The 115,343-nt window shown below is 50.7% G+C and carries 105 protein-coding genes, 9 tRNA genes, 1 rRNA gene, 1 other RNA gene, 1 riboswitch and 1 other annotated feature (2 of these 118 running past the window's edge); of the genes, 43 read left to right on the top strand and 73 right to left on the bottom strand.

Annotated elements, in window-relative coordinates; all coding sequences use genetic code 11:
- On the bottom strand, positions 1–2,961 hold the 5' portion of the coding sequence (gene metH / locus ACLIN2_RS11975) for a methionine synthase (RefSeq protein WP_411504139.1). 486 nt of this gene lie to the left of the window's left edge; the window shows 2,961 of its 3,447 coding nt (coding positions 1–2,961); it begins with the start codon at positions 2,959–2,961; its stop codon lies beyond the left edge, outside the window.
- A gap of 187 nt (positions 2,962–3,148) precedes the next feature.
- A riboswitch (SAM riboswitch) is annotated at positions 3,149–3,249 on the bottom strand.
- A gap of 212 nt (positions 3,250–3,461) precedes the next feature.
- Between metH and ACLIN2_RS11970 the strand changes: the two genes are divergently transcribed.
- The 3 genes from ACLIN2_RS11970 (at position 3,462) to argS (ending at position 6,276) form a co-directional block, all read left to right on the top strand.
- Positions 3,462–3,563, top strand: coding sequence for a YjcZ family sporulation protein (locus ACLIN2_RS11970; RefSeq protein WP_092268017.1), 102 nt, complete (start codon positions 3,462–3,464; stop codon positions 3,561–3,563).
- A 156-nt stretch (positions 3,564–3,719) separates the two neighbouring features.
- Positions 3,720–4,214, top strand: a complete 495-nt coding sequence (locus ACLIN2_RS11965) for a hypothetical protein (protein ID WP_092268016.1) — start codon at positions 3,720–3,722, stop codon at positions 4,212–4,214.
- A 43-nt stretch (positions 4,215–4,257) separates the two neighbouring features.
- Positions 4,258–4,495 (top strand) — a binding site (T-box leader).
- Between the two features lie 68 nt (positions 4,496–4,563).
- Entirely contained in the window at positions 4,564–6,276 is a 1,713-nt protein-coding gene (gene argS, locus ACLIN2_RS11960; protein WP_411504138.1) for an arginine--tRNA ligase, read from the top strand.
- A 656-nt stretch (positions 6,277–6,932) separates the two neighbouring features.
- Here the strand turns inward: argS and ACLIN2_RS11955 are convergent.
- The 12 genes from ACLIN2_RS11955 to ACLIN2_RS11900 form a co-directional block, all read right to left on the bottom strand.
- Positions 6,933–7,256: a hypothetical protein gene (locus ACLIN2_RS11955; protein WP_411504137.1), complete on the bottom strand. Its 324-nt coding sequence runs from the start codon at positions 7,254–7,256 to the stop codon at positions 6,933–6,935.
- A gap of 199 nt (positions 7,257–7,455) precedes the next feature.
- Complete coding sequence (locus ACLIN2_RS11950; protein ID WP_411504136.1) at positions 7,456–7,749, bottom strand: hypothetical protein; 294 nt, start codon at positions 7,747–7,749, stop codon at positions 7,456–7,458.
- 539 nt (positions 7,750–8,288) lie between these two features.
- Positions 8,289–8,693, bottom strand: a complete 405-nt coding sequence (locus ACLIN2_RS11945; protein ID WP_411504135.1) for a hypothetical protein — start codon at positions 8,691–8,693, stop codon at positions 8,289–8,291.
- A 52-nt stretch (positions 8,694–8,745) separates the two neighbouring features.
- Positions 8,746–9,588: a deoxyribonuclease IV gene (locus tag ACLIN2_RS11940; RefSeq protein WP_411504134.1), complete on the bottom strand. Its 843-nt coding sequence runs from the start codon at positions 9,586–9,588 to the stop codon at positions 8,746–8,748.
- 111 nt (positions 9,589–9,699) lie between these two features.
- Positions 9,700–10,563, bottom strand: a complete 864-nt coding sequence (locus tag ACLIN2_RS11935) for a universal stress protein (protein WP_411504133.1) — start codon at positions 10,561–10,563, stop codon at positions 9,700–9,702.
- 130 nt (positions 10,564–10,693) lie between these two features.
- Positions 10,694–11,755, bottom strand: a complete 1,062-nt coding sequence (locus ACLIN2_RS11930) for an HD-GYP domain-containing protein (RefSeq protein ID WP_411504132.1) — start codon at positions 11,753–11,755, stop codon at positions 10,694–10,696.
- Between the two features lie 176 nt (positions 11,756–11,931).
- On the bottom strand, positions 11,932–12,243 hold the full coding sequence (locus ACLIN2_RS11925) for a hypothetical protein (RefSeq protein WP_411504131.1): 312 nt from the start codon (positions 12,241–12,243) through the stop codon (positions 11,932–11,934).
- 45 nt (positions 12,244–12,288) lie between these two features.
- Complete coding sequence (locus tag ACLIN2_RS11920; protein ID WP_411504130.1) at positions 12,289–13,851, bottom strand: solute symporter family protein; 1,563 nt, start codon at positions 13,849–13,851, stop codon at positions 12,289–12,291.
- Between the two features lie 92 nt (positions 13,852–13,943).
- Complete coding sequence (locus tag ACLIN2_RS11915; RefSeq protein WP_400582149.1) at positions 13,944–15,470, bottom strand: solute symporter family protein; 1,527 nt, start codon at positions 15,468–15,470, stop codon at positions 13,944–13,946.
- Positions 15,467–15,817, bottom strand: a complete 351-nt coding sequence (locus tag ACLIN2_RS11910) for a DUF485 domain-containing protein (protein WP_328210767.1) — start codon at positions 15,815–15,817, stop codon at positions 15,467–15,469. The genes ACLIN2_RS11915 and ACLIN2_RS11910 overlap by 4 nt, the downstream gene beginning before the upstream one ends.
- Before the next feature lie 145 nt (positions 15,818–15,962).
- Entirely contained in the window at positions 15,963–16,694 is a 732-nt protein-coding gene (locus tag ACLIN2_RS11905; RefSeq protein WP_122923266.1) for a LytR/AlgR family response regulator transcription factor, read from the bottom strand.
- Complete coding sequence (locus tag ACLIN2_RS11900; protein WP_411504129.1) at positions 16,694–18,445, bottom strand: LytS/YhcK type 5TM receptor domain-containing protein; 1,752 nt, start codon at positions 18,443–18,445, stop codon at positions 16,694–16,696. Before ACLIN2_RS11900 ends, ACLIN2_RS11905 begins: the two co-directional genes overlap by 1 nt.
- A gap of 132 nt (positions 18,446–18,577) precedes the next feature.
- Here ACLIN2_RS11900 and asnB point away from each other — a divergent pair, with 132 nt between their 5' ends.
- Positions 18,578–20,425: an asparagine synthase (glutamine-hydrolyzing) gene (gene asnB, locus ACLIN2_RS11895; RefSeq protein WP_411504128.1), complete on the top strand. Its 1,848-nt coding sequence runs from the start codon at positions 18,578–18,580 to the stop codon at positions 20,423–20,425.
- 42 nt (positions 20,426–20,467) lie between these two features.
- Here asnB and ACLIN2_RS11890 read toward each other — a convergent pair whose 3' ends face one another.
- From ACLIN2_RS11890 to rnpB, 3 genes are all read right to left on the bottom strand, one after another.
- Positions 20,468–21,052, bottom strand: coding sequence for a hypothetical protein (locus ACLIN2_RS11890; RefSeq protein ID WP_411504127.1), 585 nt, complete (start codon positions 21,050–21,052; stop codon positions 20,468–20,470).
- 131 nt (positions 21,053–21,183) lie between these two features.
- Positions 21,184–23,523 carry an S-layer homology domain-containing protein gene (locus ACLIN2_RS11885; protein WP_411504126.1) on the bottom strand — a complete coding sequence of 780 codons (2,340 nt, stop codon included), beginning with the start codon at positions 23,521–23,523 and terminating at the stop codon, positions 21,184–21,186.
- 268 nt (positions 23,524–23,791) lie between these two features.
- Positions 23,792–24,173: RNase P RNA component class B (gene rnpB / locus ACLIN2_RS11880), an RNA gene on the bottom strand.
- Between the two features lie 138 nt (positions 24,174–24,311).
- On the opposite strand from rnpB, the gene ACLIN2_RS11875 reads away from it, so the two are divergent.
- Both ACLIN2_RS11875 and ACLIN2_RS11870 read left to right on the top strand, forming a co-directional pair.
- Positions 24,312–24,623, top strand: a complete 312-nt coding sequence (locus tag ACLIN2_RS11875) for an iron-sulfur cluster biosynthesis family protein (protein WP_400582156.1) — start codon at positions 24,312–24,314, stop codon at positions 24,621–24,623.
- A gap of 9 nt (positions 24,624–24,632) precedes the next feature.
- Positions 24,633–25,166 (top strand): gamma carbonic anhydrase, encoded by a 534-nt coding sequence (locus tag ACLIN2_RS11870; protein ID WP_411504125.1) that lies wholly within the window; start codon positions 24,633–24,635, stop codon positions 25,164–25,166.
- A gap of 106 nt (positions 25,167–25,272) precedes the next feature.
- Here ACLIN2_RS11870 and ACLIN2_RS11865 read toward each other — a convergent pair whose 3' ends face one another.
- Positions 25,273–26,709 carry a PLP-dependent aminotransferase family protein gene (locus ACLIN2_RS11865; protein ID WP_411504124.1) on the bottom strand — a complete coding sequence of 479 codons (1,437 nt, stop codon included), beginning with the start codon at positions 26,707–26,709 and terminating at the stop codon, positions 25,273–25,275.
- Positions 26,710–26,821: 112 nt separating this feature from the next.
- On the opposite strand from ACLIN2_RS11865, the gene ACLIN2_RS11860 reads away from it, so the two are divergent.
- Both ACLIN2_RS11860 and ACLIN2_RS11855 read left to right on the top strand, forming a co-directional pair.
- A complete protein-coding gene (locus tag ACLIN2_RS11860; RefSeq protein WP_411504123.1) occupies positions 26,822–27,751 on the top strand; it encodes a DMT family transporter in 930 nt (309 codons plus the stop codon).
- A gap of 212 nt (positions 27,752–27,963) precedes the next feature.
- Complete coding sequence (locus ACLIN2_RS11855) at positions 27,964–28,854, top strand: GNAT family N-acetyltransferase (RefSeq protein WP_411504122.1); 891 nt, start codon at positions 27,964–27,966, stop codon at positions 28,852–28,854.
- A 54-nt stretch (positions 28,855–28,908) separates the two neighbouring features.
- Here ACLIN2_RS11855 and ACLIN2_RS11850 read toward each other — a convergent pair whose 3' ends face one another.
- The 3 genes from ACLIN2_RS11850 to ACLIN2_RS11840 all read right to left on the bottom strand — a co-directional run bounded on the left by ACLIN2_RS11850 (position 28,909) and on the right by ACLIN2_RS11840 (position 30,639).
- Entirely contained in the window at positions 28,909–29,424 is a 516-nt protein-coding gene (locus tag ACLIN2_RS11850) for an SRPBCC domain-containing protein (RefSeq protein WP_310234989.1), read from the bottom strand.
- 12 nt (positions 29,425–29,436) lie between these two features.
- Positions 29,437–29,796 carry an ArsR/SmtB family transcription factor gene (locus ACLIN2_RS11845; protein ID WP_092267994.1) on the bottom strand — a complete coding sequence of 120 codons (360 nt, stop codon included), beginning with the start codon at positions 29,794–29,796 and terminating at the stop codon, positions 29,437–29,439.
- 165 nt (positions 29,797–29,961) lie between these two features.
- Entirely contained in the window at positions 29,962–30,639 is a 678-nt protein-coding gene (locus ACLIN2_RS11840) for a DUF1385 domain-containing protein (RefSeq protein ID WP_411504121.1), read from the bottom strand.
- A gap of 76 nt (positions 30,640–30,715) precedes the next feature.
- On the opposite strand from ACLIN2_RS11840, the gene yfkAB reads away from it, so the two are divergent.
- The gene (gene yfkAB / locus ACLIN2_RS11835; RefSeq protein WP_411504120.1) at positions 30,716–31,831 is read left to right on the top strand and encodes a radical SAM/CxCxxxxC motif protein YfkAB; all 1,116 of its coding nucleotides are present in this window, start codon (positions 30,716–30,718) and stop codon (positions 31,829–31,831) included.
- A 31-nt stretch (positions 31,832–31,862) separates the two neighbouring features.
- A complete protein-coding gene (locus tag ACLIN2_RS11830; protein ID WP_411504119.1) occupies positions 31,863–32,123 on the top strand; it encodes a small, acid-soluble spore protein, alpha/beta type in 261 nt (86 codons plus the stop codon).
- A gap of 78 nt (positions 32,124–32,201) precedes the next feature.
- Here ACLIN2_RS11830 and ACLIN2_RS11825 read toward each other — a convergent pair whose 3' ends face one another.
- The 3 genes from ACLIN2_RS11825 to ACLIN2_RS11815 form a co-directional block, all read right to left on the bottom strand.
- A complete protein-coding gene (locus ACLIN2_RS11825; RefSeq protein ID WP_092267990.1) occupies positions 32,202–32,390 on the bottom strand; it encodes a hypothetical protein in 189 nt (62 codons plus the stop codon).
- Between the two features lie 137 nt (positions 32,391–32,527).
- Positions 32,528–32,905 (bottom strand): LysM peptidoglycan-binding domain-containing protein, encoded by a 378-nt coding sequence (locus ACLIN2_RS11820; protein WP_092267989.1) that lies wholly within the window; start codon positions 32,903–32,905, stop codon positions 32,528–32,530.
- Positions 32,906–33,102: 197 nt separating this feature from the next.
- Positions 33,103–34,635, bottom strand: coding sequence for a fumarate hydratase (locus ACLIN2_RS11815; protein ID WP_411504118.1), 1,533 nt, complete (start codon positions 34,633–34,635; stop codon positions 33,103–33,105).
- A 179-nt stretch (positions 34,636–34,814) separates the two neighbouring features.
- On the opposite strand from ACLIN2_RS11815, the gene ACLIN2_RS11810 reads away from it, so the two are divergent.
- The 3 genes from ACLIN2_RS11810 to ACLIN2_RS11800 all read left to right on the top strand — a co-directional run bounded on the left by ACLIN2_RS11810 (position 34,815) and on the right by ACLIN2_RS11800 (position 38,347).
- Positions 34,815–36,743: a beta-propeller domain-containing protein gene (locus tag ACLIN2_RS11810; protein ID WP_411504117.1), complete on the top strand. Its 1,929-nt coding sequence runs from the start codon at positions 34,815–34,817 to the stop codon at positions 36,741–36,743.
- Between the two features lie 80 nt (positions 36,744–36,823).
- Positions 36,824–37,513, top strand: a complete 690-nt coding sequence (locus tag ACLIN2_RS11805) for a tetratricopeptide repeat protein (RefSeq protein ID WP_092267986.1) — start codon at positions 36,824–36,826, stop codon at positions 37,511–37,513.
- A 207-nt stretch (positions 37,514–37,720) separates the two neighbouring features.
- Complete coding sequence (locus ACLIN2_RS11800; protein ID WP_411504116.1) at positions 37,721–38,347, top strand: peptidylprolyl isomerase; 627 nt, start codon at positions 37,721–37,723, stop codon at positions 38,345–38,347.
- 62 nt (positions 38,348–38,409) lie between these two features.
- On the opposite strand, the gene ACLIN2_RS11795 is transcribed toward ACLIN2_RS11800, so the two are convergent.
- The 9 genes from ACLIN2_RS11795 to ACLIN2_RS11755 all read right to left on the bottom strand — a co-directional run bounded on the left by ACLIN2_RS11795 (position 38,410) and on the right by ACLIN2_RS11755 (position 47,703).
- A complete protein-coding gene (locus tag ACLIN2_RS11795; RefSeq protein ID WP_327929972.1) occupies positions 38,410–39,099 on the bottom strand; it encodes an MBL fold metallo-hydrolase in 690 nt (229 codons plus the stop codon).
- An 84-nt stretch (positions 39,100–39,183) separates the two neighbouring features.
- Positions 39,184–39,975: an ABC transporter ATP-binding protein gene (locus ACLIN2_RS11790; RefSeq protein WP_310234969.1), complete on the bottom strand. Its 792-nt coding sequence runs from the start codon at positions 39,973–39,975 to the stop codon at positions 39,184–39,186.
- A gap of 230 nt (positions 39,976–40,205) precedes the next feature.
- Positions 40,206–40,643, bottom strand: coding sequence for a hypothetical protein (locus tag ACLIN2_RS11785; RefSeq protein WP_092267982.1), 438 nt, complete (start codon positions 40,641–40,643; stop codon positions 40,206–40,208).
- The gene (locus tag ACLIN2_RS11780; protein ID WP_327929970.1) at positions 40,640–41,467 is read right to left on the bottom strand and encodes a DUF3100 domain-containing protein; all 828 of its coding nucleotides are present in this window, start codon (positions 41,465–41,467) and stop codon (positions 40,640–40,642) included. Before ACLIN2_RS11780 ends, ACLIN2_RS11785 begins: the two co-directional genes overlap by 4 nt.
- A gap of 28 nt (positions 41,468–41,495) precedes the next feature.
- Positions 41,496–42,671, bottom strand: a complete 1,176-nt coding sequence (locus ACLIN2_RS11775; RefSeq protein WP_183192848.1) for an amidohydrolase — start codon at positions 42,669–42,671, stop codon at positions 41,496–41,498.
- 337 nt (positions 42,672–43,008) lie between these two features.
- Complete coding sequence (locus tag ACLIN2_RS11770) at positions 43,009–43,458, bottom strand: hypothetical protein (RefSeq protein ID WP_411504115.1); 450 nt, start codon at positions 43,456–43,458, stop codon at positions 43,009–43,011.
- Between the two features lie 127 nt (positions 43,459–43,585).
- Complete coding sequence (locus ACLIN2_RS11765; protein WP_400582170.1) at positions 43,586–45,118, bottom strand: amino acid permease; 1,533 nt, start codon at positions 45,116–45,118, stop codon at positions 43,586–43,588.
- A gap of 17 nt (positions 45,119–45,135) precedes the next feature.
- Positions 45,136–45,273: a hypothetical protein gene (locus ACLIN2_RS11760; protein ID WP_170184315.1), complete on the bottom strand. Its 138-nt coding sequence runs from the start codon at positions 45,271–45,273 to the stop codon at positions 45,136–45,138.
- 162 nt (positions 45,274–45,435) lie between these two features.
- On the bottom strand, positions 45,436–47,703 hold the full coding sequence (locus ACLIN2_RS11755; RefSeq protein ID WP_400582171.1) for a bifunctional diguanylate cyclase/phosphodiesterase: 2,268 nt from the start codon (positions 47,701–47,703) through the stop codon (positions 45,436–45,438).
- 354 nt (positions 47,704–48,057) lie between these two features.
- Between ACLIN2_RS11755 and uvsE the strand changes: the two genes are divergently transcribed.
- The 6 genes from uvsE (at position 48,058) to ACLIN2_RS11725 (ending at position 52,419) form a co-directional block, all read left to right on the top strand.
- Positions 48,058–48,990, top strand: a complete 933-nt coding sequence (gene uvsE / locus ACLIN2_RS11750; RefSeq protein WP_411504114.1) for a UV DNA damage repair endonuclease UvsE — start codon at positions 48,058–48,060, stop codon at positions 48,988–48,990.
- Positions 48,991–49,305: 315 nt separating this feature from the next.
- Complete coding sequence (locus ACLIN2_RS11745; protein ID WP_327929964.1) at positions 49,306–49,476, top strand: hypothetical protein; 171 nt, start codon at positions 49,306–49,308, stop codon at positions 49,474–49,476.
- A gap of 7 nt (positions 49,477–49,483) precedes the next feature.
- Positions 49,484–49,750 (top strand): hypothetical protein, encoded by a 267-nt coding sequence (locus ACLIN2_RS11740; RefSeq protein ID WP_411504113.1) that lies wholly within the window; start codon positions 49,484–49,486, stop codon positions 49,748–49,750.
- Positions 49,708–50,133: a hypothetical protein gene (locus ACLIN2_RS11735; RefSeq protein WP_411504112.1), complete on the top strand. Its 426-nt coding sequence runs from the start codon at positions 49,708–49,710 to the stop codon at positions 50,131–50,133. The genes ACLIN2_RS11740 and ACLIN2_RS11735 overlap by 43 nt, the downstream gene beginning before the upstream one ends.
- A gap of 256 nt (positions 50,134–50,389) precedes the next feature.
- Positions 50,390–51,898 (top strand): histidine ammonia-lyase, encoded by a 1,509-nt coding sequence (hutH, locus tag ACLIN2_RS11730; RefSeq protein WP_411504111.1) that lies wholly within the window; start codon positions 50,390–50,392, stop codon positions 51,896–51,898.
- A gap of 98 nt (positions 51,899–51,996) precedes the next feature.
- Complete coding sequence (locus ACLIN2_RS11725; RefSeq protein WP_122960521.1) at positions 51,997–52,419, top strand: thiol-disulfide oxidoreductase DCC family protein; 423 nt, start codon at positions 51,997–51,999, stop codon at positions 52,417–52,419.
- 69 nt (positions 52,420–52,488) lie between these two features.
- Here the strand turns inward: ACLIN2_RS11725 and ACLIN2_RS11720 are convergent, their stop codons facing one another.
- The 9 genes from ACLIN2_RS11720 to ACLIN2_RS11680 all read right to left on the bottom strand — a co-directional run bounded on the left by ACLIN2_RS11720 (position 52,489) and on the right by ACLIN2_RS11680 (position 58,982).
- A complete protein-coding gene (locus ACLIN2_RS11720; RefSeq protein WP_092267971.1) occupies positions 52,489–53,412 on the bottom strand; it encodes an aldo/keto reductase in 924 nt (307 codons plus the stop codon).
- Between the two features lie 33 nt (positions 53,413–53,445).
- Positions 53,446–53,955 (bottom strand): acyl-CoA thioesterase, encoded by a 510-nt coding sequence (locus tag ACLIN2_RS11715; protein WP_092267970.1) that lies wholly within the window; start codon positions 53,953–53,955, stop codon positions 53,446–53,448.
- A 68-nt stretch (positions 53,956–54,023) separates the two neighbouring features.
- The gene (locus tag ACLIN2_RS11710; protein ID WP_411504110.1) at positions 54,024–54,791 is read right to left on the bottom strand and encodes a DUF3109 family protein; all 768 of its coding nucleotides are present in this window, start codon (positions 54,789–54,791) and stop codon (positions 54,024–54,026) included.
- Complete coding sequence (locus tag ACLIN2_RS11705; RefSeq protein WP_301170585.1) at positions 54,788–55,111, bottom strand: hypothetical protein; 324 nt, start codon at positions 55,109–55,111, stop codon at positions 54,788–54,790. Before ACLIN2_RS11705 ends, ACLIN2_RS11710 begins: the two co-directional genes overlap by 4 nt.
- A 104-nt stretch (positions 55,112–55,215) precedes the next feature.
- Positions 55,216–55,968 carry a class I SAM-dependent methyltransferase gene (locus ACLIN2_RS11700; protein WP_411504109.1) on the bottom strand — a complete coding sequence of 251 codons (753 nt, stop codon included), beginning with the start codon at positions 55,966–55,968 and terminating at the stop codon, positions 55,216–55,218.
- Between the two features lie 101 nt (positions 55,969–56,069).
- Positions 56,070–56,756, bottom strand: a complete 687-nt coding sequence (locus ACLIN2_RS11695) for a deoxynucleoside kinase (protein WP_092267966.1) — start codon at positions 56,754–56,756, stop codon at positions 56,070–56,072.
- 45 nt (positions 56,757–56,801) lie between these two features.
- Positions 56,802–57,443, bottom strand: a complete 642-nt coding sequence (locus ACLIN2_RS11690) for a deoxynucleoside kinase (protein WP_092268205.1) — start codon at positions 57,441–57,443, stop codon at positions 56,802–56,804.
- A 167-nt stretch (positions 57,444–57,610) separates the two neighbouring features.
- Positions 57,611–58,684, bottom strand: coding sequence for a spore photoproduct lyase (splB, locus tag ACLIN2_RS11685; protein ID WP_411504108.1), 1,074 nt, complete (start codon positions 58,682–58,684; stop codon positions 57,611–57,613).
- An 82-nt stretch (positions 58,685–58,766) separates the two neighbouring features.
- Positions 58,767–58,982, bottom strand: a complete 216-nt coding sequence (locus tag ACLIN2_RS11680; protein ID WP_327929954.1) for a hypothetical protein — start codon at positions 58,980–58,982, stop codon at positions 58,767–58,769.
- 134 nt (positions 58,983–59,116) lie between these two features.
- On the opposite strand from ACLIN2_RS11680, the gene ACLIN2_RS11675 reads away from it, so the two are divergent.
- Together ACLIN2_RS11675 and ACLIN2_RS11670 are read left to right on the top strand one after the other, a co-directional pair.
- Positions 59,117–59,641: a sigma-70 family RNA polymerase sigma factor gene (locus ACLIN2_RS11675; RefSeq protein ID WP_411504107.1), complete on the top strand. Its 525-nt coding sequence runs from the start codon at positions 59,117–59,119 to the stop codon at positions 59,639–59,641.
- A gap of 3 nt (positions 59,642–59,644) precedes the next feature.
- Positions 59,645–61,045 carry a DUF4179 domain-containing protein gene (locus ACLIN2_RS11670; protein WP_411504106.1) on the top strand — a complete coding sequence of 467 codons (1,401 nt, stop codon included), beginning with the start codon at positions 59,645–59,647 and terminating at the stop codon, positions 61,043–61,045.
- Between the two features lie 31 nt (positions 61,046–61,076).
- Here the strand turns inward: ACLIN2_RS11670 and thiD are convergent, their stop codons facing one another.
- The gene (thiD, locus tag ACLIN2_RS11665; RefSeq protein ID WP_092267961.1) at positions 61,077–61,874 is read right to left on the bottom strand and encodes a bifunctional hydroxymethylpyrimidine kinase/phosphomethylpyrimidine kinase; all 798 of its coding nucleotides are present in this window, start codon (positions 61,872–61,874) and stop codon (positions 61,077–61,079) included.
- A 108-nt stretch (positions 61,875–61,982) separates the two neighbouring features.
- Here thiD and ACLIN2_RS11660 point away from each other — a divergent pair, with 108 nt between their 5' ends.
- The 7 genes from ACLIN2_RS11660 (at position 61,983) to ACLIN2_RS11630 (ending at position 68,559) form a co-directional block, all read left to right on the top strand.
- Positions 61,983–62,789: a sensor histidine kinase gene (locus tag ACLIN2_RS11660; protein WP_092267960.1), complete on the top strand. Its 807-nt coding sequence runs from the start codon at positions 61,983–61,985 to the stop codon at positions 62,787–62,789.
- Positions 62,786–63,436: a response regulator gene (locus ACLIN2_RS11655; protein ID WP_092267959.1), complete on the top strand. Its 651-nt coding sequence runs from the start codon at positions 62,786–62,788 to the stop codon at positions 63,434–63,436. The genes ACLIN2_RS11660 and ACLIN2_RS11655 overlap by 4 nt, the downstream gene beginning before the upstream one ends.
- A 205-nt stretch (positions 63,437–63,641) precedes the next feature.
- On the top strand, positions 63,642–64,586 hold the full coding sequence (locus ACLIN2_RS11650; RefSeq protein WP_411504105.1) for a metal ABC transporter solute-binding protein, Zn/Mn family: 945 nt from the start codon (positions 63,642–63,644) through the stop codon (positions 64,584–64,586).
- A 34-nt stretch (positions 64,587–64,620) separates the two neighbouring features.
- Positions 64,621–65,406, top strand: coding sequence for a metal ABC transporter ATP-binding protein (locus ACLIN2_RS11645; protein WP_092268204.1), 786 nt, complete (start codon positions 64,621–64,623; stop codon positions 65,404–65,406).
- Positions 65,403–66,755, top strand: a complete 1,353-nt coding sequence (locus tag ACLIN2_RS11640; RefSeq protein ID WP_400582177.1) for a metal ABC transporter permease — start codon at positions 65,403–65,405, stop codon at positions 66,753–66,755. Before ACLIN2_RS11645 ends, ACLIN2_RS11640 begins: the two co-directional genes overlap by 4 nt.
- The gene (locus tag ACLIN2_RS11635; protein WP_411504104.1) at positions 66,752–67,633 is read left to right on the top strand and encodes a metal ABC transporter permease; all 882 of its coding nucleotides are present in this window, start codon (positions 66,752–66,754) and stop codon (positions 67,631–67,633) included. Before ACLIN2_RS11640 ends, ACLIN2_RS11635 begins: the two co-directional genes overlap by 4 nt.
- Before the next feature lie 137 nt (positions 67,634–67,770).
- The gene (locus ACLIN2_RS11630; RefSeq protein WP_411504103.1) at positions 67,771–68,559 is read left to right on the top strand and encodes an NUDIX domain-containing protein; all 789 of its coding nucleotides are present in this window, start codon (positions 67,771–67,773) and stop codon (positions 68,557–68,559) included.
- 37 nt (positions 68,560–68,596) lie between these two features.
- On the opposite strand, the gene ACLIN2_RS11625 is transcribed toward ACLIN2_RS11630, so the two are convergent.
- The 3 genes from ACLIN2_RS11625 to ACLIN2_RS11615 form a co-directional block, all read right to left on the bottom strand.
- A complete protein-coding gene (locus ACLIN2_RS11625; protein WP_411504102.1) occupies positions 68,597–69,610 on the bottom strand; it encodes a TIGR03943 family putative permease subunit in 1,014 nt (337 codons plus the stop codon).
- An 11-nt stretch (positions 69,611–69,621) separates the two neighbouring features.
- Positions 69,622–70,626, bottom strand: coding sequence for a permease (locus tag ACLIN2_RS11620; RefSeq protein ID WP_411504101.1), 1,005 nt, complete (start codon positions 70,624–70,626; stop codon positions 69,622–69,624).
- Positions 70,627–70,796: 170 nt separating this feature from the next.
- Positions 70,797–71,546 carry a hypothetical protein gene (locus ACLIN2_RS11615; RefSeq protein ID WP_411504100.1) on the bottom strand — a complete coding sequence of 250 codons (750 nt, stop codon included), beginning with the start codon at positions 71,544–71,546 and terminating at the stop codon, positions 70,797–70,799.
- Positions 71,547–71,867: 321 nt separating this feature from the next.
- Between ACLIN2_RS11615 and ACLIN2_RS11610 the strand changes: the two genes are divergently transcribed.
- From ACLIN2_RS11610 to ACLIN2_RS11600, 3 genes are all read left to right on the top strand, one after another.
- A complete protein-coding gene (locus ACLIN2_RS11610) occupies positions 71,868–73,229 on the top strand; it encodes a hypothetical protein (RefSeq protein ID WP_411504099.1) in 1,362 nt (453 codons plus the stop codon).
- A gap of 143 nt (positions 73,230–73,372) precedes the next feature.
- Positions 73,373–74,488, top strand: a complete 1,116-nt coding sequence (locus ACLIN2_RS11605; protein ID WP_411504098.1) for a flavin-containing monooxygenase — start codon at positions 73,373–73,375, stop codon at positions 74,486–74,488.
- Positions 74,457–75,446, top strand: a complete 990-nt coding sequence (locus ACLIN2_RS11600; protein ID WP_400582183.1) for a cation diffusion facilitator family transporter — start codon at positions 74,457–74,459, stop codon at positions 75,444–75,446. The genes ACLIN2_RS11605 and ACLIN2_RS11600 overlap by 32 nt, the downstream gene beginning before the upstream one ends.
- Positions 75,447–75,499: 53 nt before the next feature.
- Here ACLIN2_RS11600 and acsA read toward each other — a convergent pair whose 3' ends face one another.
- A complete protein-coding gene (gene acsA / locus ACLIN2_RS11595) occupies positions 75,500–77,215 on the bottom strand; it encodes an acetate--CoA ligase (protein ID WP_400582184.1) in 1,716 nt (571 codons plus the stop codon).
- Positions 77,216–77,379: 164 nt separating this feature from the next.
- Here acsA and ACLIN2_RS11590 point away from each other — a divergent pair, with 164 nt between their 5' ends.
- From ACLIN2_RS11590 to ACLIN2_RS11560, 7 genes are all read left to right on the top strand, one after another.
- On the top strand, positions 77,380–78,285 hold the full coding sequence (locus ACLIN2_RS11590) for a metallophosphoesterase (protein WP_092267949.1): 906 nt from the start codon (positions 77,380–77,382) through the stop codon (positions 78,283–78,285).
- Between the two features lie 38 nt (positions 78,286–78,323).
- The gene (locus tag ACLIN2_RS11585; protein ID WP_411504097.1) at positions 78,324–79,343 is read left to right on the top strand and encodes a PucR family transcriptional regulator; all 1,020 of its coding nucleotides are present in this window, start codon (positions 78,324–78,326) and stop codon (positions 79,341–79,343) included.
- Positions 79,344–79,453: 110 nt separating this feature from the next.
- Positions 79,454–80,569: an ABC transporter ATP-binding protein gene (locus tag ACLIN2_RS11580; protein ID WP_411504096.1), complete on the top strand. Its 1,116-nt coding sequence runs from the start codon at positions 79,454–79,456 to the stop codon at positions 80,567–80,569.
- Between the two features lie 129 nt (positions 80,570–80,698).
- Positions 80,699–81,472 (top strand): Cof-type HAD-IIB family hydrolase, encoded by a 774-nt coding sequence (locus ACLIN2_RS11575; protein WP_411504095.1) that lies wholly within the window; start codon positions 80,699–80,701, stop codon positions 81,470–81,472.
- Between the two features lie 22 nt (positions 81,473–81,494).
- A complete protein-coding gene (locus ACLIN2_RS11570; RefSeq protein ID WP_400582187.1) occupies positions 81,495–82,142 on the top strand; it encodes a trimeric intracellular cation channel family protein in 648 nt (215 codons plus the stop codon).
- Positions 82,143–82,211: 69 nt separating this feature from the next.
- A complete protein-coding gene (locus ACLIN2_RS11565; protein ID WP_411504094.1) occupies positions 82,212–83,609 on the top strand; it encodes a S8 family peptidase in 1,398 nt (465 codons plus the stop codon).
- 25 nt (positions 83,610–83,634) lie between these two features.
- The gene (locus tag ACLIN2_RS11560; protein WP_092267945.1) at positions 83,635–84,228 is read left to right on the top strand and encodes an NAD(P)H-dependent oxidoreductase; all 594 of its coding nucleotides are present in this window, start codon (positions 83,635–83,637) and stop codon (positions 84,226–84,228) included.
- Between the two features lie 116 nt (positions 84,229–84,344).
- On the opposite strand, the gene ACLIN2_RS11555 is transcribed toward ACLIN2_RS11560, so the two are convergent.
- The 7 genes from ACLIN2_RS11555 to ACLIN2_RS11525 form a co-directional block, all read right to left on the bottom strand.
- Positions 84,345–84,857: a DUF3907 family protein gene (locus tag ACLIN2_RS11555; protein ID WP_092267944.1), complete on the bottom strand. Its 513-nt coding sequence runs from the start codon at positions 84,855–84,857 to the stop codon at positions 84,345–84,347.
- Between the two features lie 94 nt (positions 84,858–84,951).
- Positions 84,952–86,127, bottom strand: coding sequence for an ABC transporter permease (locus ACLIN2_RS11550; protein ID WP_411504093.1), 1,176 nt, complete (start codon positions 86,125–86,127; stop codon positions 84,952–84,954).
- Positions 86,120–87,310 (bottom strand): HlyD family secretion protein, encoded by a 1,191-nt coding sequence (locus ACLIN2_RS11545; RefSeq protein ID WP_411504092.1) that lies wholly within the window; start codon positions 87,308–87,310, stop codon positions 86,120–86,122. Before ACLIN2_RS11545 ends, ACLIN2_RS11550 begins: the two co-directional genes overlap by 8 nt.
- Before the next feature lie 39 nt (positions 87,311–87,349).
- A complete protein-coding gene (locus tag ACLIN2_RS11540) occupies positions 87,350–87,931 on the bottom strand; it encodes a TetR/AcrR family transcriptional regulator (RefSeq protein ID WP_092267941.1) in 582 nt (193 codons plus the stop codon).
- Positions 87,932–88,156: 225 nt separating this feature from the next.
- Complete coding sequence (locus ACLIN2_RS11535) at positions 88,157–91,357, bottom strand: BTAD domain-containing putative transcriptional regulator (protein ID WP_411504091.1); 3,201 nt, start codon at positions 91,355–91,357, stop codon at positions 88,157–88,159.
- Between the two features lie 122 nt (positions 91,358–91,479).
- Complete coding sequence (locus ACLIN2_RS11530) at positions 91,480–92,103, bottom strand: YhcN/YlaJ family sporulation lipoprotein (protein WP_092268200.1); 624 nt, start codon at positions 92,101–92,103, stop codon at positions 91,480–91,482.
- A gap of 83 nt (positions 92,104–92,186) precedes the next feature.
- Positions 92,187–92,963: a stalk domain-containing protein gene (locus tag ACLIN2_RS11525; RefSeq protein WP_411504090.1), complete on the bottom strand. Its 777-nt coding sequence runs from the start codon at positions 92,961–92,963 to the stop codon at positions 92,187–92,189.
- A gap of 235 nt (positions 92,964–93,198) precedes the next feature.
- On the opposite strand from ACLIN2_RS11525, the gene ACLIN2_RS11520 reads away from it, so the two are divergent.
- Positions 93,199–95,319, top strand: a complete 2,121-nt coding sequence (locus ACLIN2_RS11520; RefSeq protein ID WP_411504089.1) for an exo-beta-N-acetylmuramidase NamZ domain-containing protein — start codon at positions 93,199–93,201, stop codon at positions 95,317–95,319.
- A gap of 68 nt (positions 95,320–95,387) precedes the next feature.
- Here the strand turns inward: ACLIN2_RS11520 and ACLIN2_RS11515 are convergent, their stop codons facing one another.
- The 8 genes from ACLIN2_RS11515 to ACLIN2_RS11480 form a co-directional block, all read right to left on the bottom strand.
- The gene (locus ACLIN2_RS11515) at positions 95,388–96,959 is read right to left on the bottom strand and encodes an acyl-CoA synthetase (RefSeq protein ID WP_411504088.1); all 1,572 of its coding nucleotides are present in this window, start codon (positions 96,957–96,959) and stop codon (positions 95,388–95,390) included.
- A gap of 658 nt (positions 96,960–97,617) precedes the next feature.
- Positions 97,618–97,706: transfer RNA gene (locus ACLIN2_RS11510), tRNA-Ser, on the bottom strand.
- A 203-nt stretch (positions 97,707–97,909) separates the two neighbouring features.
- Positions 97,910–99,328 (bottom strand): aldehyde dehydrogenase family protein, encoded by a 1,419-nt coding sequence (locus ACLIN2_RS11505; RefSeq protein WP_411504087.1) that lies wholly within the window; start codon positions 99,326–99,328, stop codon positions 97,910–97,912.
- 19 nt (positions 99,329–99,347) lie between these two features.
- The gene (gene gabT / locus ACLIN2_RS11500) at positions 99,348–100,706 is read right to left on the bottom strand and encodes a 4-aminobutyrate--2-oxoglutarate transaminase (RefSeq protein ID WP_092267936.1); all 1,359 of its coding nucleotides are present in this window, start codon (positions 100,704–100,706) and stop codon (positions 99,348–99,350) included.
- Positions 100,707–100,722: 16 nt separating this feature from the next.
- Positions 100,723–102,006 (bottom strand): peptidase, encoded by a 1,284-nt coding sequence (locus ACLIN2_RS11495; RefSeq protein WP_411504086.1) that lies wholly within the window; start codon positions 102,004–102,006, stop codon positions 100,723–100,725.
- A 56-nt stretch (positions 102,007–102,062) separates the two neighbouring features.
- Positions 102,063–102,740 carry a 3-oxoacid CoA-transferase subunit B gene (locus ACLIN2_RS11490; protein ID WP_092267934.1) on the bottom strand — a complete coding sequence of 226 codons (678 nt, stop codon included), beginning with the start codon at positions 102,738–102,740 and terminating at the stop codon, positions 102,063–102,065.
- On the bottom strand, positions 102,722–103,414 hold the full coding sequence (locus ACLIN2_RS11485) for a 3-oxoacid CoA-transferase subunit A (RefSeq protein ID WP_092267933.1): 693 nt from the start codon (positions 103,412–103,414) through the stop codon (positions 102,722–102,724). Before ACLIN2_RS11485 ends, ACLIN2_RS11490 begins: the two co-directional genes overlap by 19 nt.
- Positions 103,415–103,430: 16 nt before the next feature.
- Complete coding sequence (locus tag ACLIN2_RS11480) at positions 103,431–104,783, bottom strand: aspartate aminotransferase family protein (RefSeq protein WP_411504085.1); 1,353 nt, start codon at positions 104,781–104,783, stop codon at positions 103,431–103,433.
- A gap of 139 nt (positions 104,784–104,922) precedes the next feature.
- On the opposite strand from ACLIN2_RS11480, the gene ACLIN2_RS11475 reads away from it, so the two are divergent.
- Complete coding sequence (locus ACLIN2_RS11475) at positions 104,923–106,473, top strand: PucR family transcriptional regulator (RefSeq protein WP_327929921.1); 1,551 nt, start codon at positions 104,923–104,925, stop codon at positions 106,471–106,473.
- 5 nt (positions 106,474–106,478) lie between these two features.
- On the opposite strand, the gene ablB is transcribed toward ACLIN2_RS11475, so the two are convergent.
- Positions 106,479–107,324, bottom strand: coding sequence for a putative beta-lysine N-acetyltransferase (gene ablB, locus ACLIN2_RS11470; RefSeq protein ID WP_411504084.1), 846 nt, complete (start codon positions 107,322–107,324; stop codon positions 106,479–106,481).
- A 210-nt stretch (positions 107,325–107,534) separates the two neighbouring features.
- On the opposite strand from ablB, the gene ACLIN2_RS11465 reads away from it, so the two are divergent.
- Together ACLIN2_RS11465 and ACLIN2_RS11460 are read left to right on the top strand one after the other, a co-directional pair.
- Positions 107,535–107,615 (top strand): YjcZ family sporulation protein, encoded by an 81-nt coding sequence (locus tag ACLIN2_RS11465; RefSeq protein ID WP_092267931.1) that lies wholly within the window; start codon positions 107,535–107,537, stop codon positions 107,613–107,615.
- 104 nt (positions 107,616–107,719) lie between these two features.
- Positions 107,720–108,451, top strand: coding sequence for a glycerophosphodiester phosphodiesterase (locus ACLIN2_RS11460; protein WP_092267930.1), 732 nt, complete (start codon positions 107,720–107,722; stop codon positions 108,449–108,451).
- Between the two features lie 58 nt (positions 108,452–108,509).
- Here ACLIN2_RS11460 and ACLIN2_RS11455 read toward each other — a convergent pair whose 3' ends face one another.
- From ACLIN2_RS11455 to ACLIN2_RS11440, 4 genes are all read right to left on the bottom strand, one after another.
- Complete coding sequence (locus ACLIN2_RS11455) at positions 108,510–109,484, bottom strand: TIGR01212 family radical SAM protein (RefSeq protein WP_411504083.1); 975 nt, start codon at positions 109,482–109,484, stop codon at positions 108,510–108,512.
- 172 nt (positions 109,485–109,656) lie between these two features.
- The gene (locus tag ACLIN2_RS11450) at positions 109,657–110,895 is read right to left on the bottom strand and encodes a glycosyltransferase family 2 protein (RefSeq protein ID WP_092267928.1); all 1,239 of its coding nucleotides are present in this window, start codon (positions 110,893–110,895) and stop codon (positions 109,657–109,659) included.
- 265 nt (positions 110,896–111,160) lie between these two features.
- Positions 111,161–111,237: transfer RNA gene (locus tag ACLIN2_RS11445), tRNA-Glu, on the bottom strand.
- 17 nt (positions 111,238–111,254) lie between these two features.
- Positions 111,255–111,339: transfer RNA gene (locus ACLIN2_RS11440), tRNA-Leu, on the bottom strand.
- A gap of 351 nt (positions 111,340–111,690) precedes the next feature.
- On the opposite strand from ACLIN2_RS11440, the gene ACLIN2_RS11435 reads away from it, so the two are divergent.
- Positions 111,691–111,948 (top strand): hypothetical protein, encoded by a 258-nt coding sequence (locus ACLIN2_RS11435; RefSeq protein WP_092267927.1) that lies wholly within the window; start codon positions 111,691–111,693, stop codon positions 111,946–111,948.
- Positions 111,949–112,138: 190 nt separating this feature from the next.
- On the opposite strand, the gene ACLIN2_RS11430 is transcribed toward ACLIN2_RS11435, so the two are convergent.
- The 7 genes from ACLIN2_RS11430 to ACLIN2_RS11400 all read right to left on the bottom strand — a co-directional run.
- Positions 112,139–112,215, bottom strand: a tRNA-Arg gene (locus ACLIN2_RS11430).
- A gap of 5 nt (positions 112,216–112,220) precedes the next feature.
- Positions 112,221–112,294 (bottom strand) — tRNA-Cys (locus tag ACLIN2_RS11425).
- Positions 112,295–112,300: 6 nt separating this feature from the next.
- A tRNA-His gene (locus tag ACLIN2_RS11420) sits at positions 112,301–112,376 on the bottom strand.
- A gap of 22 nt (positions 112,377–112,398) precedes the next feature.
- Positions 112,399–112,472 (bottom strand) — tRNA-Trp (locus ACLIN2_RS11415).
- A gap of 1 nt (position 112,473) precedes the next feature.
- Positions 112,474–112,550 (bottom strand) — tRNA-Met (locus tag ACLIN2_RS11410).
- 11 nt (positions 112,551–112,561) lie between these two features.
- A tRNA-Ser gene (locus tag ACLIN2_RS11405) sits at positions 112,562–112,652 on the bottom strand.
- Between the two features lie 51 nt (positions 112,653–112,703).
- Positions 112,704–115,343 (bottom strand): 23S ribosomal RNA (locus ACLIN2_RS11400) (it continues 287 nt past the right edge of the window).

The following is a 115,343-nucleotide window of genomic DNA, read 5'->3' as shown; positions in this document are numbered from 1 at the left end:
CGGCTGACGCGGGAACTCAAATCGCTCCAGCACCTTGCTGTGATCATTCGGATCGTAGACCAAAATCTCATTTCCCTGGGATTGCGCCGGGAAGAATTGGTACACCCCGTGTGCAGAAATCGAGCCTTGCTGCTTGGCGTCATTCAGCAAATCCTCCACCAGTCCGTACAGCTCCAGCGTTTTCTCATCTCCGGATTCAATCAGCTTATCTACGTTTCCACGTACCCCAAGATGTTTGCCGAGCAGCATCCGCAGGTTCAAGTATGGCTGCAAATGCGTGATTGGATATTGGCGCAAAATGTGGCGCTCGCAATCTGGGGGAACATGGACAGGGACGGTTTTACTCACGGCCGAGCGTGCGGGGAGAGCTGGTTTTTTCTCCTCGACGACAGGTTGCGCGGTGGCGACTGCTTCTAGCAGATTTTGCTGCTCCTCCACCAAGCGTTCACGCTCTTCCGGATTTTGCAGTCGGTTCACGAGGTCCAGACCATCCATCGCATCTTTTGCATAGAGCACGATCCCGCGGTATTCTGGCGCGATCCGGTTGGATGTGAACTTCCGAGTCAGCGCGGCGCCGCCTACCATCATCGGTACGTCAATTCCTGCATCGCGCAAATCCTGCGCCGTAATGACCATCTGCTGTGCGGATTTCACCAAGAGACCGGACAGACCGATCGCATCCGGCTTCTGTTCCCGGCAGGCAGCGATTAACTGCTCAGGTGGAACTTTGATCCCGAGGTTCACCACATCGTAGCCGTTATTCGCCAAAATGATTTCCACCAGGTTTTTGCCGATGTCATGTACATCGCCTTTTACCGTCGCCAGCAGGATCTTGCCCTTCGCTGCCGCATCGGATTTCTCCATATATGGTTCGAGATACGATACCGATGCCTTCATAACCTCGGCACTCTGCAGCACCTCTGCCACGATCAGCTGGTTGCCGTTGAAAAGCCGACCGACCTCTTCCATTCCCGACATCAACGGTCCGTTGATAATTTCCAGCGGTGCATATTTTTCCAAAGCCAGCTTCAAGTCTTCCGTCAGACCATCCTTGGAACCCTCGACAACATAGCGTGCCAAGCGTTCTTCCAGCGTCAGCTTGGATACCTCTACGCTCACTTCTTTCTTCTTTTGACGATAAAACTCAGTAAAGGCGGCCAACGTTTCGTCATTCGTTTCGAACAACAGCGCTTCGGCCAGCTTTCGCTCATTTTCCGGTATCGAAGCATAGCGCTCCAGCTTTTCCGTGTTGACGATCGCGTAGTCCAGACCTGCTACTGTCGTGTGGTACAGGAACACGGCATTCAGCACTTCCCGACCTGCTGCCGGCAAGCCAAAGGATACGTTGCTGACTCCCAGAATGGTTTTGCACTCCGGCATTGCTTGTTTGATCAAACGAATCCCTTCCACCGTTTCCTTGGCAGAACCGATGTACTGCTCATCGCCTGTTCCAACAGGGAATACCAATGGGTCAAAAATGATATCCTGGGGCTTTACTCCGTATTGATTTACCAATATATCGTAGGAACGCTTGGCAACCTCGAGCTTTTTCTCACGAGTTACAGCCATCCCGGCTTCTTCAATCGTCCCGACGACAACTGCTGCACCGTATTTGTGAATGAGCGGTGCGACTTCCTCAAAACGCTCCAGCCCATCCTCGAGGTTAATCGAGTTGAGAATGGCCTTCCCTTGGGAGTAACGAAGACCCAGCTCCATCACTTTTGCATCGGTGGAGTCGATCATCAGCGGCGCCTTCACCTTTTTCACGATGAATTGCAGGAATTTTTCCATATCCTCGTATTCATCCCGGTCCGGGTCAGCCAAGCAGATGTCGATTACGTGGGCTCCACGCTTTACCTGTGCTCTGGCAATGTCGGATGCTTCCTCGTACTGACCTGCCGCGATCAAGTCACGGAATTTTTTCGAGCCGATGACGTTGGTACGCTCTCCTACGAGCAACGGACGATTGTCATCTTCCACGTAAACCACTTCGATACCAGAGACGGCACTCACCGGCTCCTTCACTTGCCCACGCGGCTTGCAATCCTTTAGCGCCTCTGCCATTGCCCGGATATGCTCTGGCGTCGTACCGCAGCAGCCCCCCGCTACGTTCAGCCAACCTTGCTCGGCGAACGCGCGCATTTTGGCTGCTAAGCCTTGGGGAGTTTCGTGATAATGACCGTTTTCATCCGGAAGCCCAGCGTTCGGGTAACAGCTGACGCCGCATTCCGCCAAACCGGACAGCGTACGCAGATGGTCACGCATGAATTCTGGGCCTGTCGCGCAGTTCAAACCGACCGAAACCGGCTTCAAGTGCTCCAGGGAAAAATAGAAAGCTTCAATGTTTTGACCGGCGAGGGTGGTTCCCATCGGCTCGATCGTCCCGGAGAGCATGATCGGCAGCTCGGTTTGCAGTTCTTCAAACGCTTTGCGGATCCCGATGCCCCCCGCTTTCACGTTTAGCGTGTCTTGGGAGGTCTCTAATAGAAGCACATCGGCTCCCCCGAGAATCATCCCTTTAGCTTGGCGATAGTAGGACTCCACCAGCTCTTCAAAGGTGACGCCGCCTGTCAGAGACAGCGTTTTGGTTGTCGGCCCCATGGAACCTGCCACGTAGCGCGGCCATTCCGGAGTCGAATAGGCATCCACCGCTTCCTTCGCCAGCCGGGTTGCCGCTATATTGATTTCGAGGTCTTTATCGGCTACGTCGTACTCAGCCAATACCACAGAAGTTGCACCAAAGGTATTGGTCTCGACGATGTCTGCGCCTGCCTCCAAATACTTTTCATGGATGGAACGAATCACATCCGGTCTTGTCAAATTCAACAGCTCGTTACAGCCATCGTACTCCTCACCGCCAAAATCCTCGGCTGTCAGGTTTGCCTGTTGCAGCATGGTTCCCATTGCGCCATCTAAAATCAGAATTTTTCGGGAAAGCTGCTCGCGAAAAGTTGGTTTCATCAGCTTGCTCCTTTTCGGCCTCTTCTCAGCCGTTTCATACACTGCTCTGTTGTAGTTGCAAGTCTTCCTGTCTCACTTTGTTGTGCGTATACCGGATAAAACCTTATCCATGCTTATCTGCACAAAAAAATCCCCTTCTTAAGTAGAAGAGGATTTGTCCGCGAAATACAGAAGCGCCTGAGTCATCCTCTCATCTTTCAAAGCCGTAGCTTTGCTGGAATTGGCACCGGATTGCTACCGGTTGCCGAGGCTTCATCAGGCCAGTCCCTCTGCCTCTCTGGATAAGAGTCGTACATGGTTATGGAGTTGAAATGTCAAACTTCATGAATGTTTGCAAGTATCTTATCACCCCCCTGTCTCTTCGTCAATTGAGAATTTGTCTAATATTTACTCTTGTCTCAAAAGATTGCGCCCATTTTTGGTTGATCTAGACATCCGCCCACGCCAATCTGTGTGTTCGTGTATAGACTAGAGCATAACGGAAAGGAGGGGAAACAAACATGAGTACATCTTTCTGCGGCGGATTCTTTGGTGACAACTTCGCATTGGTGCTCGTACTGTTTATCCTGCTGGTAATTGTTGGGTGCTCCGAAGACTGCTAGTCATAGCGTATGAAAAGGGCCTAGATCCTCTAGGCTCTTTTTGCGTTTGCCTGGCTCGAAAAAACCTCCGTTCATTGTCACTCTAAAGCGCTTTTGCTATACTGAATACAAAAATGAATTGTATCGCGGCTTGGCAATACAAAGGAGCGAAACGCTGTGGACACACTAGATGCCCGTGAAAAAGACGAATTTTTATCGTCTCTCGAAAAAATCAAGGAACTGGAGCAAAGTGAATTCGAGACTTACTCCATCGTGAAAAACCGGGAGACGGGTGACCATTATCTGCATTACTTCCTTTCCCATCTCAATTTATCCGCGGGCGGACGTCGAGATGATTACGACTATTTTCTGCCCCTCGATTCGGATGAAGTACTCGGACTGATGTTTGGCGAGCAGCCTTACCATTTTCCCGATCATTGGCGCAATCCATACCTGCGCAGCGGAAACGACAATCGGCTGATCCCCTTCGATCCATCCGAGAACTACGATCTGGAAGAAGATGCTGCAGCAGAGCTGGCTATGCTGGCACAGCTCGAGCAATTCAAAGAGCAATGGATGAATGCAGAAAACATGAGTGCAGAGGAAAAGGAAAAGCTGACGAGAGAATACTTCGCACAGCTGGACAAGATTTTAAATAAACCGGAAGAGTGAGTTGCGCGAGTGCAGCCTCACCAGTTATAATGCTAGAGATATCGTTGAATCGTTGAAGAGGAAAGTACCTCATGCAAATGACGCTAGCGAGTCGGGGATGGTGGAAGCCCGATGCAGAGCATGAGAGGAAACGCACCTCGGAGATGCGTCCTGAACATTTGCGATTTGCAGATCGTGTAGGGAAACGCCGGGACTGCCCGATACAGCAGGTCAAGCGGTTTTTGCTTTCAAGCAAAAACAACAGGAGTGGCACCGCGGGAGCACAACCTCTCGTCTCTTTCTTATAGGAGACGTAGAGGTTTTTTTATTTGGAGCACCCACCCTCTTTCCAATCAGAAAGGAGATTCACATGAGCTACAAACACCAAGTGGCGGAAAAAATCGCCGACGCCCTCGCACAGCAAGGGGTAGAAAACTTTCCAAAAGAAACCGTATACGGCATGCTGGAGACACCACCAAACCCTGCCATGGGAGATATCGCGTTCCCTTGCTTTCAATTAGCAAAAGCATTGCGTAAAGCTCCTCCTATGATCGCAGCAGAGCTGGCAGAGAAAATCAGTGGAGATCCTTTGCGTGAATCAACAGCAGTCGGTCCCTACATCAACTTTTTCCTTGATCAAGCTGCTGTTGCCAAGCAAGTGATTGGCACCATCCTCGCTCAAGGAAGTGCCTATGGAGACAGCCATATCGGACAAGGACGCAAGGTCCCGATCGACCTCTCCTCCCCGAACATCGCGAAGCCATTCTCCATGGGCCACCTGCGTTCGACCGTCATCGGAAACGCGATCGCCAACATCATGGAAAAGCAAGGCTACCAGCCCGTTCGCATCAACCATTTGGGCGACTGGGGCACGCAGTTCGGCAAGCTCATCGTAGCGTACCGTCTGTGGGGAGACGAAGCAAAAGTGAAAGCGGAGCCGATCAAGGAGCTGCTGACGCTCTACGTTCGCTTCCACGATGAAGCCAAGGACAACCCTTCCCTGGAAGACCAAGGACGCGAATGGTTCAAAAAGCTCGAGGACGGCGATGAAGAAGCGCTGCACCTGTGGAAATGGTTCCGCGATGAATCCTTGAAGGAATTCATGAAGATCTACGACCTGATGAATGTCTCCTTCGACTCCACCAACGGAGAAGCTTTCTACAATGACAAGATGGATCGTGTCGTCACCTTGCTCGAGGAAAAAGGTCTCTTGACTGAATCCGACGGCGCGCTTGTCGTCAGCCTGGACGAGTACGACATGCCGCCTTCCCTGATCAAAAAATCCGATGGCGCAACCCTGTATGCGACACGCGACTTGGCTGCTGCCCTCTACCGCCACGAGAGCTACGATTTTGCAAAAGCCGTATACGTCGTAGGAAACGAGCAGCGCCTCCACTTCCAGCAGCTGTATAAGGTACTGGAAAAAATGGGCTATGCGTGGGCGCGCGACATGCATCACGTGCCATTCGGGATGATGCTCAAGGACGGTAAAAAAATGTCCACCCGGAAAGGGAAGGTTGTCTTGCTGGAGGAAGTGCTCTCCCAAGCAATCGCGGATGTGCAGAAAGTGATCGAGGAGAAAAACCCTTCTCTGGCAAACAAAGAAGAAGTCGCTCGTCAAGTGGGCGTCGGCGCGGTCATTTTCCACGACCTGAAAAACTACCGCTTGAACGACATCAACTTCTCTCTGGAAGAAATGCTGACCTTTGAAGGCGAGACCGGCCCGTATGTGCAATACACCCATGCGCGCGCCTGCTCCCTACTGCGCAGAGGCAACTTCCAGCCTGCATCTGCTCCATTGGCAGAGGGTGCGCTGGATAGCAAAGAGGCTTGGGCAGTCATTACACTGCTGAACGGATTCCCGGAAGTCATCGAACGCGCCGCTGACAACTTCGATCCTTCCCAAATCGGGAAATACGTGATTGACCTCGCTCAATCGTTCAATAAGTTCTATGCCAATGTCCGCATCTTGGCGGAGGAAGAAGACATCAAGGCTTCCCGCCTCCAGCTCGTTGCAGCAGTAGTAGCCGTACTCAAGGAAGGTTTGCGCCTGCTCGGTCTGGCTGCACCGGAAGAAATGTAAGTGCTAAATACTGGAAAATAGAAAAACCGCTGCTCCTCACTTGCTGAGAGCGGCGGTTTTTCACGTTACAGGAAACCATTTTTTCATACCTAACAACAATTCACAGGTTTCTGCGTCAAACAGATAACAACGAAATCGAGGTGAATCCCTGTGTGGATGAAGCTATCTGCTGTTGCGTTGAATATTCTCTTTGGGATCGCAGGCTTTTACGTTTTTATTTTTGTCCTCATGACGGGTGGTGCGCTTAGTGGTAGTCAGGCTCCTAGTCCCAGTCCTTTGGGTTATTTGGTCATCGTGCTTTACTTCCTCATTTGTTTCGGAACCAATTCTCTTTTCGCCCGTAAAGCCTCGAGTACCTGGAGATACTGTCTAGTGAGCGTTTCCGTATGGATCGTTTCTTTTGTCATAACGATTCTATTATAGGTGCTACATTTTTTCACCCATGGTTCTCGCTTTCCCTAGGTTCGCTCATCCAGCTCGCATGAAAAAGAGGCTACCGAATTTTTTCAGTAGCCTCTGTCTCAGGAAAAGAATCCTCTTTTCTTTCATACCATTCATTTATGTGAAACGCTGTGGCACGATCACGAAACCATTTGCCCGACGTGATTTCAGCAGTTTGATCAACGACTCCTGCATAGCAGCAGGACATGTTACCTCTAGAAGAACCTCCCTACTAAACCAAGCAGCCCCCAAATAATGGGTCCCCAGTACAAGACAAATCCATAGATGGCTCCTAGCACCCCAAAGATCGTTGCCCCCATCATGGCTCCATCCAAAACACTTTTCCCATCCACCCGATGGATAGAGTCGATAATATGGGTTTGAGACTCAAGATTTTCCAGAGGCAAAGCAACGATATTTTGCGAAGGTACTCCCAGCTTCTCCATATCGTGGATAACGATTTCCACAAATGGCGAATGCTCAAATGTGGCGATTACTTGTTCAACGGAATCGTTTTCTGCTTTGTGTAGGTGTGCCAACTTTTCAGCCCTCGCTCTGAGAAATCGGATTTGTTCAATATCGTATAGCGTATTGCTTTCATTTACCGAAGTATACGCCTGATAGATTGCAAAAGCATACATCGAAGGTAAAAAAAGAAACCACTGCCAATCCACCATTTCAGTCACGCTGCTAAAATCTCCGAGAAACGAATGAAGCCAGGCACGTATCGCCTCGGACTTATAGCAAACATAGGGCGGACCAAACCAATCCTACCCATGGATGCTTCTTCTCGAGAATCATCACGTCGAAAAAGCTAACAGCGGATGGGGTAATCGGTGCATCCTCGATTTCAGCCAAAGAATGGCTTTTATTGATTTCAACCGCGCAACGGTAACTGTCCCAGATGCTATACACAAATACTGCCACATAAAGAAGACCCCAGCTCTGGTTGATCTGAGCCTTTGCTTCGTCAAACCTGCCAAGAAACGATAAGGCAATGGCCATGTTGATATGAGCCTGGTTGTTGACCACCAGCTCCCAGATAAAGGCAGCAGACCACCAAGCTGCAATCCAAGGAGTACGGGGATAGATCGAGTTGATTCCAAATACGGATATTTGCCCTTTGGAATAACGAGGTTTACTATCAGCTGACTGAACCTTTGATATGGCATCGTTTTTTCTCCTGCAGCATGAGGTCTCCCTATAATGTAACCAGCAACTTCCATACCTATCCCGACCGCCACCTCGCTGAGCGGCCTGCTGCGAAGCTTCATCTCTTTATTGAATTTCCAGAATATTACAAACGGAATGAAGTATCGGAAAAAAAGGAGGCGTTCCTATGGCGACACTTGTTTATCACGTAGCTGTTTCACTTGACTACTTCATTGCTGTGAGGCGGCGTAGAGCTCGCAGGCGCTTTGCTGGAAAAGAAGCTTGATTCAGGAGTACTGAAAACGACGTACGATATTCACTATCGATAGCCTTCTCCCCCGCAATCTAGTGCCAGACAGATAAAAAAGGAGCGACCATAATGATCGCTCCTTTCCTCGTTAGCGTTTGAATGAAATGCTTTACGCATCCACATCCGCTTTTTGTTTCTTCCCAAACCACGTCTTGCTAACCTGCTCCACGACTTGCTTGGGCAGCGAAACCGGTGCCTTCGCTTCATTCCCAGTCTCATCTAACATGCGATAGAGCAGCGCTTTGTCATCTGCCGGATCGGACTTGGTTTGCAGCGTCAAATCTCCTATTTTTCCTGCATTTGTCCATTCCTCGATCATGAGCTGGTATTCCGTTGGAGCCAGTTCGAGATAGTTATCTTCCGAAAGGTCCACTACCGCATACCCGTCATGCTCGATTTCGGCGTCATATGTATTTCCATTGGCAGCTTCGTAAAGAGACAGCTCCTCAGGATCGTTCAGGTTTTGTTTGATCGGCTCAAAATCCGTGATCGTGACCTTAATCCGTTTCTTCATCAGTACTCCTCCTCTTGGACCGCATTCCAACTCACACTGTACCACATGTCGGTCATCCCTGCCACTGATCGATTAATGCTTGGACATGTTTGATCTCCTCGCGATGACTGTCCTCCCCTTGCTTCGGTGTTTCAAGCACGAGGGGCAAGTCATGCAATTCGGGTGTCCGCAAAAAAGCAGCAAAGGCAGCGTCCCCGATCTCGCCATGTCCGATATTCGCATGACGGTCGCGGAAGGAACCCGTTGGATATAGCGAATCGTTCAAATGTACAGCGCACAGGCTTGCAAAGAAGTCGAGCTCCCGCATTCTTTCTGCCACTTCTCCCCAGTCATTTCCTTTCCACATACCACTTGCAAATGCATGGCAAGTGTCCAGACAAAACCCCACTTTCTCCGGTTCTTCTACCAACAGTCTTACTTGCGTCAGCTCTTCCAGAGTCGTTCCCATCCGATTTCCTTGGCCAGCATTGTTCTCTACCAGGAGTCGCGCTTGCCCCTGCCAGCCAGTCAGGATCCGGTTGATCATCGTAATCATTCGTTTGTAGCCTTCCAATATATCGCTGCCTTTATAGTGGCCGAAGTGAACGACGACACCCATCGCACCGCAGGCCTCAGCGATCTGCAAATCATTTTGCACCGAAGAGATCGTGACCTCAAACAGGTCTGGATCCTCGGCACATAGATTGACCGTGTACGGGGTGTGTGCGATCGAGGATATCCCTTTCTGCCTGCAAAAGCTGCGGCAAGCCTCGGCATCTCGTTCATCGTACGCCTTTACACCTAAGCTTCGCGGGTTTTTCGGAAAGAATTGAAACGCCTTCGCTCCCAGTTTATTCGCTGTGATGGCAGCACCTTCATAACCGTTTCGTATGCTCACATGACTTCCAATCTTCATCCGCTCACCCTCGCTTTCTCTTCTCCATTTTCCCCAGTCCTGTCAAGCGCTAGAAGTGCGGTAACATAAAAAAGCTGCCCTACTGAAGGACAGCACTTTTATCCGATCTGATTAGGATTTTACAATAAGCAAAGGCGTTTGCGCACGGTGAATGGTTTTGAAGGTTACACTGCCCACCAGTGTTCCAGCAATTCCACCCAAGCCATGATGCCCCAGAACAATGAGACCTGCTTGGTCGGCTTTGGCTGTTTCCCGAATCAGGGTAGCTGGATCACCGATCAGCACCTTGCTTTCAAATGGAACCTGCTTCGCCTCAAGCAATTCCTCGTAAGCCCGGTTCGTCTCTTTTCCCCAGCCCTCGAGTGTTGCCGTATCCTCCCATCCGGCGCCATACATGCCTGTATACGCTACAGGAGGAGTAACAACGGTTAGCAGCGTATAAGTGACGTCCATTCCCTCACTCAGCTGCAGGGCTGTCTGTAGGGCTGCCATAGCCGGGTCGGAGCCATCCACGGTAATGAGGACCTTACTCCACGGGAACGCATCCGCATTTGTCTCTTCCGATATAAGAAAGACTGGAATTTTCGAATCATGAATCGTAGGGTAGCTGACACTTTGCTTCAGATAGCCTGTCATTCGGCCATACCCATGCGTGCCCATGACGACTGCACGATAATCCGCCGTCGCGTGCTTGGCGATTTCCTCGTGAGGGATTCCAAAGACGATTTCGAGCTGATAGGAAGTACCTGCTTCCTCCAAAATCGCTATCATTGGCTGCAAATCTTCTTTTGCTTCTTCCAATTGAAACTTTTCGATATTTTGTTTCCCCAGCTTATTTACCACGTTGCGCGAAGGAAACGGCTGTATGACATGCAAAATCGTCAGTTCATGACGATCCGCTGCATAGGCGACAGCAAAGCGGACAGCTTGCAAGGATTGTGCAGAAAAATCTACGGGTACCAGAATACGGGACATAAAAACACGTCCTTTCCTCTAATCATGGTCAAGGGCCAGCCCCTTGCCTGTTTTCATTTTAGATCAGACAATCTCCCCTGTATGTAGGGACTATCCCTGATCTTGGAAGAAAAAAACCCTGACTTTCGCCTTACTCCATAACCCCGGTAATAAACACCGTCACCTCTTCACCCAGGTCAATATCGCGGATCTCGTGTTCCTCAGCCATGTGCCTGCTCGCTTGCTGGTCTCGACGGATCACCCTTACCACTGGTCGCGCTGGCAATCCGCGATTCTGGTCAATGACGACCCCGATTTCCCCTGTGCTCAGCTTTAGCGAGGTCCCTGTCGGATACAAGGCAATCGAGCGTAAAAAGTGAATCACCATCTTGTGATCAAAACGCTTTTCTGCTAGTCCCATGATTTTCTCGCAGGCCTCGTACGGTGCCAATGTCTCCTCTTCCTCGGAAAGAGGGGAGATCAGATTATCGTAGTAGTTGCAGATCGCCACAATCTTGCCAAAATCATGGATTTCATCCCCGACTAGTCCCCGCGGAATGCCACTCCCATCCACCCACTCATGATGTTGAAGAGGAATATGCGCGGAGACGATGCTCATCTCATGCTTTTTCCGCAACAGATGAAAGCCAAGCCAGGTGTGGTGATTCTCCATGCTTTTGGCCTTATAGGCAGGGGCGTCCTTGTCCACGCTGAGCTTGCCAACATCATGCAAAAGAGCCCCAATCGACAACTCTTTTAATTGGGCCGTGTTATAGCCAAGACCTACTCCCATCACAGTCGCCATCATGCAGACGTTCAACGCATGGATGTACATGGCGTTGTCCGTCGTCCGGATCTCTCCTAGGTTTAACAGCACGCGGCGATTGCGAAGAGTCTCGTCGACGATACTGTTCACCGACTTGTGAATGCCGCGCACATCCATATGCTTGCCGGTCTGTACGCATTGGAGCGCTGCGGAAAGATTGCGAATCGCATCTTTCCGTGTCGCCTCTGTGATGACATCCTCTTCCTTTACTTCATCCAGCAACGGATCTTTCACACTCAGCATCGTCACACCAAAACGGCGCAACTTATGAATCATTCCGACAGTTAACTGAACGCCAGCATGCAATAAGGTCAAGCCTTCGCTCGTATAAATACTGCGGGCCAGCACGTCACCCGGTTCCACTTGCTCCACATTTACGTATTTCATGGGGTCTTCCTCCTGGTTGCTTCCTCCCCTTTGATACTTCCCTAGTTTACCACTGTGAAAACCTCTTTCGTAGTTCAATATGCTCAGACCATTCCTGCTCTTTCAATGGGAATACACATTTTTCCGGGGAGCAAAGTCTAGGGTGAAACGAAAAAAACGACCTTGATGGGTCGCTTTCATTCTTCCTTTTTCATCACGCTGTATTCGTCACGCACCATGGAAACATTGTCTCCTTGCTGGGTCATTTCCAGCTTGTGCAAAATATCTTGTAAAACCGAGGCAAAAATCAAGGTCAAATCCCCTGTGTTGACAGCCTTGCGGAAATACTGGCCTACCATCTCATAGCCTTGCCGCGTAAATTTCTCCGTATCCTCTTCGTCCAGCGCTTCCTGCAGCTCATCAATCAGATCTACAAGAGCAAAACGCGCTCGCTCGTATACATCCATTTCCGCTTGCGAGGCTTTGCTCGATTCTTTTTTCGCGCCCATGCCATTCCCCTCCCTCTTCGATAGGGTGGAACAGGCAGGTCTTCTTTATGCGCCTTCTCTCTCCATTTTTCGCCCTTTCCACTGCCGAATTCCGGTGTGCGCCTGGAAAAGCACTCGCTCAAACTGTTCATCCGCCAAAGGGGCCGGCTTGCTGAGCCAGGTTCCAACCAGCGCCCCTAAAAAGCCGAGGGGAATAGAAATCAGACCGGGATTCGTCAAAGGAAAGATCGGCGAACGCTGAATCAAGCCATGATCCAGATCCATGACAGCGGGTCCCATGATGACGAGGACGACAGAGGAAATCAGCCCCGTCAGCACTCCGGCAATTGCTCCTTGGACCGTGAATCTGCGCCAGTACAACGTGCAAAGCAGCAAAGGCAAATTGGAAGAAGCCGCGACAGCGAAGGTCAGCCCTACGAGTATGGCCACATTCATTTTTTCCGCCCCAATCGCAAGCCAGATGGAGATCAACCCTACCGCTACGGACGAAAATTTTGCGACCCTGACCTGCTCCTTCTCCGATGCCATCCCGCGCCGAATCAAATGGCTGTACACATCATGCGCAAAGGCCGATGAAGCCGAAAGCACGAGACCTGTTACGACGGCGAGGATCGTCGCAAAGGCGACAGCTGCAATATACGCCATCAAAAACTCTCCACCCAGCGCATTTGCCAAAAGAGTCACCGTCAGATTTCCACCAAACCCGACGCCAGAAAGCGCCTCATAGCCGACGAACGCGCTGGCGCCAAAGCCGAGGAAAATGGTCATCAAGTAAAAAGCGCCGATGATCCAGGTGGCCGTATAGATCGAATACCGCGTCGTGATCGCGTCTTTTACCGTAAACAAACGTGAAATGATATGGGGCAAGCCAGCCGTGCCCAATATGAGTGCCAAATGCAACGAGATCGTTTCCAGTGGTTCATTCAAGTGATTGCCAGGCTGCAAAAACTTTTCTTGCAATGGCGTGATGGTACTGACGTGCGCAAACATTTCTGAGGGATTCCAGTGAAACCGCGATAGCACGATCAGGCTAAGAACAAGGGTACCGGTCAACAGCAGGATCGCTTTAATAATTTGCACCCAGGATGTAGCCACCATTCCACCGAAGACGACGTAAAAAGTCATCAGGCTGCCCACAACCAAGACAGCCTTGGTGTAATCTACGCCTAGCAGGTAATGCATGAGAGCGCCTGCCCCGACTAGCTGCGCGAGCATATAGAAAATGGTGATCATGAGAGTCGTCACAGCGACCACCCCACGCAGCCACAAGCTGCCAAACCTCACCGCGATCGCATCCGCAAGCGTATAACGCCCCAGATTGTGCAGCGGCTCTGCAATAATAAACAAAATGATCAAGTAAGAAACGAAAAAGCCAATCGCATAGACAAACCCGTCAAACCCGTACATCGCAATCGTACCGGCTATGCCGAGAAAAGAAGCTGCACTCATGTAGTCGCCAGCGATCGCTATGCCATTTTGCAACCCTGTCAGCCGATTTCCCGCTGCGTAAAAGTCTTTGGTCGTCCCTGTCTGCTTCGCCGCGGAATACGTGATGGCCATTGTTCCTATAATGACCGCTAAAAAAAAGATGATGGTAGTCAAAAGCACCACCTCCCAATCTGGCCAGCTCGGCATATAGAAAAGAGGCCGGGGATGACCCCAGCCTCCTGGTTGGCACGAGCTTCCTGTCTTACCTTTTTCTATGCGGACTCGGACATTCCTGTATTCGCTTTCACCAAAATTTCATCGTACTTGGCATCGTTGCGCGTGCTGGAGAGCATCGTACCGATCCAAGCAGCCAAAAAGCCCAGTGGGATGGAGACAATTCCCGGGTTCGGCAGCGGGAACAGGGCTTCCCCTACCAGGATCGCCTTTCCTGCCACCGGATTCCATACGTTCGGGCTCATCGCCACAAGGATCAGGGAGCTGAACAGTCCTACCAGCATCCCCGTAACCGCACCCGTGGTGTTAAACCGTCTCCAGAAGATCGTGAACAAAATCACGGGAAGGTTGGCGCTGGCCGCTACCGCGAAAGCCAGGGACACCAGAAACGCTACGTTCAGCTTTTGAGCGAACAGGGCGAGGATGATCGAGACTATAGATACCCCGACGGATGCCCATTTCGCCATTTTCATCTGATCTTTTTCGGTCGCCTTGCCATGACGGAGTACGTGTCCATAGAAGTCATGGGCAAAAGCGGATGCGGCCGTGAGCACCAAGCCTGCCACTACGGCGAGGATCGTCGCAAAGGCTACTGCAGAAACAAACGCGAACAGGAAGTTGCCGCCGATCGACTGCGCCAAGAGCGGAGCGCCCATATTACCCGCTGCATCCATGTTGCTCGCACCCACGAAAGCTGCTGCCCCAAACCCGAGGAACACCGTCATGACGTAGAAAATACCGATAATCCACGTAGCGTAAACGACTGATTTGCGCGCTGTCGTCGCATCCTTCACGGTAAAGAAGCGAATGAGGATGTGCGGCAAGCCGGCTGTACCTAAAACCAACGCGAGATTCAGTGAAATCGTATCGAGACCAATCTTGAACTTGTTCCCCGGATTCAGGAACTGCTCGCCTAGCGGTGTTGCTGTTTGCATATGAGTGAACATTTTCATGATGCTGAAATCAAATTTCGCAAAGACCATCATGGAGATGACAAAGGTACCCAGCATGAGCAGAACCGCTTTTACGATCTGCACCCACGATGTCGCCGTCATGCCGCCAAACACGACGTAGACTGTCATCAAAGCACCTACGATCAATACGGAGGTCGTATACTCGAGACCCAGCAGCAGCTTGATCAGAGCTCCTGCCCCTACGAGCTGCGCGATCATGTAGAAGATAGAGATCGCGATCGTGTTCAGTGCTGCCACACCGCGAATCTGTTTATTGTCAAACCGCGCGGCAATCATGTCTGCCATCGTATATTTTCCGAGGTTGCGCAGAGGCTCTGCCACCAGATACAGCACGACCAGATAAGCAACCAGAAACCCGATGCTGTAAAAGAAGCCGTCGAATCCGCTCAGTGCGATCATCCCTGCAATCCCCAGGAACGACGCTGCAGACATGTAATCGCCCGCAATCGCAAGCCCGTTTTGCCACCCTGTCAAGCCGCCGCCAGCCGTGTAAAACTCACTCGTCGTATTCGTTTTCTTGGATGCGTAATAGGTGATCACCAGTGTCATCAGGACAATCGCTAAAAAGAGTAAAAATGCGGTTACGTTCATTCTTTTCTACCCCCTGTCTCCTGCTTGATTTTCTCGACCAAATCGTCAAATTCTTTTGCCCGTTTGGTGTACAGGATACAGAGTCCCCACGTCATGATAAATTGTGCAAATGCGAAGACCCACGCCCATGAAATGGCTCCGAACGCTTTTGTATTCAAGACAGTGAAGTAGGAGGTAAGGATCGGGAGTGAAAAGTAAAAGACGAAGAAAAAGATAGATGAAGGCAAAATGAACGCTTTCTTTCTTTTTAGCAATTCTTGAAACGATGCAGATTTGATGACCGCTGCGTAGTGCGTATCAGACTTGCCCGACGACCCGCCCTTTTGCGCGGAAACCGGATTGCCCATTGGAATCTCCCCTCTTCAAAGCAAATTGTAAGCGCTTCCTCTATTGTAGAGATTATGGCGATCCTATGGCGGTTTTCTGCGCCAAATGTCGTGGATGGTGCGCCAACGGTTTGCTTTGCCTCCCCATTTGCAAAAAAATGGAAGACTACTCCTCCAGCTTCCGCAGCAAATCCTTTGCGGAGGTGCGAGACACCGGGATCTTGGTTCGGGCATCTCCTTTGAGCGTCAAATTGTAGGCACCATTAAACCACGGGGTAAGCTCGCTGACAAATTGCAGATTGACGAGGTAGCTTTTATGGGTGCGGAAAAAATCGTACGCCTGCAGTTTTTCAGCGAGCTGCGTCAATGTCATTTTCGTCGTATACGTCTCTGTCTGTGTATGAATTTGAACAAAACGCTCCTCGCGAACGGCGTATACGATCGTGGCTGGATCGATAACGACAAGTCTGTTATTTTCTTCCACAAGGAGCTTCGAGCGCTTGCTTGGTGCTGTCTGTTCCGCTTTTGCTTTGACAAGCCGCTCGCGTACGCGCTGCATCGTCTCCTGGATGCGTTTTGGTTCAAAAGGCTTGAGCAGATAATCGACGGCGTACAGCTTGAAGGCATCGACCGCAAACTCTTCATGTGCGGTACAAAAGACGATCAGTGGCTGCTGCTTGCGCGATGCCAGCATGCGCGCTGCCTGAGTGCCTTCCAGCTCCGGCATTTTGATGTCGAGAAAGACCACATCCGGCTCATTGGCATCCACCAGCTCCAGAAGCTCTCTCCCGTTTGTCGCGGTTGCCAGCAGCTCTACATCCGTCTCCTGTTGGAGCAAGTAAACAAGCTCTTCACGCGCGAGCCTTTCATCTTCCGCGATCATAATGCGAATCTTCATCAGGCACTCTCCTCTTTTTGAATCGGAATGGAAAATGTAACGAGACACCCGCCCTCTGGCTTATTGCAAAAGTTCAGCTGCGCATCCGGTCCACGCAGGCTGACAAGTCTTTGATTGACGTTGTGGACGCCGATCCCATTTCCCTCTTTGCTCTCGGTCGGAACCCTGCCCAGCACCGGGAGTAGATCAGGAGCGACCCCGCAGCCGTTATCCTCCATATGGAAGCACACGAGGTTCCCCTCTTTTTTCACCGTAAGAGCGATCTCTCCTCCCGTTGGCATATGCCTTAGCCCATGCTGGATGCAATTTTCTACAAGAGGCTGCAATGTGCCTGGCGGGATGAGCGCATCCTCTACCCCTTCGCCAATATAGCAGCGTACAGCAAACTGCTCGGAAAAACGGACCTTGATGATCTCCAAATAAGCCAATAGATGATCCAGCTCCTGCTTGACAGAGACGAGCGGCGCTGCCGTCAGCTTCAGTGTCAGCCGCATAAAGGTACCGAGCTGAACGGTCATGTGCCGCGCCAGCTGTGGATCGATGCGAATCAACGTGACGATGGCATTGAGCGTGTTGAACAGAAAATGCGGGTGAATCTGGGCTTGCAGCATGCGCAGCTCCGCGTCCTTCATCAAGCCTTTCATTTTTTCTGTCAGCGTCACGGTAAGCTGGTTGGAAATCAGATTGCTCAAACCCTTTGCCAGCGCTTCCTGAACTTTTCCGATCTGCTGCGGCCTGCGAAAATAGAGCTTGATCAGCCCGACGACACTCCCACCTTCACGGATCGGAACGAGAATCGCCGCTTGCAGCGTACAGTTTTTGACGCTGCATCCGAGCACTTCCCGGCTCAATCCCTTCTCGATGGCACCGCTGAAAAGAGCTCTTTTGTCCAGATCTCCTACGATCTCTGCACCCGGCAGGTGATGCTCCGCCCCTGCGCCGACATGTGCCAAGAGCTGCTCCCGATCGGTTACGGCCACTGCCGCCGCCTTCACTTCACGCTGCAGCAGCAAGGCAGCTGCCTGTGCTGTCTGCGGAGTCAAGCCCATTTTCAGGTGAGGCAAAATTCTCTCTGCAATCGTAAAGGCACGCTCTGCCTCCAACGCTGCAGAGCGCTCCTGCTCCTGCAGGGCAACGCGGATCATCGTCGTAAAAATGGCAATCGAAATGCTATTCGTCAGCACCATCGGAACCCCGATCACATTCACTACCGTTCGAACCAGATCAGGAGGCCCTGCCATAATCAGCATGAGCGACATCTGAATGACAGGTGCAAACATACCGATGAACAAGGCCTTGGACGGAGAGATGACCCGCTCCTGGGAGAAAAACCTCGCGACATACCCCGCCAGCAGCCCCGTCACCGGAATGGATATGCCAATCGGCAACGCGGCAAATCCCCCCATTCCGTATACATGGGCGCCAGCAATGAGTCCCGCTCCCAGCCCCACAAGCGGACCGCCCAATAGCCCGCCAATGACGACTCCTACCAGCGTCGAATTGGCAATGACATCTTCCGGGGAGAGAGCAAAAATCCAAAACGCAGGCGAGAACGAATCCTCTTTTACAACAACACCCGCATAAGTGCCCGCAATGCCGAACAGTCCAAACATCAAGGAATACGATATGGATGTCCCCGCATGAACCTCCCGATCCAGCAGTTGGCGAAACAAGGGGATTCGCGTGAGGATAAATGCAAGCGTTAGCAAAATGCCCATTCTCTCGATGAGCAATAAAGTGAGATTGTCCACTGCGTCCTCCCAGCATGTTGAAATCTTCTATAAATTCCGCCTTTTGCTGCAAATTCCCTGCTGGACAGACAATCAAACTAGGCGACTTGCATACGCTGTGGGTGCAATGCTTCATGGGAAGGATGAATCGATATGTGTGGAATCGTAGGTTGGATTGATTGGGAAAAAGACCTTTCCCAGGAGCGTCCTGTTTTACATGCCATGACCCAGTGTTTGACGAATCGCGGCCCTGATGCAGAAGGCTTTTGGCTCACTCCTCGGGCAGCGTTTGGGCATCGTCGCTTAGTCGTTGTCGATCCGGCTGGAGGCCAACAGCCGATGGCGGCAATCCATAACGACTATGCATGTACCATGATTTACAATGGGGAGCTGTACAATACGGAAGATTTGCGCGCGGAGCTGCTAGCTGCCGGTCATACCTTCCAATCCCATTCCGATACGGAAGTCCTGCTGCACTCGTACCTCGAATGGGGTACGGAATGCGTAGCTCGCCTCAATGGCATTTTCGCCTTCGCCATCTGGGATGAACGCTACCAGCGCCTTTTTGTTGCACGTGACCGCATGGGCGTCAAGCCTTTGTTTTACGTACAGCGCGGGAGCTCTTACCTGTTTGCCTCCGAGCTGAAATCCTTGCTCGCCCATCCCGATGTAAGGCCGGTGCTCTCGCGCGAAGGACTGGCTGAAGTTTTCGCGATTAGTCCTGCCCGTACTCCCGGCCATGGCGTCTTTCGGGATGTCCATGAAGTTCGCCCAGGCTATTCGTTCGTCGTCACTCGCGATGGCTTGAAAAAACAACGCTACTGGCAGCTGGAAAGCCACCCGCACACCGATGATGCAGAGGAAACCGCCCGAAAAGTAAGGGAGCTGGTAACCGATTCGATTCATCGTCAGCTCGTGGCAGATGTTCCTGTTTCGACGCTCCTGTCTGGTGGATTGGATTCGAGTGTCATTACGGCCGTGGCTGCACAATCCTTTCAAAAAGAAGGACGCGGGCAGCTGCACACGTATTCCATCGATTATGTAGACAATGCCCGTCACTTTCAGGCGAGTGCTTTTCAGCCCAATGAGGATGCTCCATTCGTCAAAGTGGTTTCCGACTTTTTAGGCACCCAGCATCACAACATCGTTTTTGACACCGACGAGCTGATCGATGCGCTCAAAACGGCCACCCTCGCCCGCGATTTGCCGGGGATGGCAGATGTAGATGCTTCGCTGTACCTGTTTTGCCGCGAAATCAAAAAAGAAACCACCGTCGTTCTCTCTGGTGAATGTGCAGATGAGGTATTTGGCGGCTATCCCTGGTTCCATCGGGAAGAGATGCTGAATGCCGGCACTTTCCCTTGGGCGAGAGCAACGAAAGAACGCGCCTCCTGGCTTTCTCCAGAGCTTCGGGACTGGGTGAATCCAGAAGAGTACGTAGCTATGCGCTATGAAGAAACACTCGATGAAGTCCCTCAGCTTCCTGGCGAAAGTCCCTTTGAAGCACGCCGCCGGGAGATGTTTTACCTGAATATTACCTGGTTCATGAATACCCTGCTGGACCGCAAAGACCGTATGAGCATGGCGGCAAGCCTTGAGGCTCGTGTGCCTTTTTGCGATCATCGCATCGTCGAATACGTATGGAACATCCCTTGGGCGCTGAAAACGTACGGAAACCGCGAGAAAGGCATCCTGCGAAAAGCCATGGAAGGCATTTTGCCTGATGAAGTGCTCTACCGCAAAAAAAGCCCGTACCCGAAAACACATAATCCTTCCTATACGGAGGGAGTTCGCACCTGGCTATTGGATATATTAGGAGACCCTACCTCGCCCTTGCTCCCCTTGATCGATGTTCCTACCATTCGGCGGATCGCGGAATCGGATGCACAGGCGTCCAGTATCCCGTTTTTCGGTCAGCTCATGAGTACTCCGCAGCTGTTTGCCTATCTGGGGCAGCTTGATTACTGGCTGCGGGAATATCACGTTTCCATCGAAGCATAATGGATGTGCGCCTTTCAAGAGCAAAGCTCCTCGACCCCAGGCTTACGGGGTTTTGAGGAGCTTTTGTCTTCCATTGGATTTGGATTTGGACTTTGGAGCTGCTGTTGGATTTACCAATGGCTTCGCCGGGGGCTTCGCTTTTGCATTTGTGTTTGTCGCAGCAGGTGGCCGATAGCGTCGATCGTACTCCTTGCCTGAACGCTTCATGATCATATACGGGGCAGTGGCTCCTACGCGAACAAAACGATACTCTACGCGTACCTTCCTATTGCCTCCTACTAATACCGCAGATACGACCTTCTGATTCGGCTGGTTTAATTTGAGCTGCAGAGTTTGGACATTCGTGGGAAAGACAGGGATCTCTCCGTACGGGATGCACAGCTTCCCTTTTACCAGACGCAGATTCAGATTTCGGATCAACGTTTCACTCAGCTGTCTTCCCCAATATCGGCGAAAGATACGGGAAATCTTTCGCTTCGAGTTGTACCTCTCGGGCAAAGGTGTAAAATCTACGCCATTGACCGTGTAAACAGGCTTTCCTCTCGGCGAGGTGGCTATCTGGGTCCAGACATGTTCGGCCGCATGGATAAACTGTTTGAACATGCGCAATTCATCCAAGGAATTCACCTCCTCCATAAACCCTATGGAAAAGGGCTTATGCTAGTACGCCCTTTTGTTAACCATTTTTCCAAGGGGAAAAGAAGAGCGGGACAAATGCCGCAAAAAAGGCACCCACATGGTGGGCGCCTTCCTTCTTTTTATCGTTCTGCGACGACGATCACATATACCTGACCGTTTTCGTTGGTCCACAGGTCGATCTTGTCTGTGGTTTTGATATCCTCTTCGTCCAGTTCCGATCCATCGTAATATTTGATCTGAGCATCCTCTGTCAGCTTCAGGCTGCTGGATACATCTGTAAAGAAGACGTACTTGTCTCCGTTGACACGCGATTCAATCCCGACGAATTTCACTTCGCTCTGCGCCTTTTTCCCTTTGGCGGTAGCACCGGTTACTTCTCCGTCACGGTTCAAGGTCAGCGTAGCGTATTCGAACTGGTCCAGATCCGCTACGGCGTCCTCATCTGTTACATCGTACTTTTTACCGTTCAACTCTACTTCAGCAGATACCACTTTTCCATCCTCTTTGCGTACTTCAACGGAGTCGACTACCCCGCTCACGGTTTTCGGCGCGCCGGAAACTGCTTTTACTTTTCCTGCATTATTCAGTGTCAGTGTATATTCCTTGTCATTGGAAGCGGCATTGCTGTCAATGGTGACTCCCGATGCCAGCTGATACACTTTGCCGTTTACGGTAATCTTGTCGCCGGACTTTTTGGTTACGTAGCCTACTACCGTTTGTTTTTCCAAAGTCAGCTCCACGATGTCTTTGGTGCCGACGTTGTACTTCCATGTGATGATTTTATAGTCGTTCAATTGGTTTGCCCCAATCGAGGTTGGAGACACATTTTGTTTATCGATGGTCAGCTTTGCCGTTGTCAGGATCTGGTAGGATTTCCCATCGACCTTGATCGTAGCGAGCTTCGCAGGATTGCCGGATTGATAAGCCGTTGTGCCCTCGATGAGCTTGTTGCTGGCTACGCCGACACCTTGCTCCACTTTGGTCAGGTTGCCGTTTTCATCAAAGGTCAGGATCGCCACTTGGCCGTCCTTCAAGTCATCCAGCTCGTTTACCTCGTCTTCATCGACGTACAGCTCCGTATCTTCCAGTACCTCGTACTCTACCCCATCAAAGCTGATCAGATTCTCATCCGTGTCGATCCGGATGGAGTCGGTGACGGAGAGCTTGGTTACAGTAACAGCAGTCACTTTTCCATCGACATCCAGTGTCAGTTCCACGAGATCGCCTTTTTCGATGTCTGCGAAGCTGCTCGATGCCGCTTTTGCTTGCGGGTGAGCTTTCACCTTCACGGATGCAGAGGATGTGAGCGTGTACGTCTCGCCATCAATTTTGATTACCTTTTTCGCACTAGAGCCGCTAACGGACGATACTTTCTCTACGACCCCGGTTGTGGTGTTTTGCGAGAAGGTAATAGACGATACTTTGCCCTCCTCATCGATGACAGCCACGAACTTTTGTCCAATCTGGCTGCGGGATACGTTTACCCCATTTTCTACCTCCAGCAGCACTTCCTTGCCTCCGACGATCGCTTTGAACTTTTTCTCGTCCCCTACGGCAGTGGTAGGGTTCAAGCCTGTCTTCACAACGCCCTCCACGATATTGGCATCTGCCGTCGATACGGTTAGAAACCCGACTTTTCCGCTTTTTACGATGTATTCGACCTGTGCCCCTACTACAATATTTCCGTAGACTTGCGCAGAATCAGGGATCGCGAGCTCACTGCTTTTGCCAACTAGCTTCAGCTTTTTGGAAGCTTTGTCATAGGAAGCAACTGTTCCTTTTTCAACAGGGAGCTTTTTGACCGTGCCCTCGGCATTGCCATCTTTGTCGTAATAGGCTCCATTTGCATATACCGGTGTTTCCATAAATCGATCTGTGTATTTCGCTACAATGTCGCGTTTTGCTGAAATCGTCGGCGTTTCTTTTGCCTCGTAAATGCCCGCTTTGTCAGCCGCCAGCAGATATGGGTAATACCATTCACCTGTGCTAGCAGGATTTACGCTGATTTTCAGGCCCTGAACGTACACCGTCAACGCTTCTGCAATTTTCACCTGGTTGTCTGGCTTGAACGTTCCGTCTGGGTATCCTTTTATAATTCCTTGGGATACAGCCAGATTGATGTACCCAGTTGCCCAGTGACTAGCTGGCAGGTCTTTGAAAGCGGTCTTGCCCTTCAAAAGATTTGCCTGTTCATCGGTATAGCCCATTGCCAAAACAGCGATCTTGGCAAACTCTGCGCGCGTCACTTCTTTGTCCGGTTTGAATGTTCCGTCCGTATAGCCCTTCAGTACACCTGCGTAGTTCAGCTTCAGGATCGCATCCTTGTTTGCGTTCTTGGCGATGTCTGAAAGTGGCAGCGCACTTGCCGCAAAAGCAGAATGTGGGACCAGCAGCATGCTCGCAAGCATTGCCGTTGTCACTATTTTTTTCAGATCTTTCGCAGATCGTGATTGGTTCATTTTCAATTCAATCCCTCCATTGCAATTAGATAGCCCGTATATTTTCTCTGTCTTTTCTTGCCCTTGGTTCACGTTTTTTTGATTTTTCTTTGAAAGAGGGGGCAAGTGATCTATTTGACGAGGATAATCTCTGAAATGTTGCATGTCGTCTCCCTGCCAACTTATGCCAGTCCAAAGCCCATTTCTTTTCGCTCTCTATCTTTCATAAACAAATCAAAAAAACCACCTGAAAAACTCAGGTGGTTTTATCTTTCATTCCAGCAGGAAATGCTATAAGCCAGGTTCTGTTTCTCTCGTGCTGCAAGCGGGTTGCCCCTCGCACATAGAGCGGTAGCCATCTATCTATGACGTCAATGACGCCATCCGTCCCTACGTTCAGTTCCTTCAGGACGGTTCCCCTACCAAATTTGGGTTTCTCGCTCGCAGGGTTTACCGCGTTCCATCTTTTCTGTCGCCAGAAAAGCTACGTTTCTGTGGCACTTTCAGCGTACTCAGGCCTCAGAGAGAGCCTTTTCCACGCCGTCAGCGAAGCGAACCTCGCTGCCCTGGTTTGCACCAGGTACGAACACTCCAAGCATCTCAGCTTGGGCGAGCCTGGACTTTCCTCTACTGCCGATCGAAAACGACCGCAGCAGCGACTACCCACATTTCCTGCACATCAGAATCAGTAATAGTAACTTTATCATACGCCGCCTGATCGGTCAACTAAGCCAATCCTGAAATGCCAGCCAAATTGTTCATTCTTTGAAAGCTGTAGTACAATAAATGGGTGACAAGGAGGGTTGAACGTGATTACCATTACTTCACTCGCAGCAGCACGCCTCTCCCTGTTGATCGCGGAAGAACCGGATGCGCAGGATCTAGGAATCAAGCTCATTCCGACAACAACGGGTTGTGGAAGCTTCACCTACAGCATCGCGATCACAGAAGTGACGAGTCGTGATCATGTCCTGGTTTTGAGTGGGATTCGCTTTTTGTACAGAGACGAAGAAGCGGAGCAACTGACAGGGACCGTCATCGACTTCGATGCGAACACCGGTCGCTTTTCCATTATTCATCCCCGGCCGTTGCAAAACGATTGCCCAACGTATATGAATTAGGAGGATATTATGTTACTGCTCTCATTTGAAGATATCAAACCGCGTATTCATCCATCTGTCTTCCTCGCAAAAGGAGTGGTCGTCTCTGGCGATGTAGAAATCGGCGAAGACTCCTCTATCTGGTACAACACCGTGATTCGCGGCGATATTGCCCCTACTGTGATCGGCCGCCGAGTCAGCGTACAGGATAACAGCACCTTGCATCAAAGCCCGAACAATCCACTGGTCTTGGAAGATGAGGTTACAGTTGGACACAACGCTGTCTTGCACAGCTGCATCGTTCGCCGTGGTGCATTGATCGGTATGGGCTCCATCATTATGGATCGTGCAGAAATCGGTGAGGATGCTATGGTTGCAGCTGGCGCTCTCGTCCCGCCGGGCATGAAAGTCCCTCCCCGCTCCCTCGTTGTCGGAAATCCGGCAAAGGTCAAGCGCGAGCTGAACGAAGCCGATTACAAAGAGCTCGTCCGCATCCGCCAGTCGTATGTCGATAAAGGGAAAACCTACCGTCAGTTGGAGCAAACACCTTTAGAGCGTGAATAGCTTCCCTGCAAAAAAGCCGCTGCGGAGCGGCTTTTCTCCTTTCTTTTGATTTCGCTCCTTGCAAAAAGTGCGCTGCCCCCTTCCATAAAGCGGCAGTGTGTCGCCTCTACCAGTTCCTCGATCTTTCCTTTTCTGCGTCATATACGCGGATCAACTGCCTGATCCCTTCCCTCAGCTGTTGCTCACTCATGTAAGAATAGCTCAACCGAATCCACGACTTAAGCTCCCTCTGCGGATCACAGATCGACCCGGGCACAAAAGTGATCGACTTCTCCTTGCATTGCCCCAGCAGCCTTTCCATCCCGATCGTTGCCGGCAGCTTCACCCACAGATTAAACCCGCCAGCCGGGCTTGACCATTGCCAATCGGTGGCTCTCATTTCATCCTCCATGAGCTCTTTGCGCACCGACAGCGCGATTCGGAGCTTTTCCAGATGCTGCTGCATGCGTTCCGAAAAGAAATAGTGCAAAAAGATTTTTTGGTTAAGAAAAGGGGTTCCACTGTCAGAAAGCGATTTTGCACGCAGCAATAGCTTCATGATCGGCTCCCGGCAAGATACCGAAGCAATACTCAGCCCCGGAGCGATATACTTGCTAAAGCTGCGGATGTACACGACCACTCCCGATGTATCGTACGAAAATAGCGGCAAAGGAGGCTCTTCTCCAAAATACATGTCCCGATAAGAATCGTCTTCCATGAGCAGGCAGTGATAGTGAGCGGCTAATTCCACGAGCCGTTTTCTTTGCTCCGTCGGCACCGTATAGCCTGTCGGATTGTGAAAGGTGGGATTCAGGTAGAATAGCCTTGGCTTGTGTATTTGCATAAGCTTTTCGATCTGCTCCAAATCATATCCGTTCTCTGTGATCTCAACAGGCAAAATGGTCGCACCTTGTCTCCGGAACACATCAATAGCCGGGCTGTAGGTCGGTCTCTCCAGCAGGACGACGTCACGCGGCTTAATCAGCACTCTTGCGGTCAGATCGATGGCTTCCTGTGAACCCGCTGTGATCAGCATTTCTTCCGCTGACAGATAGAAACGGAAGCGATGAACGAAATAGTGGCATAAGGCTTCTCGCAGCTCCAGATCTCCCTGTGTAGTGGAATAGGTTCCCAGAACTTTTGGATACAGATCAAACACTTTTTTCACGTATTCAGAGAAATAAAGATTGGGCAAAAGATTCGGTTCGAGCAACGCTTTTGAAAATTGATACGTTGCCTGGACTTGATGAATTTCCGAAAGATGGCTGTCCTGTACATAGGCAGTGATAATAGGGTCTTGCCGAGCCTCCACCGGCAACGAGCTGCCCGGCTGAACATAGTACCCTGATTTATCTTTTACATACACCTTTTGATTTTGCTTCAACAGCTGGTATGCTTTAAATACCGTAAGCCTGTGCACATTGAATTCCAGCGCTAGCGTACGCACCGATGGAAGCTTTTCGTGCTCCTTCCACTCTCCGCGCACAATCCGCTCCAGGATATAATCGTAAATCTGCTCAAAAAGTTTGTCTGAATGATCATGGGAGAGAAAACCCCGTTTCATGTCAGCCCCACTCCTTTTCTCTCCATTATGCATGCACTTCATTCTATCTGTTCTGTTCTTCGCCATCTGTTCTATTCCCTTTCCTTTATGCTAGGGAAAAGGAGGAATTGTTATGGTGCTTTTCCAGTATGTCGTCATGTGTTTAATCTTTGGAACGACCTTTTTGGCCATTAAAGTGGGGATTGACGCAGGTGCAACTCCCTTCTTTTCCGCAGGCGTACGCTTTTTTCTGGCAGGCTTGATCTTGTTTGGGTGGATGGTCTGGAAAAAGAAAGCGAATCTTCGCCTGCTGCTGGGCAAAGAAATGTTTCTTACGGGTTTTTGTCTGACCTTTGGCGTTTTCGCTTCGTTATATTGGGCAGAACAGTACCTAAGCTCAGGCATTGCAGCTATCTTATCCGCTACAGCCCCTCTGATGATTCTGCTGCTTCAGTCCAGGATTTCTCGTCAAAAGCTGAATTTCACAGCCTGGGCAGGTTGTATCGTCGGCTTGGCGGGTGTGGTGATCCTGCTGCTACCCGGCCTGACCGTCAGCTTTAACAAGCTATGGTTAATCGCGTGCTTCGTAGTCTTGTTTGGTCAAATTTTTTATGCCAGTGGTACGGTGTACTCCCGAATCGTCATTCAGCGTTTTCGAGAAACCTCTCCCATTGCACTGAATGCTGCCCAGATGATGCATGGCGGGCTTCTCTTATTTCTGCTTTCTTTGTTTACCGAGGACGTACACATCGGGACGCTGTTCGCTCCCCAGGCTTCCCTCTCGCTGCTTTATTTGATTATCGCCGGCTCTATGATGGGGCACACGATCTTTTACTGGCTCGTGTCCAAAACGAATCCCGTATTTCCTTCTACGTGGCTGTATATCTCTCCATTAATTTCTCTTTGTCTGGGTCATTTTTTGTATAACGAGCCGCTTACCCTTTTGTCGTTGTTCGGTGGGATTGCCATTATTGGAGGCATCATTCTGGTCAATCTGGACAATTTGAAAAAGGTGGTGAATCAAAGACAGCGCATGCTGCCAACAGTTGGTGATCACCGGTAGCGTCCCTTCATCTCCAAGCCATGTCTTTCGAGTGACAAGGATAAAGAATCAGGATACAATGATAAGGTTACCAACAGGCCATCTTTCGGGATCGTGTGGATTCCATCCGGAAATTTGACCATGAGAAGAGCTACTTCTTATGGTCTTTTTTGTCTAGAACGGGATCGCCTAATTTTGGAGGGGAAAACAACGACAGAAATGGAGGGTGCAGGATGAGGGACTATTTATTCATAAGCGACTACAGGCAAAACGAAACATGCAGGGAGAGCTTTAATCAGCTCGCTATGCAAGTATTTCAGCTGGATTTTCGCACGTGGTACAACAAGGGATTCTGGACTGACGATTACATCTGTTACTCCTATATGGACAAGGATCGAATCATTGCGAATGCTTCGATAAATAAAATGGTCGTAACGGCAAATGGCAAGGAGTATAAGGCACTCCAAATAGGCACGGTAATGACGCATCCAGACTATCGTCAGCAAGGACTGTCCGCCAAATTGATGCATCATATCATCGATCAATATGAGGGAGAGTATGATTTTCTTTATTTGTTTGCAAATGATACGGTCCTCGACTTTTATCCGAAATTCGGTTTTGAGAAAGTGCAAGAAAGTCATTTTTTCCTAAATACAGCGGAGCTTACCACGCATGCTCAACAAAAATCCGCCCTGCGCAAGCTAGACGGCAGCAACGAGGCTGATCTTGCGTTGATGCAGGAATTTGCCCATGAAAGAATACCTGTATCGACACGACTGGGAATAAAGAATAACCCGTCCCTCTTGATGTTTTATTTCCTGCTGGCTTTTCCAGATGAAGTTTATTATGTAGAACAAGAGGATGTGATTGTCCTCTTTTCTCAAACGGATCGTCATTTGAACATTTTCGATATCATCAGTAAACGGCCGTTCGATGTGGAGCAAGTCGTCAGCCATCTGATTCATGCGGATACGAATACCATCCAGTTTCACTTTATCCCTGATAATGACAATCAGAATATTGTGTCTGCCAGGATTACGGAGCCCCACGATACTCTGTTCGTCCGTCCAATCTTATTCGATGATCAACAGCCGATTCTGTTTCCGCTAACATCCCATGCCTAATCCGAAAGAAAAAGGCCGCCTGCTCTCGTCGCCAGGCGGCCGTATCTATTCGCGTTACTTTACTTCCTGCAGACGCTCTTCCAGACGATCCCATGTTTCGGTGATGCCCTGCAGCATTCCCATATCGATGACGGTCTTAAGCGCCTCTGCGGACACATATTCCCCACGGTTGACCAGCTTGGTTTTGCCTTCAAGATCAATAAATTCCAAGGTGACCTTAGTCGATGGCAATTCCTCGTTCACATTTCCTTCGGCGTCCGCAAAGTAGTCCGTGTAGACGATCTTTTCCGGCTCTACAATTTCCGCATAAACGCCTTTCCCCCAGGACTCCATACCGAAAAAATCACCCTGGTTCTGATCGACGCACTTCATGCAGTAATGCCATACGCCACCTGGACGGAAATCGATGCTGCAGACGGGCACCTCCCAGCCTCTCGGTCCCCACCAGCGCTTGAGATGCTCAGGCTCTTTAAACATCTGGAAGACAAGCTCACGCGGCGCATCGAATACGCGCTCCAGCACCAATACCCGTTCGTTCTCAACACGTGAAACCATTGAGCTGTTTGCCACTGTAATTCCTCCTCAAGGATTTGCTTGATTTTTATTTTCCTTGCCCTGCAATTCCCGCAAATACTCTTCCAAATTGTCAAATCTGCTTTCCATGACACTTTGGAAGGACTTAACCCAAGTATCCAGTGCTTGAAAAGGCTCCGACCTCAGCTTGTAAATACGCCTGTTGGCCTCTGCCTTCACTTCCAATATTCCGTTTTCACTCAGAACCTTCAAATGCTTGGAAGCCTGGGGCTGGCGCAACCCCAACCGGTCGGCGATTTCCCCTACCGTCAAAGGACCGTCGCGCAAGAGTTCAACGATCTGCATTCGATTTGGTTCGGCCAAAGCACTCAACGTCGCTACTTCCATGACAGGCTTATTTCCTGGCATGCTGCTCACCTCGTCATCCGATCTTCTTGGGTATCGTCCCCCTAATCGCACTAGTCGTCTATGTGTTACTCATAATATACACCATAAGGAATATTCTTGTAAAGGAATATTATAAAGAACAGAAAAGGCACCGTCTCTGTGCCGATGCCCCAGCGCGCTCGCTTGTTATGCCGCCTGCCGTTCTTTTTCCCGGATATGCTCGAATAAGATGTAGGAACGCAAGGCTGTCTCCAGGTGAATCCGATCCGGCTCCTTGGTCGTAAAATGCTTCTGGAAAAACTCTGAGAGCTTATACGCAAACCCGCAGTATTTGCGCAAATACCGTTCACCGAACATTCCAGCGAGCAGAGTCGCTACACCGGCAGCCACACTCCATTCCAAAGGGAGCAACAAGACCGTGAGCAAAAAACCGACGAAAAACCAAACGACTAAATTTGTTGAGCAGCCTGCATTGACGATATTCGCCTTCGCAACCTCCCCGAGTGCACCCATTGATTTTTTCCCGTAGTGGCTAAATACTTTATGCTCCGCCCCATGAAACTTTTTCATGACACTGGGAAAGACGAAATGAAGGCCTCCTATGTAGACAGCCACCCACATGGGGTCAACGATCTCCAGGGAAGGGTACAAGAAAGCTGCAACCACATAAGCAGCCAACAGGAAATGAAATAGCTGATAATACCAAGGAAAGGAGAAAAAAATCCGAAGCCATAGCTTGCCGATGGTTCGAATGGTTATTTTTTCCGCCCACAAATGGATAACTCCGTCTTTTACTTCCGCACAAGCCAGCACATTTCGATCGTGAAACAGCACTCCACGACTAAAAGACATCCCCATAATCATCTGTTAGCTATTCTCCTTCCGCTCGAATGTCGTTATAATAGGTTGAATGTACGCAGAATGAAGGAGGTTTCAACAATTGATCCGCATGGTTCCAACTACACCACTTACACCAAGGCAAGATCCATGGGAGCCGCTGTTCAATGCGACACCACCCAATTACAAATTGACCAGCGTCGAATTTACTGTAACGAATCTGTGCAATCTCCGCTGTGAGCATTGTGCTGTTGGTGATACATTGCGTTACAAAGACGATCCTGCTCTCCCCGTCGACCTCATCCTTCGTCGATTGGATGAAGCCAGCGATTTGCTCACTCTCAGTATAACAGGCGGAGAACCGATGTACAGTGAACGTACGGTCAAAGAGGTCATCCTGCCCATCCTGAAGTACGCGACAAAACGCGGCTTGCGAACGCAAATCAACTCCAACATGACGATGCCCTTTTCTCGTTACGAGCTGATCCTGCCCTACATAGATGTCATGCATATTTCATGGAACTGGTCTACGCCAGAAGAATTCCATGATATTGTTTACGCAAAAGCGAGACAGTCGGTTTCATCCAACCAGGCAGAAGCCCTCTTTACAGGTATCATGGAGAGCTCGAAAAAGCTGGCGGAAGCTGGTGTCTTTGTCTCAGCGGAGACGATGCTGAACCATCGCACTTGGCCGAAGCTTGCGAAGCTTCATGAGCAAATCCAGCAGATGGGCGCTCGCCGTCACGAGGTTCACCCTATGTATGCGAGTGATTTCGCCCGTGAGCTGGATGTCCTTTCCCTGGATGAATTGCGGGCCGCCGTTCATCAGATGCTCGATATTCGCAACGAGGATTTGTGGATGCTCTTTGGCACTCTGCCCTTTTTCGCATGCAGCTCCCTAGAAGAGGATCGGCAGCTGATCAAGCGCCTGCGGGAAGCCCCCAATGTGACGACGCGCAACGACCCAGACGGACGTAACCGCTTGAACATCAACATTTTTACAGGCGATGTCATCGTTACGGACTTTGGTGATGTGGAACCGCTTGGCAATATTTCGAGCGACCGCCTCCAGACCATGTTTGATAAATGGCAAGACCATGCGCTAAACCAAAAAATCAACTGCTTCTGTCCAATCGCCAGCTGTGCGGGTCCGAACTTGCTCGTTGCCAATACCTACTATCCCGAAACAAACTTTACAGAACGCAAGGCTTTGGTCTAAACGGGCAACCTAAGGGTAGAGGTGATTGTACATGAGCAGACGCAGACGCCCTCTAGTCGCGAACTCCCAATCCGGTCTGGACGCCTTGAAAGCACGAATTGCTCAGGTAGCCGACCCGAATGCGGCCAAATATGAAGTCGCCCGTGAGCTGGATGTCCCGTTGCAAAAAGGATATAACGGGCAGCTTAGCTCCCATGATGCGGGCCGGATTGGGGGAAGATTGGGTGGCGGCATGGTGAAAGAAATGGTCAAAATGGGCATGCAAGCGATGCAGAAGAATCAGCACCCTTAAGGCTTGGTCCGTTTTTCTGATGAATACGACGAAAGAACCCCTGCATTTTTTGGCAGCGGGGTTCTTTACGTGACTCGTTTAGCGAAGTCGATCCAGCTTTTTGGCACTAGGCTTACGTGGTCCAAGCATCGTCTTGCTGATCGAGTTCACCTTGTGGAAGGAATCAAAGACGTTATCCAGCACTTCCACCAGTTCACGAATCTGCACCACTTTTCCATAGACGCCCATGAAGTGGTGTTTCACCGTTTTCCCGTTCAGTCCAAACATGGCCGCACCTCCTCTTGGTCCTCTCCTATCACCCTATGCAGAAACCCGTATAAGGGAAATCGTGAATTCAGAAAAAAATAAAGGACACACAAAATGCCCGAAGGCAGCTTTCGGGCATTTTCCGTACGAAGCTATCATTATGTCCTTGGACGAGGGGTCGGGGTTGTAGTCGGGCGTGGACGAGGTGGTGGTGCCGGTGGACGCTCCAGATTGGTTACTCGATTTTCCACACGTGTCATTCTCGTTTCCAGCCGATCTACGCGATCATTCAGCTTGGTGTAGTCATCGCGCAATGCATCTACTCGATACTCTACACGCGTCAAACGGCGGTCGAAATCACTCATGGGCGGCGGGGTTGGGGCAGGCGTCGCAGCTGTTGGGATGTAGATTGTCTGTCCGACGTAAATGTAATAAGGATATGCGATATTATTTACGCGGATCAATTCTTGTACAGGTACCCCAAAGCGGGCAGCGATGCTGTTGAGTGTATCACCCGCACGGACTACATAGTTCACTCGCGATCACTCCTTCTCGGTATCCTTTCGCTATTAACCTATGCCCGCCCGCAAACGCCGAACCTAAACCAATACCCATTTTTCAGAAGAATGGTCAAATACCCAGTATATATGCCGTGCCATTTTCACCTTGCACAGGCGCGCATACGAAAAAAGCCTCCAGCAACCACACAGGTGCCAGAGGCTTTCCAATCTTCTTATTTAAATACCGGTGCAGCAAATTGCGCCAATTTTTCAAAGGAAGTCTTCTCTACGTCTGCGTGCAAGCTGTTGCCATGCGAATCCATCGTAACGATCGCAGCAAAGCCCTTCACACGCAGATGCCACATGGCTTCTGGAATACCGAATTCCATAAAGTCTACACCTTCTACTTTTTCCAAGCATTCTGCGTAGTACTGTGCGGCTCCACCGATTGCATTGAGGTAAACAGCTCCATGCTCACCCAGTGCTTTCAGTGTTTTTGCACCCATACCGCCTTTTCCGATAACGGCACGGATACCAAACTTTTTAATGATGTCGCCTTGATATGGCTCCTCGCGAATGGAGGTAGTCGGACCAGCAGCTTTTACATGCCACTGGCCTGCTTCGTCTTTCAGCATAACCGGACCACAGTGGTAGATGATGCCACCGTTCAGGTCAACAGGGCAATCATTTTCCATCAAGTAGCTGTGCAGCGCATCGCGACCTGTATGCATTTCGCCGTTGATGATTACCACGTCGCCCACTTTCAGGCTACGGATTTGCTCTTCGGAAATAGGAGCTTGCAGGACAACCTCTCTGCGCTCTTCTTTCTCTTCAGCTGCTGCCACTGAAGACAGGTCCATTTTTACTTCTTCGTCTTTGTACAGGTAACGGAGAATTTCGCCTGTTTCCGCGTTCAGGCGTACGCCTTGGCGACGGAATGCCCAGCAGTTGTATGCTACCGATACGAAGAAGCTTGCTGGCAGACGGTTTTCTACCCCTACTTTACAGCCAAGCAAGGTAGCGTTTCCACCAAAGCCCATAGTACCGATACCCAGCTGGTTTGCGGTTTCCATGATGTAGCTTTCCAGCTCAGCCAGTTCCGGAATCGGGTTCACATCATCCACTTTGCGGAACAGCTGGTGTTTTGCCAGAGCATAGCCGGATGTGCGGTCGCCACCGATCCCTACGCCAATGAAGCCTGCAGAGCAGCCTTGACCTTGGGCTTGGTATACCGCATGCAGAATGCATTTACGAATGCCATCCAGGTTGCGGCCTACTTTGCCGAGACCTTCGAGCTCACAAGGCAGGGAGTATTGAATGTTTTTGTTCTCACAGCCGCCGCCTTTGAGGATCAGCTTGATCTCAATTTCATCTTCTTCCCATTGCTCGAAGTGAATGACAGGAGTACCAGGTCCGAGGTTGTCCCCTGTGTTTGCTCCCGTCAAGGAATCTACGGAGTTGGAACGCAGCTTCCCTGTTTTGGTCGCCTCCGCGATCATTTCCTTGATAGCCTTTTTGATAATCAGCTGGTTCACGCCAACCGGTGTTTTCACTTCAAATGTCGGCATGCCAGTATCCTGACAGATTGGAGAAACGTTTTCTTCAGCCATGACTACGTTTTGTGCAATTGTCGACAAAGAAAGCGCTGCGCGAGTGCCCAAATCTTCTTGCACTTTTGCGGCATTGACCGCACGACGTACGTCCGGTGGCAGGTTTGTGGACGTATCCGTGATCAGCTCCAGGATGCTTTGCTTCAACTTTTCCATCTATGACGCCCCTTTTGACGAAGTGGTGTGATTGGTATCATAAACCGCCTATTATTATAGCACACGCTATCTCCCCTGTCCGTAGATTGTGCGGGAAGAAGTGTGAAACATTTGCTGAAGCTCTTCGTCTTATAGACAGTGAACTACAGAGAAACAAAAAAACGAATAGGGGGAATACGATGAAAAAAAGCTGGCGCGCTCTGCTCGTCGCTGCAAGCTTTACGCTGGCGATCATCCCGTTGTTCGGGGGAAATGGCGCGATGGGAGAAGAAGCACCACCCCATCCCAAGGAAGGCCTCCCCGTTGTCGGATCCTACACTCAGCTGAAAAAGCTGTTGGAGACTCAATGGCAAAACCAAAACACCATCGTTTACGCACCTGTCATGGAGTCAGCCGCGGTCTCTGCCGCTCCGCAAGCAAAGACAAGGGAGGCTTCCCTTAATTATTCGACGACCAACACGCAGGTGCAAGGAGTAGACGAAGCGGACATCGTCAAAACAGACGGTTCTCACATCTATCAAGCGACTGCCCAGGAAGTGCGAATCATCCAGGCGTACCCGGCCACCCGTATGAAAATCAGCAGCCGCATCACCTACGACAACGGACTCTTTCATCCTGTAGAACTGTATGTAGATGGCGATCAGCTGATCGTTATCGGTCAAAATAGGGAGTCCGTCAACCAGCCGGCTCCTTTCGTTTCCAAACGAAGACTTCCTACCTATCACGAAAAGCAAACGGTCAAAGCCATGATTTACGACATCCGTGACAAGTCCCACCCACAATTGACCCGTCAGGTGGAGGTAGAAGGCCAATACCTCACTTCTCGTAAAATTGGTCCGAACCTATACGTAACGGCCAATCAGTATGTAAACACGTACGAGATCTTCGAGGGCAAAGAGGAGTTTCCCGGCCCTCTCTATCGGGACAGTGCCCAGAGTGATCAGTATCAAACGGTTCCCTATTCGGACATCCGCTACTTCCCTGAAAACGTTCAGCCCGACTATTTAATGGTAGCTGGTGTCAATCTGGATCGCCCGCAGCAAAAAATGTCCTTGCACACGTATCTGGGTGCTGGGGAAAATGTGTATGCTTCCACAGATCGTCTGTATGTAGCCGTCACAGAGTATGAAGCCCCCTCGAAAAATGCACAGACAGCTCAGTTCATGCCGGTACCGCTGAAGTCCGATACTACCGTCTATCGCTTTGGAATGGCAGACGGTTTGCTAACATACTCAGGAAAAGGAACCGTTCCTGGCCGTATTCTCAACCAGTTTTCCCTCGACGAGCACGACGGGTATCTGCGCATCGCAACGACTACCGGGGACATGTGGCGTACGGATGAAAACACGTCCAAAAACAATCTGTACGTGCTTGACCAGAAGCTGCAGACCTATGGGAAGCTGGAAGGCATCGCCCCCGGCGAGCGCATTTTTTCCGTTCGTTTCATGGGAAACCGCGCTTACATGGTCACCTTTAAAAAGGTAGATCCTCTGTTTGTCATCGATCTGGCGAAGCCGTCTTCTCCATCTATCCTTGGTGCTCTGAAAATTCCTGGATACAGTGATTACTTGCATCCGTATGATGAAAATCATATCATCGGCTTCGGGAAGGACGCGGAATCGGACAAGGATATGGCTTTCTATCAGGGGATGAAGATCGCGCTCTTCGATGTGACCGACGTCAAACATCCAAAAGAGCAGTACAAGACCGTCATCGGCGACCGCGGGACAGATTCTGAGCTTTTGACGAACCACAAAGCTCTCCTCTTTTCCAAGGAAAAAGAGCTGCTCGCCTTCCCTGTGACCGTCATGGAATGGACTGCTGAGCAGAAGGCGCAAAACGACATCCACGCATATGGACAATTTGCCTTCCAAGGAGCGTATGTCTACCAATTGAATCTGAAATCTGGCTTTACGCTCCAAAGTAAGATTACCCATCTGTCTGATGAAGAAATGAAAAAATCAGGCGACGGCTGGTACAACAGCCAGAACAATATCAATCGGATTCTCACCATCAACGACACGCTCTACACGGTCTCTGAAGGGAAAGTGATGGCCCAGGATCTATCTGGCAAACGCCAGCTCGCTACTCTTCCTCTGACGAAATAAAGGCAACTCTCTGTCATGCTGACAGGTTCTGTGCTAAGATGGATGAGTAGAAGCAGCTGGGAAGAGAGGGTGTCAACTCCGTGGATTATTTGAATCTGAATCTGACATCAACTTTGGCGGGGGTTGCGGTCGTGCTCGTGGTCATGTTTATCCGACTGCATTGGCCTTTCCGCTTTCAATATATGGCCAATCTGAACAAGCGGCGCGCAAATGTCAGGCTCCGCTGGCTGGATGCCTCGTACCGAAAAAATCGTTCGCGCGCAGTCGCTATGCTGGATAAATCCACCCATGAAATCATGACGGGCAATTACGAACTAGCGGAAAAGTTCATCGTACAGGGAATTCATGTTTGCAAAGATCAGCCCTCCCTGTTCAACCAAGCCATGATTCACTATTTGTTCTACAACCTGGCCATCGTCTACTATTCCTCCGGTCGCTACAGCGAAGCGCTGGAAGTCGCTTTTCGCATCTATCAGCGCGATCAAGGCATGACAGATTCGCTGGCGCTCATCGCTTGTTCGCACGCTCGTCTGGGAGAAGTCGAAAGTGCGTGGGAAGCCTATCAGCTGATCGCTTCCAAACGCTCTGGCCGTGAATGGAGACTATTTTGTCTGGCTGAGATCGAAGCAGCAAAAGGAAATTACGAACGCGCCCTCACCCACCTGCGTCAATTAATGGGCAAATCTTCATCCAGTTTTCTGCATTTGAACCGTACTGAGCTGGAGAAACGTTTGGAAGAATGGCAAAAAGCATCCACGCAAGCAGGATAGCAAATAGAAGTCAATTGGAATCACAAGCCGCACAATCGTTTTGGCTGTGCGGTTTTTCCTTTGTTTGGAGGCGAATTTTTGCTGCGTCAATGCGCTCCCATAAGTTCCTAGCAAATGTGGAATTCTTGTAAGAAGGGGTTACATATTTCTCCCGTATGTACACCCTATACTGTTTGGCAGATAAGCACGAAAGAGAGGGTCAACTCTATGAAAAAGTTCGATGTATCCATTCTCACTGTATCCGTATTAATCCTCGGCCTCGCTGTCATCGGCGTGTCTCAAGCAAAAGGTACTGGGACAGCTTCTTCCGATCCAGTGGTAGCCAAGATTGGTGATACCACGATTACTCAAAATCAAGTATATGATTCCATCAAGCTCAAATCGGGTCCGAACGCCATGACACAGCTGGTAGCTGCTGAGCTTTACCGACTCGAAGGAAAAGCCCAAGGCGTTACCGTGACTGATGAGGAACTGGACAAAGTCATTAACCCGATTAAGGAAAAGCTGGGCTCGGCAGATAAATTCCAGGAGTACCTGGACGGAAAAGGCGCGACGGAAGCCGAGTTCCGTGAGAAGACGCGCTTGATCATCCTGCGGGACAAGCTGCTCGAGAAAGCCTTCCCTGTCACCGAGGACCAAATCAAGGCCTACTATGAGAAAAATAAGGACAAGTATGAAAAGCAAACACTGGAACAAGCTCGTCCTGACATTACCGAAAAAGTAAAAGATAAAAACAGAAGAGCCAACATCGACAAATGGCTGGAAGATCTGCACAAGAAATACAACGTCGAAATCCTCGATCCGGCTCTTGTAGAGCAAGAGAAGAAAAAATAAGCACCCACAATAAAAAGACTTGTGTCGGCGAGAAGTGTCAGCCGTCCAAGTCTTTTTGCTTGCTATCCGCGAACGATCGTCAGGATCTCTTGTATAAAAGGGACGATATTCCCTTTCAAAATCGGTCCGTGTCCTGTCGCCAATATTTCGATGGGCCAATCCAGCAAAATTTCCAGACCTTCCGCATACTCAACAGCGCGCTCCGGCTCTTTTGCCTTCCACATCTGAATATATTGCTTATACGCCTCGCGAACGTCGGGCAGATCCCCTTCCACGCTGCCAAGCTCCGCATCCGGAAAACAAAGGTGATCGCCTGTAAAGCAGACCTTCGATTGCGGGTCGAATAAGGCGACAGATCCTTCTGTGTGATAGGACAATTGTCGAAAACGAAGCGATGGAAGATCTCCCCCAGAACCGGTAAACGTATGGCCGAACATCGTTTGGGAAAAATCGTCCAGCTCGTAGTAATCATCCAGATGAATCCAGTTGATCCGGGATGGAAACAAGTCGGCATTGCCGATATGATCAGGGTGGCGATGGGTAAAGTATACATACTCTATTTTTTCTGCCGATGCCCCGATATCCTCAAGCGATTTTTGAAAAAAGGCCCGATGCTTCCGCAATTGGGAATCAATCAACACAAACGCGTCACCCTGTTTGATCACATAGCTATTGATGTAGCTTTTCCATGCTTCTTCATAGGTGATGATCGCCCAGGTGGAGTCTGCGATCGGTGCAACCACATTGGTCATGCCTCCATCTCTCCTCTCCTCCCAGATTCAGTTCCTTACACCTATTATACACAATCATAAGCTCTCGTGCTTTCGCCAATAAACTTAGCGAACGATCGCCTCTTCGCCGAGACTGATCCAGGAACGTCCCTGCGAACGGTGGATATTTACGCTCACGCCGAAAAAGCGTGACAGCTCGTCCGTTGTCAGAACCTGGTCGTTCTCACCTGCCTGATACACTTTGCCATCCTTTAGGAGCAGGGTGTGGGTAAAGCAAGGCAAAATTTCCTCGATATGATGGGTGACGTACACCAGTGCTGGTCCGCCCGGTTGTTTTGCGATCTGCTCGATCATGGCGAGCAGCTGCTCTCGAGACAGCAAATCGAGTCCTGTACATGGCTCGTCCAAAATCAACAGACGAGGCTTGGCCATGAGTGCACGGGCGATCAGCACTTTTTGCCGCTCCCCTTGGGAGAGAGCGCCGTATGGCCGATTCTTCAAATGCACACAGCGAAACATCTCGAGGAGCTCCTGTGCCTGCTGCTTGTCCTCCTCTGTTGGAGCTGTGTACAGGCCAATCGTCGCTTCCCTGCCGCTCAGAATCACGCGAAAGGCCGTCTCATGCTCGTGAAGCTGTGACATCAGCGACGTGCTCACCCACCCGATTGATTTGCGAACCTCCCGCAGGTCAACGGTTCCGTAGAGATTGTCCAGAACACTGACTTCCCCTTTTGTCGGCCATGTGTATCCACTGATAATTTTCAGTAGACTCGTCTTTCCGGAACCGTTTAACCCTACCAGACACCAGTGCTCCCCTTCACTGACCTGCCAGTTAATCTGGTCCAGGATAGTCGTCTCATCGCGCTGCCAGCTGACATTTTTCACATCGATAATCATGATTTCTCCACTCCTGTCTCTCTCTATGTGTCCCGTAATGTTCTGATTATTACGAGTATAACCGTCATTTCCTGATCGATCAATTCATTTTGTACCACGAGAGAGCTTGAATTCGACAAGCTTCTGCTTCAAACAGTAATGGTCCTGACTTGATTGATTGCACGTAAACACGGAATAAAGAAAACCTCCGTGCATAAACGCACATGGAGGCTTTCTGGTCATTCCTGCAATTAGAACTTCCCTTGGATCTTAAAGATAATTTCTGCAAAGAGGGTGGCGAAAAGGAATGTTCCCGTGAACACTACCAGGGAAACGACTACAATTCTCCAGCTGAGCTGTTTGAACAAGTGAATATCTTTCCCCAGAGACAGCCCTGCGTAGGCAAGGATCGGTGTCGCAAGCGCCAGCAGATTGATTTTACCGATAGCAGCTGCGGTGAATGCATTCCCCGGGAAGAAGGGAGACGTTGCAATCATCGCGAACAAGGAAATCCAAACGATGACCGGCGACTTGAAGGGCAGGATTTTCGTGAAGCCCATCCCGATCACTGTAATGAGTGCCAGCAACAGAATACCTGGCAGCGATTCCATCGGCGGCACCTGATAGCCAATCCAGTTACCTATGAGTGCAATTACGCCAATGAGTAAGATCGTCAGTATTTGATTCATGCGCTTTTTTGCCCCCCTACGTTGCTGTTTTTACTCTTGCGTCCGATGATTGGCTCGAGCCGTTCATACAGGCGCTGGGTGAGTGGGAGTGAAACAAAAATACATACGTACGTACCGATGATGCTCATCATCAGATTGGCAGCGCCGGAATAGAAAGCAATGTCCTTGGCCGCGTCTGGAAAAATAACCGCCAGAGAGCCTGTCGCTGCTGCCATCATACTACCGGAACCAACAGCTGCTCCCATCGCGAGTGAGATCGGATGGAACAACCCGCTGCTTCCTAGCAAGCTGGCCAGAATGGACATGTAGATCGCACCGAACAGCGTACCGCAGATGTAGACCCCGAGCGCACCACGGGCTTCTGCAGAATTCGCGCCGAACTTTTCAACCACGATTGCGAGATTCGGTTCACGGTCGAGCGAGTAGGTTGCCCCGATCGCTTCCCGTTTCAAACCGAGCCACAGGGCAATCGGCAGCCCCAGGGCAATTGTTCCGACGATATGACCTACTTCTTGGAACAAAAGCGATACGCCAGAGCCCATCAGCTTCGGCAGCTCAGGACCGATATTTGCCCCCAGTTTGCAAATAAAAAGGAAGAAAGAAAGTCCCAAAATATTTGCTGCCACATTCATTTCGTTTTCTTTGAGCCATTTGAATTTCGGCCAGCTGATAAAGCCCCCGAGAACCAGTGCATAGAGCATCGGGAACAGAGCGATCACGCCAATTCCGATGTTGATTTTTTTCGTACCGATAAACTCGGTGAGAGCTACCAGTACGAGTACAATGAAGTGCAGCTTGAATACATTAACGCGTTGCTCCGTCATGATGTACCCCCCAGTACGATCTTTGTTGTTATTTCATTACCACTTTCTCAGCTGCACGAAGGAATAGCTCTACTCCTCGAGCGAGGCAATCTTCATCGAAGTCAAAGCGCGGATGATGATGGGGATAAGTGAATCCCTTTTCCGGGTTGCCCGCTCCCAATTGAATGAAGCAGCCTGGTGCTTTTTCCAAATAGGCTGAAAAATCTTCTCCCGGCATAAGCGGGTCAATATAGATGATTTCTTCTTCGCCCCAGCCCTCACGGATGGTCTCTTCCATCAGCTTCGTGACGGCAGCGTCATTGATGACGGACGAATAGCCCAATGAGTAGCGGAACTCGTAGGAAGCTCCATGCGCATCCGTTACCCCTTTGACGATTCGTTCGATCCACATCGGAATGTTCTTGCGGATTTCTGCGTCAAAGCAGCGCGTAGATCCGGTTAACGTCAAAGTATCCGGAATAATGTTGTAAGCGGTCCCTGCATTCAGCATCGTTACGGAGATGACCACCTTCTCCAAGGCACTCACATGACGGGAAACAATTTGCTGCAAATGGTTGATGACTTGCGCCCCGATCACGATAGGATCTACGGTCATTTCCGGTTGGGAGGAGTGCCCGCCCACTCCTTTGATCGTGATATCGAAGCGGTCTGTGGATGAGGTCAACGCCCCATAGAGAACACCGAATTTTCCCACAGGCATGTAAGACGCCAAATGGATACCGATGATGGAATCCAAGCCGTCGGCAGCGCCTGCCTTGACGATCTCCGCAGCTCCACCTGGCGGCAGCTCCTCTGCATGCTGGAAAAAGAATCGAACCTCACCCTTGATCTGTTCCTTGTATTGAGACAAAATCTTGGCCGTCCCTAAAAGCATAGCGGTATGGCCGTCATGGCCACATGCATGCATCACACCCGCTTCGGAGGAAGCATATGGCACTTGATTTTCTTCCTGAATCGGCAAAGCATCGATATCGGCGCGAATTCCAAGTACAGGACCAGGCTGTGCACCGATAAGACGTGCCACAACACTCGTAGCAGTGGGACGACTAATCTCCAGATTTCCAAAGGACGATAATGTTTCGTAAATATACTGAGATGTTTTATTTTCCTGAAAAGAGAGCTCAGGGTTTTGATGCAGATAGCGGCGCCATGCGACGACTTGATCCGCGACTTCCGCTGCCAATGACTCTGCATTCCAATTCAAGGTCAACCACTCCTTTTTGTCGATCATTCACAATAGTTAAGTATAATTAAAAATAATAACCTTTTGTGAATATACCATGATTACATAGAAATGACAAATGTCCTTTTTAGGTGGACACCATTTTTAGTGAGCCTCCTATTCTTTCCGATTAATTAGATAGTTTAGTCAATTTAGCTGAACATGTCCACGCTAAACAAACATTATGAATGATAAAATAAATTTAACTGAAGTTTTTACTAAACTAAACACTCGTGAAACCCCATTCAAGATCTGAGCACAAAAAAAACCAGCCAATTATATTTTCCTTCTCTGGAAGAGGCTGGTTCTCGATTTGATTTCATTGATTGACTGCCACGATGACAAACTTCTTTTCTTTTTCCCTCAGCCAAAGCTCTCCGTTTCCCACCATGACTCCCTGATAATTGACAAACGTATTCTTTACATCCTGCTGTATGAGTGCCTGCTTCACTTTCTCCGTCATAATCTGGTCATGCTCGGCAAGAAATTGCTTCTCTGTCGCAATCAATCGACTCTGTCCATCCTTGTTCACGCGAAGCGGATATTGCACATGGTTCGCGATAGCAGCCTTATTCCCTTTTGCCACCCAGACCTGGAGCTTTCTATAGAAAGCCTCAAATGCTTGCGGATTCGTGATGCCGGCTACCTCATATCGATTCGCCGTCTCCTGTGCAGCCACGACGAAGACTCCCCACTTCCCCCAAGCTGGTCCATACAACAGCCCAGATACGATGCCCATCACCAATAGTGCTCTCCTTGCTTTTTGCATTCACTTGCTCCTTTTTTTGCGATAGTCTATTTCTTTTAATAGGTTCCCCGCTTCTCGCTCCTCTCTATACAAAAAAGCACTCTACCGGATCGCCCCGACAAAGTGCTGGATCGTTTATCGCGCTTGATTAGGAGTCGCGAAACTTGGCTTCCTGACTTTTTATTTCTTCCTCCGACTTGCTCAGAGCTGCTTGTGGACCAGGGAAGTGATTCTTGTAATAGGCCAAATCCATGATCAACAGCACGACAAACATGGCGATCAAGGCGTAGCCAGCCGTCTGGTTAGGGGGAATCACCATCATGATCGAGATGAAAATGATCCATAGCAAGCTGAGCACATTGATCGTTTTACTCCAATTCCCCAAATTCCATGGGCCATAATGCTTGCGCTGGAATACTCCTTTCGCCTCAGCACGCAGCTTGAGATAGAGCGGAATGCCGTACGCTACGTACAGGCCGACAACACTTACTGCCGTCAAAAAGGCTAACGTCGTATACGTCGCCTCCGGATTGACTCTTTTGACAATGTAGTCAAACAAGGCAAGGGCAAAAGACAAAATGATAACCAGCCAGATGGCTTTCGCTGGCGTTCTGTATTTCGTGGAGATTTCAGCCCAATGACGGCTCCAGGGCATCCCTTTGTCGCGGGAAAATGCGTAGAGCATCCGCGAAAACGATGTGATCGATGCCAAGCCGCAGAACCACATCGCAAAGGTCACCAGCCACAACACCACCGAACCGAAAGTACCGCCTAATGCTTCGCTGATGACGTAGATGAACGCATTAGGCGCTTCACTAGCCGCCGCCGCATTTTTGATGGACAGGGTAACGAAGGCGAGCATGATAAAACCGAAGATAAAAGAAAAGGCCACCGATGTAAAAATGCCCCACGCCGCACGAACTCGCGGATTAATCGTCTCTTCGATGGTGTGCGCAGATGCATCATATCCGGTAAACGTCCACTGCGCCTGCAAAAGTCCAATCAGAAAAGCAAGGGCGTAGGGCTTGTCAGAAAACGTCTGCCCCACCTGGAACAAATAGTCGAGCGGCTGCAGCTCATGACGCGAAAAGAAAACTAAGCTGCCGACGAGGATGACTACCACGCCGATGTGATACCAAGCGGAAAAATCGTTCAGGCGCGCTACCAGACGAATCCCGATGTGATTGAAGGCACCGTGGAGCAAAAGGGTAATCCCGAAAAGAATCAGCGTGGTTGTTTCTGTCGAGGTATAGCCAAATGCGCTTGCCAAGAGCGGATCGGCAAACAACGAAAAGGAATAGTCAATCCCGGCTACAATCCCGATTTGTCCGATGAGGTTGATCCAAGCCGTGTACCAGCCCCATCTTTTACTCCCCAGGATCGCCGCCCAGTGATACAGTGCCCCAGCTGTCGGAATCGCTGATGCAAGCTCCGACATCGAGGCTGCAATCAAGATAACGAAGAGTGCGACGATCGTCCAACCAAAGCCCATCATCCCGGAACCACCGTATAGCAAACCGTGTCCGTACAAAGAAACAGCGCCAGTCAAAATGGAAATGATGGAAAAGGAAATGGCGAAATTGGAGAATCCCCCCATATCCCGCAAAAGCTCCTGCGCGTACCCAAACTTATTTAAGTCTCTTTTGTCTTCTAACAACTGATCTTCTCTTTCGTGCTGCATTCCGTCCCCTCCTTTGCTCATGAATTGTTCTTCGATCCGATAAAGCTTTCGTGCTCTTCCTCGTCAAAACGACGCACGCTTTCGTTTGCCCGATACCCGATCGCCACTGCTACTCCAATCGTCACGACAACCAACAAGATCCCCAACCCGAGCATTGCATCTCCTCCCTTCCTCTTAGATGAGGCAAATGGCATGTCAGCAAGATTAGTACATTGTACGTTTGAAAAGAGCAGCTATACCAGTTTCTGGATCTCTCTGAAGGAGCTGATCTACACAAAAAAACGCAGGATCTTTTCCTGCGTTCTACCATAGTAGCCTTATGAAATTTTTTGCTTTCGCTTCTGCATATAGGTAGTGATTTCATCCTGAGGAAGCGGCTTACTGAACAGGTACCCCTGCACCTCTTCACATAGATGCTCCTGCAAAAATGCGAGCTCATCGTCTGTTTCGACGCCTTCCGCAATGACTCGCAGCTCCAGATTGTGCGCCATGGCAATGATCGTGGAGACAATCGCTCTGTTGCTGGGACTTTGCTTCATGTCCCTGACAAACGAACGATCAATTTTCAGGCGGTTTAAGGGAAATTCCTTCAAATAGGACAAAGAGCTATAGCCCGTCCCAAAATCATCGATGGCGATATGTACACCCAGCTGCTTCAGCTCAGCCAGCGTGCTGCTCGCCCGGTGTACGTCGATCATGGTGCTCTCCGTGATTTCCAGCTCCAGATAGTGAGGCGCGAGCCCCGTTTGCTCCAGTATATCCGCAACCAACTGGGTAAAGTCTTTTTTCAAAAACTGGCGTGCTGACAAATTCACTGCCATGCGAATGGGAGGTAGGCCTTGGCTTTGCCATTCCATGTTTTGCTTGCACGCCGTCTGCAGAACCCACTCACCAATTGGCACAATCAAGCCGGTCTCTTCTGCAACAGCGATGAACTGGTCGGGTGACACTAGCCCTCGCTCCGGATGATTCCAGCGCAGCAATGCCTCCATGCCTACGATGTCCCCATTGCTGACACTGATCTGCGGCTGATAGTACAAATCCAGCTCGCCCAATGCCAATGCCCGATTTAATTCATTTTGAATGAACATTTTATCGCTGGTTATTTGCTGCAGATCGGGGGCGTACATGTGATAGCTGTTTTTTCCCCGCTCCTTGGCAGAGTACATGGCCGTATCCGCCGTTTTCATCAACCCGTGGCGGTCATCCCCGTCCAGTGGGTAGCGAGATATTCCAATGCTCGTGGTAATGTACAGCTCATGACCATTGATGAGGAAGGACTGCTCGATGGTCCGATTCAAGGAATCCGCTACCTGTGCAACCGTTTCCTCTGGAACATCTGCCAGTATTACCATAAATTCATCCCCACCCAGCCTGCTCACAACGCCTCTTTGCCCGATACAGTTGCTCAGGCGCATAGCTGCTTCCTTTAACAAAAGATCGCCATAATCGTGTCCGAGGGAATCGTTAACGAGCTTGAAGCGATCCAGATCGAGAAACATCACGTACACGCTATATCCACCTTGGCGTGCCTCTTCAATCATGACATCCAGCTTTTCTTCCACGTATCTGCGGTTCGGCAGACCAGTAAGTGCGTCATGAAAAGCCAAATAATTGATTTTTGCCTCTGCCTGCTTTTGATTCGAAACATCGCGTGCAATGATAAAGACGCCAGCAACGGCATCGTCTACAAAAACAGGAACATTGGTTAAATTCAAATGAACTTGCTTTTTATTGGTCGTCATACAAACTTCGTAGTTATTGGAGTTTCCCCTTACAGCTTCCTCGAAAAACTTCGTTACCTGCTCTGCATCCTGCGTACTGCACAGAGCCCTTAACGAATCCAGCGGCAGCCGCTCTGCTCCTGTCAAATCCTTCGCTGCCGGATTTAAAACGTTTTCTTTTCCATCGATGGAATAAAACATGACGCCGTCGTAATTATGCTCAAACAAGGATTTGTATCGCTGGTCGCTTACCATGACACGCAGTGTATTTCGGGCAAAGAGCTTGTCCATGTATATGGAGAACAGCGTCACTCCGAGAATAAACAGGGTGACGACCCCAACTGCATAAGCAATCAGCCTCATATCAGCTGCCATGAACTCTGCCTGATGGCCTGACAGGTGGTCCCCTCCTACGAAAGTCGTTGCGTACATTCCTGTATAATGCATGAAGGCAACAGCAGCGCCCATGAGCAGTCCAGCAGCCAGCTTGAGTCCGACTCCTTTAGCATCCGACGCATAACGCAAGCGAAACGTCAACAGAAGTGCAACTACGGAGACGACGATCGCCACCAGGATCGACAGTCCGAAAAAGAACCAGTTATACTCGATGACTGCATCCATTTTCATGGCAGCCATTCCCGTATAGTGCATGGAAGCGATCCCCACTCCCATAAAAAGAGCACCGATGACAAGCCTTTTTCTCGTCATGGTTTTGGTATTGATCACCCATAAAGCGATCCCGGAAGCAACCATGGCAAAAAGGATCGACAAAATAACGATCGCCACATCGTACTGAACCTCAACCGGCAGATGGAGTGCTAGCATGGCGACAAAATGCATGGCCCAAATGCCGAACCCCATAGAGATTGCTCCGGCGCAGAGCCAGAAAATCCGTCCCTTTTTTTGAGAGTCATGGATGCGCGTACTCAAACTCAATGCCGTGTAAGACGCCATTACCGCAAGGAGATAAGAAAAAATGACGAGGGCAAAATTATAAGAATAACTGAGCGTGTTCATTAAACTCCCCTTTTTTGTTCGGAGTCAAGCTCGGACGCGGTATGGTAATATTCCCCTATCTTATCCGTTTTGTTTTCAACTGACAAGAACTCAGTCGGCTGGTGTGACTGGTTTTGTTGGGAACTTTTCAGCCCGCTAAATCTCGGTTTGCACGGGGATACTACAGCGTAGACACGCCGTATAAAGGGAGGGAGTTCCTTGATTCGTTTGGGTTATGCCTGCATCAGTGTAAAAACGAAAAACAACCCGAACAAGAAAACGACTGTCGCCCAGCTGAACAAGCTTGAACCACAAGCACGCCTAAAGAAATTGAGACATATCCTGCAGACCAACTTTTTCAATTTGATGGATTTACTTGCCTACAATGTGGATAACCATATTTTTTTGTATCGCTTGCCCTCGGAATTTGTCCCATTAGCTACCCATGCAGTAGCCGAAAGTTGGGACTGGGCAAAGGAATTCGCCTGGGATTTTCAAAAAGCAGGCGAGTTTATCCGCAGCAACGGCATTCGTATGACAGCTCATCCCGGTCATTTCAGCATATTAAACAGTGACAAGCCATCCGTAGTTGCGTCCACGATCAAAGATTTTCAATACCACGCCCGTGTATTTGATCTGCTGGGATTGGATGACAACTCCGTTCTGGTTACACATGTTGGCGGCATCATCGATGATAAGGCCTCGGCTCTTGAACGATTCGCAGCCCATTTCGAACAGCTCCCGGAGGAAGTAAAAAAACGGCTTGTGGTCGAAAACGACGACTCTTCCTTTTCCATGGTCGATGTACTCACGCTATGCGAACGACTTGGCATTCCGATGGTTTTTGATTACCACCATCACAAATGCCTCAACGACGGAGAGAATTGGGTCGATTATGTGCCGCGCATCATTCAGACGTGGGGAACGCGAACGCCGAAAATGCATATGTCCTCGCCGAAATCAGAAAAAGACTTTCGTGCCCACGCGGACAACATCGACCCAGATCAATTTATCGAATTTATTTCTCCGCTCGCCCATTACCATGTGGATATTATCTTGGAATGCAAAAACAAGGATGACGCCCTCTTCACACTGCGTCGCGAATTACAAAAGCGCAAAATGGACGTTGAAGCGACGGCTTCTCTTTCCTGAATCACATAACAAAACAGACGCCACTGTCCAAGCGGCGTCTGTTGCACTTTCTAATCGGAACAACCACAACCACAGCCGCATCCAGAAGATGATCCTCTATGGCCATGGGAGGAAGAACCTCTGCCTGCTGAGCTGCTTCCCCGATGATCCCATGTCTGGCATCGATCGTGGTAATGCTTCATCCTGCGCTGGTGGTGTTTATAATGCTTGCGATATTCACTGTACTTGCGGCGGTTCTCGCGGTGTTGCTCGCATTTGTGATGATAGTATTGCATCCGATCCATATGGAACTGGAATTTGAACAGATACAGCTCAATGTCTACACCGCCATGCGCTTGCGGCGGACGATTGTTAGGAGATCCCCAGTTCGGCGGCATATTGTTGGCAGAGGAATTCGGTGGTCTCCTGTTTGGCAGCGGCATCCGATTTGGCGAGGAATTTGGTCTTCTGTGCGGCATGTTAGGAGAAACGTTCGGCGGCCGGTGATTTGGCATTGGCATACCCATATTTGGCGGCATTGGGTTGGCCGGCATCCGGTTCGGCGGCATTGGATTGGCTGGCATCCGATTGGGGGGCATTGGGTTGGCTGGCATCCGATTGGGGGGCATTGGGTTGGCTGGCATCCGGTTTGGAGGCATTGGGTTGGCTGGCATCCGGTTTGGAGGCATTGGGTTGGCTGGCATCCGGTTCGGTGTATTGGGAAGCGACTGATTCGGCTTGGGCAGGATCGGTCTTTGCGGCATTGGTCGAAGTGGCTTGATTGGCTTCGGTTTTGGTGCCTCCATTTTCGGCAATGGCAAATTGGGGGATGGACGATTCGGCGATGGCAGGTTTGGCGATGGGATATTGGGAGATGGCAAATTCGGCGAAGGAACATTCGGTGACGGGACGTTTGGCGATGGCAAATTTGGCGACGGCACGTTCGGCGATGGCATGTTCGGCGATGGCATCATCGAAGGCGGTTTCGGCATTTCTTTCGGTCTGCGCGGCAATGCGGGAGGCATTGGAGCCATGCTTGGAGGGACTCTACGTCGTCTTTCCACGGAATGGAACACGTCCTTTCAAGTGAAATCACACAGTACATGGTATGACATTTATCCCAATCGAGAAACGACACTCGCCTATATCAGGAAAATGGACTAAGCCCGTTTTTTCGAAAATAGTGTAGTCGCCGTGACAATGTACCACTTGACTATGCGCATGCATACGCTACAATTGAGGTACTTCTTAAAATAATCAGACAGCCGCATTTGAACGAAAGTGAGGAAGACATATGCCGGGAAATAAGGCTTCAACGGTCTGCCAATCACATAGATGCCCAGGAAGAGGGGTTAGGATCTAGTATCCTAACCCCTCTTTCTTTTCGTTCTCTGCTAAGCTAAAGGAGGAAAATGAGGACATGAATCAGCAAGCAAACGGAATGAAAATGGATGGGAATCACTTGCAAATTGAAGATGTAGTCGCAATAGCAAGAGGTGGTGCGCGCATTGAATTAACGAAGGAAGCGATCGAAAACGTGCGCCGTTCCAGGTCCATGGTAGACCGAATGGTGGAAGAACAGCGCGTTATCTACGGGATCACTACCGGATTCGGCAAATTCTCTGATGTGATGATCTCTGGGGAAGACGTGAGCAAGCTTCAGGAAAATCTCATCATGAGTCACGCGTGCGGTATGGGTGATCCCTACCCGGTAGAGGTCGTACGCGGGATCATGGCCTTGCGGATCAACGCATTGGCAAAAGGCTACTCCGGCATTCGGGAGGAAACGCTCCTGCATCTCGTGGAGCTTTGCAATCTCGGCGTTCATCCCATCATCCCTCAGCAAGGCTCTCTTGGAGCCAGCGGAGATCTCGCTCCCCTCGCGCATATGGTACTCGTCATGCTGGGCAAAGGGGAAGCGGAGGTAAACGGTCAAAGGCTTTCCGGAAAAGACGCTCTCGAACAGGTAGGGCTTGCTCCGATACGTCTGCAGGCAAAGGAAGGTCTCGCCCTTATCAATGGCACGCAGGCCATGACGGCACAGCTTTGCCTTGCTCTGTACGACGCTAGAGTTGTCCTGGAAAGTGCTGAGGTCATTTCTGCCATGACCGTAGAAGCTCTGCGCGGCATTCCCAAAGCCTTTGATCCGCAGCTGCATCTCGTGCGCCCTCATCCGGGCCAGCAGGAATCTGCTCGCAAGCTTTTGCTCCATCTGGCAGGCAGCGAGCGCACCTCCTCCCAAGGTGAGCTGCGGGTACAAGATCCGTACAGCCTGCGCTGCATCCCGCAAGTCCATGGCGCAACCCGCGACACACTCGAGTACGTATGGCAAACCGTCACACGGGAATGCAACAGCGTAACGGATAATCCGATTCTGTTCTCCGAAACGGGCGATGTCATCTCCGGTGGAAACTTCCACGGTCAGCCGATGGCCTTCGCTGCCGATTTCATGGCGATTGCGATAGCCGAGCTCGCCAACATCTCGGAGCGTCGTACGGAGAGACTGGTGAATCCACAGCTAAGCGGGCTCCCTGGCTTTTTGACAGAGAACGGCGGCCTCCACTCTGGCTTCATGATTACACAATACGTAGCAGCATCCATCGTCTCCGAAAACAAAGTTCTGTGCCATCCAGCTTCCGTCGACTCCATCCCTTCTTCTGCCAATCAGGAGGATCACGTGAGTATGGGGACGACAGCCACTCGAAAGCTGCGAACCGTCGTTGGCAATACAGCGAAGGTACTCGCCATCGAATATTTGGCGGCAGCCCAAGCTATCGAGTTTGGTACAGGTGAACTCGGTGCGGGTACGGGGCGCGCTTATCAGCAGCTGCGCAATGTCATTCCTCGCCTCACGGAAGATCGGGAAATGCACCCGGACCTTGCGAGAGCGGAGCAGCTCGTTCGCGAGGGAACTCTTTTTTGGGAATAGGAGCGAGCAGCGAGTATGCTCCCCATTCTTTTTCCAACGTGTGTTTGATATGATGGAGGCGTAACGATTATTCTCATGGAACTGGGAGGGCTGCGTCTATGAAACCGATCCACGCTTCAGGCGAGCCTGCATCGATCCTGCTCTTCGATGGCGTTTGTCATTTGTGTCACGGCGCCGTCCAATTTATTTTGCAGCGCGATCCAAAAGGGTGCATCCATTTCGCTTCTTTGCAATCGGAGAAGGGCCGCGAGCTGCTGGCAGCTTTTCATCATGAGAATCACCTGCAGTCCGTAGTACTGATTGAAAACGGCACCCTTTACACGAAATCTGATGCCATTTTACGCGTCGGACGCAAGCTTCGTGGTGGATGGCCTGCTTTGTCCTTCGTGGCGGGGCTGCTTCCTAGGAGCCTGCGCGACATGGGATATGATTTTATCGCCCGGAATCGATACCGCTGGATGGGCAAGGCCGAGCATTGTATGCTGCCTACCCCTGACATCCGCTCTCGTTTTTTAGAGTAACCGTACGCTTCGCCCATAGAAAGGGGCAGTATCCTGTGATACGGCCCCTTTACCACGATTCCTATTCCGTTATGAGAGATGAACCGCTAGTGGATGATCGTCACTCACGAATTCCGCCGCTTTGGCATTCGCTTCGACCTGAGCAGGGCTCTTGCTTCCCGGGATCACGGTAGTTACCGCAGGATGCTTGAGGCACCATGCCAATGCCCACTGAGCCATGTCCATTCCTTCTGGCACTTCGTTTTGCTTGATATCCTCCACCTGCTTCAGCAGATTCGCCACGTGCTGCTGATCGTGTCTGTGGCGCACGTCATTTCCGGCAAAAACAGAGCCTGGCTTGTATTTCCCGCTCAAATATCCGCTCGCCAGAGGAACACGTGCCAAAACTCCAAGATCTTGCTCTTCGCAGGAAGCAAACACACCTTCTTCTGGAATGCGATCCAGACGGTTGTAAACAGCCTGAATGGTCTTGGCATTGATAGACGATGCTTTGCTCGTCTGATACAGATTGCCGTTTTTCGAAATGGAAAGACCCAGATGCCTGATCTTTCCGGCCTGTACCTGTTTATCGAGCATGGTCCACAGAGCGTCGTTATCAAATGCCGAATCAGGACCCGAGTGGAATTGATACAGGTCAATGTAATCCGTTTGCAGAGCAGCCAGGGATTGATCCAGCTGCTGCAGTACCTCTGCTGCACCGTACTGATCGGTTCGGGAAAACTTGTCATGAAATTGATGACCGAATTTGGTAGCGACGATCCAGTCCTCTCGGCGGTCCTTTTGCAGATAGCCGCCGATCAAACGCTCGGACAGGTGATCTCCATAGCATTCCGCCGTATCAATCAGGTTGATCCCGAGTTCCTTTGCCTTATCGAGAATCTGGTCGACTTCCTGCTGGGTAAAGTCCATTCCCCATTCTCCACCAAACTGCCACGTACCTACTCCCACTACAGATACTTTCAGTTCTGTTTTCCCCAGTCTGCGGTACTTCATGCCAGTCCCTCCTCTTCTCAATAGCCACTTTGATCAAATGGTTTTCTCAATCGTCAACTCGCTGATAAACGCTTGCGTATTCGCCTTGCGCTCTTTGCGCATTTTCTTTCGTTCCTCGGCGGATGCCATCAGACGTTTTTCTTCATCTGTTTCGGCTACGATGCCCGGCACCTCAGTAGGGTTGCCCGCTTCATCCAGCGCAACGAACGTCAGGAAGGAGGTGGCCGTCAAAATACGCTCACCCGTTTGCAAATTTTCGGAAATGACTTTTACAAATACTTCCATCGAAGTGCGTCCCGTAGAGGTTACAATGGCTTCCAAACAAATGGAATGTCCCATTTTTACGGGAGCCAAAAAGTCGATGGAGTCTATAGAAGCGGTCACGACAGGGCGGCGTGAATGACGCATCGCGGCGATGGCAGCGACCTCATCGATGTACGCCATCATGGAGCCCCCGAAGATCGTACCGTGATAGTTCGTATCGGATGGTTGAACCAGAGAAGCCTGGATCGTACGCGAATCTTGCATTGTCTTGATATTCATAGCTGATACTCCTTTGCGAATCTACTACATGCCGTACCCATCATAACACAAGGGGTCTCGCGTTCCAATTAGCAAGGCACATTCACAGAACGTTCTGCCAGAAGGGCTTCGATCTGCTCTGCATGCTCCTTCAGCAAATAGCGCAGCAAAGGCATATTCCATTCATAAGCCGGGCGATAGCCATCCAGCGAAAACAGCTCAGCGTTTACATGGTCCGCCTGCTGCCTGCGTTCCTTGCTCGCACAATAGAAATGCTCCAAATAATCTGTTCCCCAGCGTGAAAAGGAAGAAGTATCTGGCGTCACGGCGGTGAGTAAGATGGCATCTCCTGTATCGATGAGATCTAGCGGATACAGCTGACAGCTAAATGGCTTGAGGGGAAACAGCTCTTTCCCCGTCCTTTCAGCATAGGCGTGGATCGCACATCCACGTCTGCCATCCAGTTCCTGATAGAACAGGCAGTTTCCATGTCGCATGCGAATCGTGCCGGGTGGCTGCGCAATATCCCAGATCCCGTATTCCATCCAGTGAGTGCGTTCCTTTTCTTCCCCCAGCTGTGCGGCGACCAAAGCCAGTTCTTCTTCCAAGATCGACATCTGCTGTTTTTGCACGGCGTACGGCTGTCCCCCTTCACAACAGGTTTCGCCGTGCACGGCACGACAATTCCAGCAATCCAGATGAAACAAGGACAACAGCGCAGGCACATCCACCAGATACTCTCCGGCTCTCACCAGACTATCCCGATTTTTCTTCATGTATTTCTCGCATTGATACGCCTCTTTTTGCGTCATAGGGTCTGGCGTTCCCACGTACCTGTATCGTTGCTGCCGTCTCATTTTTCCAGAACAACTTCTGCTTCTGTACCAAAAATGGCGAGGCGTCCATTTTCGAAGGTAGCCAGATCGACTTCTTCCCCTGGAATTTCCATCAGGATTTCAACCGATTCCGCTTCTTCATCTGCAAACAACAGCAGCAAATCTTTCTCTTCAAATTCATTATCGGTCAGCTTGTAGCCAACGAGCTTGCCCGTAAACTGGGTTTCTTCTTCTTCGTCCTCACTGTCTGTGTCCCACTGTGTAAACGTGACTGTTGCCATTTTATTCTCGAATTCGTCTGTCAAAAGACGGAGCAAACGCTCGTGTTGTTGGATATCCATTTTCATCCCTCCGATGTGATGTTACTGCCCATCATATCAAACTAGCCGCAGAATGCCAAAAGAAATACCGCTTCCAGCATCGAAGCGGCAGGCTGGGCAGCCCTTTATTGAATAAGAACCGGCTGCTTGATAGCATAGAAAATCATTCGCTCAGAATTTGCAGCATGGAATGGCTCAAACTCGTAGTTTCCAAATATCTGGATTGGAGATATGCCCGCCATCTGAAGCATTTCGATCATCTGCTCCACTGTGAACAAGCGCACCTGCTCCTCATACTCACGAGGATCGGATGCCGTAGGATCATGAATGAGAATTCGTTTTTTGACGAAGCCATCTTCAATCCAACGCTCTTCTTGAATCCGCATGCCAGCTTCCTCTTTTTCCGAGTAAGGCACCAGATTCTCTGCTACATGGTTAGGACTCAGGTAGTCTATGACCACCTCTCCCCCTGCTTTCAATGCCTGTGCCATATTATGAACGACTATCGCGTTTTCCTGATCCGTGGCGAAGTAACCAAAGCTTGTAAACAGATTGACCACGATATCGAATTCGTCGTGAAACGGCAGATAGCGCATGTCATAACGCTCGTATGTCAGATTCGGATCACTGTTTTGTTCTGCTGCCTGCTTGAGGAGTACAGCAGACAGGTCGACTCCGACAACTTCATAGCCCCGGCGAGCCAGAGCTCTTGAATGACGCCCGTTGCCACAGCAAAGATCAAGCACTCGCCCCGAATCTCGGATCGGCAAATGCCTCAAGAGATTGACAACCTCCGAGTCGGCTGTGGAATCATCCCGATGCCGGTACACCAGCATGTAATCTTCTTGAAAGCTGCGCTCAAACCATTCTTCTGCCATGTCTGCGCTCCTTTATGGGAAGAGTACGTGTATTATGCCTCGCCAGCGCAGAACAAAAACCCCCTTTCTCAGCCCATAGCCGCAAAGGGGGATCTACACTCTTATAAACGAGTCTCTCGTCCGAGACGAATTTTTTCGGCAACGCGAGCGATGATGCTCTCTACCGAAGCAGGGTCATCCACGACGTCGTATTCGTTGATGTTAACACGCAGGATCGGACATGCATTGAACGAGCTGATCCATTTTTCATAACGGCCAAACAAGTCCTGCCAATAATCGACCGGTGTCTGCTGCTCCATCGGACGTCCTCGCTCTTTTACGCGGTCGATAATGTCGTCAAAGCTTCCTTCCAGGTAAATCAAGACATCCGGATGCGGGAAGTAAGGGGTCATGACCATCGCTTCAAATAGCTCCGTATACGTACGATAGTCCTCTTCCGTCATGTTTCCTTGCTCGTACAGCATGCGGGCAAAAATGCCCGTGTCTTCATAAATCGAGCGATCCTGGACAAACCCGCCTCCGTAATCAAACATCCGCTTTTGCTCCTTGAAGCGCTCAGCCAAGAAAAAGACTTGCAGATGAAAGCCCCAACGCGACAAATCACCATAGTAGCGGCTCAAATACGGGTTGTTGTCCACTTTTTCAACGGACACTCGAAAGCCCAGCTGATCGGCAAGTGCATGTGTGAAAGTCGACTTGCCTACACCGACCGTTCCCCCGATTGTGATGACCGCGTTATTTGGTATTCCGTATTTTTCTCGGATTTGGCTGTTTTGAAACCTAGACATGTACGCAACTCCTTATTCACAGTTCTCGCTATAGCTCGTCCCTTTTTACCCCTGCTTCGCCTGCAGCTCCAAAACGCGAGGAGCAATCGTCTCCAGAACTTTGCGCAAATCTTCAGGACGATGCACAAAGTCCAAATCATCACAGTTGAACTTAATGACGGGTGTGGCAGGGTGATGTTTTTCAAATGCTTCCATAAATTCGTTGTAATCCGCAATCAGGTTTTCCATGTACGTGACGTCCATGCTTCTTTCGATCTCCCGGTCACGCAAGGCAATTCGTTTCATGACAGTATCGATAGAGGCCGTCAAATAAATGACCAAATCTGCCTGCGGTAAATCCTCGGTCAAAATATCATAGATCTTGAGATACTTGGGCAGGTTATCTCCAGTCAGCGTACGTTTAGCAAAAATTGTATTTTTGAAAATATTGTAATCGGCAACGACAGAAGTCCCTTTGTTCAAATACTGGGAATGAATGTCTTGAAGCTGCTTGTATCGGTTGCACAAGAAAAACATTTCGAGTTGAAAGCTCCACTCCGCAATGTTTTCATAAAATTTGCCCAAAAACGGATTTTCGTAAACGATCTCTTCGAGCAGCTCCAGCTGAAACGCACGGCTCAATTCCCGAGACAGGGATGTTTTGCCGATTCCAATGGGCCCCTCAACTGTAATCAATATGGACTTCATGTATCCTTCGTTTCCTTTCACGAAAATGAGAGCACTCCATATTGTAGCACGCACATAATCTTTTGTCGAAAAAAATCGTTTGATGTTAGAAAACCTCTATCGTGGCCTGTCTATACGTTCAAAAAAGAAAAAACTGCCATTTTTTCTGGCAGCTTTTCCTTTTTCCGCTAGGTAAAATATTCTATTTTTGCACGTGGGAACAAGCGGCTGATTTCGTTTTCCAGATGAGCCTGCAAAGCCTTCGCCTGCACATCCGGGTACACATACTTTCCCTTTCCGTACTTGCCCCATTTGTATTTGCGTTCCTCTTCGTTCATCTCCAGCTTTGTTTTAGGGTAGCGTTGCAGAATCAGATTTTTCGCGATCTTGGTAAATCGATGCTGAATGAGCTCAAACGTCAGATCCTCCAAAGCCTCCGGCACGAGCTGGCTGCGCAGTCTCTCCAGCAAGTCGGTATAGCCTTCTTCCCAGCCTTCAAACCAGTATAACGGCGCCAGAATAAAACCAAGTGGATAGCCTGCCCTCGCCACTTTGCCGGCCGCCTCGATTCGCTGCGCGAAGGTGGATGTACCGGGTTCAAAGTTTTTAATCACATAATCGGCGTTCATGCTGAAACGAAACCGTGTGTGCTTGTTGTGCTTCGCATCCAGCAACGAATCCACGTGATGAAATTTCGTAACGAATCGAAGTCTGCCAAATTCTTGGGTGCCCATAAACTCGATGGCTCGCTTCAGGTTCCCGGTGATATGCTCAATGCTGACGGGATCTGATGTACAGGCCGCTTCAAAGCGAGTCATTTCCCCTGGTCTTTCCAGGATGTACTTTTGCGCCTGCGCAAGGATATCGTCCGTATTGACATAAACACGAATGTACGGCTTGGTCCCCACGTTTGTGTTCAAATAACAATAATGGCAATGGGCCGCGCAGCCTGTTGCGAGTGGAATCGCATATTCAGCTGATGGTTTGGAGGTTTCAAATTTGAGCGTTTTCCGTACGCCGATCACAAGCGTTCGCTTGGCATTGCGGTATTTTTCCAAATCTGTCTCGCCGGGAATCCCACGCACCTGATTGTGACTGGTTGTCATTTGAATCGGGATGCCTTCCCGGGAAAAGCGCTCGTACAGCTCCCGTCCGAGCGGATAATCCAAGGCATGCGGCTCGACAAATACGTAGTCAGGGACGAAGAGCTGCGAGCTTTTTGCTGCCGTCTGCTTCGGTGGTTCCATCACGCTGGTGGCCATGTCTCACTCCCCCTCCTACTAGTATGACCCGTCCTTTGCTGAGGCAGACAGGGGGCAGCTGGCAGTCTTCCTTTTCATCCCGCTACGAAATAGCATCTTTAAAAGCCTGTAAACAGATCCGCGCTAGCGCTTCTTGATCGGCTGGCACTTGCAGCATGTATACATGTCCGGCTCGTTTCGTTTGCTTGAAATAAATCCGTACGCGGATGCCCTGACTTTCCAAATATCTGCGGCACTCCTGCGCTACTCGCGGCAATCCATACGACTCATGAATCGTTACCCATTTGATCCACCACATTCACTTCGCCTCACCTTTTCTTTCTATAAAGTAAGCGCTAGCTGGGCGTTCGGTTCTCATCTGAAGCATAATGTTTTGATTTTAGGAAAACCGTTTGCCCTCCTCGCGCGTCTAATCGACTAGGAGGGGTGAACGTGAATCTCGAACATCTGGTAAAGGAAGCCCGGAGCGGTAATGACGAGGCTTTTTACCAACTTATGAGGCTACACAAGGATAAACTGTACAAAGTCGCCTATGCGTTCCTGCGAAATGAGACGGATGCTCTAGAAGCCATACAAGAAGCGACCTGCAGAGCCTATCTCAAGCTGTCACAGGTAAAGCAACCTGCTTATGTGTCTACCTGGCTGACGCGCATCGTGATTCATATCTGTACGGATGAACAAAGACGAAAGAAACGTCTCATCCTGCGCTCCACGCAGCGAGAAACGGAAGCAGGAGGGAACATTGGGGAATCAGACCAAGCAGCTATCCGTCTCCATTTGGAAGAAGCTCTCGCCAAGCTCGCTCCCCTCTACCGCCACGTTGTCATTCTGAAGTATTTCGAGGATTTGACAATTCGGGAAATTGCCACGGTCCTCGGCCAGCCAGAAGGAACGATCAAGACGTGGCTGCACAAGGGGCTAAACATGCTTCGGCACGATCTGGGAAAGGAGTGGTAGGCAATGCATGAGGATCAATCGTGGGAACAGCTGGAGCAGGAATTGTGGAAAGACAAACAGAGGGTGGAGAGCATCCCCGTTCCTGAGAAAATCGACTTGTCCATCCTGAGGGGCATGCAACAGGCCAAGCAGCAGCTTGCGCAAAGACAACGCCGCTCACATTTTCGCTGGGCAACCAGTGGAATCGCTTGCCTTATCCTGCTAGGGCTGTTCTTTTCCATTCGTCTCTCACCTGCAGTAGCCGCTTATGTCAGCCACCTGCCTGGCATGGAGAAGCTGGTTGAGCTAATACGGGATGACAAAGGCCTGCAGATGGCCGCTGAGCACAACATGATACAACCTATTGGCGCCAGCGCTGAGCATGATGGTGTCCGCTTTACGGTTGATCAGGTTCTGATGGATCAAAAGCGGATGCTGCTTTTTTATACCATTCGCCACGAGCAGCCTGGTCATCATGTGGAGCTGAATCAAGTCAAATTTTACAATCAGAACGGTGAGCAAACGACTGCCGGATACTCCTGGTCGTCTCGGGGAGATAACGAAGAAAGCCGATCCAGCCTGGAACAAAATCGTCTGGATGTTTATTGGCAGGATACGACCCACATTCCGGATGCACTGGTTGCAAACGTTACCCTTACAGTAGATCAGAAGCAGCTGGATACGCCCTTTCAAGTTTCCTTTCCGATCGATAAGAGAAAGTACGAGTCGCTAAAAGAAATCGTTTATCCGCTTAATCAGAAGGTTACCGTAGATGACCAGCAATTTACCATTACCAAGATCGTCGTTTACCCTACCCAGACCGAGGTCTCTATTCAGTTTGATCCAGCCAATTCCAAGCGCATATTCGGATTTGACCAGCTGCGGCTGGAGGATGAAAAAGGACGGACGTACTCTTTCTGGGGCAACGGGATTGTCTCCACGCCAGATGGGGAAACCGGCGTCACCTACAACCTGGAGAGCGTTTATTTTGAACAGCCCAAACAGCTTGTGCTGAAAGCAGACGGGATCCGTGCTCTGGACAAACACAAGCTGCAGGTCGTCATCGATGCCAAAACAGGCAAACTGATCAAAGCACCCGACTCCCGTCTCACTCTGTCAGCCATTCGGCAAAATCAAGACGTTGTGGGCATCGACCTCTCCCTTCAGGTGGGAAGTCAAGACGAAAATCGAATGCTTTCGGTCGGGAATGATCTGACGGATGATCGCGGAAATCAATATGAGTACGCCAGTGGTTCCACTTCATCCCGTCCTGCCGAAGAGCCAAGTAAGGGGTATCTGCAAAACAGCAGCATTCTCTATAAGCGCACAACCGACAAAGGAGCTCCACAAGAGTACCGCTTCACGCTGGAGGATTATACCTCCCGACTCTCCACTGGATTTTCCGTGCCGATTACCGGCCAATGAAAAAGAGAGCCCCTCAAAAGGGCTCTCTTTTCTATTCATCAATCACAGCCCAATGGTTTGTCGGACCATGCCCTCCACCCAGCTGTGGAGCGGTTTTGATGGCTTCAAAGATAAAGCGGTTCGCCTTCTCTACCGCCGTTACCAATGGGGTGCCTTTCGCCAGCTCAGCGGTCAGTGCCGCCGAAAAGGTGCAGCCTGTCCCATGGGTATGTCGCGTCTGTATCCGCTCATGGGAAATCTCGTAAAAGGCTTGTCCATCGAACAGCATATCGACGACGATGTCTCCCTCCAGATGTCCGCCTTTCATCAGCACATTCCGTACTCCGAGTGCGTGAATCGCTCGGGCGCCCTCTCGCATGTCTTCTGGTGTGCGAATTTGCATGCCTGTCAAGCACTCCGCCTCTGGCAGATTCGGGGTCACGACTTCGGATACCGGCAGCAAATGCTTTTGCAAGGCTACGATCGCTTCATCAAGCAATAGCTTGGCACCGCCTTTTGCCACCATGACAGGATCAACCACCAGCTTTTGAATACCGAATGCTTTCACTTCCTCTGCCACGGCCGAAATGATGGCGGCATCAAACAGCATCCCTGTCTTGGCTGCATCCGCCCCAATATCTCGCAGGACTTCGCGAATTTGCATGGATACGGCCTCCACAGAAAGTGGATAAACGCCTGCTACCCCTAATGTATTTTGAGCCGTTACGGCTGTTATTGCACTCATTCCGTAAACACCCAGCTGATGAAAGGTCTTTAGATCCGCCTGAATCCCTGCTCCTCCACCGCTGTCGGAACCTGCTATCGTTAACGCTGTTGCCACTTTACCCAATGTTCTCCCTCCTGCTCCTGACGCTTGCTCTGATACCGAGTATATCATCCAGCCGCCTGCTTCGGTATACTAGGATTGATTGATACAGGTAAGGAAGGGATTGCCACAATGAGCTACCGCATTTTTTACTGGTTGACTGTTCTGATCCCCACCATCATCATTGGTGGCTTTGAGTTTGTCCGGCATGACTTTTTGCTGCCCTACATGTCCATGGAGACTGGCAACGTATATATCACCCTGCTGACCCTGCTCCTGTCCTTTTTGTTTGCCACCTGGATGTTTAGAACCATCGAACGAATGAACGCGAAAATCGTGGAAGAACAAGCCCGGCGAGCGGTTTACGAAGAAAGAGAGCGTCTCGCTCGCGAGCTGCACGACGGGATTGCCCAATCTCTGTTTTTTTTGAATGTCAAATTGAAGCAGGGCCAGCTCGACGATGCTCGCGTCGCCGTTTCCGCCATAGACAATCATGTGCGCCAAGCTATTTTTAACCTGCGCTCTCTCCCGGAGGAAGGCAGCCTGGAGCAGCGCCTGGAAAAATGGCTGACGCAATGGAGTGCGCTATCCGGTGTCGATGTTACCCCGCAGCTGCAAATAAAGGAAAACTTCTATACACCAGCTGAGGAGGTTCAGCTTTTTGGGATCATCCAGGAAGCCTTTGCCAACATCCGGAAGCATGCGCAAGCAAAGCACGCCTGGATTCAGCTCACGACAAACGAACCGCGGGGCTGGACACTTGCCATCGAGGATGATGGTATCGGCTTGTCTGGGCTCAGTGAAACATCAAAGAAATACGGCTTGTCCATGATGAAGGACCGCGCGAGGCAGCTGCAGGCCTCACTGGATATTTGCACACGCTCTAGTGGCGGCACCATCATTACTTTGACATCTCACACTGGAGGTTTTGCCAAATGAACGGCTATCGAGTATTAATCGCAGACGACCATCCGATGGCACGATCCGCCATACGCAGCTTGCTCGACCCTGACCCTTCTTTTGAAGTGATCGGCGAGGCTGAAAACGGCGAGCAGGCTTTCCACTTATGTGGAGAGCTGCAGCCGGATCTCGTGCTTATGGATATCAATATGCCAAAGTGGAGCGGGCTGGAAGCCACGCGCGAAGTCAAAAAAGCATATCCCCACATTAAAGTCGTTATTTTAAGTGTTTCTGATGATGTCGGCGACCTGATCACCGCGATCCAGTTTGGCGCGCAGGGGTATTTGCTAAAAAATCTGGAGCCAGACGACTGGATCAATTACTTGCATGCTTTACTGGGAGAAGACAGCGAGCTTTCCCGTGAAATGGCAAACCGGCTCCTCCACCGCTTCCGTCAAGAAGATCAACCGACAGGCACAGGACCCGAGATCCTCACCCCTCGTGAGCGAGAAATCGTGATGTACGTCGGAGCGGGGAAAACCAATCGAGAAATCAGCGAGACACTCATCATCGCGGAAAACACGGTAAAAAATCATGTGAAAAACATTTTGGACAAGCTGCAGCTAGCAAACCGGGTGCAGCTCGCCGCTTACGCTGTAAGGCATCATCTCATCGCACGTGAATAGGAGCTAAATGGGCAGGTGACACACTCACCTGCCTTTTGCATATGCTGATTCACAAAAACAGCAGATTCGTCACCTAAAATTTTGCGCAAAGGAAACATTTTTGTGATAAGCGAATACTGTTGCATCAAGGAATCATTATGTGCTAAAGTTGCCCCAAGGAAACATTCATGCATAAACTAAAAAGAATTGAAGGGAGACAAACTTGATGTCTACATACTTTACACGTTGGAAAAAAGGACTGTTTAGTCTCATTCTGGGTACTACACTCGTATTTGCCGGTTGCTCGGGGAGTACTGCACCTGAGGAAGGAAACGGTGCCTGGAAGGTTACGGCAACGACTGGCATGGTCGCTGACATCGTCAAGCAAGTAGGTGGTGAGCACGTCGAAGTGACCCAGCTGATGGGCGCAGGCGTCGACCCGCATTTATACAAAGCATCAGAAGGCGACATCAAACGAATCGATCAAGCTGATATCATCTTTTACTCTGGACTGCACCTCGAAGGAAAAATGGTCGAAATCTTCGAGAAAATCGGAAAGACAAAACCAGTGAAGCCCGTTACTGCCAAATTGACAAAGGAAGATTTGCTGGCTGATCCCGCTTCCCCTGATAATCCTGACCCTCACGTCTGGTTCGACGTCTCCTTGTGGATGAAAGCGGTCGAGCAGGTCCGGGATGATCTGATCGCATTTGACGCCGCCCACCAAGCTGATTATTCGGCGAATGCTGAGAAGTATTTGGCAGAGCTAAAGGAGCTCGACGCCTATGCAAAAGCGCAGCTGGCTTCCATCCCGAAGGAACAGCGGGTACTGGTTACCGCTCATGATGCCTTCCAATATTTTGGTCGTGCCTACGAAGTGGAGGTACTTGGTTTGCAAGGCATCAGCACCGCATCCGAGTATGGGCTCAAGGATGTACAGAAGCTCGTTGACACCCTCGTCGATCGCCGAATTAAAGCCGTCTTCGTCGAGTCTTCCGTCCCGAAACGCTCGATCGAAGCAGTCGTTCAAGGGGCTGCCGCCAAAAACCACTCAGTCTCGATCGGCGGTGAATTGTTCTCGGATGCCATGGGAGCGCCTGGAACTCCAGAGGGCAATTACCTGGGTATGGTGAAGCACAACGTCGATACAATCGTTGGGGCGTTGAAATAGACAACGCGGAGAAAGGAAGGGTTTTGGTATGACAATGACATCGCAAAAAGCTCCCTTGGTGGTCAAAGACTTGACGGTTGCCTATCAGAAGAAGCCTGTGCTAAGAAGCGTGCACATAGAAGTGCCTGAGGGCAAGCTCATTGGCATTATCGGGCCAAACGGTGCGGGGAAATCCACATTTATCAAAGCGGTACAGGGTCTGATCCCCATCGCTTCGGGTGAAACCGAAATATACGGGAAGCCTTACAAGCAGCAGCGAAAGCTAGTCGGATACGTCCCTCAGCGTGAATCCGTGGATTGGGATTTCCCCACGGATGCGCTGGATGTCGTTTTGATGGGTAGATACGGAAGACTGGGCTGGTTTCGTCGCCCTGGAAAAGCGGACCGCGACTTTGCCTTGGAGTGCCTGTCAAAGGTAGGAATGGCAGACTACGCAAACCGGCAAATCAGCCAGCTATCCGGCGGTCAGCAGCAGCGGGTATTTCTGGCACGCGCATTGGCTCAAGAGGCACAATTGTACTTCATGGATGAACCATTTGCTGGAGTAGATGCTGCCACCGAGAGGGCCATCATTCAGCTCCTCAACGAGCTAAAGCAGCAGAAAAAAACCGTTCTCGTCGTCCATCATGACCTGCAAACAGTGGAAGAATACTTTGACTGGACCATCCTGCTCAATCGTCGTGTGATCGCGGCTGGCCCCACCCACGAGGCCTTTACCCCTGAAAATTTGCAGAAGACCTATGGCGGCCGGCTGCATGTCTTGGGCAATCAGGTACTGCTGACCGGCTCTGCTGCAACGGAGGAGGCATCCGCGCAATGAATATTTGGCTTGCATTGCAGGATCCCAATACACAGTGGGTCCTCATGGGTTGCGTGTTGCTCGGAATTAGCAGCGGCGTTCTCGGTTGCTTTGCTTTCCTGCGAGGGCGGTCTCTGGTAGGCGATGCCCTCGCCCATGCCGCTTTGCCTGGGGTCTGCCTCGTCTATTTGCTCACAGGTTCCAAGTCCATCGGTCTCTTTCTGATCGGAGCGGGTGTCGCTGGACTTTTAGCCACCTACTGCATCACGGCCATTTCGCGCCATACACGAATCAAGGAAGATACCTCTCTTGCCCTCACCCTCTCTGTCTTTTTCGGGGTCGGGATCGTGCTCTTGACTCACATCCAGCACAGCGCAAGCGGAAATCAGAGCGGTCTGGATAAGTTCCTGTTTGGGCAGGCAGCTTCTCTTGTTTTTACCGATGTCATTACGATCATGCTCGTTGCGGCTGTCCTGATTGTCATCACTGCCCTTTTGTTCAAAGAATTTACCCTGCTCTCCTTTGACCCCGGCTTTGGGCGCGGACTGGGCTTCCCTATGGGCTTGCTCGATGGTCTGCTCATGCTGATGCTGCTTATGTCTGTCGTCATTGGCCTGCAAGCCGTTGGGGTCGTGCTGGTAGCCGCCATGCTGATTGCTCCTGCTGTCACAGCCCGCTATTGGACAGATAAGCTCAGCAAAATGGTGTTGCTGTCCGGATTCTTTGGAGCCTTGAGCGGCGTACTCGGAACCTTGATCAGTACCCAGCAGGAAAATTTGCCAACAGGTCCGACCATTGTGCTATCCGCTACCGCCTTCTTCCTGTTTTCCCTATTGTTCTCCCCTCGCCGTGGCGTGCTAGCCCGGATGGCTCGTTTCTTGCGCATGCGTAAAAAAGTCCTGCGCGAGGATGTCATGCAAGCCTTGTACGAGCGTTTGGAGGAACAGACAAAAAGCCGCCCTACCAGCGTGTATCACGGTTTTGGAGCGGAACAACTGGCACAGAAATGCGGAAAACGGGCCACAGCTGTTCGCAAAGCTCTGTACGATTTACAAAAGCTAGCTTTCGTCTCAGAGCGTTCACGTACGGAAGTGGAAACACTGTGGACCTTCACGCCTGAAGGACTGAAGGAAGCTCACCGGCTCGTGCTGAATCAGCGTCTTTGGGATTTGTATCATATGAACCAGAACCAATACCACAGCCTGGAGATTGATGTAAACCAAGAGGAATTGGCCCCTCAGCTGTCGGACGCAACGCTGTCACTCATGCTCGCGCAGCTGAACGCCTACGATTTGACTCCGAGGCTGTCCGACCATCACAGCGTTTCTCACCTTCTTCACCCTTCCAAACAAGGAGGGCTCTCGCTATGAACTCGTTCTGGATCATTCTAACCGGGTCACTCGTGGCTGCCTCTTGCGGGTTTCTCGGCTGCTTCCTCATCTTGCGCCGAATGGCCATGCTCGGTGATGCGATCAGCCATGCCATCCTCCCTGGTATCGTACTCGCCTTCCTTTTCAGCGGAAGCCGGGAAATCCTGCCTATGCTCATGGGGGCTGCCATCATTGGCTTGATCACGGTCTTCATCGTTCAGATGCTGCATCAAAGCGGGGTCAAATCAGACGCTGCCATAGGCGTTACCTTTACCGCCCTCTTCTCTGTCGGGGTCGTGCTGGTTTCCCTGTACACCCAGCAGGTCGATCTAGATCTGGATTGCGTTTTGTACGGGGAGATTGCCTATGTTCCATGGGACACCTGGCAGTTTGGCGGAATGGACATGGGACCGCGTGCTCTGTGGGGGGTAGGAGGCGTGTTTTTGTTCAGCCTTCTCATCATCGGATTGTTTTTCAAGCAATTCAAGCTGTGCGCTTTTGACCCTGCGCTCGCTGCTGCCATCGGGATTCCTGTTGTCCTTTTCCACTACCTTCTGATGACACTCGTCTCCCTGACGACAGTCGCTGCTTTCGAAAGTGTTGGCGCGATTCTGGTCGTCGCGATGCTGGTGGTTCCGAGCGCTACGGCCTACCTGCTGACGGACCGTCTCCACATCATGCTCTTTATCAGCATGGCTGTCGGTGTCCTCTCCGCCATCATTGGCTACTTTTTCGCCTCTTGGCTGGACAGTTCGATTGCTGGCGCGATGACAGCGGTAGCTGGGCTGCTCTTTTTCCTGGCTTTCCTGTTCTCCCCTCGCCACGGCATGATCAGCAAGATGGTGGCGAGAAGAAAGATCCACATCGGCGAAGCATAAGAAAAGCGGAAACGCTGACGTTCAAAAAAGAGCGTCAGCGTTTTTGTGTCACGCACAATGGTTTGATTGCCTGGAGGATTTCACGGTTCCCCTATGGAAGTAAAAGGAAAATCATAGGAGATAAGGGAGGGACGCACTTGATCTACCGTAGAAAAACGTATCGTATCAGCCCAGAGGTGCTAGAGGTTTTCACCGATTTTTTTCACATGTATCTGTACCCGAATCAAATTCAGCATGGAGCCAGATTGGTCGGGCGCTGGGTCAATGAATCCAAAGACGAGATCGTTGCCATATGGGAATACGACAGCATGGAGCACTACGAACAAATCGAGCGAATGATCAAACAGAGTGACTTGCACACCAAGGCAATGAGCAAGCGTAAAGAATTAGGTGAGTTGTATCTGGACTTCACTCAAGACTTTTTGACATCTACTACGCATTCGCAAAAAGGATCACAGACTCCTCGGCACATTACTGCAGTCAGCGGTTTCATCACCAATCAGGATGGGGAAGTATTACTTGTTCGCAATTTCCATCGCCCTGACACACTCGAAATGCCAGGTGGGCAAGTCGAGGAAGGCGAAACCCTCGAAGAAGCTTTGCATCGCGAAATTGCGGAGGAAACCGGTGCGACCGTACGGCTGATCGGGATGACAGGCATCTACCAAAATGTCACCTCAGGCATTCTCTGTGTAGTCTTCCGTGGCGAGTATCTCAGTGGAGAGCTGCAGCCAGCTGAAGGCGAGACCTCAGAGGTCGTATTCAAGAACATTACCAAAGAAAATGCGGAAGCCTGGATTACCCGCCCCCATTTCAGGAGTAGATTGCTCGATGCACTGGAGCCCAACTACTTGCCTTATGAAGCTTTTCGCTTGCGGCCTTATGAGCTTCTCTGTCGTTATGAAGCAAAAAAAGAATTCAGCTGACTCGGTAGACGCGGTCAGCTGAATTGGTTGTGTACGCTCATCCATTCGATTCTGGTAGATCATAATTGTAATACACATACGGATCTTTTGGCGCCTTGGCTTGCTCGACTTTGCTCGCCCGAAGGACTAGCATGTCATACCCGTCCACACTTCTCGCCTCCAGCTTACCTCGTACTTTTACCCAGCTGTCCTTTGCCCATTTGCTCGCCTGCCCGTCTTCCACCAGCACGCCAAACACACTAGCATCTGCTGTGCAGCATGTGACGGAGAAACGGGCGACTACAAATTGTTGGGAGGTAAAATCGGGCTGTCGATAAACGAAGCCAAATGTCTCAATCTCTTTACCCGCAAAATCCTTTGCGTACAGCTCCATCGTCGTCAATCCATCTAAAAATACCTTGTCGTTCAGCTGGATGATGGGCTGTTTATACAACGTAACGGCCAAGTCGGTATAAAAGTCTCCAAATCCCGTGTTTGTAAACTTTTGACGAATCTGTTCATCCGTCAGCTTTGGCAATTTCACAGGCGTTTCCTCCACGGAGGATGGCGCTTGACTCGTTTCCTTGTTTGCAGGTAGCTGCGCTTTCGACTGTGGTTCCCAATCAGCTGGGGGAGCCACCGTCTCGCTCTTTGCGGCTGTATTTCCTGAACCTGTTACCTCTGCCAGCTTCCTCACATCATTGCTAAGCAGCGTAATCCCTCTTTTTTCGGCGACGTCACTTCCCAGGATTTGATCCGGCATCAAAAAGCCCATTACCAACGGCAATGCAAACATTCCGTAAACGAGTGCGGAGCGCCACCAAGTGCGCGGCAGCTTGTGCGCATCCTCGCAATCGCACTCATACGCGTTTACTCCCAGATACGCCTGACGCAGACTGACCAATGTCAGCAGAATCAAAATGGCCAGCGTCACGTAGCTGAATACGTGCAAGCGAGGGGCCAGGTAGTGGTTCAGCCTATCGGTTGCGACTAGCTGTGCCAATAACAAAGTAAATCCGATGAGAATGAGGCTGCGCAAAAAATAGTGACGTTTCACTGCTGCTTGATTCACCTTCACCCCTCCTAAATGGGCCAGAATACCGTGACGGCAAATACGAGCATGGTAACGGCCGCTACCAGTTTTACCACGAATCCGAAGCGAAATGATCCAAGAAGCATGAGTGTCGTTTTCATATCGAGCATGGGACCAAAAACAAGAAACGCTAATAGGGACCCACTATGAAAGGACTGGGAAAAGGACGCGGCGATAAAGGCGTCTGCCTCGGAGCATAAAGAAAAGAGATACGCCATACCCATCATGACCAGATGAGAAGCATACGGCGCCTGTCCGACTTCAACAAGCGTCTCCCTGCTTACGTACACTTGAAGAATGGCACTGATAAAGGCACCCAGCAGCAAATATTTCCCCATGTCAAAAAATTCATCGATGGCGTGGCCAAAGGTGGCAGACAGCTTCCCTCTGATCGCTTCTGAATGCGCTGCCTCATGACGGATTTGCGACTCCATGCCTAGACGTAAAGGATTTTTACGCACAAACAGATAAACGAGAGCACCTATCAAGATCGCAACGACAAAAGCTGCTGCCGCTCGATGGAACGCCATATCAGGCTGTCTGGTAAAAGCAATGTATGTAGAGGACATAACGACTGGATTGACGATGGGGCCTGCTAGTAAAAATGTGATCCCTACATGCAGCGGCATGCCTTTTTGAATCAATCGACGTACAACCGGTATGATGGCACATTCGCAGACCGGGAATAAAAATCCAAGCAACGCTCCAAAGGGAAGCGCTATCAGCGGATGCTTGGGGGTCCAGCGCCGAACCTGCTCTTCTGTGACAAACGTCTGGATGAAAGCAGAAAAGAATACCCCGAGCAAAACAAACGGGATGGCTTCCAAGACGATACTCAGAAAAAACGTTTTGACGTCCAGCCAACGCGGCGACCATTCCCATTGCCCACCAGCAAACCAGTCCTTTTTGCCGATCGTGGTCAACCAGACGGCTCCCAGTCCCAGAATAAGAGCACCAATAATCTCCAGGAAAAAATGGCGCAGCTTCGTAAGCAACTCGAGCTTCCCCTCTCTAAATCGTAATTATTTCGAATTATATTCATTTCAGGACAAACATACAACCATTTTCTTTTCAACCCCGCTTCCTCCAGTTCACTACCTCCACTACCTCCACTGGGGTATGAAACGGGTTCTTTCGCATAGCTGCCATGAGCCGTCAGCCGTAATCAGTCTCTTTCTTCGTCCGTAAGCAGAGGACATGAATCACAAACCCGGCTCTTATCGCCGCCACGTACGATGTAAGCGAGACAACAGTGCTTGCGGATATAATAGGGACTGCTTCCATCTGACGGGTGATAGAGGCGAAACTCCATGGCAAGTGGATTCTTTTTCGTTCGGTCACAGCCAGCAGGAACCTCTAGTAATGTCTTCCATTGCCGATCGATCTGCAACGCTTTTTCGGGAATGTCCATTTTCAGCTGCAAAGCCTTCTGTGCGGTATTATACGAAATCTGCGAAAACAGATGTGTCGTCTTGCTTCTCGACACCTCGGACACCCTCTGAAACAACGGAGTCAGGTGCTTGTACACAAAAGAAGACAGGAAGACCTCGACTTCATGGTCGGATAGCTCGCTCAACAGCTTTACCGCCGTTTCAGGAAGAACAATCCCCATTTCTCCTCCGTCTTTTCGCGTAATAAACGTATGCTGAGGCGAGGTATCCAAAATAATCTGATAGCGGATAAGCGCATCGAACACTCCCATGCTAAGGACTGAATAACGCTTGGCAAACAGCGTGCCAGTGACAGCTAAAGCTATATGATTCATCTGACTGCTCTGCGCTTCTAAAAACTCCCTCATTTGCACCTTCTGTTCGATTAGATCCTGTACCGTATACTCACCTTTTGTCTGCGAAAGATCGTCTTCGATAGAGATGCCGTATTGTTTTGCTAAATACATTGACCATTCCCGATTCATGTACGCACGACCTTCCGCATCATATGATAATAATTCTTATTCTCACTTTTATTGTACCGAAGACAGCACGCTATGAAAAGATTCCCAGTTTTTTGTGTTTCGATTGTCTCTCTACGGGACAAGCGCCCTACATCAGGCAAGCAAGAATTGCTTCCAATCACCTATCCTTCCATCCTTTTTATTCCAGTTCCAATCCTTTATAATAGAAGTACCAACTCTCGTCCATCCGGAAAGGAGGTGGGTCCCCCAAAAAGCCGCTCACATGATTTGACGTAACCGTGTCCGGAGCACCTACTCTCTAGACGAATGGAGGCGTCACGCATGAACCATCCTGATTTCCGCAATCTGTTAGCCTGCATGGACGACGTCACGTCCGCTGCCATGGACGAAAACACGGGTCCAGCAGATCCTGCCGAGTACCACTCTCTGTACGGGCGTTTGCAAGATGCTGCCGACACCCTCCCGCCGCTTTATCGCGTACATGTTTATGAACCGTTTATGCTAGCCGTGGACAAGCTTTCCGAGGCTGGATTTAACAGCATGCTTAGCCGCGATCCTCGAATAGAACGGGAGGCAGGGTTGTTTTTGGATATTGCCCACGCCATTCTCCAAAACAGTGAAGCGTACGAACGTGAAGCAACTGATGCCTTTCAGGAAGTAGTCAGCGATTTGTACGACGGCTTTTTAAGTGAGGAAGACAGGAAAGGAATCAAGCCACCAGATGAAAGCCTGATCGCTCCTCTCGTGAAATGGGGACGCCCCCAGTTTGGACCCTATACCTGGACGGCTGAAGCTGCCGCCCATTTTGACATCAAAACAGGAATTGTCAACCTCCCTCCGGCCAACGCTCGGCATGGTTTGTTGGCGTGGTCAGCGCTTGGCCACGAGACAGCCGGACATGACATCCTGCACGCGGACAAAGGATTGCTCGCCGAGCTGCAGCATCATGTTTACGACGCTTTGGCTGATGAGCTGTCCAATTCTACTTTAGCCAACTACTGGGCACTGCGTATCGATGAGACCGCCTCGGATGTCCTCGGCATTTTAAATACAGGCCCGGCCGCAGGCATCGGTTTGATCGGTTATTTCCGCGGATTGAACAAGGCATACACGGGTGTGCCCACTTTGCGCAACACGGGTCCACAAAACGATCCTCACCCAGCAGATATTCTTCGAGGCTACCTAGCCGCCGAGACCGTTCGCCTCCTCCAGTTCGACAATGCCACCGAGTGGGCGGAAGCCTTAGAGGAAGAAACAGATAAAGACCACTCAGGAATTCTTCTCGGAAGGACCTCCTTAGATGTAGAGACTGCCAAAAAGTCAGCGGCGATTGTCGCTCGCACCATTACCAATGCACGATTAAATAGTCTGGAGGGGCATGCCCTCGGCCAAATTCAAAACTGGCAGAATCACGATGAAAAAATCGTTCAGGATATCCGCACACATTTGTCCGAATCACAAGCTGTTCACGATTGCGTCGTTTCAGGCATGTATGCCGCACATGTCGTCGCGGCTGCGGTCACGTCATCCATTGCGGGTGAAGTCCCCATTTCCGATGCCTTTCCCCGTATGACTGCCTTGCTGAAAACGATGCACGATGCCAACCCTTCTTGGGGACCATTGTATGTTCGGCATCGTGGAGATCTATCGCCACACCGTGCTTATTCTCGTACCGCTAGCTAGTGTTTCACTTTCATTCCGAAAAGCCGTTGTCTTTTGCGTGACGGCTTTTTTTGCTGTTCAAATAAACATTCAAATGATTACTTGAATATTGTATTGTATCTGGTATGATTTAGGAAAATACAGTCAAGAAAGAGGAGATACACATGACTGACTACGACGTGATCGTGATTGGCGCAGGCCAAGCGGGGTTATCCATCGGGTACTACCTTCAGCGACGTAAGCTTTCCTTTGTCATTCTGGAAAAAAATGATCGTGTCGGTACAAGCTGGCGCGAACGTTACGACTCTTTGGTCCTTTTCACTCCACGTGCTTTTAATGATTTGCCTGGACTCCCCTTTCCCGGAGATCGACATGGATTTCCAGACAAAAATGAAGCGGCTCATTATTTGGAAATGTATGCCCACTACCATTCATTCCCCATCCGGCTAGGTGTGGAAGTCCTGCGCCTAGAAAACCAGGGAGGGAGCTATCAGGTGCACACGCAGGAACAGGTTTTTCGCGCACGGTCGGTAGTTGTCGCGACTGGTCCTTTTCAAGAGCCGTATTGGCCTTCTCTGCATGCCCAAGCTGGGAAGGAGATCGCGCAATGGCATACGGCCACCTTTCGAAATGGGCGGCAGGTCGACCCAGGCACCGTACTTGTTGTTGGCGGAGGGAATTCAGGCATCCAAATCGCGACTGAGCTGGCTCAAGAGCATTCCGTTTTTTTATCCATCGGGCAGTCACGAACCCATCTGCCGCTTTCCATATTGGGTAAAACTATTTTTTATTACCTTCGCTCACTGGGCGTGCTCACCGCTCCTTCCTCTTCCTGGCTCGGAAGGCTTTACCGCTCATTGCCTGACCCCATTTTCGGATACAAAAAAGAGCTTCGGCAGCTGCAACGTGCAGGCAAACTAAAAATAGCACCACGAACCGTATCCCTGTCAGGCTGTACCGCTGCTTTTGAAGATGGCAGCACCGCTGACTTTTCAACGATCATTTGGGCAACGGGCTATCGCCCCAACTATGCATGGCTGGACGTACCCGGTGCATGCAACGAGCTAGGCCGCCCTTTCCATCAAAAAGGCGTCTCCCCAGTTCCCGGACTGTTTTTTCTGGGATTGCCGTGGCAGCGCAACCGGCTGTCTGCCTTGATGGGCGGCGTTGGCCATGACGCGGCTATACTGACAAACGAAATTGTAGACTTTCTTCGCACGGAAACTGTTTCTATAGGAGGCACGATGTATGGGACACCACCATCACGATCACTCTCATGATCATAGTCACCATCACCATGGCAGAGGTGCCAGCAAAAAGGCTCTGCTTGTATCCCTCTGCATCATCACGCTTTTTTTGATTGTAGAAATTATCGGAGGCTTCTTCACGAACAGCTTGGCGCTCCTATCCGATGCAGGCCATATGCTCAGCGACGCCTCGGCTCTTTTGCTCAGCTTGATTGCCCTTCACTTTGCTTCGCGCCCACCATCTGCCCAGAAGACGTTTGGGATGCACCGCTTTGAAATTTTGGCTGCCTTGATCAACGGTGTCACGCTCGTCGTGATTTCCCTGATCATCATCTGGGAAGCCTACCAGCGCCTCCTCGCACCGCCTGAGGTCGCCAGTGGAACCATGATTATCATTGCGACTGTCGGGTTGTTGGCGAACGTCGCAGCTGCCTTTGTCCTCATGCGTGGAGACTACAAGGAAAATATGAATGTCAGAAGCGCCTATCTGCACGTCCTCGGTGACATGCTGGGTTCCATCGGCGCTATTCTTGGCGGAATTTTGATGTGGTCATTTGGCTGGTATATCGCCGATCCCCTGATCAGTGTAGTCGTCGCCATCCTCATCATGCTCAGCGCTTGGCGGGTTACGAAGGAATCCGTCCATATCCTACTGGAAGGAGCCCCAAGCCGACTTGACACCACCGAAATCGCAGGAAGGCTGCAGCAGCTGGAAGGTGTCACTGCGGTACATGACTTGCATGTGTGGACCGTTACTTCCGGCTTCGAATCCCTCACCTGCCATTTAATCGCAGCGGACGATTTGCCTAGCTATCCGATATTGGCACAGGCTCTCCAGGTATTGGAGCATGATTTTGGGATCACGCACGCGACGATCCAAATCGAGAATTCTTCCGTCCAGCACGACCGACTTCATTGTGAAGAAAGCCCTCATCAGAAGGACCATGAAGCGCACAATCACGCGCATACTTGTCAGGGACACGAGCATTAGCGAAAAAAAACCATCTACCTGTTGATAGGAGATGGTTTTTGCTTGTTCTGTTATTAGTCTTCCATGGTAGACAGGTCGCCTGTCGGCAAGCCCAGCTCCCATGCTTTCAAGACGCGGCGCATGATTTTACCGGAGCGCGTCTTCGGCAGCTTGTCGCGGAATTCGATCTCACGCGGCGCAGCATGCGCAGCCAGACCTTCCTTCACAAACTTGCGGATTTCCTCCATCAGTTCATCGGTAGGCTCATAACCGGCACGCAGCGCGATGAAAGCTTTGATGATTTCCCCACGAACAGGGTCCGGTTTACCGATCACACCTGCTTCCGCTACAGCTGGATGCTCGACCAGCTTGCTTTCTACCTCAAACGGGCCAACGCGCTCACCCGATGTATTGATCACATCATCAATACGTCCTTGGAACCAGAAATAACCTTCTTCATCCTTGTAGGCAGAGTCGCCAGAAACGTACCAGCCCGGGATGTGGAAATACTCCTGATATTTCGCAGGGTTGTTCCAGATTTGACGCATCATTGCTGGCCAGCCGACTTTGACAGCCAAATTCCCCATGCGGTTTGGCGGCAGCTCATTGCCTTGGTCGTCGATGATGGATGCGTAGACACCCGGAATCGGTTTGCCCATCGAGCCAGGCTTGATCGCCATGGATTTGTAGTTACAGATCAACTGGCCACCTGTCTCCGTCATCCACCATGTATCGTGAATGCGATGGTTGAATACACGCATGCCCCAATACACAACCTCTGGATTGAGTGGTTCACCGACGCTCAAAACGTGACGCAGGTTGGAGAAATCGTATTTTTTGACCAGCTCATCCCCTGCTCCCATCAGCATACGGAAGGAAGTCGGTGCGCTGTACCAAACGCTGACTTTGTACTTTTCTACCGTTTCGTACCAGGATTCCGGTGTGAAACGTCCCCCGCGGACAACGTTTGTCACACCATTCAGCCAAGGGGCAAAGATCCCGTAGGCAGTACCCGTTACCCAGCCTGGATCGGCTGTGCACCAGTAGATGTCGTCCTCCTGCAGATCCAGTACCCATTTTCCTGTTTGATAGTGCTGGATCATGGCATTGTGCACGTGCAAGACACCTTTGGGTTTCCCCGTAGATCCAGACGTATAATGCAGGATCATTCCGTCTTCACGATCCACCCATTCGATTTCAAAATCGGAGGAGGCTTCTGCCATCGCTGCTTCGAAGCTGATTTGTCCTTCTGGCAGCTCGTCTTTGGAGCCTACAACGATTACGTGCTTCAAAGCAGGCAGTTCGTTCACCGGAATGCGAGGCAGCAGCGCAGGTGTGGTGATGATCGCAACAGCTTCACTGTTTTCCAGACGATCGCGCACAGCTGCTTCCATGAACGCCTCGAACAGAGGCCCTACGATTGCTCCTACTTTTAACGTCCCTAAAACGCTTACATAAAGCTCTGGCGTACGAGGCATGAAGACGAATACGCGGTCTCCTTTTGCAATTCCCAGCCCGCGCAGGACGTTCCCGAATTTATTGGACAGCTCGCTAAGCTGTGCATACGTGTACGTTTCATCCCGAGTCAAATCACTGTATATGAGAGCGGTTTTGTCTTTACGATCAGTCAATACATGGCGGTCAATGGCTTCGTACGCCATGTTTACTTTTCCTGTCTCGTGCCAAGAGAATTGTTTTTCCACTTCAGCCCAATCAAAGTTCGCGTAGACTTCGTCGTAATTGCCCAGGTTAAACCGGCCTTCCGTAGCCGGAATTTTTTCCACGTTCATACTTTCACTCTCCTAGACTCCAATGGATTCTTTTTCATTCAACTTTCATAATATTTCTGCACTTCTTCGTAAATTCCTTCTGCCAGTAACCTACTTATTCGAAGATCGTGCAAATCTAGTATAATGAGCGGTACTCACACCCAAGAAGGAGATGGCACCCGGAAATGATATGGTTGTTCCTTGCCGTAGCTATCGCCCTGTTATTCATTCGCGCTTACCGCAATACATTTGACGTTCATACCAATTATGTATCCGTCCCGCTTCAGCCTTCCCGCAGACTCCCTGATCCCGCGGATTGGGAGCCGTTGTCTATCTTGCACTTATCTGATTTGCACATGGAAAATATCTCTGTGGAAGCATCCAGAGTCGTCGAAGATTTTTCCGATCGTCAGCTCGATCTCATTGCGATCACCGGAGATCTGTTAGACCGTCAAAAAAACATTCCGAAGGCGATTCACTATGTGAAAACGGTGATGACGCTGCAGCCTGCTCTCGGCACCTACGTCGTTTTCGGCAATCACGATTACGTACTGCCAGCCTCCAAGCTCGCCCTCCTGAAAACGGAGCTAGAGCGCATTGGCTGCAAGGTACTCATCAACCAGCATGTAACGGTTTCCCATCGCGGAAACCCACTGCACATCATCGGAGTAGACAACTTCTCAACAGGACACTGCAAGCTAGGCAAGTCTTTTGAGCACGTACCCATGACAGGGGCAAGACTGGTGCTCACCCATGATCCAAACGTGGTCCTGCACATGAAGGACTACTCGTACGACTACTTGCTTTCCGGTCACTTCCACGGAGGGCAGATTCACTGGCCGCGCCCGTTTCACCTCGCGAAAATGGGAAAGCTGCCTAAGCTGAACATGGTAGTGGGGCTGCATCACGTGGATGGGCGCCCTTTTTACATCAGTGAAGGTCTGGGGCAGACTGGGCTCAATATCCGCTTGCGTTCGCGGCCGGAAATCACCCTGCACACCATGGCAGGCTCAGCCTATTTCCCCCACGGACAAAATGCACCCTTCGCCACTTCTATGCAGGAAGCTTCTGCCACGCTCGCCCTTGACTGAGGTATAATGCAAGAAAAGGGCGAGGAGAGAGCGCTTGCATGGAACAATGGATGAACTACGCTGAACAGATTCGTCAAGAAACTGGTTTGCCTATTATTTGTGTTCAGACCTCTCGTGTATCTGTCGACCAGCTCCTGCTTGAGCACCAAGAGCGCGGGTGGGAGCTTTCGGCCATTACGGAGGACGACTCGGGCGCGGTTTGGCTTATTTTCATTGAGAGTCTCTCCTGGCATGAATCAGCAAGGGCTTTGCTCCGTCTTTTTTTCACCCCGCAAGCCACTAGAACAGGCGGATCCGTAATCAATCAGGTCTCCGCCTGGTTACATAGCATTTGTCATGGCTCACCGATCTCTCCCCCAGCTCGCCTCGAACAGCTTTGGTCCTGGCGTGAGCCGCGCGCTGTTTTTCTCATGGAGCATTCCAGATGGGAGAGCGTATTTGAGTGGCAAACCCTCCAGCCCTTGCTCCAAGACTTTTTCAAAGGAGAGGATTCCTCTTTTCTTGGAATCCCGCTTGGTCGCTCCTATTATTTGCTTCTCGTCCCCATCTCCATCCTTGGAAATCAAAACGATCCGGAAGATTTACTGGAGTGGGCATCCGGGCTGCATGATCTCGTTTCGACCGAGCAGATGGAGCATGTCCGCCTTTTGGTGAGCAGAACGATCTCGACGCCGCTTTTGCTCGGAAAAGCGCTGCAAGAGCTTCTCTCCCTGTCCCACGCCTTGACCACTTTTCGTCCTCGGACCATGGTTGCCGGCTCCTGGCAATATCCGTTAGAGCAATGGGCAGCAGCCTTGCCATCCGAGACGAGACTCGAGCTTTTGCGCAGCCTTCCTCCCTTCATCACCGCTCATACCTTAAACGCAGAACAGATCGAGACACTGGAGACGCTGTTTCACTGCCAGTGGAACATCAGCGATACGGCCCGCCAGCTGTATGTGCATCGCAATACCCTTCTCTACCGCTTGGACAAGCTGACAGAGCAAACGGGACTTGACCCGCGACAGTTTCCACATGCCATCCTTTTCCGGCTATTGCTGCTTTTTCGGCAAAATTGACCAAACAATTCGTGCAATTTTACCGTGGAGCCATCTGCCATGACTTGGTACCCTTGTGGTAGAACCTCATCCATGATTGTCTTCACGCTGCTTGGGAGGTATCCACGATTATGGCAAAAGTAACCTTAAACCACATTTACAAAAAATACGGCAACAACGTAACCGCAGTAGATAACTTTCATCTGGAAATTCAGGATCGGGAATTCCTCGTCCTCGTCGGTCCGTCTGGATGCGGGAAATCGACGACCCTGCGCATGATTGCTGGCTTGGAGGAAATATCGGAAGGCGACATGTACATCGGAGAAAAACGCGTCAACGACGTCGCCCCAAAAGATCGGGATATCGCCATGGTATTCCAAAGCTATGCCCTCTATCCTCACATGAATGTGTATGAGAACATGGCTTTCGGGCTGAAGCTGCGCAAATTTTCCAAATCGGATATCGATGCACGCATTCAGGATGCTGCACGTATCCTCGATATTTCCCACTTGCTCGACCGCAAGCCAAAAGCGCTGTCCGGTGGTCAACGCCAGCGGGTAGCATTGGGCCGTGCAATCGTGCGTGAGCCACAGGTTTTTCTCATGGATGAACCGCTGTCCAACCTGGATGCCAAGCTGCGGGTTCAAATGCGCACGGAAATTTTGAAGCTCCACCAGCGCCTGAACACCACGATCATCTACGTTACTCATGATCAGACAGAGGCCATGACGATGGGAGATCGTATCGTTGTCATGAAAGATGGACTCATCCAACAGGTAGCGACACCGACTGAAATTTATAATCATCCGCTAAATCTGTTTGTCGCCAGCTTCATCGGCTCCCCTGCGATGAACTTCGTGAAGGGCAGTGTCGTCGAACGAGAGGGCCAGCTATTTTTCGAATCTGATCAGCTGATCGTGACCTTCCCGACAGACAAGGCCAAACAACTGCGTGAGCGAGGCTATGTTAACAAAAGCGTCATTTTCGGCATCCGCCCCGAAGACCTGTACAGTGACGCGCAATTTATCGAAGCGAATCCATTTGACAGCTTCCTTGAAGCAGATGTGGATGTCGTCGAAAATATGGGCTCGGAGCTGTACGTTTATTTCCATAATATAGCCCAGACACAAATGGTTGCTCGTGTAGATGCCAGAGAAGGCCTGAAGCCCCGTATGAAGGTAAAACTGGGAATGGATTTGTCCAAATGCCACGTATTTGACAGCGATACTGAACTGGCTGTATTCTAATAGCAAAGTGAAGGTGGAATGTCTTTTTTCCGACATTCCCTTTTCTATTTTTTACGATCAAATCTTTTGGATCAGGCACGATTTTCCTGGTTCTTGGATTATACAGAGAAAGAGTGGAGAGGAAAGAAAATGGCGTATAAAATTGTCTTTTTTGACATTGACGGTACCCTGCTCAATACGAAGCATGCCATACCTGCAGCAACCTTCGAAGCCGTGCAGCGCCTGAAGGATAAAGGCGTCCAGATTGCCATTGCCACGGGGCGTTCGCCTTATCACTTGTCGAACATCGCTAATCAGCTGGGCATCGATACCTTTGTCAGCTTTAACGGCTCTTATGTGGTAAGTAAAGGCAACGTGATCGCACACACGCCTTTTTCTACAGAGACTTTGGCGAAGCTTGAGGGAATGGCAGACGGAAACCAGCATCCCATGGTGTTCCTCAGTGCAGACAGCTGCTATGCAAACGTCAGCGATCATCCGTACGTCATCGAATCGTTTGATTCCTTGCGCCTGCCTGCTCCGGCTCATCGTCACCGCTACTGGGCGGAAGCACCTATTTATCAAGCATTTCTTTATTGCAATGCGGATGAAGAGGAGCCGTATGTCGATCGTTTCCATGAGGTTTCCTATGTACGCTGGCACAAGCAAGTTCTGGACGTCTTGCCGCCTAACGGTTCGAAGGCAAAAGGCATTGAAGCTGCCCTGCGCCATTTTGGCTACAGCCCGGACGAAGCTGTCGCGTTTGGAGACGGACTGAACGACAAAGAGATGCTCGCCTATGTCGGAATGGGAATCGCGATGGGGAATGCCCACGAGGAGCTCAAACCATTTGCGAACCGCATTACCCGGCACGTCGATGAGGACGGCATTCATCATGGATTATTACAACTAGGGCTGATTTAGTAGGAAGGATGTAGGAAAAAGCATGTCTTGGGAATGGTTTAATATTATTGGAACGGTCGCATTCGTGATCAGCGGCGCTGTCATCGCGATGGAGGAAGAATACGATCTTCTCGGGGTTATCGTCTTGGGGATGGCTACCGCTTTTGGTGGAGGAATTTTGCGCAACATCTTGCTGGGAATCCCGCTTACTGCTTTTTGGAATCAAGGCACATTGTTTACTATCGCACTTGTATCTATGCTCATCGTCTTTGTCCTCCCCCACAAATATATTGGCTATTGGAACCGATGGGGACTGTTTTTCGATGCTGTCGGGCTTTCCGCTTTTGCGATTCAGGGGGCGATGTATGCAACTCAAATGAATTATCCCCTCAGCGCAACGATCGTCGCTGCTGTTTTGACCGGTATCGGCGGCGGGATTATCCGCGATGTGCTTGCAGGACGTAAGCCACTCGTGTTCAAGGAAGAAATCTATGCGGTTTGGGCCATGGTGGCTGGTGTCGCGGTCGGCTTAAAATGGGCGACATCAATTCCAGAGCTGTATGCATTGTTCTCTGCTATCATCGGGTGCAGAATGGTTTCTGTCTATCGGGGCTGGAAGCTTCCACGCCGTTCTCTGCGTCCTACCCCCACCCCCTCTTCTGCTCCACGACCTCTAAACAATCGAATGTAAGCTTTTACCTTCATAATCACTCTCTCGGTGTGCAGGCTATATCCATAAGCACATGAGGGAGTGATTATTTTGCGCTTTGCCCCGATTGTCGTCGCGGTCGCTTTGGTCGGGCTCGTCGTCGTTCCCTATCGCATGCAGCAAAATGCAGAGCAGGAAATGCGCGAGCCCCATCCTCGGGTCACTTCACTGAATGCCAGTATCCCGAGGATCAACTACATCGAACAAGTAAAAGACATACGCCGAGGCTTGGAGAAGCGCAGCCACATTCAGACGCTGCATCACAACCCTCGCGATCGGAGCCATTATATCGAGCATGAAGTCGTTGTTCGCTTTTCACCGCGCCCTGATCAGAAAACGATAGACAAAATGGTCGCTTCCCTCGATGCCAAAATCAAACGGGACTTTGACAAATTCATCATCATCAAATCACGCAGCCTCACTACCAAGCAGTTGATGAAGAAGCTGGCCGAGCATCCGGACTCCGTTTTTGCGGAGCCAAACTTTCTTCTGCTTCCGAACAGAACGCCGAACGATCCCTACTATACGGAGTACCAGTGGAACCTCCCGCTGATTGGAATGGAACAGAGCTGGGATGTCAGTGAAGGCAGCAGTGACGTCATTGTTGCTGTTGTCGATACAGGGGTAGACATGGAGCACCCAGAGTTTGAAGGCAAGCTCGTAGAGGGCTACAACGTTCTTGACGGCAGCAATAAGCCTCAGGATGACAATGGTCACGGTACACATGTCTCCGGAGTGATTGCGGCCAAAACAAACAACAAGGACGGCATTGCCGGGATGACCTGGAAAAGCAAGCTGATGCCCGTCAAAGCGATCGGTGCTGACGGCTCAGGCTCGGCTGTAGACATCGCGCAAGGCATTTACTGGGCAACGGATCACGGTGCCGATGTCATTAACCTGAGCGTAGGTAACTACACATCCTCAGCCGCTCTGAAGGAAGCGTGCAAGTACGCCTACGACAACAATGTCGTGCTGGTCGCGGCTTCCGGAAACGACGCATCTGATCAGCCGAGCTACCCTGCTGCCTATGACGAAGTGCTTTCCGTTGCTGCCGTTGATCACCTGAAGGAACGCGCCGATTTCTCCAATTTTGGGGACTATGTAGACGTTGCAGCACCCGGGGTCGATATCCCCAGCACCTACATTTACAGCGACTATGCCTCCCTGTCCGGGACGTCCATGGCATGTCCACATGTAGCCGCGCTGGCAGCGCTCGTACGCTCCGTGCATCCGGATATGAAATCCCATGACGTGATGGAGCTCATTCGCAGCTCTGCCCTCGATCTGGGGCCACCTGGACATGACCAGCTGTACGGATATGGGATGATCGACGTCAATCGAACATTAAGACAGCTGCATACGGAGCCAGCCCAATCCGAGCAAACCCCACCAACTTTTGGCGGCCTCCTCAACAAATTTTTACTGCGTCTTCGCTTTGGTTTTGAATGAAGGAACTTTTGGAGGAGGATGAGATATGAAGGCTTGCATCCTGTTTGCCCATGAAGGTGAATCCAGCTTTTGTCACGCGATTCTATCCCATGTTACCCAAGCGCTGGAGAAGCAAAATATCGAGTACAAGCTGCGCGATCTGTACAAGATGAACTTTCAGCCGGTGTTTCGTTCAGAGGATATGAAGCTGGTTGAGCAAGGTAGCGCTTCTCCCGATATTCTCGAAGAACAAACCATCATCTCCGAATCGGATCTGCTCGTTATGATCTATCCCGTATGGTGGTGGTCAACCCCTGCCATTTTAAAAGGATATATCGACCGCGTCTTTACAGATGGCTTTGCTTTTCATTACGAGGAAAAAGGTCCTGTCGGTTTGCTCGCGGGCAAGCAGGCCATGGTGTTTACAACGACTCGGGAAACGGCGAAAGAATTGGTTGGCAAAGGCATGGATGCGGTCATCGAAAAACAAATTGCCGAGGGCACCCTTGGGATGATTGGTTATCATGTCGACTATCATAACTTCGCTGCCGTCTCCCATATCGAGGAAGGAGCGCTCAGCAACATGCTTCGCCAGGTGGACGAGCGCATGCTGCACATCCGTCAGCCCGTAGGCGTGTAAGTCCGGTTACTTCCCTTCGCCTCAAGCGCTCAAAGCAATAGCCAGATAAACAGAAATGGATAGAGATTCAGTTGATGACTGAACCTCTATCCATTTTTTTTGCAGTCAGCTCGCACTTATGCCTGTGCTTGCTCCTTCTGCATCCGTTTTTTGGTGATATAATCCGTTTCGTAATATTGCAGATCATCTCGCATTTGCTCAAATACCTTGGACAGAGATAGCGTCAGCTGCTGCAGCTCAGGGGTGACCTGTTTGCGGAAAATAATAGCGTCTTGTCCGGTATAGGAATAGCGACCGTCTTCGTCATAGACCTCGCCTTTGGGGTAGTAGAAGTTATTGACACAGGTATGGTAGACCTGATACAAAACTTCTTCGGCAAACTCCTCATTGAATCGTGCTCGGCGAAGGGAAACCCCTAGCCTGTCGTACGCATTTTCGCAGTATACAAGTAAATGGCGCAGGTCAGAAAGATAGGTCCGATAGTAAGATTCGTACTCTTCCTTATCACCGGACTGGGAAACTAGGCTGGATAAGGTCACCTGGTTCAAATAGCGTTCCACTTCCATGCTTACCTTTTTCAACTTGGTGTACGTCTCTTCGCACAATTGTTTCAGATGAGTCGCTGACATAATGTCCCCCTTGCGTTGAAAATCTGCCTTTTTTAAGTAAGTATATAGGATAGATTCTTTACAACACAAGAGATTCTTTTCCTTTTTCCCCTTCTTAAACCGTTGCCGACTCGCCCACTTTTTCCGTTTTTTTCCTTGTCTGCACCAGGTAGATCACATAGGCTGCGAACAGGCCCAGCGCGGACATGAAGCATAAAATCAGGAGATCAGACGTGACTTGGGACAGCCCGTGTCCCTTCGTTAAAATTTCTCTGGTTCCATGTAAAAAATAGGTAAGCGGTAAAGATTTTCCAATCGCAGCCACTCCAGCTGGCATAGACATGAACGGCCACGTAAATCCGGAAAGCATAAAGGACGGAACCGCAATGAGCATAGCCATTTGGGTTGCCTGCAGCTGGTCTTTGGAGAAAAAGGAAATCGCAAAGCCGATCGACAGGACCGCCAAATTGAAGGCACTTGCGATGAGCATGAGATTGACCGTGCTACCGTAGTACGGGATGCCAAATACCTTCAGCAACAGCGTAAACCCGATAAACATATTGAGTGTTCCTGCCAGAAAATAAGGGAGCAGCTTGCTTATTGCTATTGACCAAAAGCTGTTCTTCTCCATCGTGCTTCGCCAGGTTCCCGCTTCTTTTTGTTGCGTCACGGAGATCGCAATGCCGAGAAACAGCACCTGCTGCAGAACGGTTCCTGCCAACCCGAAGACCATGAAGGACATGTAGCTAAAGGTCGGATTGTAAAGGACCCGATAGCGGTAATCGATCCCTGTGTACAGGTTTTTCCCCCCTTCTCCCCAACCCCCTTTTGCCTCCAGCTTTTTGAGGGTAGCACCGGCTGAGACCGTCTTAACTACGGTACTGGCAGTCCTTACAGCCGTGTTGGAGATCATCATGTTGCTACCGTCGATAACCGTCAGTACTTCTGCTGCTCGTCCCGCCTTCACGTTCTTTTCCAATTCTGCCGGGATGATCAAGGCGACGTTTGCCTGCCCCTGGTCAATCAGCCGCATCGCTTCCTCCTCGGTCCCGACAATGGAAGTGATCTGAAAGGTCTGATCGACCTCAAATGCACGGTACAGCTCCCGGCTCAGCTCTGTTTGATCCGCATCCACCATGACCGTCGGGATATGCATGACCTTTTTCTCACTGTACAAAAAGCCAAACAAGGTCAAATACATCAATGGAACGATGAAGATGATGTTCCGAATTGTTTTATTGGTAAAAAGGTTTTGCCATTCTGTCCAGAAGAGGCGGTAGAAGTTACTCACCGTTACCAGCCCCTTCAACGTTCCACTCGACCGTCAGGCCCGGACGCAGCTCTGTATCATCCACGATCAGTTTCACCTGGAAGGAACGAATATCTCGATCCCCTAATTCCTGTGTCGCTTTTTTCACCGCAAAATCCGCAGCAGGGGCAACCGTAACGACTTTTGCATCCACTTCCCGTTTCAATGCCGGTACGTACAATTTCACGGTATCTCCCGCTTTTACAGCGGACAGGCTGTACTCATCCACGTAAAACTTCACATAGTTATCTGCTTTGGACTGAATGGTCAACACGGTAAAGCCCTGTGCGACCAATTCGCCTTTTTGAACCGCTACCGATTTCACGACACCGTCAACAGGCGCAGTCAGCTTCGTGTTGTTCAAATACGCTTCGATCTCCGCCAAAGCCCCTTTTGCCTGCTGGACACCCGCTTCTGCAGATTTCACATCCAGCTCTTTCAAGCCGACCTGTCCGCGCGCTGCTACCGCCTGATTGTACGCCGCTTTCGCTTGATCCAGCTGGGCCTGTGCTGCATCTACCTGTTCGCGTCTGGCTCCCGACTGTGCCATATTCAGCGACTCTACAGCCGCTTTGTTCTCTGCAGTCGCTTGTTGATACTGCATGTCGGCTTCCTCCACTTTTACTTGGGGGACAGCCCCTTCTGCAAACAGCTTTTTCATCCGCTCCAGGTTGGTTGCCGCGATCTGCTTCGCTGTAGCTGTAGCCTGTACCTTCGCTTTCAGCTGAGCGACCTCTTCAGCCCGCGCACCATTTTTGTTTGCAGCCAATTGAGCAGCAGCGGAGTTTACTTGCGCGCTTGCCTGATCCACCTGTGCATCGCTCGAGCTATCCGTCAGAGACACTCCCTTTTTCGCCTGCTCCAGCTTTACTTGCGCCAGACGATAGGCTGCCTCTGCCTGTTCTTTCTTTGCCAAAAGCTCCTCACTGTTCAGCGTGGCAACCAGCTGCCCTGCCTTGACCTCATCGCCCTCGGCGAGGGACAATTGCTCGATGGAGCCCCCCATTTTAAAGGACAAGTCGACTTCGGTTCCCTCAATGACACCTGCTATTTTATCCGCTCGCTGCCCGGAGACGTTTCCTACTCCCGGTCCAAATAATACGGTTCCCAATACTGCGATGCCGGCCGCAAAGCCAGCCACCCCGATCCATGCACGCTTGTTCATCTGTTTTCCCCTCTTTTGTGTATGTGTATTTCTTGTAGATTAGCAACGCTTATCCAAGATACCCGCCAGCATCGTCCGCAGCGTCTCCCGAACTGCATCCGTATTTAGCGGCTCCTTCCGAAACTGTTTGCGCAAAACGGTGAATCCGATCATGCCAAACAGAGCCGAAGCCAAAGTCCGTATCTCCACATCTGCTCGAATATATCCTTTTTGCTGCAAATCGGTCATGTAGGTCTCCATGGTGGTAAAATACCCGGTCAACAGACTTCCGACCAACTGATCTCGTTGTTCGTCACCCGTAAAGAAGCTCAGCAATAAGAAGCAAAGCTCCTGATTTTCGGAAAAGAAGCGAAGATGCTCATCCAACACACTCATCATGCGGTCTTCCAGTGATAGATCTTCCTTTTGCATGACACTGTCTACATGGTAAATCAGCATCTTCACGCCTTTTTCGATGACGTATAAAAACAGCTCCTCCTTGGTGGAAAAGTGGTAGTACAGCGTCCCTTTAGCAACCTGCGAGACTTCTGCGATCGTGTCCATCGAAGTTTCACTGAAGCCGTACTGAGCAAACGCAGTCAAAGCTCCCTGCGCAATCTGGTCTTTTTTGGATGAGGCCATCACTCCCATCTCCTTTCGTTTTTTGAACTGACTAGTCAGTACAAAAACAGTGTAATTTGCCTTCCTAGTTTTGTCAAGAGAGTCCCGCCTTATGTCTTACCACGTTATTTGTATTAGAAAACTTGGCTGCTCCAAGCCTTTTGACGCAGTCTTAGTTGCACTTATACTGGATAAGAATCTTATAAATTCTTACTGTACAAGAAAAAAGACCGCGTCGAGGCGGTCTTACTGGGTCATGATCTTTTGATACGTTTCCTGCGTAGCAAGCATGGGCGCAACCCCCAGCTGCTCCTGAAGCTTGGCCACACATTTTTCGTACCATCGAATAGCCTGCTTGCGATTATTCAATCGGTAGTAGGCTGTCATCAGCAGGCGGTAGGCTTCCTCCCAGCAGTCATCTACCTTCAGGATGGCCTCGCACCAGCGGATCACCCCTTCCAGGCGATTCTCCTCCAGCCTGATTTTCGCCAGTCTCTCGGCTCCCCGTAGGAACAAGGCTTGCAGCCGCTCTCTTTCCTCTACACACCAGTCGTCGTAGCGGCATTCCGGCAGATAGTCCCCCTGGTAATACCCTAGCCCTTTTTCGAGCAAAATCGCCGCCTGCACGGGGTCTGCTTCAGCGAAACCTAGCGTGACGAGCTTCTCGAATTCTTCGACATCGATGTGATAGCCGGAAGCGAGGTTAAATCCGTAGGAGCTGCCGTGCCTTTGGATGAAAAATGTTTCGGCTCTTGCTGCTCGGTTCGGCTCCAGCGCTTTATTCAAAGCATTTAATGCAACCTTGAAGTCCCGGATCGCCGACTCCTCGTCACTGTCTGCCCACAGGCGGTTCATAATCTCCTCTCGAGCGAGCAGATGCTGCCGTTTGGTGAGCAGGAGCTGAAACAACAGCTTGGCAGTACCGCGCTGCCATGCTTTTTCACTCAGTTCGTTTTCCCCAAGCCATACACGGAATTGCCCTAGTGTTTGTATGCGCAGTGTGTAGCCGGGGTGGAACGTCACGTTTTGCAGTCCGAGATCGTTCAGCAGCTGTGAAACGTAATCCGGTGATACTTGGCGCCGCTCCGCTTCGATGAGCACGGGCATCAGCTGCTGGACGTCCTGAGGTGTAAGCATCGTCGGACGTCTCAGCAAGAAGTGATACTCGCCAGACTGCATGAGTGACAAGGCTTGGGTCATGGCGGGTACGAATTTGTCCCATTCTTTGTTGCGATAGGCCAGATAGCTGATCCACAGCTGACTGGTAACGACACCATAGCTGTCACCGCATTTGCTCAGCCGCTCCACACAATCGGCGAAGACCTCTTGAGCCTCTCTGTCCTTTCCATAGGTCGCATAAGCAATCCCGATCGCCATACGAACCAAGCTGTTGAGCCAGTCGTCTCGCATCGCGTCCGTCTCCTGCTTGCCTCGCTCGCCGTATTGCAAGGCGAGATCAAGTGCTTTTTCCCTGCCGTACAGCAATGTGAGTCCCAGGAGCGTTTCCGATTTTCCACGCGTGGACTGCAGCTCCTCCATCATGCGCAGCCCTTTTTCGTACAGCAGGCGAATTTCTTCCGCTGGGAGCTGCTGGCTGATCAGAGCGGCATGCGCTTTTCGGACGTAGCCGTTCGCTTCCACAAAAGGAGAGTTCGCCGCTCTGCCCAGCTCAATCGCCGTTTCAGCCGCTTGCCAGCCGCGCTCCCAGTCTCCGTTCAAGGCGTACACAAACGAAAGAAGAAGGGAAGTCTCCCGGTACGAACGTGTCAGCTTCGGGTGCTTCTTTCTCTCGTCCAAAGACTTGTTCTCCAGCAGTTGGATGGAGGATTGCAGTCGCCCGGTGCGAAACAGTAGCCGTGATTCGAGCTCCACCTCTGTCAACTGCTCCAGCTCTTGGCTTTTTCCATACCATTCTGCAGCCTGTTTTGCGTCCCCGCGATTGGTGTATATCTCGGCAAGCACCCGGTACAGTCTAGGAGCCGTTTCCTGCCCTTGTTCCGCCGGAGGAAGAAGCTCAATCGCCTGCTTCAGCAAGGTCTCCGCACGATCTCCGCCCTGAACGCTGTCGAGGTGTACACGTGCCATGCCCTCCAGGCCTCGGCATTGACCGATTAGATCATGCTTGGTCTGGCTTAGGTCGATAAAATGCTGGTACGACCCAAATGCATTTACGTAGTGGCAGCGGTAACGTTCTACCTCAGCCTGATAAAACCACAGCCAATGCTTTTCCTCTTTGATCGTGTCGGGCAAAAGCGTGATCCAGTGATACAAAACATCGAGCTTTCCGTCCATCAGTAATCGCTCGGATGCCTGATAGAGCCACTCTCCCAGCACATCCCATTTTTCTGCCAGCTGCAAATGCTCGAAGGCTTTCCCGTCTTCCCCTTTTCGTCGATACCAAAGGGCAGCCGCTTCGTTCACTTCCAAATACAGGTCACTATGGGAAGCCAGCTTACTTGCAAGCAGCCGGTGGAAGAGCGGATGGAAGAAATGCCGCCCTTGTGCATCCACGGAAATGAACAGATTGCCATCGTGCGCCTCTCTCAGATTCTTTACGCCTTCATTTCCGAGGACTTGGCGGCAATCCTCCTCTTCAAACTGTTCCAGCACAGCGCATTTCATTAAAAAGGTCTGTAAGGAGCCGTCCAGCTGACTCCATACCTCCGCGTCCAGCAAGTGAACCAACCGCGACAAGTCCCGTAAGCTTTCGGAAACGGAGGTCCCCATCGCCATTTTATCTCCCAAGAAACGTAGCGAGAGCACCCAGCCGCGTGAAACCTGCTCCACGCGGCTCCACTCCTCGTCCGAGAGCCAGACGTCGTACTCATCCTGAAAAAAGGCTTCGCTGTCATCCCTGGAAAACGTCAAATCGGCTGTATCCACTTCCAAGCAATCCCCTCGCGTTTTCCATAGCTCCATCTCTGTCCACGTCAGACGGGTTCGAGATAAAACCACCAGCTTGAAGCGATGGGGGAGCTGTCCAGCAAGCTTTCGAACGAACACGTCAACTGGACTGTCCTTTGGAATAAACTGAAACCCATCTAAAACAACAAAGTAGTCAGAATGCGCCTGCAGCTGCATCCATTCCCGAACGAACAACTCTGCCAACCGATGTGGCTCAAGCGCTTCGGTCTCTTCGGTCAGCTTTTGCATCAGCGATTCACCAAAGTGAGGCAATACACGCCGCACGCTCTCCACCAGCCCGTACAGAAATGCGGACAACACTTGATCCACCTCGGACAAGAAATACCAGCACGTTTCCCTCGCGGCATCATGTAAAAACGTAGCAACTGCCATGGTCTTTCCGTAGCCAGTGGCTGCGTGCACGACGCAAAACGGGACGTGATCCATCAGACGAAGCTTTTTCGCCAAAGTTGGACGCCTTAGCACGTATGGTTTTGGGGTGGGAGGGGTTATTTTTGTGATCGAGACCTGCGGTGTTTTCATACATTGCACTCCTTGCCGTTCTCCTTCTCTCTTCTTTTGTTATTTCCCCTTTATTGCTGTATTTCCTGCCTCGGGAGTGCAAACGCCAAAAAGCCCACCCGGACAATCCAGGTGGTGCTTTGTCAGTCGACCAAATTGTAGCCCTTGATCGTGTATCCAATGTCGTTGATCAAAACTTGAAACTCTTCGTGGCTCACCGGCTCTTTACGGATAATCCGCTCGTGCAGATCAGCGATCCGATCGTACAAAGCCCGACTCGTGGACACGTACATAATATTGTACTGGGATTCGGTCTGCAAACGAACGCGCATTCTGTCCACTACCCGTTTTTGCAGGGCATCCGTGTGGCCGTTGTCGTTGCGAATGATCTTGCCTTTCGTATAGGGAATGCTGGGGTGTGGATTGACCTCATCGGGCTTCGGCGTATCGATCGGCAGTACCCCCACGAGGAGTGTATCTTTATACGCCAGCACTTTGATGTCGACTACTCCCGGTATCTTCTCGGCGTGTCTTTCCAGCCTGGAAACGAGATGTGGCTCGCGCTGGTGTACGTATTTTTGGCTAATCATCGCCGCTGGGCCTTTATCCAGCCCGGCATTGTCATTGCGATAGTTGATCCCGTACGATTCGTACTTCGCCTGATTTCCGTTCAAATCCTCCGATCCCTGTTCTTTGTTTGGCGAACAGCCTGCAAGCAAACCGGCGAGCATCATGGAAGCGCAGATTCCCACTTGAATTCGTTTCAACAAAAAACACCTCCTTGCCCATAGTGTGATGTGCAGGAGGTGTTCTTACTCACAAATCGTAGGGGGATTCCTTTGCCAATTCCTTACGAATTGCTTACAAACTCGCCTTCATAGGTATCGACTTTTCCATCTTTTTCTGCCTTCAGCGTGAAATTGCGAATTCCATCATAGGTATCTTTGTTAAACTCAAAGGATCCATCCGCATTTACATCTACTTCAAAGGTATTGTCCTCCAGCGTAACCACTACTTCACTACCTGGTTCGACGTTCCCGCTTACACGATACAAACCAATTGTAGCAATCGTAAATGTTCTTCCTTTGATCGTAGTACGATCAATCAACTTGACTGCAGTTTCATTTGCTGCCGGCTTTTGTGTGGCGCTGTTGTCTTTGGGCTCTTCGGTCGCATTCGATTGAGTAGCTTGCTCGTCCGTAATCAGAACAGTTTGAGTCGCTTGGTTCCAATTCACGTTATAGCTCAAGGCTTCCGCGATAAAACGTACAGGCACCATCGTCCGCTGGTTGATAATTTGTGCAGGTACATCCAAATTGATGGTTTGTCCGTTTTTCTTGGCGATTTTTTGTGTAACAACCAGTCGGACATTACTCGTACCTTTGTTGATCGTTACCGTTCTCGTTTGCTCGTTCCAGTCTACATCGAAGCCAAGGCTCTCTGCGATTGGTCGGATTGGCACCAAGGTGCGGCTGTCTCGAATGACAGGTTTTTGGTCAGGAAATACAATTGCCTTCTGGTTGTATTCCACTTTAATGGCAGCTGGCGCAGAAGCTGCGGATGCAGAAAAAGCTGCCACTGGTACAAGCGCAATAGCCAGTACAAGCGAGGCTAATTTTTTAAGCATTTCGTCCACTCCATTTCAATAAAGATTCACACGGTTCTTAATCTACTATAGGAAGTAGACCGTTGCAAGCTAATCATTCTATGTTTCATGCTGGATTCTATGAAAATAAGCAGGGAAGAAATGGATACTTTCGAACTATTTTCAAATTGTTACAAAAATGAAACCATCTTTCCCCAAAAAACCGTTACAATGGACATACAGCGACGAAATTTTTCCTTTGAAAGAGGCAATGCCGATGAAAAAATTAATTCCGCTCCTCATCCTCGCACTCATTTTTTGCATGATTCCGCCTGGCGGAAGCTCTGCGAACACTACTGCCATTCAATTGGGAAGTGATGTTCTATTCGAGCAATTTCATTCTTTGCTGGAAGGCAAAAAAGTGGGGCTCCTCACCAATCAAACGGGAATCAACAGCCAAGGAGTCAGCACCATCGATATGCTCAGACGAGATCGCACGGTTAGCCTAGTAGCTCTCTTTTCTCCAGAAAACGGTCTGGATGGAAAGCAGCCGATCACCTCTGAAGTAGGAGTCAGCACGCATCCGGTATACGGCATTCCCGTTTTCAGCATGAACGCTGCCCATCGCGAGCCCAGTAAAGAAGTCTTCGACAAGCTGGATGTCTTGCTAGTAGACGTACAGGATAGCGGTGCCCGAACAAACCCATACATTACGAATCTGTATGACTGCATGTCTGCCGCGAAGCGTCTCGGCAAGCCAGTCATCGTTCTGGATCGCCCCAATCCTCTTGGAGGGCGTATCGTCGATGGACCCGTTCTCGAACCTGCCTATCATTCCTATATTAGCCCTGATATCCTGCCACTCGCTCATGGCATGACGATCGGTGAGCTTGCTTTATACTTTAACCGAAATGTCGGTGCTGATCTAACCGTTGTCCCTATGCAGGGGTATACGCGATCCATGCTGTACCAGGAAACGGGTCTAGCCTGGAAACATAGCACGCCAGATTTGCCGACTCTCCCTTCTGTGTACAGTTCCCTGGCTACCGGCATTGGGGCAGGAACCGCCCTGCGTGTGGAAGAATCTTATTCCTGGATCGGCGCTGAGGGAATCGATGCGAGCAAGTATGCTGATCTCCTGAACGCAAGCCTCCTGCCAGGTGTCATGTTCTTCCCTGTAAACAAAGAATCCGCTGGCGGAGTTCGCATGCAAATTACCGATCCGCATCTTTTTAACCCAGCCAAGACAGGCATGTACGCTTTGGCATACGCTAGACAGCTCAGTCATTTTCCCGTCCCCAAAACCAGCGCGAATGAAATTCCGCTATTTGTCCAAATCATGGGAACGGACAAAATCAGTCAAAGTCTGGAGCAGGAAAAAAGCCCGCAAGATATAGAAGCGTCCTACTCCGCACAGCTGACGACCTTTCAAGAAACGCGCAAGTCTTTCCTTATTTATGGGGAGGAGCCCTATCAGCCTCTCTTGCCGATTGTGAGCAGACCAGCTGCAGCCCAAACAAGTCAGCCTCCTGCCCAATCCGATCCAGCTACACCTGCGGCACCTAAGCCTGCGCAAACGAATACTCCACCTGCGCCGTCCAAGCCAGCAACAGGGGGAACGACCACACCTGCAAAGCCGTCACAACCTGTACCAAAGCCGCCTGTGACAAAGCCTCTGGAGTCGACACAGCCTGCTGCCAAACCGCCAGCTGCGCCAAAGTCTCCTGCGACGCCAACCGCTACCGATAAAGTCGCTTACCTGACTTTCGATGACGGACCGTCTGTGGTGACACCACAAGTGCTCGATATTTTAAAAAAATTTGATGTGAAGGCAACCTTCTTTATTGTAGGACGCAATGTTCCTGGTCACGAAGCCATCCTCAAGCGCACGCTTGCCGAGGGACATGCGATCGGTGGCCATACTTACTCCCATGATTACCGTATCGTGTACAAAAGCATGGAAGCCTTCTTTGCTGACTTGGAAAAAGGAAATCAGCTGATCGAAAAAGCCACCGGGATCAAGCCCGCTCTCTTCCGCTACCCTGGTGGAAGTTCCAACACAGTCAGCCTCAAATATCAGGATCCAAAGCTCTACAATAAGACGAATCCCGTTATGAAGTCCATCAAGGCGGAAGCCAACAAGCGCAAGTATACCTTTATCGACTGGAATATAACAAACGGCGATGCTAGAAGCAATCAATACACCGCTCAAGCAGCTCTCTCCAATATCAAGCAGCAAGTGAAGAACCAAAAAGAAATCGTCGTCCTGATGCACGATTCCAGCACGAAGGCTCCCACAGCTCAGGCACTACCGGAAGTCATTACCTTTTTAAAGTCGAAAGGATATCGCTTTGATGTCATTCATCCAGAGCACCCTACGGTATCCACAGTGAAATAGAACGAAACAGCCCGCTCCTCGTTGCAATCGTCCGAGAGCGGGCTGTTTCGTTTTATACGGCTATCGACTTACTGCTGAGAAGCGAGAACGTCATAGCGCAACCGCAGCTCACGCTTGAGAATCTTTCCGCTCGGGTTGCGCGGCAAGTTGTCCGCAATGACGATATATTTCGGTGCTTTAAACGCCGAGAGCCGTTCCTTGCAGAAGGTCAGCATCTCTTCTTCGGTCAATGCTTCGCCAGCTTTTGGCACGACAACTGCTGTAACAGCCTCGATCCAGTAAGGATGTGGAATGCCGATGACTGCCACCTCGGATACCTTTGGATGCAAATAGATCATCTCCTCCACTTCCCGGCTGGCGACATTTTCCCCGCCAGACTTGATCATATCCTTTTTACGATCCACGATCGTTATAAATCCTTCGTCGTCCATGATTCCCAGATCCCCGCTGTGGAACCAGCCTCCCTCGAAAGCAGCCTGCGTTTTCACTGGGTCACGGAAGTAGCCGATCATGGCGTGACTGGTACGATGTACGATCTCCCCGATGCTGCCTCGGGGCACTTCGTTTCCTTCGTCATCCACGATCCTGGTCTCCACATTGAGTGCAGGTTTTCCTGCTGATCCAGCTTTACGGATCTGCTCTCCGGGCTTGAGCACCGTTGCAAGTGGTGCCACCTCTGTTTGCCCGTAAAAGTTGTAGAACTGTGCGCTTGGCAGTCGTTGATTGAGCTCTTTTAACACCTCAACGGGCATGATGGCAGCTCCATAGTAGCATTTCTTGAGAGAGCTTAGATTACGCGAAGCAAAATCAGGAGAACGCAGAAGCGCGATCCAGACTGTTGGCGGGCAAAACAGCTGCGTCGCTTGAAAGGTCTCCACGGTTTCCAGCATGCTTGCAGGAGTGGCCTGCTCCAGAATGATACCGCTTCCACCTAAATATATGTATGGCCCTAAAAAGCAGTGCAGCTGCGCGCTATGGAATAATGGCAGCGCGTGAACGGCTACGTCGTCCTCTTTCATATCGCCTTCGATGATGGTACTTACGTATTCGGATATGATGCTATTATGAGTCAGCATGACCCCTTTTGGCTTGGACTCGGTACCGCTCGTGTACAAAATATGGGCAACATCCTCGTCATCGAGATCGACTTCCGGCTCCTGTTGATCAGCGCCTTCCAGCATCTCACGGAAGGGCTGCCATTCCTCTACTTGTGCTGCCGGCTTGGAGATAAGCAACTTCACCCGAATGGCTAGCCCCGACTGTTCTATCGCGCCCTGTGCAAGCTCATGAAACTCAGGAGATGCGAAGACCGCACTTACTTCCGAGTGTCCTAGGATAAAAGCCACATCCTCCTTATTCAGCATGAAATTGATGGGAACCATGATGACGCCTGCTTTTGCCAAAGCAAAATTGAGAATCACAAAGTCCATCGAGTTGCGCGATAAGACAGCTGCCCGGTCTCCCTTTTTCAATCCCTTTTCTATTAAGGCATGCGCAGCTTGATTGACGATTCCATCAAGCTCGCGATAGGTAAGCACTTCTTCTTCAAACTGCAAAGCCTTTTTGTCAGGAAAACGCATGTGACTTCGGCGCAGAATATCACCCAACGTATTTCTCCTTACCCTTTTGGCTTCGATCATGTACACGCCTCCTAGCATCATTTCTTGTATTATACTATAATTTTCTTTATTGCAATTATATTCTGATATTTTTCCATAAAAAAAACGGCAGCTTCGTCTGCATTTTTGAAGCTGCCGCAGGGCCCCAAGAATCAATCGAGTCCTTACGTACAGGATATATCATTCTGACCTATTCAACGACATTGGTTTTGCTGGATTTTAAGGAAAATAACGGTCAATCGAGCATTTTCGGCAGAAAAAGCTTACCCACAGCAGCTGTGTCGTTGGTTTTGCCAATCAATTCCACTCATAAAAAGCAAAAAAAGCTCCAACCCATACTGGTTGGAGAAGGGATAGTACGTTGAGTACTTACGTGAATGTCTTTAAGATACACGATTTTATCCCTATTGCCTACAAGCATATGAAGGCAACAATGCCTAAAATGGGCAAAAAAATAGCGACGACTCTCTGCATTGTTTAGTCCGCCGCATATTCCCCAAATGTTTGTACTAGATTTCCTTACAAATCCATTATGCTCCTGGTCAACTGTTGGTTCCACAAGTAAATAATGGGAAGCTAGGGAGATCGAACTAATTTTTGAAGGTCAGACAACAAAAAAACGTCCCATCTGCAAGGCTCTCAAAATCGCCTTTTGACGGAACGTGTATCTACTTATATATGGCGGAGGGAGCAGGATTCGAACCCGCGTGAGCTTTCACTCTAACGGTTTTCAAGACCGCCCCGTTATGACCACTTCGGTATCCCTCCACATTTCAACAAGTATTACTATAGCATAGCTGCTTTCCCATGCGCAAGAGCCCAGCACTAGAAAACGTTGGCCACATTACCAGCTAACTAGCTAGCTGCGCCCCTCTGCTCCAGACCTGGTTAGCAGATATCGACTTGCTCAATGAAAAAAGCCTTGGCTCCTCCACTTCTGTGACAGGAAACCAGGCTTTTTACTCTTTCTACTATTTCTTGACGACAACCAGCTTCAGCTCCGTGAGCTCTTCGATCGCGTACTTGACCCCTTCACGCCCCATACCGCTTTCCTTGACGCCTCCATATGGCATATGATCCACACGGAAGGTAGGGATATCGTTAATCATCACACCGCCAACATGAAGCTCATCTGCTGCCTGCAGTGCGAGCGACAGGTTGTTCGTATACAAACCAGCCTGCAAGCCATAACGCGAATCGTTAACGAGACTGATTGCCTCTTGGACAGACTCGACTGCATTGACCAGAACTACTGGACCGAAAACTTCTTGGCAGGATACTTTTGCATCTGCAGGAACTCCTGTCAGTACCGTTGGCTGGAGCATGCGATCGACTACTTCTCCGCCACATTCCACGCGTGCGCCATTTTGCTTAGCTTCCTCGATCCAGTTCACTGCCCGCTCTGTCTCACGCGGATTGATCATTGCCGAATAATCCGCCTCTTCCGACAGGGAATCTCCCCCGCGAAGCTTCTTCGTCTCCGCCACAAACTTGGTTACGAATTCCTCGAAGCGGTCTTTGACTACATAAATGCGTTGAACGGAAATGCACACTTGACCGGAGTAAGCAAAAGCTCCGAAAATGCAGCGTGGGATTACCTCGTCAACATTGACATCTTTATCAATAATCACTGCGGAGTTAGATCCGAGCTCCAATGTAACGCGCTTCAGTCCTGCCCGATTCCGGATATCGATCCCAACGGCTGGGCTTCCCGTAAAGGTCAACGCTTTCACGCGCGGGTCTTTCACCAGGAGGTCACCAACGGACGCCCCGCTGCCCGTGACGACGTTCAGAGCGCCTGCAGGGGCACCCGCCTGCTCAGCGATCTCCGCCAGGAAAAAGGCAGACAACGGTGTTTGGGAGGCTGGCTTCAAGACAACTGCATTTCCTGCAGCAAGGGCTGGCCCTACTTTGTGGGCAACCAAATTCATCGGGAAATTGAAAGGAGTAATCGCCCCGATCACGCCCAGTGGCTCTCGTACGGTGTAAGCGAGCCTGCCTTCGCCGCCAATCGCCGCATCCAGTGGCAGCGTTTCGCCGTGAATACGTTTCGCTTCCTCAGCCGCAAACTTGTACGTCTGAATCGTCCGAATCACTTCTCCACGAGCGGTTTTGATCGGCTTTCCCGCTTCCAATGCGATGATCCGCGCAGCCTCCTCCAGGCGTTCGTCCATGAGCAGAGACATTTTCTCCAAAATCGCCGCTCGCTGATAGGCAGGCATGCGTCTCATGACTGCTGTCGCTTCTTCTGCAGCATCAATCGCCTTTTGCACCGTTTCTGGATCAGCCTGCGGTACTTGAGCAATTTCCTCGCCACTGTATGGAGAATACAACGGCGCATACACCGAAGCTTCTACCCATTGCCCGCCAATAAAGCAGTTTTTCTTCAAAACAACCGCCTCCGTCCAATTAGTGATTGGGTGTGCACAGCTCAGCCAGGACGCTTTCCAGTACGTTCAAGCCTTCTTCCAGCTGCTCATCGGAAATGACCAGTGGCGACAGTACACGAATGACATTGCTGTACAAACCTGCTGCCATGACAACCAAGCCGTTTTGATAGCAAGCCTGCACGATTTTGGCCGTCAGCTCTTTATTCGGCTCCTTCGATCCTTTGTCCTTCACAAGCTCGATCGCGCACATTGCTCCCAGTCCGCGAGCATCGCCTACTTCAGCAAATTGCTGTTTGAATTTCTCGAAACGCTTGAGAATTGTGCTGCCCACTTTATTGGCATGATCCAAGAATCCGTCTTGCTCCATCATTTCGATGACTTTCAACGCAGCGATACAACCGAGCGGGCTGCCTCCATAGGTACCACCGATTTCACCCGGGTTTGGTGCATCCATGATTTCCGCACGACCGGTCACCGCACTGATCGGCATACCAGCCCCCATGGACTTGGACATAGTAATGATATCCGGCACAACATCATAGTGCTCCATCGCAAACATTTTACCAGTGCGGCCAAATCCGGTTTGCACTTCATCTGCAATCAGGAGAATGCCATACTTTTCGCAAATCGCCTTGACGCCTTTGACAAATGTTTTGGATGGTACCACGAATCCACCTTCGCCTTGCACAGGCTCCATGATGATTGCAGCTACGTTGTCTGCAGCAACCTCTGCGAGGAAGAAGTCTTCAAAGCGGCGCAATACCTCTGCATCGGTCTCTTCTGGAGATGCATCGTATGGAGAACGATAGTAGTACGGGTAGGTCATTTTGTAGGTGTCAGGAGCAAACGGCCCGAATTCGTATTTGTACGGACGTACTTTGCTCGTCAGCGACATCGCCAGCAGCGTGCGTCCGTGGAAGCCGCGCTCGAACGAGATGATTGCCTTGCGCCCTGTGTATTTGCGTGCGATTTTCACCGCATTCTCGACTGCTTCTGCTCCGCTATTGAGGAAGAAGGTCTTTTTCGCGTGGTCGCCCGGCGTGATTTGATTGAGCTTTTCTGCTAGCTGGACATACGGCTCATACATCATCACGTGGAAGCATGTGTGTATGTATTGATCCAGCTGTGCCTTGAGCGCCTCGACCACAGCGGGCGGGCAGTGACCAGCATTGATGGAGCCGATCGCCCCAGCAAAGTCGATGAAGGTGTTGCCGTCGATATCGGTCAAGAGTGCGCCTTCCGCTTTGGCTACAAAAGCTGGAGTCGTATTGGATGGCCCCCGTGGAACATTGGCTTCCTTTTTCGCGAGCATCTCCTGCGATTTTGGTCCAGGAACAGCTGTTTTCAGTTGAATAAACTTTGTGGTGATCGGACTCATGTATATCCCTCTCCCTCTAGTTCTGGGTATTTTGTTCGGCAACACCGCACCATTCAATCAAGGCTAGTGCAAAGATCTCTGCGCACGTAAAGACATCGTCGAGTACGATATGTTCGTTGGGATAATGGGCAACCTGTGTAACTCCAGGGCCTACGACGATAGCAGGCGTGTCGGCGAGCGCCGTCAGCAAGCCGCCATCTGTTCCCCATGGAGAAGCTTCGACAACAGCCCGCTTCCCTGTTACAGCCTCAAACTGGCGATGTAGAATATTCATTAATGGATGGTCTTCCGCTACCGAGCCCGGTACCCATCGCGCTCCATACCACTCCAGCTCCACCGGCTGCTCCGCAAACCAGGGATCGACTTCAGCCAGTCGCTTCAATGCAGCGGTCATCTCTGCCTTTGCATCCTCCATCTGTTCTCCTGGTGCGACTCCCATGCGACCTTCTAGCTTAACGAGATCGGCAACAGAAGAGGGCCATTTTCCTCCCTCGATGACCCCGATGTTGATCGGGATAGGAATCGGAAGTTTCTCATAGAGCGGATCGTCCAAACGATCGTTTCGTTCTTTTTCCAGCTTTCCGATTGCTTGCACGACAGCCAGGCTCTTTTCGATGGCACTCACGCCTTCGTAGCGGGTTCCCCCATGTGCAGAGCGGCCTTTCACAGAAAGACGGAACCACATCGAGCCTTGCTGCTTCGGGAAAATCTTCATATTCGTGGGTTCTGGTATCAGTGCCGCATCTGCCTTGTAGCCGCGCAGGATGGTCGCCAAGGTACCCGCACCGCCGCTCTCCTCTTCAACGACGCTTTGGAAAATGACGTCGCCTTTCAGCTTTACACCGAGCTTCTGCAGGACCGAAATAGCCAAGAGGGAAGAAAGATTTCCCCCTTTCATGTCGGTTGCACCGCGTCCGTACAGCTTTCCGTCCTCAATTTTTCCACTGAACGGATCATCGCTCCACTGTGCCCGGTCACCGGCAGGCACTACGTCCACATGACCGTTTAAAATGAGGGAGCGCCCCTCACCTGCGCCCTTCCATACCCCAACTACGTTTGGACTGCCCGTAAAGACCGTACGCGGGGACACAAAGTACGGGTGAGATAGGAGCTCCTTCCCCTCCATCACCCACAAATCGACGTCCAAGCCCATCGATGCCAGCGTTTTCGCAATGCTCTCTTGGATAGATTCTTCCTCGCCCTGTACGCTCGGATTTTTTACCCATGCCTGCAACAGCGCTGTTGCCTCATCCCGATCCTTTTCCAACTGCTCCCGAATAAGAGTCTGCCAGTTTGCCATGGTTCTCCTCCTGACTCGCGGAAATTTGGTATTGCCCGTATAGTAAGAAAACCTCATTAACGAAAAACGGCTACTTCGCCTTCGATCTTCAGTTCTGCTTCTGTCGCCCCGATCACATCCGCTACACAGTACGGATACATCACCTCGCGCAGATAGAGACCGTCTGACTTGACCTCCATGACAGCCATGTCGGTGATGATCCAATCCGCTGCGCCACGAGCGGTCAGTGGCAGCGAGCACTCCCTGACGATCTTGGAGCGTCCGTTTTTATCCAAATGGGTAGTGACGACCATGACTTTCTTCGCCTTCTGTGCCAGTTCCATCGCTCCCCCCATGCCAGGTACGCGTTTGCCTGGGACGATCCAGTTGGCGATATCGCCGCTCTGGCTTACCTCTAATACTCCGAGGATCGTCATATCGAGCAGCCCACGTCGGATGATGGCAAACGCCGTAGCGCTGTCAAAAAAGGAAGCCCCAGTCGCCAGTGTGACGGGAAAGCCGCCAGCATTGCAGAGCATCGGGTTTTCCTCACCCTTTACTGGGCTAGGTCCCGTACCTAAAATGCCGTTCTCTGCATGAAACATCACGCGCACATCAGCCGGGATAAAATCAGCAACCAGCGTCGGGATGCCGATACCGAGGTTGATGATCATGCCATCCTCGACTTCCAACGCTGCACGCCGGGCAATCCGCTCTCGGTAGCTCTCGGTCTCTTTTACTTCTCCCACGCCCATTGCCAGTTCACCCCTTCGCTCTGCACGATAAAGTTAATGAAAACGCCTGGTGTTACGATCTCCTCCGGCGACAGCTCGCCGATCTCGACGATTTCATCCGCTTCCACAATCGTGATGTCTCCTGCCATCGCCACCAGCGGGTTAAAGTTTCGTGCGCTAGTGTCATAAACAAGATTCCCGTAGCGATCCGCTTTTTTGGCGTGAATGATCGATACTTCCGCGGTGAGCGGCGTCTCCAGCAAGTACTCTTTGTCTCCCACTACGACTTTTTGCTTTCCCTTTTCCGCGATCGTGCCGATTCCCACATCGGACAAGATCCCGCCCAGACCGACACCACCTGCCCGCACGCGCTCTGCCAGGATACCCTGAGGGCAAAACTCCACCTCGAGCTCGCCTGCTGTCATCTGGGCGCCCGCATTTGGATTCGACCCGATGTGAGATGCGATCACCTTTTTGACTCGCTTTTCTGTTACCAGCTTGCCGATGCCGATGTGAGGAAACGCTGTGTCATTGCTGACCAGAGTAATTTCGCGGACACCTTTATCTAATATCCCCTGAATCAGCGAGGGTGGATTGCCCACTCCACCGAATCCGCCAGACATCAGCGTCATTCCATCGCGGAAATGTGTCAGCGCTTCCTCCATGGAAATCACTTTTTCAAATCGATTAGTCATGAACGCGCGCTCCCTTCTATCCGATCAACGCTTTTTGCTGCAGCTCTTGCTGAACGGCTTCAATCGCCTCTTTCAAAATGCCGATCAGTGTATCAATTTCTTCTTGGGTAATCGTAAGCGGCGGTGCGAGAATGACCGAATCACCTGCTACACCATCAATTCCTCCGACTGCCGGATACACCAGCAAGCCCTTTTCAAATGCTTTGGCAATCACCTTCGCGCTCACGTTTTCAGAGAGGGCGAACGGCTCTTTGGTCTGCTTGTTTTTCACAAACTCGAGTCCGCACAGCATACCCAATCCGCGGGCATCTCCGACTAGAGGCAGCTCGTCTGCGAGCCCTTGCAGGCGTTGCAGCAGGTAAGCACCGTTTTCGGCCGATTTCTCAATCAGATTGTTCTTCTCAATATAGTTCAGGACAGCCAAAGATACGGCTGCGGACTGTGGGTTGGCGCTGTACGTATGTCCCGCCATGATGGAAGCGCTGCCTTTTTGGATGACTTCAATGATCTCCTCTGTCACGATCGTTGCGGCCATCGGCGTATATCCTGCGCTCATACCTTTTCCGATCGTAATCATGTCAGGCACGACGCCCCAGTGATCTACCCCAAATGCTTTTCCAGTTCGTCCCATTCCAGTCATGACTTCATCGGCAATGAACAGCACGTTGTATTTATCACAAATTTCACGGATTCGCTGGAAGTACCCCGGTGGAGGAACCACAGCACCCGCAGTCGCCCCGATAACCGGCTCAGCGATGAAGGCGGCTACCTGCTCGGGTCCTACGCGCAGGATGGCTGTCTCCAGCTCGTTCGCACATTGCATCGCGTATTCTTCCTGGCTGATTCCTTCTGGCTTACGGTAAGGGTACGGCCCCGTAATCGCCGGGTAGTCTTCGAGCAATGGCACAAACCGTTTGCGGCGCAGCACATGCCCGGACATCGACAAGGCTCCCATCGTGATTCCGTGATAGCTCATCCAGCGGGAAATGATGCGGTTTTTCGTGAAATTGCCTTGTTCCTGCCAATATTGAATTGCTATTTTTTGTGCCGTCTCCGTCGCTTCAGAACCACTGCTAACGAAGAACGTCCAGTTGAGGGAGCCCGGTGCCCACTCCGCCAGCTTTTTCCCCAGCTGCTCAACAGCATCACTGCTGAAATGAGAGCGATACGCGAAGGAAATGCTCTTGGCTTGCTCGTACATGGCATCCACGACTTCGTCTACCGCATGGCCGATGAGGGCTGTAACGGCACCGCTGCATCCATCGATGTATTGTTTTCCCTCTTTATCGTAGAGATAGATCCCTTTCCCATGAGAGATGACCGGATAGGTCTTTCCCAGTTCAGGCTTAATGACATAACTTCTTTCCATTGTCGCCACCTCGCTTTTCTCTACCTTCATCCTATCCGACCGAAGCGCAAGCGCCATCCGACGAGCTGGCAAAAAAACATGGAAAAGAGACAAAATCTTTTGTACATTTTGTATAAAGAACTTTTTCGGAGGGATCACTATGAGCATTACCATTCGGGAGGCCCTTCAATTGCCTGATATGGTTCAGACCAGATTGATTGCCGGCGCTGGTGGATTGGACAACCCCATTCGCTGGGTGACGATAGTAGAAGTACTGGAGGACGCGACACGGCTGCAGGAAGGGGAGTTTCTCATCACGACAGGCTTTGGGCTTGCTGACAACACGGAGCGTCTCTCTTCCTTCATCCCATCCCTTGCCAGCCAAAAGCTGAGCGGGGTAGCGATTCATACCGGATTTTATTTGCGAGAGATCCCTGCCGCTTTTATCGAGGTGGCCGACCAGCTGCAGCTGCCCCTCATTGAAATCCCGGCGGAAATCAATTTTTCGACGATTACAAAGGCCATCCTGCAGCCTATTATCAACCGCCAGTTCGAGACCCTGGCTTATTCGCAAGCAATTCACAACCGCATGATTGACGCCGCTCTCTCCCGGGGAGGATTAGCCGCCATCGCAGCCGAATTGGCAACGCTCACGGGTGGAGTCGTATCACTGGTTGATGCCTTGGGCTTTGAGGTGACTCAGCATGGAACAACAGAGCAAAGGGAAGAAGCCGCGGGAGAAGGTAGCACCCACTCGATCCCGATCCGCGCCAATCGCGAGCATTTTGGCACTCTTTCGTTGGTCAAGCCTTTGCATGCATGGAAAGAGCTCGATGATGTGGCACTGCAGCACGCCTCGACCCTCTGTGCGTTGGAATATGTAAAAGAACGAGCCGTTTCTGCAACGGAATGGCGGTTAAAAGGGGACTTTGTAGAGGAGCTGTTAAATGGCAAGCAGATGAGCCATTCGGAATTGGAAAGCCGCTGTCGGATGCTGGGCTACCCTTTGGCTGGTGGACACTTGGTCGCTGCTCTAAAAGTAGATGTGAGCGACGATGCTGGACTCTACGAGCTGCATCAAAGTGCCATCATGCTGATGCGCAGGCTGTGTGATCGTCAGCAGCGCTCCTACCTGCTCCGTGAGCGCCCCCATTATTTACTGTTCGTTTTCCCCGACAATCGTGCGAGCCTGCAGCTTTTGGAGCTATTCGCGCAACGATGGGAGCAGCTGCACAAGGAGTATTCGCTCCACTTAGCCTTGAGCACCCCTCGTCAGCAGCTCTCTGACGTAGCTACTGCGGCTGAGGAAGCCACCTTTGCCCTGCAGGCTTACCCGCTGCTCGCAAAACCTCCGGGGATCTTGCGCTATCGTGACATGCAAGGCTATCAGTTTCTGTTTCCTTACCATCGCAGTGAAGAGGCTTTGCAGCAGCTATGGAAGCCTTTGCTCGCACCACTGATCGGATACGATAGCAAACATAATCAGCAGCTGCTGGAGACATTAAGCGTGTACCTGCAGCAGAACGGCAACGGACTTCAAACGTCCCAAGCCTTATATATTCATCGCCATACCCTGAAATACCGACTCACCCAGATTGAAGAAAAAACGGGCTACCACCTGGAGGATGCGCATCAACGCTGGCAGCTGCAACTCGCTCTCATGGCGCGCAGTCTCCAGCAACAGCTCTATCCTTCACAGGCGCAGCCCTAGCTTTCTTACTCCCAGGATGGGCGGAGTGGCTTCACCCAAATATTCATATCTTCGTAGCCGGAAAATATCGTGCAGTTGTTGATCAATCTCCCGCGATACGTATAGCCCATTTTCGCGGCAGTCACATTCATCCCTGGTGATTGCGCGCGGGTAAGCGAATACAAGTAGTAAATGCCGGATTCCTCCATTTTGCGTTCCAGCGCAACAAACAACGCTTGGAGGAGTCCTTTGCCCCCGTGATCGGGGTGAGTGGCGCAGTCCGTCATTTCGGCAGAGCCCATCCGCTCGTTCACTTCCGCTGATGCGGCACAAGCGATTTTCCCCTCGTACTCGACGACCATGTATCGAGTCCCTTCCTCCATCGTTTTACGGACATAGACAGGGTCATCCATCGGTGTCGGATAGGTAGCAAACACGAGTGCATACAGCTTCGCAAGCTCCTCCGCGTCCGCCTCACCCGCCTCTCGCATGGAATAGCCTGCCGGCAGTGCCTTCTCCTCGCCGTTGCCTTGTTTGCCAAGGCTAAGCGCAAGTACTTCTTCCGCTAGATCAGGTGCGACGGAAGTAGCCCGCTCCTTCGTCAGAAAGCTAGAGAGCATTTGTGCATTTTCTCCATGAAAAAAGCCTTCGATGACACCTTCCAGCGCGTACCCCAAAGCGGTCCATTTTTCCACATCCGCTTTTTTGCCGTAGACAATGAGCTTTGTCGCGCCAGACTCTTGTGCAAGCTTTCTCATCCATTGATCAAGCACCACGACCTGATTCGGGTCATATACATGCAGCTTCACCCGCCGGTTTTGCTGGTCCACGACCAGATCCCCTGAGGCGAGCATGATCTCTACATTTACCATGACGCACTCCCCCTTTCCGTTCTCTATTCATTGTAGCAAACGGAAATTCTGCGTCATCTGCCAATCTGTATAAAATCCTGCTTCGTTGCTGCCGGAGCATCATTTCCCTCTTCTATTGTCTTGAGATAGGTATTCGATGAGAGCCATTTGTACCTTCCGCTCATAGCATGATAGAAGGAACAGTCAAAGACGGGGAAGGAGGGAATTTTCATGAGTATTGGAAACAACAATTTCGCCCTGGTACTGGTGCTTTTCATCCTTCTGGTGATCGTGCTCAGCGCAATTGGATAGTCCGCTGTTTACGTCGCGCCCCTCATCGCGGTAGTATCGAGGGGCTTTTTACATATCATGGTAGTATGTGGATTTAAGTCTGTCTTTGAAAGGAGGAAGCTCACGTGACTCCCCTCATCTACGCCCATCGCGGTGCTTCCGGCCTTTTTCCGGAAAACACCATGGAGTCTTTTTACGCGGCTGTTCGGCGTCGTGCTGACGGCATCGAGCTGGATGTGCAGCTGACCCGTGACGATAAACTCGTCGTCATTCACGACCATACACTGGATCGCACAACCACAGGCAGTGGTCTTGTCCGCAGGCATACCTTGCAAGAGCTTCGACAATTTCGTGCTGACAGAGGCTCATCCTCCCGTTATTCCCGTGCGAGGATCCCGACGCTGCGCGAGGTCTTCCATGCTTTTGCCGAAACGCCCCTCCACTTTATCATTGAACTGAAAAACTTTCTCTCCGATCAGCCGCATCTGGAGGAGCTCGTTATTGAGCAGATCCGACGTTATCATCTGACGGACCGAACCATCATCTCCTCATTTAACTTCGACAGCTTGCAGCGCATCAAACAGCTGGATCCCGCTCTGACTACGGGTCTGCTGTATGTCGGCCCGATTCCGCGTCCCTGGGAAGTCGCCAAGCGCTATGCTGCCGATCAGTTGCATGTACCTATGGATCAGCTATCGGCACAGCTGGTCAAGGAATCCCACAAACATAACCTCACTGTTCTCGGATGGACCGTGAACAGCTCCAAGGACATCCAGGATGCCTTCGATATGGGTGTCGATGGCCTGATCACCAATTACCCCGGGCGAGCACGAAAGATCCTACGAGCCCGTTCGTAATCAGCTGCAACAAAAAGGGAGCCTCCTTTCATCGGCTCCCTTTTGCTCTGTCGCTTTATCATTCGTTCGTTTGCGGAACGAAAAATTTCCCTTGCCACGAGTTGCGATTTTTCAACTCAGCATCGATGCCATTGAGGACTTCCCATTTCTTTCGGCTCCACATAGGACCAATCAGCAGGTCTGGAGGGCCATCGCCTGTAATGCGGTGCACGATCATCTCTGGCGGCAAGACCTCCAGCGAATCCACAACCAGCTTGGTGTATTCTTCTTGCGACAGGAACTCCAGGAGCCCTGCTTCATACTGCTTTACCATCGGCGTCTTGCGGAGAAGATGCAGCAGATGGATTTTGATTCCCTGCACATCCAGATGCGCCACTGCGTTTGCCGTCTGCATCATCTCTTCATGCGTCTCTCCCGGCAGTCCGTAAATAATGTGGGAGCAGATGCGGATGTTGTGCTTACGGAGCTTCTCAACGGCCTGCAGGTAGCACTCGTAGTCATGCGCACGGTTGATCAGCTGGGCCGTATGTTCGTGAATGGTTTGCAAGCCGAGCTCTACCCACAAATACGTCCTCTCGTTTAATTCAGCCAAATATTCCACCACATCGTCCGGCAAGCAGTCAGGACGCGTCGCGATCGACAGCCCTACAACCCCCTCCTGCCTGAGGATGACTTCATACATCTCGCGCAGCTCAGCCACAGGCGCGTACGTATTGGTGTAGGCTTGAAAGAAGCCAAGGTACTTGGCGCTCGGCCACTTTTCATGCATGCGATTCTTCACATCATGAAATTGACGTTCCAGGTCCATTCGACGGTCACCCGCGAAGTCCCCCGAGCCTCTGGCACTGCAAAACGTGCAGCCGCCAGTCGCGACCTTTCCATCTCGGTTCGGGCAGCTGAAGCCCCCGTCCAGCGGCACCTTGAAGATTTTTTCGTGAAACGTATTTCGCAAATGGTAGTTCCATGTATGATAACGTTTATCTCCCCACATCAAGGGAGACTCGTTATGGAAACACTTTGGTGCGAGCTTCATTGCTGTATTCCCTCCTCGTGGCGAAGCTGCTTTCAGTCGCCACTCTCTTACGTCCATCCTGTTTGACGATTCGGTACTCGATCCAATTATTATACCAACTGGAGGCAACCACTGCCACCCCCGTAAAACAGGAAAACCACAGGTTCCCCTGTGGTTTTTACACGTGTAGCTGCTATTGCTGGATTTCCTCGATCCGAATTGCACGACTGTGAGATGTATGGCTCCACACCTGATTTTTCTTAGTAAAGAAGGCGTAAAACATAATCGGGAGCCAGGTGAGGAAAAAGAACGGGAGACACAGTATTCCCAGATACCCCTTAAGAGGCACTTTTTCCAGATATAGAGCCATGAACGGCAGCAAATAGAAGACTGCTGTCGAGGTATATACTAACCAGCTAGGTAAAATGCTTGCAGCAGGCATCAACATATCAATTTCGAAGAATCGACCCAAGAACACCAAAGACATGAACGTTACAATCAATACGTACATCGGCTGGAACAAATAAAATGCAGCGTCCAGCATTCCCAAACGTCCTTTGGTAATCCCGTTTTTCAAAACGGAACCAATGTAGCGTCCAGCGACATCGTAGTGTCCTTGCATCCAACGCAGACGTTGGCGCATGGAAGATTTCAGGTCAATCGGCTTTTCATCCCAAACCTTGGTGTCATGAGCCCATGTCGGGTAAATGCCCCGTTCAATGCAGCGTGTGGCGAACTCAAGGTCTTCCGTCAAGCTCGTAGCACCCCAGCCCATTTCCTTGAGCAAGCTGCTCTCGATGCAAAGTCCAGTACCCCCTAATGTGTTCGGCAGTCCAAGGTTATGACGTGCCAGCTGCCACATCCGGTTGGTGAACCAGTAGGTCACCGCGTAAGACAGGGTAATCCAAGAATCGAACGGGTTTTTCGAATCGAGGTAGCCTTGAATGACTCTTGCCCCTTTGCAAAGACGATCGTTCATGACACGCAGGAAATTTTTCTCTACCAGATTGTCTGCGTCAAACATGACGACAGCATCGTATTGCTCTGGTCGTGCCCAAAGATTTTCCAGCATCCACTCAATCCCGAAGCCTTTTCCTCGTTTCGATGTGTCAAATCGCTCGCACGCAATCGCGCCATGAGCTCGGCTGATTTCCGCAGTATTATCTGTACAATTGTCACAAATAACGAAGATGTCGTACTTCTCGCGCGGGTAATCAAGCTTTTTCAGGTTTTCAATCAGTGGCGCGATAACGGCGCTCTCGTTATGTGCCGCGATCAGCACTGCAAAGGTTTTCTCCGGTTCATGTGTGACTTGCTCCTTTTTGCGGAACAGCCCTGCACAGGAAACCAGTGTTTGGTACGTGCTGACTACACCTACCGTTGTACTAAATCCGATGAATAATCCCTCAATGATCTCTCTAAATACACTCATGGGTTCTTCTCCTCGACCTGAATCAAAATTGGGTCAGTTTTTCGTTCAGGTAGTGTTGTTTTTCCAACATTTCTCTATTGTTTTTCTCTCAATTGGGAGTGTACATCAAATGCGATTCATTAGCAATGACCCAAAAGTGGGAAAAAGAAGGCACTGCTATCACCTTTCCCACGTTTCTTTCTTTCTATTCGACATCTCACGACAGTGAGCAGAAAAAAAAGCCTTCGTAACAAAAGGCTTCGATTATTCAGTCTGACTAAAAAAATGGTGACCCGTAGGGGATTCGAACCCCTGTATGACAGCGTGAAAGGCTGCTGTGTTAAACCGCTTCACCAACGGGCCAATCTGTCCATTCTTTATGGTGCGGTCGGCGAGACTCGAACTCGCACGGGTCGCCCCGCCACCCCCTCAAGATGGTGTGTCTGCCAATTCCACCACGACCGCAAAACCTTTAAGCCTCAATCACGTTCTCGAGTATACACAATCCGTTTTCGTAAGTCAATACGATTTTCTGACTGTTCGGCGCCCATTTTCATTCAAATAAAATCCGTTTTCACAGCCTCAATTCTTTCTTATTTATATGTCGAGTCGAAACAGGTCTGACCGTGTAGAAAACTTTTCTGATATCGGTAAGAAACTCTTTCGGAAAATATCACAGATTCGTCACACTCGACAATATTTCCTACAAGTCTTTCCATTCTTTCCATACATATTTTCTATGCTCCGAGGAAAATACTAAAGCGAAACAGCATAGAACGAAGCGTCTATTCAAAAATGATCCGATGGGAGATTGCCATGATACCTGAAAATATTAAGCTGCTCTTGCATGATATCAGGCTGATAGGCGGTGGCATGGAGGAATATGAGAACCCGGATGATTGGCAGTTAATCCGTGGCCTGGTAGGTGAGGAATGGAACGTAGACCAGTGTGACGCTACACCAGAGTTTTGGGAGAAGCTGAAAGCCTCACTGGAGCAGCAAAAAGAGGTCGCGATGAGTAAGGCAGAGAAACGGTACCTTCACGGGCTCTACTACTACAACCCGTTTGTTTGATTACGCCTCACTCTAGTTTACTCACTAGGCTAAAAGTATGAATCTACTTGGAATTTGTAAGCTTGAATAAGAATACGTGGATCGCATTTGCCCGTTTTTTCTCAATGAATACAAAAAAGCCTCCTTTACACTCAAAGCAGTTCCCTTGAGTACACAGGAGGTCTTTTCGTATTTTTCCAATAGGCAACGATGGCGTCCCAGGAGAGATTCGAACTCCCGACCGACGGCTTAGAAGGCCGTTGCTCTATCCAGCTGAGCTACTGGGACAGAATTGGAGGGAGTACCCGGATTTGAACCGGGGATGAGGGTTTTGCAGACCCGTGCCTTACCACTTGGCTATACTCCCATAACATGGGGCGATCGATGGGACTTGAACCCACGAGTGCCGGAGCCACAATCCGGTGCGTTAACCCCTTCGCCACGACCGCCATAGCAAGATTAAAGTCCTTCTGGCAGGGGCAGTAGGAATCGAACCCACACCAAAGGTTTTGGAGACCTTCGTTCTACCTTTAAACTATGCCCCTTTGGTAGCGGTGGAGGGAATCGAACCCCCGACCTTTCGGGTATGAACCGAACGCTCTAACCAGCTGAGCTACGCCGCCAAAATAGAAAATGGCGGAGAGTGAGGGATTCGAACCCTCGCTACGCTTGCGCATACTAACGGTTTAGCAAACCGTCCCCTTCGGCCTCTTGGGTAACTCTCCGCGATAGATATATGTTCCTTCAAAACTGGAACTGCATGTTTGCTAAGATGTGTGGATAAGTCCTCGACCGATTAGTATTCGTCAGCTCCACGTGTTACCACGCTTCCACACCGAACCTATCAACCTCATCGTCTATGAGGGGTCTTACCAGCTTGCGCTGTGGGAAGTCTCATCTTGGAGGGGGCTTCACGCTTAGATGCTTTCAGCGCTTATCCCGTCCGCACATAGCTACCCAGCTGTGCCACTGGCGTGACAACTGGTGCACCAGCGGTGCGTCCATCCCGGTCCTCTCGTACTAAGGACAGCTCTCCTCAAACTTCCTACGCCCGCGACAGATAGGGACCGAACTGTCTCACGACGTTCTGAACCCAGCTCGCGTACCGCTTTAATGGGCGAACAGCCCAACCCTTGGGACCTACTTCAGCCCCAGGATGCGATGAGCCGACATCGAGGTGCCAAACCTCCCCGTCGATGTGGACTCTTGGGGGAGATAAGCCTGTTATCCCCAGGGTAGCTTTTATCCGTTGAGCGATGGCCCTTCCATGCGGAACCACCGGATCACTAAGCCCGACTTTCGTCCCTGCTCGACTTGTAGGTCTCGCAGTCAAGCTCCCTTCTGCCTTTACACTCTACGAATGATTTCCGACCATTCTGAGGGAACCTTTGGGCGCCTCCGTTACCTTTTGGGAGGCGACCGCCCCAGTCAAACTGCCCACCTGGCATGGTCCTCTCGCCCGATAAGGGCGACGAGTTAGAAACTCCGTACATCAAGGGTGGTATCCCACCGACAGCTCCACAGAGGCTGGCGCCCCTGCTTCTCAGCTTCCCACCTATCCTGTACATGATGCACAAAGTTCCAATACCAGGCTACAGTAAAGCTCCATGGGGTCTTTCCGTCTTGTCGCGGGTAACCTGCATCTTCACAGGTATTATGATTTCACCGGGTCTCTTGCCGAGACAGCGCCCAAGTCGTTACGCCTTTCGTGCGGGTCGGAACTTACCCGACAAGGAATTTCGCTACCTTAGGACCGTTATAGTTACGGCCGCCGTTTACTGGGGCTTCGGTTCAAAGCTTCGCTTGCGCTAACCCATCCCCTTAACCTTCCAGCACCGGGCAGGCGTCAGCCCCTATACTTCGCCTTGCGGCTTCGCAGAGACCTGTGTTTTTGCTAAACAGTCGCTTGGGCCTTTTCACTGCGGCCCCCTCGGGCTATTAACCCTACCGAGGCGCCCCTTCTCCCGAAGTTACGGGGCCATTTTGCCGAGTTCCTTAGCAAGAGTTATCCCGCGCACCTTAGGATTCTCTCCTCGCCTACCTGTGTCGGTTTGCGGTACGGGCACCTTGTTCCTCGCTAGACGCTTTTCTTGGCAGTGTGAAATCAGGGACTTCGGTACTAAAATTTCCCTCGCCATCACAGCTTGCCCTTATGGTGTGCGGATTTGCCTACACACCAGGCTTGCTGCTTGGACGGCCATCCAGTAGGCCGCTCACCCTATCCTCCTGCGTCACGCCATTGCTCAAGCGGAACAGAGGTGGTACAGGAATATCAACCTGTTGTCCATCGCCTACGCCTTTCGGCCTCAGCTTAGGTCCCGACTAACCCTGGGAGGACGAGCCTTCCCCAGGAAACCTTAGGCTTTCGGTGGACAAGATTCTCACTTGTCTTTTCGCTACTTACACCGGCATTCTCACTTCCAAGCGCTCCACCGCTCTTTCCAGTACGGCTTCACTGCTGCTTGGAACGCTCCCCTACCCAGTCCGTAAGGACTGCCATAGCTTCGGTGATACGTTTAGCCCCGTTACATTTTCCGCGCAGAGTCACTCGACCAGTGAGCTATTACGCACTCTTTAAATGGTGGCTGCTTCTAAGCCAACATCCTGGTTGTCTGGGCAACTCCACATCGTTTCCCACTTAACGTATACTTGGGGACCTTAGCTGATGGTCTGGGCTGTTTCCCTTTTGACGATGGATCTTAGCACTCACCGTCTGACTCCCGGACATAAGTCATTGGCATTCGGAGTTTGACTGAGTTCGGTAACCCGATGAGGGCCCCTAGCCCAATCAGTGCTCTACCTCCAAGACTCTCATTCCGAGGCTAGCCCTAAAGCTATTTCGGGGAGAACCAGCTATCTCCGAGTTCGATTGGAATTTCACCGCTAGCCACACCTCATCCCCGCACTTTTCAACGTGCGTGGGTTCGGGCCTCCAGTAGGTGTTACCCTACCTTCACCCTGGACATGGCTAGATCACACGGTTTCGGGTCTACGGCAGCGTACTTTCGCCCTATTCAGACTCGCTTTCGCTGCGGCTCCGTCTCTTCAACTTAACCTTGCACGCTACCGTAACTCGCCGGTTCATTCTACAAAAGGCACGCCGTCACCCTTTTAACGGGCTCCGACTATTTGTAAGCACACGGTTTCAGGTACTATTTCACTCCCCTCCCGGGGTGCTTTTCACCTTTCCCTCACGGTACTGGTTCACTATCGGTCGCTAGGTAGTATTTAGCCTTAGCAGATGGTCCTGCCAGATTCACACGGGATTTCACGTGTCCCGCGCTACTCGGGATCCGTCTCGGAGAGACTCTTGTTTAGATTACGCGACTGTCACGCTCTCTGGTCAGCTTTCCCAAGCTGTTCATCTACAAGAGTCTTTTGTAACTCCTAGTGAGACGTCCCACAACCCCGCCGGG

It is taken from the genome of Brevibacillus centrosporus (genome assembly GCF_046622605.1).
Taxonomy (GTDB): domain Bacteria; phylum Bacillota; class Bacilli; order Brevibacillales; family Brevibacillaceae; genus Brevibacillus; species Brevibacillus centrosporus.
Note: the sequence above shows the minus strand (reverse complement) of the source record. Positions and strands in the feature narration are given on the sequence as shown.

Excerpts from the sequence above, each read along its gene's own strand:
- ACLIN2_RS11795 (WP_327929972.1), bottom strand. The coding sequence starts at position 39,099 with ATGACCAATGTGGTTGCACCGATCGCAGACTCCACCTGGGCGATCATC.
- ablB (WP_411504084.1), bottom strand. The coding sequence starts at position 107,324 with ATGGTAAATGTAGAGATCATGCTCGCCTCAGGGGATCTGGTCGTGGAC.
- ACLIN2_RS11670 (WP_411504106.1), top strand. The coding sequence starts at position 59,645 with ATGCATGAGGATCAATCGTGGGAACAGCTGGAGCAGGAATTGTGGAAA.
- ACLIN2_RS11590 (WP_092267949.1), top strand. The coding sequence starts at position 77,380 with ATGATATGGTTGTTCCTTGCCGTAGCTATCGCCCTGTTATTCATTCGC.
- ACLIN2_RS11520 (WP_411504089.1), top strand. The coding sequence starts at position 93,199 with ATGAAAAAATTAATTCCGCTCCTCATCCTCGCACTCATTTTTTGCATG.
- ACLIN2_RS11650 (WP_411504105.1), top strand. The coding sequence starts at position 63,642 with ATGTCTACATACTTTACACGTTGGAAAAAAGGACTGTTTAGTCTCATT.
- ACLIN2_RS11725 (WP_122960521.1), top strand. The coding sequence starts at position 51,997 with ATGAAACCGATCCACGCTTCAGGCGAGCCTGCATCGATCCTGCTCTTC.
- ACLIN2_RS11910 (WP_328210767.1), bottom strand. The coding sequence starts at position 15,817 with ATGGGCAATCCGGTTTCCGCGCAAAAGGGCGGGTCGTCGGGCAAGTCT.
- ACLIN2_RS11860 (WP_411504123.1), top strand. The coding sequence starts at position 26,822 with ATGGTGCTTTTCCAGTATGTCGTCATGTGTTTAATCTTTGGAACGACC.
- ACLIN2_RS11915 (WP_400582149.1), bottom strand. The coding sequence starts at position 15,470 with ATGAACGTAACCGCATTTTTACTCTTTTTAGCGATTGTCCTGATGACA.
- ACLIN2_RS11680 (WP_327929954.1), bottom strand. The coding sequence starts at position 58,982 with ATGTGGTGGATCAAATGGGTAACGATTCATGAGTCGTATGGATTGCCG.
- ACLIN2_RS11495 (WP_411504086.1), bottom strand. The coding sequence starts at position 102,006 with ATGGCAAACTGGCAGACTCTTATTCGGGAGCAGTTGGAAAAGGATCGG.
- ACLIN2_RS11790 (WP_310234969.1), bottom strand. The coding sequence starts at position 39,975 with ATGATTATCGATGTGAAAAATGTCAGCTGGCAGCGCGATGAGACGACT.
- ACLIN2_RS11705 (WP_301170585.1), bottom strand. The coding sequence starts at position 55,111 with ATGGATATCCAACAACACGAGCGTTTGCTCCGTCTTTTGACAGACGAA.
- ACLIN2_RS11700 (WP_411504109.1), bottom strand. The coding sequence starts at position 55,968 with ATGGCAGAAGAATGGTTTGAGCGCAGCTTTCAAGAAGATTACATGCTG.
- ACLIN2_RS11525 (WP_411504090.1), bottom strand. The coding sequence starts at position 92,963 with ATGCTTAAAAAATTAGCCTCGCTTGTACTGGCTATTGCGCTTGTACCA.
- ACLIN2_RS11770 (WP_411504115.1), bottom strand. The coding sequence starts at position 43,458 with ATGCAAAAAGCAAGGAGAGCACTATTGGTGATGGGCATCGTATCTGGG.
- ACLIN2_RS11865 (WP_411504124.1), bottom strand. The coding sequence starts at position 26,709 with ATGAAACGGGGTTTTCTCTCCCATGATCATTCAGACAAACTTTTTGAG.
- ACLIN2_RS11640 (WP_400582177.1), top strand. The coding sequence starts at position 65,403 with ATGAATATTTGGCTTGCATTGCAGGATCCCAATACACAGTGGGTCCTC.
- acsA (WP_400582184.1), bottom strand. The coding sequence starts at position 77,215 with ATGAACGTGGAAAAAATTCCGGCTACGGAAGGCCGGTTTAACCTGGGC.
- ACLIN2_RS11615 (WP_411504100.1), bottom strand. The coding sequence starts at position 71,546 with ATGAATCGGGAATGGTCAATGTATTTAGCAAAACAATACGGCATCTCT.
- ACLIN2_RS11545 (WP_411504092.1), bottom strand. The coding sequence starts at position 87,310 with ATGAACAAGCGTGCATGGATCGGGGTGGCTGGCTTTGCGGCCGGCATC.
- ACLIN2_RS11455 (WP_411504083.1), bottom strand. The coding sequence starts at position 109,484 with ATGAAGCTCGCACCAAAGTGTTTCCATAACGAGTCTCCCTTGATGTGG.
- ACLIN2_RS11765 (WP_400582170.1), bottom strand. The coding sequence starts at position 45,118 with ATGCAGCACGAAAGAGAAGATCAGTTGTTAGAAGACAAAAGAGACTTA.
- ACLIN2_RS11490 (WP_092267934.1), bottom strand. The coding sequence starts at position 102,740 with ATGGGCGTGGGAGAAGTAAAAGAGACCGAGAGCTACCGAGAGCGGATT.
- ACLIN2_RS11690 (WP_092268205.1), bottom strand. The coding sequence starts at position 57,443 with ATGAAGTCCATATTGATTACAGTTGAGGGGCCCATTGGAATCGGCAAA.
- ACLIN2_RS11660 (WP_092267960.1), top strand. The coding sequence starts at position 61,983 with ATGAGCTACCGCATTTTTTACTGGTTGACTGTTCTGATCCCCACCATC.
- ACLIN2_RS11870 (WP_411504125.1), top strand. The coding sequence starts at position 24,633 with ATGTTACTGCTCTCATTTGAAGATATCAAACCGCGTATTCATCCATCT.
- ACLIN2_RS11585 (WP_411504097.1), top strand. The coding sequence starts at position 78,324 with ATGGAACAATGGATGAACTACGCTGAACAGATTCGTCAAGAAACTGGT.
- ACLIN2_RS11570 (WP_400582187.1), top strand. The coding sequence starts at position 81,495 with ATGTCTTGGGAATGGTTTAATATTATTGGAACGGTCGCATTCGTGATC.
- ACLIN2_RS11810 (WP_411504117.1), top strand. The coding sequence starts at position 34,815 with ATGAAAAAAAGCTGGCGCGCTCTGCTCGTCGCTGCAAGCTTTACGCTG.
- asnB (WP_411504128.1), top strand. The coding sequence starts at position 18,578 with ATGTGTGGAATCGTAGGTTGGATTGATTGGGAAAAAGACCTTTCCCAG.
- ACLIN2_RS11855 (WP_411504122.1), top strand. The coding sequence starts at position 27,964 with ATGAGGGACTATTTATTCATAAGCGACTACAGGCAAAACGAAACATGC.
- ACLIN2_RS11800 (WP_411504116.1), top strand. The coding sequence starts at position 37,721 with ATGAAAAAGTTCGATGTATCCATTCTCACTGTATCCGTATTAATCCTC.
- hutH (WP_411504111.1), top strand. The coding sequence starts at position 50,390 with ATGAATCAGCAAGCAAACGGAATGAAAATGGATGGGAATCACTTGCAA.
- ACLIN2_RS11605 (WP_411504098.1), top strand. The coding sequence starts at position 73,373 with ATGACTGACTACGACGTGATCGTGATTGGCGCAGGCCAAGCGGGGTTA.
- ACLIN2_RS11485 (WP_092267933.1), bottom strand. The coding sequence starts at position 103,414 with ATGACTAATCGATTTGAAAAAGTGATTTCCATGGAGGAAGCGCTGACA.
- ACLIN2_RS11465 (WP_092267931.1), top strand. The coding sequence starts at position 107,535 with ATGAGTATTGGAAACAACAATTTCGCCCTGGTACTGGTGCTTTTCATC.
- gabT (WP_092267936.1), bottom strand. The coding sequence starts at position 100,706 with ATGAGTCCGATCACCACAAAGTTTATTCAACTGAAAACAGCTGTTCCT.
- ACLIN2_RS11745 (WP_327929964.1), top strand. The coding sequence starts at position 49,306 with ATGTCTACACCGCCATGCGCTTGCGGCGGACGATTGTTAGGAGATCCC.
- ACLIN2_RS11610 (WP_411504099.1), top strand. The coding sequence starts at position 71,868 with ATGAACCATCCTGATTTCCGCAATCTGTTAGCCTGCATGGACGACGTC.
- ACLIN2_RS11720 (WP_092267971.1), bottom strand. The coding sequence starts at position 53,412 with ATGAAGTACCGCAGACTGGGGAAAACAGAACTGAAAGTATCTGTAGTG.
- ACLIN2_RS11970 (WP_092268017.1), top strand. The coding sequence starts at position 3,462 with ATGAGTACATCTTTCTGCGGCGGATTCTTTGGTGACAACTTCGCATTG.
- ACLIN2_RS11905 (WP_122923266.1), bottom strand. The coding sequence starts at position 16,694 with ATGAAGATTCGCATTATGATCGCGGAAGATGAAAGGCTCGCGCGTGAA.
- ACLIN2_RS11755 (WP_400582171.1), bottom strand. The coding sequence starts at position 47,703 with ATGGGGTTCGGCATTTGGGCCATGCATTTTGTCGCCATGCTAGCACTC.
- ACLIN2_RS11645 (WP_092268204.1), top strand. The coding sequence starts at position 64,621 with ATGACATCGCAAAAAGCTCCCTTGGTGGTCAAAGACTTGACGGTTGCC.
- ACLIN2_RS11935 (WP_411504133.1), bottom strand. The coding sequence starts at position 10,563 with ATGTCCCGTATTCTGGTACCCGTAGATTTTTCTGCACAATCCTTGCAA.
- ACLIN2_RS11575 (WP_411504095.1), top strand. The coding sequence starts at position 80,699 with ATGGCGTATAAAATTGTCTTTTTTGACATTGACGGTACCCTGCTCAAT.
- ACLIN2_RS11930 (WP_411504132.1), bottom strand. The coding sequence starts at position 11,755 with ATGAAATACGTAAATGTGGAGCAAGTGGAACCGGGTGACGTGCTGGCC.
- ACLIN2_RS11780 (WP_327929970.1), bottom strand. The coding sequence starts at position 41,467 with ATGACGGAGCAACGCGTTAATGTATTCAAGCTGCACTTCATTGTACTC.
- splB (WP_411504108.1), bottom strand. The coding sequence starts at position 58,684 with ATGGCCACCAGCGTGATGGAACCACCGAAGCAGACGGCAGCAAAAAGC.
- ACLIN2_RS11540 (WP_092267941.1), bottom strand. The coding sequence starts at position 87,931 with ATGGCCTCATCCAAAAAAGACCAGATTGCGCAGGGAGCTTTGACTGCG.
- ACLIN2_RS11695 (WP_092267966.1), bottom strand. The coding sequence starts at position 56,756 with ATGTCTAGGTTTCAAAACAGCCAAATCCGAGAAAAATACGGAATACCA.
- ACLIN2_RS11580 (WP_411504096.1), top strand. The coding sequence starts at position 79,454 with ATGGCAAAAGTAACCTTAAACCACATTTACAAAAAATACGGCAACAAC.
- ACLIN2_RS11475 (WP_327929921.1), top strand. The coding sequence starts at position 104,923 with ATGAGCATTACCATTCGGGAGGCCCTTCAATTGCCTGATATGGTTCAG.
- ACLIN2_RS11885 (WP_411504126.1), bottom strand. The coding sequence starts at position 23,523 with ATGAACCAATCACGATCTGCGAAAGATCTGAAAAAAATAGTGACAACG.
- ACLIN2_RS11845 (WP_092267994.1), bottom strand. The coding sequence starts at position 29,796 with ATGCCAGGAAATAAGCCTGTCATGGAAGTAGCGACGTTGAGTGCTTTG.
- ACLIN2_RS11945 (WP_411504135.1), bottom strand. The coding sequence starts at position 8,693 with ATGAAGAAACGGATTAAGGTCACGATCACGGATTTTGAGCCGATCAAA.
- ACLIN2_RS11655 (WP_092267959.1), top strand. The coding sequence starts at position 62,786 with ATGAACGGCTATCGAGTATTAATCGCAGACGACCATCCGATGGCACGA.
- ACLIN2_RS11715 (WP_092267970.1), bottom strand. The coding sequence starts at position 53,955 with ATGAATATCAAGACAATGCAAGATTCGCGTACGATCCAGGCTTCTCTG.
- ACLIN2_RS11925 (WP_411504131.1), bottom strand. The coding sequence starts at position 12,243 with ATGGGCGCGAAAAAAGAATCGAGCAAAGCCTCGCAAGCGGAAATGGAT.
- ACLIN2_RS11535 (WP_411504091.1), bottom strand. The coding sequence starts at position 91,357 with ATGAAAACACCGCAGGTCTCGATCACAAAAATAACCCCTCCCACCCCA.
- ACLIN2_RS11840 (WP_411504121.1), bottom strand. The coding sequence starts at position 30,639 with ATGATTATGGGGATGTCTTTTAGTCGTGGAGTGCTGTTTCACGATCGA.
- ACLIN2_RS11555 (WP_092267944.1), bottom strand. The coding sequence starts at position 84,857 with ATGTCAGCGACTCATCTGAAACAATTGTGCGAAGAGACGTACACCAAG.
- ACLIN2_RS11515 (WP_411504088.1), bottom strand. The coding sequence starts at position 96,959 with ATGATCGAAGCCAAAAGGGTAAGGAGAAATACGTTGGGTGATATTCTG.
- argS (WP_411504138.1), top strand. The coding sequence starts at position 4,564 with ATGAGCTACAAACACCAAGTGGCGGAAAAAATCGCCGACGCCCTCGCA.
- ACLIN2_RS11825 (WP_092267990.1), bottom strand. The coding sequence starts at position 32,390 with ATGTTTGGACTGAACGGGAAAACGGTGAAACACCACTTCATGGGCGTC.
- ACLIN2_RS11940 (WP_411504134.1), bottom strand. The coding sequence starts at position 9,588 with ATGAAGATTGGAAGTCATGTGAGCATACGAAACGGTTATGAAGGTGCT.
- ACLIN2_RS11830 (WP_411504119.1), top strand. The coding sequence starts at position 31,863 with ATGAGCAGACGCAGACGCCCTCTAGTCGCGAACTCCCAATCCGGTCTG.
- ACLIN2_RS11785 (WP_092267982.1), bottom strand. The coding sequence starts at position 40,643 with ATGAATCAAATACTGACGATCTTACTCATTGGCGTAATTGCACTCATA.
- ACLIN2_RS11760 (WP_170184315.1), bottom strand. The coding sequence starts at position 45,273 with ATGCTCGGGTTGGGGATCTTGTTGGTTGTCGTGACGATTGGAGTAGCA.
- ACLIN2_RS11600 (WP_400582183.1), top strand. The coding sequence starts at position 74,457 with ATGGGACACCACCATCACGATCACTCTCATGATCATAGTCACCATCAC.
- ACLIN2_RS11815 (WP_411504118.1), bottom strand. The coding sequence starts at position 34,635 with ATGGAAAAGTTGAAGCAAAGCATCCTGGAGCTGATCACGGATACGTCC.
- ACLIN2_RS11480 (WP_411504085.1), bottom strand. The coding sequence starts at position 104,783 with ATGGAAAGAAGTTATGTCATTAAGCCTGAACTGGGAAAGACCTATCCG.
- ACLIN2_RS11635 (WP_411504104.1), top strand. The coding sequence starts at position 66,752 with ATGAACTCGTTCTGGATCATTCTAACCGGGTCACTCGTGGCTGCCTCT.
- ACLIN2_RS11710 (WP_411504110.1), bottom strand. The coding sequence starts at position 54,791 with ATGAGACGGCAGCAACGATACAGGTACGTGGGAACGCCAGACCCTATG.
- ACLIN2_RS11435 (WP_092267927.1), top strand. The coding sequence starts at position 111,691 with ATGATACCTGAAAATATTAAGCTGCTCTTGCATGATATCAGGCTGATA.
- ACLIN2_RS11560 (WP_092267945.1), top strand. The coding sequence starts at position 83,635 with ATGAAGGCTTGCATCCTGTTTGCCCATGAAGGTGAATCCAGCTTTTGT.
- ACLIN2_RS11450 (WP_092267928.1), bottom strand. The coding sequence starts at position 110,895 with ATGAGTGTATTTAGAGAGATCATTGAGGGATTATTCATCGGATTTAGT.